Annotated in this window: 89 protein-coding genes and 1 pseudogene (1 of these 90 running past the window's edge); 41 read left to right on the top strand and 49 right to left on the bottom strand. The window is 62.3% G+C overall.

All coding sequences use genetic code 11. The features are described 5' to 3' along the window. Positions 1-190: 190 nt before the first annotated feature. Positions 191-1,285: a replication initiation protein gene (locus AC07UX_RS16900; protein ID WP_495193140.1), complete on the bottom strand. Its 1,095-nt coding sequence runs from the start codon at positions 1,283-1,285 to the stop codon at positions 191-193. A 751-nt stretch (positions 1,286-2,036) separates the two neighbouring features. Between AC07UX_RS16900 and AC07UX_RS16895 the strand changes: the two genes are divergently transcribed. From AC07UX_RS16895 to arsH, 18 genes are all read left to right on the top strand, one after another. Next, complete coding sequence (locus AC07UX_RS16895; protein ID WP_495193125.1) at positions 2,037-2,357, top strand: single-stranded DNA-binding protein; 321 nt, start codon at positions 2,037-2,039, stop codon at positions 2,355-2,357. An 80-nt stretch (positions 2,358-2,437) separates the two neighbouring features. Further along, on the top strand, positions 2,438-3,337 hold the full coding sequence (locus tag AC07UX_RS16890) for a DUF7146 domain-containing protein (protein ID WP_495193124.1): 900 nt from the start codon (positions 2,438-2,440) through the stop codon (positions 3,335-3,337). A gap of 69 nt (positions 3,338-3,406) precedes the next feature. After that, positions 3,407-7,624, top strand: coding sequence for a strawberry notch-like NTP hydrolase domain-containing protein (locus AC07UX_RS16885; RefSeq protein ID WP_495193123.1), 4,218 nt, complete (start codon positions 3,407-3,409; stop codon positions 7,622-7,624). 123 nt (positions 7,625-7,747) lie between these two features. After that, entirely contained in the window at positions 7,748-9,811 is a 2,064-nt protein-coding gene (locus AC07UX_RS16880) for a ParB/RepB/Spo0J family partition protein (RefSeq protein ID WP_495193122.1), read from the top strand. Positions 9,812-9,943: 132 nt separating this feature from the next. Beyond that, positions 9,944-10,873 carry an ArdC family protein gene (locus tag AC07UX_RS16875; protein ID WP_495193139.1) on the top strand — a complete coding sequence of 310 codons (930 nt, stop codon included), beginning with the start codon at positions 9,944-9,946 and terminating at the stop codon, positions 10,871-10,873. 131 nt (positions 10,874-11,004) lie between these two features. After that, a complete protein-coding gene (locus AC07UX_RS16870; RefSeq protein WP_495193121.1) occupies positions 11,005-11,640 on the top strand; it encodes a hypothetical protein in 636 nt (211 codons plus the stop codon). A 25-nt stretch (positions 11,641-11,665) separates the two neighbouring features. After that, a complete protein-coding gene (locus tag AC07UX_RS16865; protein WP_495193120.1) occupies positions 11,666-12,277 on the top strand; it encodes a DUF6927 domain-containing protein in 612 nt (203 codons plus the stop codon). Further along, a complete protein-coding gene (locus tag AC07UX_RS16860; RefSeq protein ID WP_495193119.1) occupies positions 12,270-13,193 on the top strand; it encodes a hypothetical protein in 924 nt (307 codons plus the stop codon). Before AC07UX_RS16865 ends, AC07UX_RS16860 begins: the two co-directional genes overlap by 8 nt. A 26-nt stretch (positions 13,194-13,219) precedes the next feature. Next, positions 13,220-13,666, top strand: a complete 447-nt coding sequence (locus tag AC07UX_RS16855) for a hypothetical protein (protein ID WP_416465993.1) — start codon at positions 13,220-13,222, stop codon at positions 13,664-13,666. A 243-nt stretch (positions 13,667-13,909) separates the two neighbouring features. Then, complete coding sequence (locus AC07UX_RS16850) at positions 13,910-14,857, top strand: DUF2493 domain-containing protein (protein WP_179563556.1); 948 nt, start codon at positions 13,910-13,912, stop codon at positions 14,855-14,857. A gap of 227 nt (positions 14,858-15,084) precedes the next feature. After that, positions 15,085-15,717, top strand: a complete 633-nt coding sequence (locus AC07UX_RS16845; RefSeq protein ID WP_495193118.1) for a hypothetical protein — start codon at positions 15,085-15,087, stop codon at positions 15,715-15,717. 488 nt (positions 15,718-16,205) lie between these two features. Next, on the top strand, positions 16,206-16,619 hold the full coding sequence (locus AC07UX_RS16840; RefSeq protein WP_056366854.1) for a single-stranded DNA-binding protein: 414 nt from the start codon (positions 16,206-16,208) through the stop codon (positions 16,617-16,619). 101 nt (positions 16,620-16,720) lie between these two features. Then, positions 16,721-17,053: an ArsR/SmtB family transcription factor gene (locus AC07UX_RS16835; RefSeq protein WP_021243482.1), complete on the top strand. Its 333-nt coding sequence runs from the start codon at positions 16,721-16,723 to the stop codon at positions 17,051-17,053. Between the two features lie 11 nt (positions 17,054-17,064). After that, positions 17,065-17,586 carry an arsenate reductase ArsC gene (locus AC07UX_RS16830; RefSeq protein WP_416466070.1) on the top strand — a complete coding sequence of 174 codons (522 nt, stop codon included), beginning with the start codon at positions 17,065-17,067 and terminating at the stop codon, positions 17,584-17,586. Further along, a complete protein-coding gene (arsC, locus tag AC07UX_RS16825; RefSeq protein WP_149523984.1) occupies positions 17,583-18,017 on the top strand; it encodes an arsenate reductase (glutaredoxin) in 435 nt (144 codons plus the stop codon). The genes AC07UX_RS16830 and arsC overlap by 4 nt, the downstream gene beginning before the upstream one ends. 3 nt (positions 18,018-18,020) lie before the next feature. Further along, positions 18,021-18,557 carry a GNAT family N-acetyltransferase gene (locus AC07UX_RS16820; protein ID WP_179563559.1) on the top strand — a complete coding sequence of 179 codons (537 nt, stop codon included), beginning with the start codon at positions 18,021-18,023 and terminating at the stop codon, positions 18,555-18,557. Next, positions 18,554-19,621, top strand: a complete 1,068-nt coding sequence (gene arsB / locus AC07UX_RS16815; RefSeq protein WP_179563560.1) for an ACR3 family arsenite efflux transporter — start codon at positions 18,554-18,556, stop codon at positions 19,619-19,621. The genes AC07UX_RS16820 and arsB overlap by 4 nt, the downstream gene beginning before the upstream one ends. Before the next feature lie 11 nt (positions 19,622-19,632). Further along, positions 19,633-20,397, top strand: coding sequence for an arsenical resistance protein ArsH (gene arsH, locus AC07UX_RS16810; protein WP_495193117.1), 765 nt, complete (start codon positions 19,633-19,635; stop codon positions 20,395-20,397). Between the two features lie 32 nt (positions 20,398-20,429). Here arsH and AC07UX_RS16805 read toward each other — a convergent pair whose 3' ends face one another. Beyond that, positions 20,430-20,858, bottom strand: coding sequence for a thermonuclease family protein (locus AC07UX_RS16805; protein WP_495193116.1), 429 nt, complete (start codon positions 20,856-20,858; stop codon positions 20,430-20,432). 28 nt (positions 20,859-20,886) lie between these two features. Continuing rightward, positions 20,887-21,111, bottom strand: coding sequence for a hypothetical protein (locus AC07UX_RS16800; RefSeq protein WP_179563561.1), 225 nt, complete (start codon positions 21,109-21,111; stop codon positions 20,887-20,889). 443 nt (positions 21,112-21,554) lie between these two features. Between AC07UX_RS16800 and AC07UX_RS16795 the strand changes: the two genes are divergently transcribed. Together AC07UX_RS16795 and AC07UX_RS16790 are read left to right on the top strand one after the other, a co-directional pair. Then, positions 21,555-21,719, top strand: coding sequence for a hypothetical protein (locus AC07UX_RS16795; protein ID WP_021243491.1), 165 nt, complete (start codon positions 21,555-21,557; stop codon positions 21,717-21,719). A gap of 49 nt (positions 21,720-21,768) precedes the next feature. Next, on the top strand, positions 21,769-22,302 hold the full coding sequence (locus AC07UX_RS16790; protein WP_495193115.1) for a hypothetical protein: 534 nt from the start codon (positions 21,769-21,771) through the stop codon (positions 22,300-22,302). A gap of 110 nt (positions 22,303-22,412) precedes the next feature. Here the strand turns inward: AC07UX_RS16790 and AC07UX_RS16785 are convergent, their stop codons facing one another. Beyond that, positions 22,413-22,790, bottom strand: coding sequence for a hypothetical protein (locus tag AC07UX_RS16785; protein ID WP_495193114.1), 378 nt, complete (start codon positions 22,788-22,790; stop codon positions 22,413-22,415). A 274-nt stretch (positions 22,791-23,064) separates the two neighbouring features. Here AC07UX_RS16785 and AC07UX_RS16780 point away from each other — a divergent pair, with 274 nt between their 5' ends. The 7 genes from AC07UX_RS16780 (at position 23,065) to AC07UX_RS16750 (ending at position 27,956) form a co-directional block, all read left to right on the top strand. After that, entirely contained in the window at positions 23,065-23,460 is a 396-nt protein-coding gene (locus tag AC07UX_RS16780) for a DUF3768 domain-containing protein (protein WP_495193138.1), read from the top strand. Between the two features lie 53 nt (positions 23,461-23,513). Then, a complete protein-coding gene (locus AC07UX_RS16775) occupies positions 23,514-23,807 on the top strand; it encodes a DUF7673 family protein (RefSeq protein ID WP_495193113.1) in 294 nt (97 codons plus the stop codon). 287 nt (positions 23,808-24,094) lie between these two features. Then, the gene (locus AC07UX_RS16770; RefSeq protein ID WP_489000542.1) at positions 24,095-24,274 is read left to right on the top strand and encodes a hypothetical protein; all 180 of its coding nucleotides are present in this window, start codon (positions 24,095-24,097) and stop codon (positions 24,272-24,274) included. Between the two features lie 13 nt (positions 24,275-24,287). Continuing rightward, the gene (locus AC07UX_RS16765) at positions 24,288-25,052 is read left to right on the top strand and encodes a ParA family protein (RefSeq protein WP_495193137.1); all 765 of its coding nucleotides are present in this window, start codon (positions 24,288-24,290) and stop codon (positions 25,050-25,052) included. Then, positions 25,052-25,987, top strand: coding sequence for a ParB/RepB/Spo0J family partition protein (locus AC07UX_RS16760; protein WP_495193112.1), 936 nt, complete (start codon positions 25,052-25,054; stop codon positions 25,985-25,987). The genes AC07UX_RS16765 and AC07UX_RS16760 overlap by 1 nt, the downstream gene beginning before the upstream one ends. A gap of 306 nt (positions 25,988-26,293) precedes the next feature. Continuing rightward, a complete protein-coding gene (locus tag AC07UX_RS16755) occupies positions 26,294-26,830 on the top strand; it encodes a mobilization protein (protein WP_495193111.1) in 537 nt (178 codons plus the stop codon). Continuing rightward, positions 26,823-27,956 (top strand): relaxase/mobilization nuclease domain-containing protein, encoded by a 1,134-nt coding sequence (locus tag AC07UX_RS16750; protein WP_495193110.1) that lies wholly within the window; start codon positions 26,823-26,825, stop codon positions 27,954-27,956. Before AC07UX_RS16755 ends, AC07UX_RS16750 begins: the two co-directional genes overlap by 8 nt. 31 nt (positions 27,957-27,987) lie before the next feature. On the opposite strand, the gene AC07UX_RS16745 is transcribed toward AC07UX_RS16750, so the two are convergent. The 24 genes from AC07UX_RS16745 to AC07UX_RS16630 all read right to left on the bottom strand — a co-directional run bounded on the left by AC07UX_RS16745 (position 27,988) and on the right by AC07UX_RS16630 (position 49,242). Beyond that, positions 27,988-29,754: an ABC-three component system protein gene (locus tag AC07UX_RS16745; protein WP_149523997.1), complete on the bottom strand. Its 1,767-nt coding sequence runs from the start codon at positions 29,752-29,754 to the stop codon at positions 27,988-27,990. After that, entirely contained in the window at positions 29,751-29,996 is a 246-nt protein-coding gene (locus tag AC07UX_RS16740; protein WP_021243503.1) for an ABC-three component system middle component 6, read from the bottom strand. Before AC07UX_RS16740 ends, AC07UX_RS16745 begins: the two co-directional genes overlap by 4 nt. Continuing rightward, on the bottom strand, positions 29,993-30,901 hold the full coding sequence (locus AC07UX_RS16735) for an ABC-three component system protein (protein ID WP_179563571.1): 909 nt from the start codon (positions 30,899-30,901) through the stop codon (positions 29,993-29,995). The genes AC07UX_RS16740 and AC07UX_RS16735 overlap by 4 nt, the downstream gene beginning before the upstream one ends. 94 nt (positions 30,902-30,995) lie before the next feature. Next, complete coding sequence (locus AC07UX_RS16730; RefSeq protein WP_489000538.1) at positions 30,996-31,829, bottom strand: nucleotidyl transferase AbiEii/AbiGii toxin family protein; 834 nt, start codon at positions 31,827-31,829, stop codon at positions 30,996-30,998. Continuing rightward, positions 31,829-32,659 carry a type IV toxin-antitoxin system AbiEi family antitoxin domain-containing protein gene (locus tag AC07UX_RS16725; protein ID WP_495193109.1) on the bottom strand — a complete coding sequence of 277 codons (831 nt, stop codon included), beginning with the start codon at positions 32,657-32,659 and terminating at the stop codon, positions 31,829-31,831. The genes AC07UX_RS16730 and AC07UX_RS16725 overlap by 1 nt, the downstream gene beginning before the upstream one ends. A 212-nt stretch (positions 32,660-32,871) precedes the next feature. Next, the gene (locus tag AC07UX_RS16720; RefSeq protein ID WP_489000536.1) at positions 32,872-33,837 is read right to left on the bottom strand and encodes an LPD7 domain-containing protein; all 966 of its coding nucleotides are present in this window, start codon (positions 33,835-33,837) and stop codon (positions 32,872-32,874) included. Continuing rightward, positions 33,818-35,776, bottom strand: coding sequence for a type IV secretory system conjugative DNA transfer family protein (locus tag AC07UX_RS16715; protein WP_489000594.1), 1,959 nt, complete (start codon positions 35,774-35,776; stop codon positions 33,818-33,820). The genes AC07UX_RS16720 and AC07UX_RS16715 overlap by 20 nt, the downstream gene beginning before the upstream one ends. Before the next feature lie 19 nt (positions 35,777-35,795). Continuing rightward, positions 35,796-36,800, bottom strand: coding sequence for a P-type DNA transfer ATPase VirB11 (gene virB11 / locus AC07UX_RS16710; protein WP_489000535.1), 1,005 nt, complete (start codon positions 36,798-36,800; stop codon positions 35,796-35,798). Between the two features lie 3 nt (positions 36,801-36,803). Continuing rightward, a complete protein-coding gene (gene virB10, locus AC07UX_RS16705) occupies positions 36,804-38,033 on the bottom strand; it encodes a type IV secretion system protein VirB10 (protein ID WP_495193108.1) in 1,230 nt (409 codons plus the stop codon). A gap of 5 nt (positions 38,034-38,038) precedes the next feature. Next, on the bottom strand, positions 38,039-38,896 hold the full coding sequence (gene virB9 / locus AC07UX_RS16700; protein WP_495193107.1) for a P-type conjugative transfer protein VirB9: 858 nt from the start codon (positions 38,894-38,896) through the stop codon (positions 38,039-38,041). After that, positions 38,893-39,582: a VirB8 family type IV secretion system protein gene (locus tag AC07UX_RS16695; RefSeq protein ID WP_149524004.1), complete on the bottom strand. Its 690-nt coding sequence runs from the start codon at positions 39,580-39,582 to the stop codon at positions 38,893-38,895. The genes virB9 and AC07UX_RS16695 overlap by 4 nt, the downstream gene beginning before the upstream one ends. A 2-nt stretch (positions 39,583-39,584) precedes the next feature. Next, positions 39,585-39,896, bottom strand: coding sequence for a hypothetical protein (locus AC07UX_RS16690; RefSeq protein WP_495193106.1), 312 nt, complete (start codon positions 39,894-39,896; stop codon positions 39,585-39,587). 14 nt (positions 39,897-39,910) lie between these two features. After that, positions 39,911-40,855: a TrbL/VirB6 family protein gene (locus AC07UX_RS16685; protein WP_495193105.1), complete on the bottom strand. Its 945-nt coding sequence runs from the start codon at positions 40,853-40,855 to the stop codon at positions 39,911-39,913. 18 nt (positions 40,856-40,873) lie between these two features. Further along, positions 40,874-41,101 carry an EexN family lipoprotein gene (locus tag AC07UX_RS16680; protein ID WP_179563579.1) on the bottom strand — a complete coding sequence of 76 codons (228 nt, stop codon included), beginning with the start codon at positions 41,099-41,101 and terminating at the stop codon, positions 40,874-40,876. Next, positions 41,098-41,808 carry a TrbJ/VirB5 family protein gene (locus AC07UX_RS16675; RefSeq protein ID WP_495193104.1) on the bottom strand — a complete coding sequence of 237 codons (711 nt, stop codon included), beginning with the start codon at positions 41,806-41,808 and terminating at the stop codon, positions 41,098-41,100. The genes AC07UX_RS16680 and AC07UX_RS16675 overlap by 4 nt, the downstream gene beginning before the upstream one ends. 4 nt (positions 41,809-41,812) lie before the next feature. Further along, complete coding sequence (locus AC07UX_RS16670) at positions 41,813-44,230, bottom strand: VirB4 family type IV secretion/conjugal transfer ATPase (protein WP_495193103.1); 2,418 nt, start codon at positions 44,228-44,230, stop codon at positions 41,813-41,815. Next, positions 44,223-44,558, bottom strand: a complete 336-nt coding sequence (locus AC07UX_RS16665; protein ID WP_495193102.1) for a VirB3 family type IV secretion system protein — start codon at positions 44,556-44,558, stop codon at positions 44,223-44,225. Before AC07UX_RS16665 ends, AC07UX_RS16670 begins: the two co-directional genes overlap by 8 nt. 10 nt (positions 44,559-44,568) lie before the next feature. Beyond that, positions 44,569-44,910, bottom strand: a complete 342-nt coding sequence (locus tag AC07UX_RS16660; RefSeq protein WP_495193101.1) for a TrbC/VirB2 family protein — start codon at positions 44,908-44,910, stop codon at positions 44,569-44,571. Next, a complete protein-coding gene (locus tag AC07UX_RS16655) occupies positions 44,907-45,590 on the bottom strand; it encodes a lytic transglycosylase domain-containing protein (protein ID WP_495193100.1) in 684 nt (227 codons plus the stop codon). Before AC07UX_RS16655 ends, AC07UX_RS16660 begins: the two co-directional genes overlap by 4 nt. Continuing rightward, positions 45,587-45,949 carry a hypothetical protein gene (locus AC07UX_RS16650; RefSeq protein ID WP_449469890.1) on the bottom strand — a complete coding sequence of 121 codons (363 nt, stop codon included), beginning with the start codon at positions 45,947-45,949 and terminating at the stop codon, positions 45,587-45,589. Before AC07UX_RS16650 ends, AC07UX_RS16655 begins: the two co-directional genes overlap by 4 nt. 128 nt (positions 45,950-46,077) lie before the next feature. Then, the gene (locus tag AC07UX_RS16645) at positions 46,078-46,989 is read right to left on the bottom strand and encodes a phytanoyl-CoA dioxygenase family protein (protein ID WP_495193099.1); all 912 of its coding nucleotides are present in this window, start codon (positions 46,987-46,989) and stop codon (positions 46,078-46,080) included. Positions 46,990-47,007: 18 nt separating this feature from the next. Continuing rightward, entirely contained in the window at positions 47,008-47,622 is a 615-nt protein-coding gene (locus tag AC07UX_RS16640; RefSeq protein WP_495193098.1) for an acyl-homoserine-lactone synthase, read from the bottom strand. 73 nt (positions 47,623-47,695) lie between these two features. Next, a complete protein-coding gene (locus AC07UX_RS16635) occupies positions 47,696-48,445 on the bottom strand; it encodes a LuxR family transcriptional regulator (RefSeq protein ID WP_495193097.1) in 750 nt (249 codons plus the stop codon). Positions 48,446-48,465: 20 nt separating this feature from the next. Beyond that, positions 48,466-49,242: an autoinducer binding domain-containing protein gene (locus AC07UX_RS16630; protein ID WP_495193096.1), complete on the bottom strand. Its 777-nt coding sequence runs from the start codon at positions 49,240-49,242 to the stop codon at positions 48,466-48,468. A 247-nt stretch (positions 49,243-49,489) separates the two neighbouring features. On the opposite strand from AC07UX_RS16630, the gene AC07UX_RS16625 reads away from it, so the two are divergent. Then, positions 49,490-50,056: a hypothetical protein gene (locus tag AC07UX_RS16625; protein WP_495193095.1), complete on the top strand. Its 567-nt coding sequence runs from the start codon at positions 49,490-49,492 to the stop codon at positions 50,054-50,056. A 189-nt stretch (positions 50,057-50,245) separates the two neighbouring features. Further along, positions 50,246-50,476, top strand: a complete 231-nt coding sequence (locus AC07UX_RS16620) for a hypothetical protein (RefSeq protein WP_495193094.1) — start codon at positions 50,246-50,248, stop codon at positions 50,474-50,476. Positions 50,477-52,590: 2,114 nt separating this feature from the next. Here the strand turns inward: AC07UX_RS16620 and AC07UX_RS16615 are convergent. Further along, positions 52,591-53,052, bottom strand: a complete 462-nt coding sequence (locus AC07UX_RS16615; RefSeq protein WP_495193093.1) for an MgtC/SapB family protein — start codon at positions 53,050-53,052, stop codon at positions 52,591-52,593. Positions 53,053-53,150: 98 nt separating this feature from the next. Continuing rightward, entirely contained in the window at positions 53,151-54,668 is a 1,518-nt protein-coding gene (locus AC07UX_RS16610; protein ID WP_495193092.1) for a TolC family outer membrane protein, read from the bottom strand. A gap of 1,836 nt (positions 54,669-56,504) precedes the next feature. Between AC07UX_RS16610 and AC07UX_RS16605 the strand changes: the two genes are divergently transcribed. Next, complete coding sequence (locus AC07UX_RS16605) at positions 56,505-56,813, top strand: TFIIB-type zinc ribbon-containing protein (RefSeq protein ID WP_495193136.1); 309 nt, start codon at positions 56,505-56,507, stop codon at positions 56,811-56,813. A gap of 54 nt (positions 56,814-56,867) precedes the next feature. Here AC07UX_RS16605 and fliE read toward each other — a convergent pair whose 3' ends face one another. Both fliE and AC07UX_RS16595 read right to left on the bottom strand, forming a co-directional pair. Then, complete coding sequence (fliE, locus tag AC07UX_RS16600; protein WP_495193091.1) at positions 56,868-57,236, bottom strand: flagellar hook-basal body complex protein FliE; 369 nt, start codon at positions 57,234-57,236, stop codon at positions 56,868-56,870. Between the two features lie 509 nt (positions 57,237-57,745). Next, complete coding sequence (locus AC07UX_RS16595; protein ID WP_495193090.1) at positions 57,746-59,038, bottom strand: glycoside hydrolase family 130 protein; 1,293 nt, start codon at positions 59,036-59,038, stop codon at positions 57,746-57,748. Between the two features lie 1,165 nt (positions 59,039-60,203). Here AC07UX_RS16595 and AC07UX_RS16590 point away from each other — a divergent pair. Beyond that, positions 60,204-60,500: a TFIIB-type zinc ribbon-containing protein gene (locus AC07UX_RS16590; protein ID WP_495193135.1), complete on the top strand. Its 297-nt coding sequence runs from the start codon at positions 60,204-60,206 to the stop codon at positions 60,498-60,500. 594 nt (positions 60,501-61,094) lie between these two features. Here the strand turns inward: AC07UX_RS16590 and AC07UX_RS16585 are convergent. Beyond that, on the bottom strand, positions 61,095-62,498 hold the full coding sequence (locus AC07UX_RS16585) for a phospholipase D-like domain-containing protein (protein ID WP_495193134.1): 1,404 nt from the start codon (positions 62,496-62,498) through the stop codon (positions 61,095-61,097). A gap of 116 nt (positions 62,499-62,614) precedes the next feature. After that, positions 62,615-63,214 (bottom strand): DedA family protein, encoded by a 600-nt coding sequence (locus AC07UX_RS16580; protein ID WP_495193089.1) that lies wholly within the window; start codon positions 63,212-63,214, stop codon positions 62,615-62,617. Positions 63,215-64,337: 1,123 nt separating this feature from the next. Between AC07UX_RS16580 and AC07UX_RS16575 the strand changes: the two genes are divergently transcribed. The 3 genes and pseudogenes from AC07UX_RS16575 to AC07UX_RS16565 all read left to right on the top strand — a co-directional run. Next, positions 64,338-65,858, top strand: a complete 1,521-nt coding sequence (locus AC07UX_RS16575) for a SulP family inorganic anion transporter (RefSeq protein ID WP_495193088.1) — start codon at positions 64,338-64,340, stop codon at positions 65,856-65,858. Next, positions 65,855-66,508: a carbonic anhydrase gene (locus AC07UX_RS16570; protein WP_495193087.1), complete on the top strand. Its 654-nt coding sequence runs from the start codon at positions 65,855-65,857 to the stop codon at positions 66,506-66,508. Before AC07UX_RS16575 ends, AC07UX_RS16570 begins: the two co-directional genes overlap by 4 nt. 816 nt (positions 66,509-67,324) lie before the next feature. Then, a pseudogene (locus AC07UX_RS16565) lies at positions 67,325-67,551 on the top strand (thioredoxin domain-containing protein); the annotation flags it as partial. A 47-nt stretch (positions 67,552-67,598) separates the two neighbouring features. Here AC07UX_RS16565 and AC07UX_RS16560 read toward each other — a convergent pair. Then, a complete protein-coding gene (locus tag AC07UX_RS16560) occupies positions 67,599-68,021 on the bottom strand; it encodes a MerR family transcriptional regulator (RefSeq protein WP_495193086.1) in 423 nt (140 codons plus the stop codon). Positions 68,022-68,317: 296 nt separating this feature from the next. Here AC07UX_RS16560 and AC07UX_RS16555 point away from each other — a divergent pair, with 296 nt between their 5' ends. From AC07UX_RS16555 to AC07UX_RS16525, 7 genes are all read left to right on the top strand, one after another. Further along, complete coding sequence (locus AC07UX_RS16555) at positions 68,318-68,968, top strand: cation diffusion facilitator family transporter (RefSeq protein WP_495193085.1); 651 nt, start codon at positions 68,318-68,320, stop codon at positions 68,966-68,968. Positions 68,969-68,999: 31 nt separating this feature from the next. Then, positions 69,000-69,440, top strand: a complete 441-nt coding sequence (locus tag AC07UX_RS16550; RefSeq protein ID WP_495193084.1) for a DUF411 domain-containing protein — start codon at positions 69,000-69,002, stop codon at positions 69,438-69,440. 38 nt (positions 69,441-69,478) lie between these two features. Continuing rightward, positions 69,479-69,724 (top strand): hypothetical protein, encoded by a 246-nt coding sequence (locus tag AC07UX_RS16545; protein WP_495193083.1) that lies wholly within the window; start codon positions 69,479-69,481, stop codon positions 69,722-69,724. Continuing rightward, the gene (locus AC07UX_RS16540; RefSeq protein ID WP_495193082.1) at positions 69,721-70,473 is read left to right on the top strand and encodes an MBL fold metallo-hydrolase; all 753 of its coding nucleotides are present in this window, start codon (positions 69,721-69,723) and stop codon (positions 70,471-70,473) included. The genes AC07UX_RS16545 and AC07UX_RS16540 overlap by 4 nt, the downstream gene beginning before the upstream one ends. Before the next feature lie 236 nt (positions 70,474-70,709). Next, positions 70,710-70,856 carry a hypothetical protein gene (locus tag AC07UX_RS16535; protein ID WP_495193081.1) on the top strand — a complete coding sequence of 49 codons (147 nt, stop codon included), beginning with the start codon at positions 70,710-70,712 and terminating at the stop codon, positions 70,854-70,856. 614 nt (positions 70,857-71,470) lie between these two features. Further along, a complete protein-coding gene (locus AC07UX_RS16530; RefSeq protein WP_495193080.1) occupies positions 71,471-71,815 on the top strand; it encodes a hypothetical protein in 345 nt (114 codons plus the stop codon). 176 nt (positions 71,816-71,991) lie between these two features. Next, entirely contained in the window at positions 71,992-72,309 is a 318-nt protein-coding gene (locus AC07UX_RS16525) for a hypothetical protein (protein ID WP_495193079.1), read from the top strand. Positions 72,310-72,758: 449 nt separating this feature from the next. Here the strand turns inward: AC07UX_RS16525 and AC07UX_RS16520 are convergent, their stop codons facing one another. The 14 genes from AC07UX_RS16520 to AC07UX_RS16455 form a co-directional block, all read right to left on the bottom strand. Then, positions 72,759-73,577: a sigma-70 family RNA polymerase sigma factor gene (locus tag AC07UX_RS16520; protein WP_495193078.1), complete on the bottom strand. Its 819-nt coding sequence runs from the start codon at positions 73,575-73,577 to the stop codon at positions 72,759-72,761. Positions 73,578-73,982: 405 nt separating this feature from the next. Beyond that, complete coding sequence (locus AC07UX_RS16515; protein WP_495193133.1) at positions 73,983-74,561, bottom strand: outer membrane protein; 579 nt, start codon at positions 74,559-74,561, stop codon at positions 73,983-73,985. Positions 74,562-75,507: 946 nt separating this feature from the next. Beyond that, positions 75,508-75,939 (bottom strand): hypothetical protein, encoded by a 432-nt coding sequence (locus tag AC07UX_RS16510; protein ID WP_495193077.1) that lies wholly within the window; start codon positions 75,937-75,939, stop codon positions 75,508-75,510. Positions 75,940-76,209: 270 nt separating this feature from the next. Beyond that, complete coding sequence (locus AC07UX_RS16505; protein WP_495193076.1) at positions 76,210-77,556, bottom strand: sensor histidine kinase; 1,347 nt, start codon at positions 77,554-77,556, stop codon at positions 76,210-76,212. Between the two features lie 25 nt (positions 77,557-77,581). After that, the gene (locus AC07UX_RS16500) at positions 77,582-78,259 is read right to left on the bottom strand and encodes a winged helix-turn-helix domain-containing protein (RefSeq protein ID WP_495193075.1); all 678 of its coding nucleotides are present in this window, start codon (positions 78,257-78,259) and stop codon (positions 77,582-77,584) included. Between the two features lie 410 nt (positions 78,260-78,669). Beyond that, on the bottom strand, positions 78,670-79,083 hold the full coding sequence (locus AC07UX_RS16495; RefSeq protein WP_495193074.1) for a hypothetical protein: 414 nt from the start codon (positions 79,081-79,083) through the stop codon (positions 78,670-78,672). 109 nt (positions 79,084-79,192) lie between these two features. Then, complete coding sequence (gene lpdA / locus AC07UX_RS16490; protein ID WP_495193073.1) at positions 79,193-80,587, bottom strand: dihydrolipoyl dehydrogenase; 1,395 nt, start codon at positions 80,585-80,587, stop codon at positions 79,193-79,195. Between the two features lie 117 nt (positions 80,588-80,704). Then, positions 80,705-81,997 (bottom strand): calcium:cation antiporter family protein, encoded by a 1,293-nt coding sequence (locus AC07UX_RS16485; protein ID WP_495193072.1) that lies wholly within the window; start codon positions 81,995-81,997, stop codon positions 80,705-80,707. 94 nt (positions 81,998-82,091) lie between these two features. Next, positions 82,092-82,841 carry an HAD-IIB family hydrolase gene (locus AC07UX_RS16480; RefSeq protein ID WP_495193071.1) on the bottom strand — a complete coding sequence of 250 codons (750 nt, stop codon included), beginning with the start codon at positions 82,839-82,841 and terminating at the stop codon, positions 82,092-82,094. Continuing rightward, positions 82,838-83,761: an NAD(P)/FAD-dependent oxidoreductase gene (locus AC07UX_RS16475; protein ID WP_495193070.1), complete on the bottom strand. Its 924-nt coding sequence runs from the start codon at positions 83,759-83,761 to the stop codon at positions 82,838-82,840. The genes AC07UX_RS16480 and AC07UX_RS16475 overlap by 4 nt, the downstream gene beginning before the upstream one ends. Further along, positions 83,758-86,286 carry a heavy metal translocating P-type ATPase gene (locus AC07UX_RS16470; RefSeq protein WP_495193069.1) on the bottom strand — a complete coding sequence of 843 codons (2,529 nt, stop codon included), beginning with the start codon at positions 86,284-86,286 and terminating at the stop codon, positions 83,758-83,760. Before AC07UX_RS16470 ends, AC07UX_RS16475 begins: the two co-directional genes overlap by 4 nt. Beyond that, the gene (locus AC07UX_RS16465) at positions 86,286-86,891 is read right to left on the bottom strand and encodes a cation diffusion facilitator family transporter (RefSeq protein WP_495193068.1); all 606 of its coding nucleotides are present in this window, start codon (positions 86,889-86,891) and stop codon (positions 86,286-86,288) included. The genes AC07UX_RS16470 and AC07UX_RS16465 overlap by 1 nt, the downstream gene beginning before the upstream one ends. After that, entirely contained in the window at positions 86,888-87,571 is a 684-nt protein-coding gene (locus AC07UX_RS16460; protein ID WP_495193067.1) for a ZIP family metal transporter, read from the bottom strand. The genes AC07UX_RS16465 and AC07UX_RS16460 overlap by 4 nt, the downstream gene beginning before the upstream one ends. Positions 87,572-87,602: 31 nt before the next feature. Further along, positions 87,603-87,793 carry the 3' portion of a hypothetical protein gene (locus AC07UX_RS16455; protein ID WP_495193066.1) on the bottom strand. Its footprint extends 184 nt past the window's final position, so 191 of the gene's 375 nt are visible here — the last part of the coding sequence; its start codon lies beyond the right edge, outside the window; the stop codon is at positions 87,603-87,605.

The raw sequence follows: 87,793 nt of genomic DNA, 5'->3' as shown, positions 1-87,793 counted from the left end.
AGGGCGCCCCTTTGCGAAACTGGGGCCATAGTAGCGCTACTTGCGCTTTTTCGTCAAACAGAAGCGCTATTTCGAAAGTCGGCCACCGCTATGGACGACAATAGCGGCGAAACCGGTGGCCAATCGCCCTATCGGGCGGCCCATCCTGACTCGGTGGGGGCACGACGAAATTGCACCGGTGCAATTTCGCTTATGGACGCCCCCTTCGGGCAACGAAGCTCTCGCAGAAGCCCGTCCACGAACTGGTCAGTTTCGCACCCTTGAGCTTCGCCAGACGGTCGCCCATCTGCTCGCGATAGGCGTCAGCGATAAGATCGATATCCCAGCCACCGCCATGCGACCGGGCAATGGTCGCCAAGCCTTCCGCGTTGAACCGGATCGTACCTTGCGGAAAGACGATCTCCGAACTTTTCTCCGGCGCGACCAGTGCGCTGATGGCGGCCTTCACGACCGATCCCACTTCCACCGTTTCGGCGACCGTCTCGACAGCGCCCTCCCGGCGTGCCTTGCGCCCCGTCGAGTGCCGCTCGATCTCATCGACGGTCGCGATCTGCGCCGGCGCATCCTTCGGCTCGAATCGAAACTCGATCTCGGTCACTGTTCGGCCCTGTCGTATCTCCTTCCACTCCACCCGGAAGTGGGCCAGCTGGTCGATCTCGGCCTTCGCCTTCTCGAGCACCTTGCGACGGAGCTGCGCGAAATCCTTATAAACGTCTGGCGAAATGCCCAGCGCTGCGCGCAGCGCCGCCATATCGCCCTTCCAGGTCGACTGGCGACGATGGAGCCGCAGCGATCCGATCTCATAAAGCTTGAGGGCATAGCTCGATCGAAAGCCGAGCACCGCCTGACGATTGAGGACGGCATAGCTCTCGGACTCCTGAATGAGCTTGCGCGCATCAGGCGTAAACTCCCATTCAATCCAGCCCGCATCCGCCCCGTCTGTATCTTCAGCCTCTTCGCGGGACGACGAGATCAGAGAAAAGCGCAGCGTAGCCTTCTTGCCGCGCCAAGATCGATCGTCGATCGCGAAGAGGGTGCGGTGAAGTTCCTCCAGCATGTCGGAGATACGTTCGTTACCCTTGTGACCGCGGCGAATATCCGCCTTGCGCATGCGATGCGGCCGGTCCTCCCAGGCATCCCCGCCTGCGGTCAGGATCATCAACGCGAGCAACCGGGAAGCCGTCAGGCTGAGCGATTGTCCCTTCACGAACTTGATCTCAACGATGCTGCCGGGTTTGGCGAATTCCTCGCCACCCTTCGCCTGCAAGGCCGCCGCAACGCGCATGGCACGGCCCGGCGCCGAATCGGCTTGCGCCTCTTGCGCTGCTTCGGCGCTTAGATTTTCCGCATGTTCCATGTCATATAGGCCGAGCGCATATTGGGCAGATTCGCCTAATTGCTGCCTGACCTGTCCTCGCTCGTCAAGTCAGGGCAGGCTGAAACACTTTTGTCGCCCCCAGCCGGTCAGGTTGGAATCATACGGCGCTTCCGCAAAAGCCGTGAGATTCCGCCGAGTCGCAATGCGATTCGGGTTCTGCCCGTTTTCGGCTCGCTCACGCGCGATAAACGCGGCAGAATGCCGCCATTCCGAAGCGAGGGATCGCCAGATGCCATCGCCCCCAATCGGTCAGGATAGCCCCAATAGGTCAGCTATCTCCCCCCGACCGGTCAGGATAACGCCCCCGCCGGGTCAGGCAAAATCCCCCGCGCGGTCAGGATAAAGCCGACAGATCGTTGAAATTGCACATCTTTTCGGCACTGAATCTGAATCACTTAGAATCATGAATCCTTCCGCTGCGAGCAGCGGCGTTGTTTTAGAGTGATTCTAAAAGACCAAGCAGGCGATTCGCTGTGCCTCTCTGGTCGGACGGCGTAACCGATCCCCCTAGCTGGGGGGATATCTCCAGATCGGTGTTCCACGATAGCATCACGGTCCTCGATCCTCGGCAGCTCCGCCCTGCGACGAGATCCTCAGCGAACCGATCGTAGCTGCATCACCGCTCGTCGCCGCTGGGCAGACGCAGTGAGGAGGTCGCATGATCAATTTTGCCAAATTCGAGATCATCGGACGGATCGGTGAAATCGACTCCAAGCCCAAGGTCACAAACATATCGGTATGCGCGAACTATCGCCGCCGCGGAGAAGGCGATCAGTGGATAGAGGATAGCTATTGGAACCGAGTTGTCATTTTCAGCGACGGCCAGCGGAAATATATCGATGAGAAGGCCCAGGTTGGCGATCTCGTGCGGATTGCCGGACGGCTCCGTGACACCTCCTACGAGCGCGACGGCACCACCCACTACACGACCGACCGGATCGTCGAAGAGTTTGGTGTGCTCGCGGCAAAGGCGGCATAGATCGCTGGAGGCAGCGCCGATCGGCAAGAGGAGAGGGGGCATGCGCGGAGCGACTTTGGATTTCGACAGGAGTTTCGCCCATGCCCGCCACCATCGATGCAGCAGTCCGCGCCAAACAAATCGTCGAGAGCCTGGGCGGACGCTGGTCTGGATCGCGCGGAGAGTGCCGCTGCCCTGCCCATGACGATCACTCCCCCAGCCTTTCGGTCCGCCTGGGCACCAAGGCGATCCTGTTCAAATGCTTCGCGGGATGCACATCGACAGATATCCTCAAGGCTCTGGATCGTCAGGGCTTGAACGATCGGCTGCCGGTTCACGTCGAACTACGCGCGCCAGCACGCGATCTGAGCGGTTTGGCCAGGTCATTGTGGCAGCACAGCATCCCCATCGCCGGCACACCGGCTGAAGCCTATCTTCATGCTCGGGGCTTGCACGCGCCAACGTCCGACCTTCGCTTCAACCCACAGACGATCATAGGGAAGGGTAAGGATCGGCGCTGTCTTCCCGCAATGATCGCCGCGGTGAGAAACGAGCTGGGCCTGGTCGCGGTCCACCGGACCTTCCTCGATCCCACGGACATTTTGCGGCGCCCCTTCCGCAAACCCAAGCTGGCTCTGGGTCTGCTCGGCTCTGGCAGCGTGCGCTTTGGTGAGCCGGATGACGTTCTGGGCATTGCCGAGGGGATCGAAGATGCCTTGTCCGCCATCGACTGGTTCCAATTGCCGGTTTGGGCCGTGCTTGGTGCCGAGCGCTACGCCCATGTCGGCATACCGTCGCATGTGAAGCGCGTCATCGTGTTCGGCCAGCGGAACACGGCGGCGAAAATCTGCCTGAAGAGGGCAGGGGGGCACCTCAGCGCCAACGGGCGAAGGGTCGAGGAATGGCTCCCATCCGACCATGATGATTGGAACGATGCTCTGCGCGATCGGCTTGCCCGCAACGCCGTTCCTCGCCCCGTGATTCAGACGCACTCCCACTGAAGAGAGGAGAGGAGGCCTCCGGCTTGTTGATCCGGTGATGGGCACCGGACGATGCAATGGAGGCCTACAATGCGCACCTCAGCCGCTGCTTTCGAACTCGATTTCACTGAACCATCCATCACCGCGGCGAAGGCGATCTCTGCCGTGCTGCACCAGGGCGACGGCGTGGACCGGCCTGGCCTGCTCCGGACGATGGAAACCGCCTATGGTTCAACCGCAGCCGATGGGCATTGGTCACTTCGCGACGCCTATGATGTGCTGGAGCTGGCCCAGGTCCTGCACCTCGCCACGCTCGACCTGTCGCAAGAGCCGGCTGAGTGCCTAGCGGGCCTGACCGCGCTCACCGCATCGCTGCCGACGCATACCGTGCGCAGCGAAGAACAGATCGCGCTCCAGCAATTTTCGACACCGGCCGCGATTGGCTATCTTGCCACGCTCGCCGCTCGCATCACCGCCGCGGATACCGTCCTGGAGCCCTCCGCCGGCACGGGGCTCCTCGCCATATTCGCCGCTCGCGTTGGCGCCAAGCTTGTCCTCAACGAGATCGATCCCGCGCGTGCCGCTATGCTCGAGGCAGCATTTCCCACCGCACCGGTCAGTCGCCACGATGGCGAACTCATCCACGATCTGCTGCCGCTGTCGATCCGCCCGACCGCCGTGCTCATCAACCCGCCCTTTTCCCGCAGCATGGGCAGGCATGCCGACCCCCTTGCCGCGTTCCGTCATCTGCGCGCCGCCCTGAAGCGGCTTGGTGCCGGGGGACGCTGCGCTGCTATCCTTCCCGATCGCGTGGACACATCGAGCCGCGCCTGGGCGAAGGCGACCGAGGGTTGCGCGATCAGGCTTCACGTCGAACTGCCCGCGAATGCCTATGCCAAACATGGCACCAGCCAAATCGTGAAGCTGATCGTTCTGGAAAAAGGCTCCCAGGACGACGTCGCCCTCATCCGGTGCAGCTCGCTCACCGAGGTGCTCGCGACGATCAGCACATCGGCCACCAGCCTTACGGCAATCCCGCGATGCTCGCCAGTGCGCCTTGCACCAACCCGTGCGCATGGATCCTTGCTCGGCAGTCTTTCGAGCAGGCCCCGGCTCTCGGCCCCGATCGCGAAGGCCGCGCCGTCTCTCGGCGCGCTCGATATCAATTACGATGTCTTTGCCGAACCCGTACCAACCGGCGAGGCGGTCGGTGTCTACTTGCCGTACCGGCCGAGCCGCATCGCCATTCCCTGTGCATCCGCGCATCCGACCGCTCTGGTGGAATCGATCGCCATGGGCTCGATCACGGCACCGCGGCCCTCTTACATTCCGAAGCTGCCGACACGCGTTGTCGCAGACCGGGTGCTATCCGACGCTCAGCTCGAAACGCTGATCTATGCCGGTGACGCTTTCGAGCGAGACATTTCTGGCCTGTTCAAGCCGGCCGAGGAAGACTTGTCTCTCGCGCCCGACCAGGACGGCCGACCTTACCGGACCGGATTCTTCCTTGGCGACGGCACGGGTGCCGGCAAGGGCCGTCAGGTTGCGGCCATCATCCTCGACCAGTGGCTGCGCGGGCGCCGCAAGCACATCTGGATATCCAAGACCGAGACACTGCTTGAGGATGCCCGTCGCGACTGGACCGCGGTCGGCGGTCTCGCGCTCGACATCCAGCATCTCAATCAGTGGAAACTCGGCACGCCAATCGGCGCGGCCGAGGGCGTGCTATTTCTCACCTATGCGACGCTGCGCTCCAACCGCGGCGACAAGGGCACCCGTCTTCAGCAGATTCTCGACTGGGTCGGTGACGATTTCGACGGCATGATGGTGTTCGACGAGGCACACGAAATGGCGGGTGTCGCCGGCGGAGAAGGCCGTTTCGGCACCAAGGACGGCTCCGATCAAGGCATCGCCGGCGTGCGCCTGCAAAATCTGCTGCCTCGCGCCCGCGTCCTCTATGTGTCCGCAACCGGCGCGTCGGACGTCAACAATCTCGCTTATGCCACCCGGCTTGGCCTGTGGGGTCCGACCACCGCCTTCGCCGATCGCCGCGCCTTCGTCGACAGTTTGCGTCGTGGCGGGATCGCGGCCATGGAATTGATCGCACGCGACCTGAAGATGCAGGGCCTTTATGTCGCGAGGGCGCTCAGTTTCGCCGGTGTCGAATATGACATCCTCGAACATCACCTCACGCCCGACCAGATCGAGGTTTATGATGCCTACGCCGATGCGTGGGCGATTATCCACGCCAATTTGCGCACCGCGCTCGATGCCACCCGGGTGACGGACAGCTTCTCCAACGACACCTACAACAGCGGCGCGAAGGCCGCTGCCCTGTCGATCTTCGAATCCACCAAGCAGCGTTTCTTCGGCCAGATTCTGATCGGCATGAAGCTGCCATCGCTGATCCCGGCGATCCGTGCGGATCTGGCCCGGGGCGAGAGTGTCGTGATCCAGCTGGTGTCGACGTCCGAGGCGATGCTCAACCGGGCACTGGCCGCGCTGAATGCCGAGAACCGGGCGAATCTGGACATCGAGCTTTCGCCCAAAGAGTTCGTCATGTCCTACCTCACGGCGGCCTTTCCCGTCCGACAGATGAAGACCTTCGTCGATGACACTGGCAAGACCCGCTCCGAGCCGATGTCCGACGAGGAAGGCCGTCCCATCTTCAGCCAGGAAGCGATCGAGATGCGCGACAATCTCGTCGAGCGGTTCTGCTCCCTGCCGATCGTGGGGTCCGCCCTTGATCATATTATCGGGCATTTCGGGAGCGATGCGGTCGCCGAGGTTACGGGTCGCAGCCGGCGTATCGTCGTCGATGCGCACGGTCGCCAGCGTATCGAGAGCCGTTCGCCGCGAACAAACCTTGCCGAGACCGACGCCTTCATGCGGAACGAGAAGAGGATCCTGATCTTCTCGGATGCAGGCGGCACCGGGCGCAGCTATCACGCCAGCCTCACCGCCGAGAACCAGTCGCGCCGCAACCATTATCTGCTCGAGCCCGGTTGGCGCGCTGACGCGGCCATCCAGGGGCTCGGCCGCACCCACCGCACGCATCAGGCAACCGCGCCGCTGTTCCGTCCGGTATCGACCGACTGCCGCGGCGAGCGGCGCTTCATCTCGACGATCGCCCGCCGCCTCGACAGCCTTGGCGCCCTGACACGGGGCCAGCGCCAGACGGGTGGCCAGGGTCTGTTCGACCCGCGGGACAATCTTGAAAGCGATTATGCCAAGGAATCCCTCGAAACATGGTTTCGCCTTTTGGCCGACGGCAAGTTGCGGTCGACCACGCTTGACGAATTCCAGACCCTCACCGGACTTGAGCTGGAGGGCGAAGGCGGCGGGCTGAAGGAGGAGCTGCCGCCCATTCAGCGCTGGCTCAATCGCATTCTCGCGCTGCGCATCGCGCTGCAGAATGCGATCTTCGATGAATATCTCGGTCTGATCGAGGCCCGGATCGAGGCGGCGCGCGAAGCCGGCACGCTCGATCTTGGTGTCGAGAGCATCAATGCCGAACGCATCACGATCCTCGATCGCACGGTGATCCGGCGCGACGAGACGAGCGGCGCGGAAACCGAAATCCTGCGCCTCGAAACGGAGGAGCGCTACAAGCCGGTCCCGCTCGACCGCGCGTTGCGGATCCTGGGCGATGACGCGCGCCCGATCGTCAATCGCAAGTCCGGCAGGGCCGCGATCCGGTGCAGCACCTATTCGCTCACCGACGACGATGGCGAGATCGTTCGCCGCTACGAGCTGGTTCGGCCGACCCGTTCCGAGCGGATGCGGCAAGACTTGCTGCTCGAAACGATGTGGGAAGAGACCAGCGAGGAGGAATTCTCGGCGCTGTGGCAGGCCGAGGTCGAAGAGATGCAGGGCAAGACCCGCACCAGCACGCTCTATTTGGTCGCGGGTCTGCTCCTGCCGGTCTGGGATCGTCTGCCCGACGATCATGTTCAGGTCTGGCGGCTGAACACCGATGACGGCCAGTCCTTCCTCGGTCGGATCGTCCCAGCACCACTGGTGTCGAAGCTCGCGGACGCCTTCGGGATCAATGCCGCCATCACCGTGTCGGGCGACGATACCGCAAAGCATGTGATGACGACCGGCGAGATATCGTCCGTCGGAGCCTACCGGCTCAAGCGCAGCCTGGTCGCTGGCCAGCAGCGCCTCGAACTGCTCGATTGGCCGCACACGCGGCTTGCCGAACTCAAGGCGGCGGGCTGTTTTACCGACATCATCCAACACAGGACGCGGATGTTCGTGCCCGTCGCGCAGGCCGCCGCCGTCATCGAGCGCATCACCGCCTGACGATCCAGGTCCTCTCTCCGCGCTCAGCGCAGGAGAGGGGAGGGAGCCTTCGGCTTTGTGGGCCTGATGAGCAGGCTCGCGTGACCGTCGAGGCGGCGCGCCAATTCCAGATGGAGACGACCGATGATCCAATCCGTGAAGGTCAAAAACCTCTCGCTGTCGAAGGATAATGTCCGCAAAACCAGCCGTGAGGCCGGTATCGACGCCCTCGCCGCCAGCATCGCAACGCAAGGCTTGTTGCAGAACCTCATCGTTACCCCGCTCAAGAAGGCGGGCCATTTCACCGTCAAGGCGGGCGGGCGCCGGCTGCGCGCACTCCAGAGCCTGATCGAACAGGGCACGTTGCCCGCCGACCATGTCGTGCCTGTCCTCGTCCTTACCGACGACGACAACTCGGTCGAGGCCAGCCTGACCGAGAACTTCCAGCGCGTTCCGATGAACCCGGCGGATGAAAGCACCGCGTTCAACTTCCTCATCCAGAAGGGGATGACCGCCGAGGACGTTGCCAAGCGCCAGGGCGTCACTACCCGCTTCGTCGAGCAGCGGGTGCGGCTTGCCGAGCTCGCGCCGAGCGTGTTCCAGGCGCTCGCCGCCGGCGAAATCACCCTGGGTGTCGCCCAGGCCTATGCCGTGACGAGCGACATCGATCGTCAGGCGCGCGTCTTCGCACAGATGAGCACCTCCTATTACGGCGATCAGCCCGACAACATCCGGCGTGCGATCCTCAACGGCACGATCAAGGCGAACGATGCCAAGGCGCGGTTCGTCGGTCGCGATGCCTATGTCGCGGCAGGCGGCCGCATCGAGGGTGATCTCTTTGCCGCCGAGGGGGACGAGAACTGGATCGACGTCGATCTTCTCGAAGATCTCGCCGGCAAAAAGCTGGAGACGGCCGCTGCTGAACTCGCGCAGGCGGAGGGCCTCGCGTTCGTGACGCCCATCGCGGCCACTCACGTTCCCTATGATCTCGAGCGTCAGCTTCATGAATTTCACGCGCCCGCGCGGCCGCTCAGCGAGGAGGAAAGCGCGCGTGTCGAAGCGCTTTCGGCCGAAAATGACCAACTCGTCGAGCGGCTTGAGTGTGAACTGACCGACGGGACGCCCGAAGCTGAAGCGGCGAACGATCGCCTCGACGAGATCGAACGGGAGCTTGAGGGCATCGAGGATTCCCGTCGCGAGATCGATCCGGCGGTCCGGGCGCAGATCGGGACGTTCGTCTATATCGGTGGCGATGGCGAAGCCCGCGTTCACACCCGCATGTTCAGCGAGAAGCCCGTTGTCGATCCGAATGCTCCGCCCAAGGCGACGGGCGGTGCCAATGGTGAAGACGGCGCCGACGACATCGATCATGGACCCAAGCTCAGCGCTACGCTGATTGACGAACTGGCGACCCAGCGCCGGCAGATCCTCGTCGCCCATATCGCCAGCGATCCGGCGATGGCGCTGGACCTCACCATCTTCCTGATGGCACAGAATGTCGTCTTCGAGCAGAATTACGTCCGCAATCACTCGACGCTCAAGTCCGGCGGCGCGCAATTCCCGATCTTCGGCTTCCGCGACGAAGGGTCGATGGCGTCGCAGACCATCGAGGATCAGCGCCAGCGTCTCGATACGAGTTGGGCCGGTCACAAGACCATGACCGAGCGTTTCGAAGCCTTTCGTGCGCTCGACGACGAGGCCCGCGGCAGTTGGGTGGCCTTCTCGATCGCACGTACGCTGGAACCGAGCCTGAACATTGCCGAGGGCGGACGGTCCAACGGGTTCCATGACCATCTTGGTCGAGCGCTCGACATTCAGGTCGAGCATTGGTGGCGCCCCACGGCCGAGAATTTCTTTGGCCGCGTCAAAAAGGAGGTCATGCTCGCCGCGCTCGAGGACATTGGCGGGCCGATCCTGCGCGGGCGCTACAAGGACGCCAAGAAGGGCGACCTTGCCGCAACCTGCGCCTCGCTCTGCAACGGGCAGGGGATCGTCGAGGCCGAAATCCGCGAAAAGGCGACGGCCTGGCTGCCTGATGCCATGCGCTTCGACGCCATCGAGCAGCCCGAGACCATCGCGCTGCGCTCGACGTTTATCGACGAGGCCGATGATGTCGATCCCGGCGATGATGGTGATGATGTCGATGATGAGTCGGATCTGGAGGACGCGCCGCACGACGATCAGGAGGATTTGAGCGAGGCGGCCTGACGCCCGTTTGCACGGTTCGAGGCGACTGGGGGCGGCACTCTTCGCGGAGTGTCGCCCCTCCTTTTGTGCCCCGGCGGCAGGCTCTCTGAGGGGAGGGTGCTGGTCCGGGATCGCCTCTACCAGATCAGGAGAATGACCGTGGCAAAGACCACCGATAAACCGTCGCCTGCCGACACCATCAACAACGCGATCATTGACAAACTCGAAGCGGGCGTACGCCCTTGGGTGAAACCATGGCGACCTGGCCTTGGCGGCCGTCCCCTTCGCGCGACCGGCGACCCGTATAAGGGCATCAATTGCTTCTGGCTGTGGCTCTGCGCCGAAGGCGCCGGCTACCATTCTCCCACCTGGATGACCTATAAGCAGGCGCAGGCGCTGGGCGGCCAGGTCCGCGAAGGCGAGCGGTCGCAAATCGCCATCTTCTACAAATCCTACAGCAAGACGGTGGAGTCGCCCGTCACCGGCGACTCCACGGACGAAATGCGACGCGTGCTGCGATCCTACGCCGTCTTCAATGCTGATCAGATCGAGGGGCTGCCGGAGAAGTTTTATCCATGCCCCCTCAGCGTGGTCGCCCCCGACGACGAGCTGCCGGCTCGCGCAGAGCGCTTCCTCGATGCCCTTCCGGCGAGGGTTCGCCAGTGCGGCGATCGGGCCTTCTACGACCGTGTTGCCGACAGCATCACGATGCCGCCCGTCGCGTTGTTTTCCACCCGTGCCTATTTCGCGTCGACATTAGCGCATGAGGCAGGGCATTGGACCGGCCATCCTGACCGGCTCAACCGAGAATTCGGCAGGAAATTCGGCGACAACGCTTATGCTTTCGAAGAGCTTTGCGCCGAAATGACATCCGCCCTGCTTGGCGCGGATCTGGGCCTCCCGACCGCCCATATCGACGATCATGCTGCGTATATCGGCTCGTGGCTCGCGGTGCTGCGCAAGGATTCCCGCGCCATCATGACGGCTGCGGCAAAAGCCGAAGCGGCCGCCGCCTTTCTGCTCCGCGCAACTGGCCTCGCCACGTCGGACGTCGCCGAGGAACAGATCCGTGAAGCAGCATGATCGCGGCGCTCGCCCGCCCAGACCCCGGCGGCTACCGCCGGTTCGCCGCAGCGTTCAGCCACGCAAGGACAGGGGAGGGGAGGGAGCCTTCGGCTTTTTGAGCGCGCCAGAGCGCTCAGAAGGAGGCTCCCATGCTCTACGATACGCTCTACCGCCACAATCAGGCCCTTTCCCCCGCCGGTCTGGACCATCTGCCGGCGGTGCTCCACGCCCTCAACGCCGCCGTCGACGATTGTCAGCGTGCCGGCAAGCCTGTCGCCGGCGACGCGGCAATCCTTCTTCTCATCCGCCATCTGGCAGACGTTGCCGAACGCGATACGCCCAGCGTGAACGTCCTTCGCCTCCGTTGCGAAGCGGATCGCCTGGCGGTGGCCGCTGCGCCAGCGCTGCTCGACATTGCCGGGAAGAGCGTCGGCGGAAACTACCACGCCAAACGTACCTTCCACTATCAGGCGCGTCGCGCGCTTGCACGTCTCGCCGCGGCCATCGGCCTCGACGCGGACGACGCCCGTATCAACACCGTCATGGGTGCCGATCACGAAGACGGCACGACGGAACTGCGCCACGCGGATCTCGCCGTTCGCGTGGTCCCGCGCGGCTTCCTCCCGGACAGCGAGGTATCGATCAGCCGCTGTCGCGACGGGCAGGAGGTTGGCAAGCCTCACCGCGCGCCGATCTCCGAGTTGCTCGACGTGGCCGCGTTCCAGCGTCGGCTTGCCGGCACGCCCGGCGATATCGGCACTGTGCGCCTCGCCACCGCCGCCTGAACTCCCCAATTGCAGGAGATCCCTCATGGGTTGGCTCTTCATGCGCGATATGGATGGCTACGCCACTGCGCGCTCTTATCTCGACAACCAGTTCACTTATGCGCACGCGGATCATCGTCTCACGGTTCTCGCGTCTTCGATGGTCGGTTCGACCTATTACGCGGCGTGCGAACGGATCGAGGCGTCCGGCGCTCGGGCCGTCTTCGCCGTCGTGTGCCTGACCAAGCAAAGCACCGGCGCGCGCGACGGCTGTACGTTCGGCTACAAAGATATGACGGAAACGATGGGACCGTGCGAAAGCGACTGCCCCGCTGCAATTCTCGATGAATTGACCGAGACCGACAGCACCTACGCCTCCGAATGGCGCGCGCGCTGTCGTGCCAACCTGGTTCGCCGCAGGCTCGAACGCGCGAAGCCGGCCCCGAGGCCGGGACAGACCATCGTCTTCGACGAGCCCATTCGTTTCAATGACGGAGAAGATCGCGACCGCTTCACGGTCATTGCCAATCCGAAGGGCAAGGCACCGCTCTTTCGCGATCCCATAACCGGCGCCGTGTGCCGGATCGCAAAGTTCAAGACGCGCGCGTACCGGCTTATCAACCCGACCATCGTCCCGAAGGACTCGGCCGATGGTTGAGCGCGCGCCAGTGATCGCGGCTTGGGGCGCGGGCGTCGATTCCACCGCCATGATCATCGAGCTCGTCGAGCGAGGCGAGCCGATCGATATGGTGTTGTTCGCCGATACCGGATCCGAGAAGACCGATACCTATGCGTTCATTCCGGTCTTTCGTCGTTGGATGGACCGTCACGATGTCGCGTCCGAGATAGTCCGCTACGAACCGCGAAATTTCAAGCATTGGCCGCCCTATGATAGCTTGGGCACCAACATGCTGACCAACGCTACCCTGCCGTCCAAGGCATTTGGGCGGGGGTCGTGCTCGCTCAAATGGAAGGTGGCGCCGCAGGACAAATGGACGGCGCAATGGGCGCCCGCGATACGGTGCTGGGGAGAGGGCGGACGTGTCGTCAAACTGATCGGCTATGACTGTTCCAGTGCCGATCAGCGACGCTATGCGCATGCCGAGGGATATGCCGACCCTCGCTATGACTATCGGTATCCCCTTCGCGAACTGGGCTGGACCAGAGCGGATTGCGCTGCGCGTATTGAGCGCGCGGGCCTCCCTGTACCGCCCAAATCCTCATGTTTCTTCTGTCCCGCAATGCGGCCGCACGAGGTGGAGGCGCTCTCCAAGGATGAGCTTCGCACCATCGTTCTGATGGAGGCCCGCGCAAAACCGCGCTTGCGCACGATCGAGGGCCTTTGGCGCAAGCCCGTTGTCGGGCGCGGCGGGGCGTTACCGAGACCGGGCAATATCACCGCCTATATCCGTGCGCTCGGCCTTCTGGCACCGAGCGAGGTTGACGGGATCGTTGCCGATGCACCGCTCGCGCTGGTCGCCTTCCAGGCGGCGCAAGCGCGCAAACCCGTCGAGCAGCGCATGTCGATGGCGCGCTGGCTCGACGCATTCCACCGTGGTCAGTCCGCAGGCTGACCCCCTCACTAGCTACGGAGACTCTCATGGCCGATCGCGCTTCTGTCGCGATCCGCATCGGCGGATCGCTGTCCCCTGACCTCCTTCACGGCTTCTGCGCTGCCGTCGCGAGTGACGGCGCCTTCACGGATTGGGAGGGCACCGCGTTCGATCCGGACGATCTCGATACGAGCGTTCCCCTGTATCTGGCCGACCATGAGGTTGCCTGGGGCCGGTTCGAAGCGATCGAGACTTTCTGTGTCGATCATGCCCTTGTCTTCGCGCGCTGGGCTGGCGGCGCTCCCGGGGCGTTCGGCCCGGAGCGGGTGGTCTTTGACGGCACGACCGTCCGGCGTTTCAGCGCCTCGGACGATGACGAGATCCTGATCTCGGCGGAAACGGTGCGCGGTCTCGGCAGCTATGCGGCGGTGCTGTCGCATCTCGCAGCGGCGGAATTGGAGATACCCCCGTTCCGAATCGACGGCAGAGGCTGAGGGCAAAGCGAAACCGGTCTGTGTCGATACCTCCCCGCCAGAGGATGCCGCATATGGGCGCCCGCGAGGCGCTGGCAACCCGCGAACGGCGGGCCGAGTTGCCGTGTGCCACGGCTGCCCGCACCACCCCTTGTTCGCGAGTTTCCCTCGGCTGTGCCTCGGTGCCAGCCCCTCTTTTGCGAGCGCCCGGAGGATGCGCATCCGGCGGAGAGGCCGCCGGCACAGACAGAAAGGCTCGCTATCATGTCCACATCGCTTGCAGCCGCACTCGCGGCACTGGAGCTAGGGCACCTCGAACCCCGCGCTGAAGACCTCAGTGGCATGGCGCCGCCACCAACCGAGGCGCTGGAGCAGACCGTCACCGCAATCTGGAGCGATCTCTTCACGACGATGGGAAACACCACACTGGAGCGTGACATCGAAGACCTGGGCTGGGGCCTGGTGAACCTCTTCCACCGCGCCGCCGCCAAGAAACACGGACTGGTCGATCGGTTGACCGACGACATCCGCCTTCTCCTCGCCGAACAGGACGGCTCCGAAATCAGCACGGCCAATCTGGAGGAAAAGATCGATCTCGCCAAGAAGGTCGAAGAATCCGCTGGTGCCTTCGAGATCATGCGCGATGTCGCCGCCGCCCACTATATCCGGGAGACCGGGAGATCGTGGGTGCCATCGTCCGGCAACCGCATTTCGCTCGGGGTCACCGCCGGGATCGTCGATGGCCATGCCTTCCTGCGAGCTCGCCGCGAGCGGGCTCTGAACGCCAACACCGCGCAGGGTACGCCCGTTGTGTTCGCCGGTGGCCGCCTCACCTTCGCCAACGACGACGATATGAAGACGTTCGCCGATAACCTGCTGGCCACCCTCAACAAGGTTCGCGCCCATGTCGGCGACATGTATCTCGTACACGGCGGCGATATGAAAGGTATCGAGCGTCTTGCAGCGTCCTGGGCCGAGCAGAATGGCATCCAGCAGGTGCGGTTCGGTCTCGACCGGAAACTCGGGGATCGCGCGGGCTTCCGTCGCAACGAGCAGATGCTCTCGCTCAAGCCGCGGTTCGTGGTCGCCTTCCAGGGCAACGGCGTGACGGAGCGGCTTGTCATCGAAGCCAAGGCTCGGGGACTGCGTGTCGTTGATCGCCGCGGCCCATTGGGAAGCCCTCCTTCAGCTGCCCGTCGCGCTGCGGGCTGAAGCCGCGGGCCGCCGGTTTTCCGGCGGCCCTTTTTTCGCTGCGCTTACCGTCGTCCCCTGGAAATTTCCGCAGGCGAGAGGGGAGGGCGCCGAGGCCGTTTTTGGTGTCGCTGAGCAGCACTGGAACCCATCGGCCGTTTTGGCGGCCGGGGCGCGGTTCAGAGTCCACCAGCCAACCGCGTTGCCGACGCTGCGCCGGCTGCCGCCCTACCACGAACTAGAGAGAGATGATGATGATGCGCGATTTGCATGATGAGGAACTGCGCGCTCTGCTGGCGTTCCGGCAGCGTCACGGGCGCTGCTGGAAGGCCGCGCTGCTGCTACGCTGGTCGGCCGGCACCGACACCGATGAACCGGGTTCGGCACATCTGCGCCATCTGCGCAATATCGCAGGGCCGCGCTGGTTGATCGGGCTTCCTGCCGCAACGCTCGATGACGCCGCGCGCCGTTTCGCCGGGATCGCGGATCCGGCGCTGATCGCCACTTTCATGGCGAATGCTATGGGATTTGCCCGCGGTGCGGCGGGTAGCGTGGAGATCGCCCCCGCGAGTGCCGCACATTCGCTGGCGATCGCGATCGAACTCGGCCTCAAAGCCTTTCTGATGAAGGTCGGCTATGCCGACGACTGGAACCGTGTCCATATTCGGCATGACCTCGAAAAGGCCCTGGCGCTTGCGATGGAGGCGGGCCTGTCCGACCTGCCTGCGGAATTGCCGGAACTCGCCGCGATCCTTTCGCCGGCCTATCGCCGCCACCAGATCGACGCCTTGTTCCGGGCCGGAGCATCACCCTTCGATATGGCCGACGCCTCTCACTGCGTCGATCGTCTCCTTGCCGTGATCCGAGCGCAGATCGCGTGACGGCGCACACCGCATCATCCTGTGCGCGGTTCGAAAAGGCGCTCGCCAATCCATGAAGCCGGGGATGGGCGGGCCTGAAGCGTACCGTGCGTCAGACGGCCATTATGTCTGTTGCCGTGAGCGTTGCCTTCGCTTCGCTGCGGACGACAGTCCAAGGTGGGAAAGGCGCTGACGGCCGGTTGTGGGGTCTCTGCCTGGCGGGGACATGCCGCGGCGATAGGGCAAGGTTTCTGCACCGGTTCCTGGGTTCATAGAACCAAAGCCACCATCCCTTCTTTTTGACCTGATCCCTAAGTCGGTCGTTCGGTCCTTCCAACCCGCTCCCCTTCGGGCCGAGTTGCCGTGTGCCACGGCTGCCCGCACCACCCCTTGTTTCGGGGTTCCCCTGCGCGGCTGACGCGCTCCGGTGGAAGCATCGCCCATGCCCGCCTTTTTCGGGGGTCAGTCGAAGGGACGGTCCCTTCGGCACCCAAAAAAGGAACCTCGACATGCAGAACCTCGTCATCCTCGCCGGCAATGTCGGCGCCACGCCGGAAGCCCGCACCACCCAGGGCGGCACCAAGATCACCCACTTTAGCCTCGCGACCTCGCGGCCCAAGCGCGACAGCAACGGCAAGATCGTCAAGGACGACAATGGCCGGCGGATCGAAGATACCGAATGGCACCGGATCACCTGCTTCAACGGCGTCGGCAAGACCGTCGAACAATATGTCGACAAGGGGATGAAGGTGATGGTGCGCGGCCGCATCCACTACACCCGCTGGACCGACAACGAGAATATCGAGCGGTACGGCGTCGAGATCATCGCCGACGAGGTGACCTTCCTCACCCGCGCCAAGCCCGCCAGTGGCGACCAGGGCGGCAATGACAGCTCGGTCGATGACGACGAAATTCCCTTCTGAAACCCGCGAAGGCCCGGTGGCAGCAACCACCGGGCCTTTTGCTGTGTCGGCATTCCTCTGCAGGGCTTGTCAGAAATCCATATATCCAATATTATCGATATATGGACAATGATTCTGCTATCAGCGCACTGGCGGCGCTTGCCCAAGGCACTCGCCTCGATGCGTTTCGCTTGCTGGTGCGTCATGAGCCCGATGGCCTGGCCGCCGGCGAAGTCGCCCGCCAGCTCAATATCCCCCAGAATACGATGTCATCGCATCTGGCCGGGCTGGCGCGTGCGGGCCTGATCCGTGCCGAGCGCCACAGTCGCCAGATCATCTACCGCGCCGACCTCGATCAGCTCAAGGCGCTGACCCTGTTCCTGGTCAAGGATTGCTGCGGGGGCAGGGCGGAACTGTGCGAGCCGCTGATCGCCGAGCTTGTTCCCTGCTGCTGACGGAGCCCTGCATGCCCGACCGTATTTATAATGTCCTGTTCCTGTGTACCGGAAACTCGGCGCGTTCCATTCTTGGCGAAGCGGTCATGAACAAGCTCGGCGAGGGGCGTTTCAGAGCCTATAGCGCCGGGAGCCAGCCAAAGGGGCAGGTCCACCCAATGGCATTGTCGGTGCTTCAGGGGCTCGGCTTCGATACCACCGATATGCGGTCCAAGAGCTGGGATGAGTTTGCCGGTGCCGGTGCGCCGCAGTTCGATTTCATCTTCACGGTCTGCGACAATGCAGCCGGAGAGACCTGTCCGGTATGGATCGGCCATCCCATGACAGCGCATTGGGGCATTGAAGACCCTGCCGCGATCGAGGGCGAGGGGCAACGCGAGGCCTTCCTGCAGGCGCTGCGCTATTTGCAGAATCGCATTGCGCTGTTTCTGGCGCTCCCGATCTCGAGCCTCGATGACATGGCGATGCGGCGCAAGCTCAAGGACATCGGACAGGGCGAAGGCGCGAGCGCCAAGGCGGAGGCGAGTGAATGACCGTGGACATCATCATCTACCACAATCCCGAATGCGGGACGTCGCGCAATGCGCTCGCGATGATCCGCAACGCCGGGATCGAACCGCATGTGGTCGAATATCTGAAGACGCCGCCTTCACGCAGTCAACTCGAAAGCCTGATCGCACGCGCCGGGATCGGCGCGCGTGCCTTGCTGCGCGAGAAGGGCACGCCCTTTGCGGACCTCGGCCTGGGCGATGAAGGTCTTTCCGATGCGGCGCTGATCGACGCAATGATGGCCCATCCCATCCTCATCAACCGTCCGCTCGTGGTCTCGCCGCTCGGCGTCAAGCTCTGCCGCCCTTCCGAAGCGGTGCTGGAACTCATCCCCGCGGCCCAACGCGGTGCTTTCGCCAAGGAAGACGGCGAGCAGGTCGTCGACGCTGCCGGTAACCGCGTCACGGCAGGCTGAACGATGGCAGCGTTCACGGTCCGACCGGCGGTCCTCGCCGACGCGCCGGCGATCGCCGCCATCTACGCCCATCATGTCCGGGAGGGCACCGCCAGCTTCGATACCAGCCCGCGCTCGGTGATGGAGACCGAAGCCAAGATTGATGCATGCTTGGCGAAAGGCTGGCCGTTCCTCGCCGCCCAGCAGGGCGGCCATGTTGTCGGCTATGCCTATGCCACGCAGTTTCGCGATCGGCCTGCCTATGCATCGAGCTGTGAGAACTCGATCTATATCGATCCCGGGCATCAGCGCCGAGGTGTCGGAAAGGCGCTGCTTGCTGCTCTGCTGACACAGGCCGAGGTGGCAGGATTTCGCCAGATGATTGCCGTCATCGGCGGGGGTGAAGCGGCATCGGTCGCCCTCCATGCCAAGCTCGGCTTCGAACATGCAGGCACGATGCGGTCGGTGGGACGCAAGTTCGGACGCTGGCTCGACACCATCTACATGCAGATCGCGCTGGGCGTCGGTGACGCCGCCCCACCGCTCAAGGAACCGCAATGACCCAGACCCGTCGACCACGGCTATCCTTTCTCGATCGCTATCTCACCTTGTGGATTTTTCTGGCGATGGCCCTGGGCGTAGGCCTTGGCACGAGCATCGAGGGTCTACCTGCCGCGATCAACGGCCTGTCCTGGGGCACCACGAATATACCGATCGCGATCGGCCTCATCCTGATGATGTATCCACCGCTGGCCAAGGTTCGCTATGAGGAGCTGCCGCGCGTCTTCGAGGACAAGCGGGTGCTGGCGATATCGCTTGTCCAGAACTGGATCATCGGCCCGGTGCTGATGTTCCTTCTGGCCGTCATCTTCCTGCGCGCCGAGCCAGCTTATATGACGGGTCTCATCTTGATCGGGCTGGCCCGATGCATCGCGATGGTTATTGTCTGGAACCAGCTTGCCAAGGGCGACAATCAATATGTCGCGGCGCTGGTGGCGTTCAATTCGATCTTCCAGATCCTGTTCTTCAGCCTCTATGCCTGGTTCTTCCTCGCCTTCCTGCCGCCCTTGTTCGGGCTGGAGGGCAGCGTCATCAACGTCAGTTTCTGGATCATCGCGCAAGCGGTCGCGGTCTACCTCGGTATCCCTTTCCTCGCGGGATATCTGACCCGGAAGGGTCTCGTCGCGGCCAAAGGGCGCGACTGGTACGAGGGCGTATTCCTCCCGAAGATCGGTCCGGTCACGCTCATCGCCCTCCTGTTCACGATCGTTGCCATGTTCAGCCTGAAGGGCAGCGAGATCGTCACGCTCCCGGGGGATGCCGTCCGCATCGCCATCCCGCTGACCATCTATTTCGTTGTCCAGTTCTCGATCAGCTTCTTCATGGGCAAGCTTATCGCCAGCGACTATCCACGCACGACGGCGGTGGCTTTCACGGCTGCGGGCAATAATTTCGAACTGGCCATTGCCGTCGCGATCGCCGCTTTCGGGCTGGCGTCCCCGGTCGCTTTCGCAGCCGTCATCGGCCCACTGGTGGAGGTGCCAGTGCTGATCCTGCTGGTGAATGTCGCCTTCTGGTTCGGTCGCCGCTGGTTTCCTGATACCGTGCCCGAGCAAGGCCGATGAGCGAGGACATCATGGCCTTTGAACGCCTGCGCCAGCTATCCGAGCCGGATTATCTGCCGGCTCTGAAGATGGCATTTGCCCGCCGAAGGCCCGCGCTTGGGCTCGGCCCGAACGATCCGCCGCCACGCATTCTTCTCCTCTATGGCAGCTTGCGCAAGCGATCCTACTCGCGGCTTGTGGTGGAGGAATCTGCGCGGCTTCTCCAGTTTTTCGGATGTGAAACGCGGATATTCGACCCTTCTGATCTGCCGCTTCCCGACCAGGTCGAAGGGGACGACCACCCGGCCGTTGCCGAACTACGGGCGCATTCCTTGTGGTCGGAAGGACAGATCTGGTGCAGCCCGGAACGGCACGGGCAGATCACCGGTATCATGAAGGCCCAGATCGACCATCTGCCTCTGGCGTATCAGGGCATGCGCCCGACACAGGGGCGGACCCTTGCTGTGATGCAGGTCAGCGCGGGTTCGCAATCCTTCAACAGCGTCAACACTCTGCGCATCCTTGGCCGCTGGATGCGCATGTTCACGATCCCCAACCAGTCGAGCGTGGCCAAGGCGTTCGCCGAATTTGACGATGACGGCCGCATGAAGCCGTCGAGCTATTATGATCGCATCGTCGATGTGGTCGAGGAGCTTGTACGCTTTACCGTCCTGCTGCGGCCGCATGGGGATCAACTCGTCGATCGCTATTCCGAACGGAGCGAAGCGGGCATTCAAGTCGATCCGACGAACGACCTCTCGTCGATCGCAATCGCGCCCCAAACCGTACAGGGATGAGCCGTTGGCATGCGGCAGGCCATCAGGCCCTGTCAGCGGCAATGGCCTGCCGCATAGCGCTGCCATCGCAGCACTGTACCTGTCGCGATCATGGCGCAACTCAGGTCGCCGATCCCCGGCGCAGAACACCAGGCCCCGGTGCGATCCCCTTTCGCGTTGCCGGTTGACCGGCATTGGAGCCTCGGGCCAGTGACAAGGATATGGCCGGTGCCGCTTCGGCCCCTGGCGCCGCCAAGCAATCGGACCAGCGCGTCCCGCGCGGCGATCCCACTGGCGCGCGGGCAGGGTTGTCCCCACCGGCATGAGCCGTCGATTTCGCGTGCCGCTATTCCGCCAAGCCGAATCCGTGGTCCCTCCCGGCACCAGACCGGTCCGTCACCGTCCCACACCCTGATGGGCGTGCAGGCGAACATCTGCCCGGCGGGGACGGTCGCGACAGCGAGAAGCAAGGCTATGAGCATCAGCGATGGGATCGGGACGAGGTGTTCGTCATGCGTCGGGGAAGAGCGGCAATGTCCCCGCTATCGCGGCGGGCTCGTCAGCGAGAATATCATAGCAGCGCAAACGGACCGCCAGATGCCGGGCCAGTTGCGCTACCGCACGCCGCCGTGCGGCCGCGTCACCGCAGCGAATATCCGTCACCAGTGCCGGCTCGGCGGTTGCGAGCGACACCTCGAGATGGAGGGCTAGGCTATCTTCATCGACTCGGAGCATGAGAGAAACATAGAACAAAAAAAGAACATACGGCAAGAGGCCACCCTCTATCCCGGCCTGCCGATCATCTTGGCAAGCGGCTATAGCCATGTCCTGGCCGACGAAGGAGCCAGCGGGTTCGCACTGCTCAACAAACCTTATTCGATGGATGAGCTCTCCAGCATCCTGCCCAAGACCGCGCGATCTGCGCAAGAGCCGACCCTGGAGACATTCTAGAAAGGTCGGTGCGAAGCCCAAATCCTGGCGTCAGGCGGGTCCACCCGCTCTTTGAGGCGCAATCCTTGGTCCGGCCGGCGGCCTTATGCGATCAACCCGTAAAGGGTCCGGTCGCTTGCGCTACGGCTTTTTGGCCGTTGGCAAAAAAGTGATCGCGGCCACCGGCCGAACACATCGGGCGCCAGTCGAGCGGGGATGAACCCGCCGGCTTGGCAAGGAGCCTCGATATGTTCACCGACATCAAGATTGCCCGCCTCCACGCGCTCGGCCTCTCCAGAACCCTCATGATTGCAACGATGGTCATCGGGATCGGTACGCAGTTCGCGGTCATCACCGCCGACGAGTTCGATGGCGACGTCGCGGTCATCAATGAATATGATCCGTTCAGCTGAAACCTTCAGGCGGGGGCCTTCGCCCCCGCCCTTATTGTGCGAGTGCTGATTGGACGATCTTACCGAGGAAGCGAGCCCGCATTTCATCCACTCGACCCTGCGTGAGCGCATCGTGGAGCATGTCTTTGTCGGGGACGCGCTGCGCCGCCTGTGGCAACTGGGTGTGACCGACGTCGAGGTGCTACGCTCCGAATTCGACGCGGGCGGCTATGATCTGGTCATGGCCCGCGACCGCTTGACCCGCCATATCCAGTTCAAGACCAAAATCGTCGGCGGCAAGACCGATGAGGTCAAAATCAGCCTCAAGCTGATGGAGAAGCCGAGCGGGTGCGTCATCTGGATCGTGGTGACGCCGGACCTCCTCTTCGACCATTATCTGTGGTTCGGCGCGGGGCCAGGCGAGCCTTTGCCGGACATTAGTCCGTTTGCCGTCGCCAAACATAGCAAGGGCACGGCGGAGGGCGAGAAAAATGAGCGGCCGAACCACCGCAAGGTGCGGATATCGAGGTTCGAGAAGGTCGCCAGCCTGGACGAGATATTGCTTCGTTTGTTCGGTGATCTCGATGATGCAAAGGGGGCTTGAGCGGGGAGGGCGGCTCCGGCTGCGCCGGACCGGGCTCTAGGCGAAACGCCCCGAGCCCCGTGCCGGGTCTCGGCCCATGCGGGTCACGATCCCTGCCGTGGGGCAGGCCGTCAACGACGCCCTGGAATGACCAGGTCTGCGGCATTCGCGACAGGGGCTGGTCGCCCATGGGCGAGATGCGCTGGCGGGCATAGGCCCAGGCCATCGCGCAGCGTCGCGGCGTCGAGCAGGATCCGCCACGGTTCGCCATGCCGCCGGGCGGCAAGGTAGAAGGTCGCGCCATCGCACGCGACCATCCGGCATCGTTCCTGGCGATCGATCAGCGACGCACTTGCGCCATAGCGGGCGACCAGATCGTCCAGATCGGCGCGCATCAGGGCGCCGCAGCGGCGGCACTGGGTGCGAACCTGGATCTGCAGCCGCTGCATCATGCCCACGCTCGATGTCCAGCGCGGCCAGAGGGCAATGATCCGGGCGGTGTCTGTCATGATCGAGGGGATAGCGAAGCCCTTAGTCGCGCGTCCAGCAGCACGTCCGAAAAGTCGGCCATGCCGTTCGATTTTTCCTATTACCGCTACACCGATGGTTCCTTTCTGGCTTGGCGTCCTCGCCGCGGCACTTGCCAGCGCAAGCCCGATGCCGGGCTTCTCCACATCCGTTGCGACCCTGCGGGTGCGCGGGCGCGCTATGCCCCGGCGGTCCGGTCGCCTGTCGAAAGGCCCCGATCGGCGGGGTCTGACACAGATCAGGAAGTCGAACGTCATGGCCGACCCCCAGAATGACAAAGTCCTATCCGCAGACCAGCGCGTCGCGACCATCGCGCGGCTCAATGATGCTCTGCGCCAGTCCATCCATAGCCCGGGCGTCAACCAGGTGGTCATGACCGCCGGCGTCGCCGACCTGATCGGCGATACCAGCCTGTTTCGTGGGTTCCAGCGTCGCGCCGAATTGCTGCGCACCGTGCGCGACTATGACGCCTTTGGTCCCGACGTCGATCCCCATGGCGAGCGTGATTTCGGGCGCTTCGAATTTGCCGGCCAAGCCTTATACTGGAAGATCGACTATTATGATCGCGCGCTGACCTATGGATCGCCCGATCCGACCGATCCCGAAGTCACCACCCGCGTGCTGACGCTGCTTCTCACCCACGAATATTGAGCTATCATGGCCCCGACCCTGTCGGGGCCACCTTTTACCGAAAGGATTCGCAGATGAGCGAGCCTGTCATCCAAGCCCTCGACCGGCTTTTCGATCTGGCCGCCTCGGACACGGGGCAAGCGCGCCGCGCCGCGAATTTCCTGCTCGCCTGGTGGAATGCGCAGGACAATGGCGGGTTCGATCTTGCCGACCTGTTCGGTGTCGACCATGCGGTCGCCGCCGACATGGCCGTCGTGTTCGTCTATCTGGGCAGTCATCACGGCGCGATCTATCCCGACCAGCTCGGCTATGAGGACAAGATCGTCGCCCTTGTCCACCAGTGGCGGTTGCGTGAGGTCGCCGACTGACCATGGCGTCAGCCGCGAGCGCTGATCGCGTCGCGCCAACCGAGCCCGCTGGCATGGCCGCCGGGCTGCGCACAATGTCTCACCGAGCGATGGTGACACCGGCCATCCCCCTGACCGGGGGGATAGCCGAAAAGTCTGCTTGAGCAGACTATCGCCGGTGCCGTCTGACGCCCATCGGGTCTTGCTCCCCGGCACGAGAGGGGAGGCTGCGCGGCGAGAGCGGCCGCGTTTTGCTGCGCGGTGAGGGGACCGACCGGTTTCCCTGGAACATGCCAAGGAGACCCGCCGTGGCCGACTATTTTTCGCGTCATCCAGACCATGCGTTGCTGTTCGCATTCGTCTGCTTCGTCATCACCGTCTACCTGTTCCGTTATGTCGGACCCGGCATCGGCGGTGGTGGCGACCGGTCGTCGCGCGAGCATTATGAGCGCAACCTGCGCGATGGTCCGCACGACTATGAATCCTGACGGCGCGGCGGCGATGCGAACGATCGTCGTCAGCCTGCTCAAGGGCGGGGTCGGCAAGACCTTTCTCGCAACGCACCTTGCCTGGTATCTTGCCGAGCAAAGCGGCAACCGGGTCGCGTTTCTCGACCTCGATCCGCAGGGCAGTTCCACGCGCCGGCTCGCCGGCGAGCGGACCGGGTGGTTCGCAGCGGACCTGTTCGATCCCGAGGCGCGGCTCGACCTGAGCGATGCGCCAGGCATCACGGTTTTCGCCGCCGACCCGCGCCTGCAGATGGTCAAGGCAGCCGCGGATGTCCGCGACTTCCTCGGCCGGTTTCCCGCACTTGGTGCCCATTTCGATCATATCGTCATCGACACCGGTCCCAAATGGGATGAGCTCACCTTGAGCGCGATGGCGGTGGCCGACGCGGTGATCGCGCCGGTTCAGGTCGCCGAGGATTCGATCGAGTGCGCTAAGATGCTGCTCACCGCGCTCAAAAAAGCGGAAGGGGCGAGAGGCGGGCGCAAAGTCGATTTTCTCGGGCTGTTGCCCTCGATGGTCAATCCGTTCGACCGGCGCGAAATGGACAATGCGGTCAAGCTCGCCCGCGCCGTCGGCGAGAAACTGATGTTTCCCGCCTTCATCAAGGCGCGACCGACCTACAAGCATTCGGCCGAACACCACCATCCGGTCTGGCGCGAAACAGGCAGCGGCGCGAAAGCGGCTGCCGACGAAATCCGACCGATTCTGGCCGAGATCGTTCGCCGGATGGATGACCGCCGCCTGAGTGCGGCGTGATGGGCAAGTTCGATCAGCGCGCCGAAGAGTTCGGGCTGCTTGTCGGTCTCCACGACAGCGCGCGGCGCGTCGAGGATCTGCCGCTCGACTGGATCATCGCCGACCCCGAAAACCCGCGCCGCGTGTTCGACGAGACCGAGCTCAAGGATCTTGCCGCTTCGATTGCAGCGCGCGGCGTCCTGCAGCCGATCATCGTCGCCCCGAAAAATGGGGACGGGCTTCACGTCATCCGCGTCGGCGAGCGGCGCTTTCGGGCATCGCGCCTTGCCGGGCGCGAGACTATTCCGGCGATCGTGATGGCGGTGGTGAACCGGGCCGACACGCTCGCCGATCAGATCGTCGAGAATGACCAGCGCGCGGGCCTGACCCCGCATGATCTTGCGACCGGCATCGAACGGATGCTGGCCGCCGGCGTCACCCAGGCGGAGATCGCCCGCGCGCTCGGCCGCTCGAAACAGTTCGTGTCGCTCTATGCCGCCTGTGCCGATATGGCGCCCTGGTTGCGGGCAGCGATCGATCAAATGCCGATCCGGTTGCTTTACGACCTCCACCGTGCTGCCCGCACTCATGGCGACGCGGTGCGCGCCTATGTCGAGCGGCTCGGCGATGAAAGCGTGACCCTGGCGGAGGGCGGCCGGTTTATCGCAGGGCTCATGGCACCCGAGGTTCCGCCTGATACCGGGTTACGTGACGTGCCTGCCCTCTCAACTGGGCAGGGCACCGAGCGCGCTGCGCCAAGCAGGCCGGTGCGTGCCGGTGCGGGCCTGCGGTCGATGTTCGGCGCAGAGGTGTCTTTGCAGCCCAAGCCCCTCGATGCGGTTCGGGTGACCCTGGACGGGCGGACAGGACGTTTGATCCTGCCCGAGCGGGTCCGAGTGGTGTTCGACGACGGCGAGGAGATCGAAGCGCCCGTTGCCGATATCGTTATGGGGTAAGCCATCGGCGGGGCGGGGCGGGGCGGGCGCTCACTCATTCACCCCTCACTCCGCGTAGAAACGATCGAGCTTTTCAGACAGTTTTGGCAGCCGCGCCCCTTCTTCAGGGGCGCGGCTGTCTTCATTTTCGCGGATCGGGCGGATTGGACCGCTCGGAAATATTCTGCCTTTTTGTAGATGTCAGATTGGATGAGAAACCCGGCTTGAAGATGGGCAGAGTCTGCTTGAGCAGACTATAGGACGAGTGGTTTTAGGTGAGGGCCGGATAGGCTTGGCGCCGTCATTGTTAAACAATAGCAATGGGGTGTGGCGTTTTTTGGCCTCCGTCTGCCCGATGATCTCGCGGCGCGCTTCGATGCTAGGGCGACTGCCGCCGGCGGTCGCTCAGCGCTCCTGCGCAAGCTGATCGACGGTGCGCTTGAGGACGCCGGGGACAGGTCGAACGAGACGGCTTCGACTCGAACCCGCAAGACTGACCGGCTGCAGCTTCGGCTGTTGCGCGAGGATATTGAGCGGCTCGATGCGGCCGCCGATGCGCGCGGGCTAAAACGCACCGAATGGCTCGTCATGCTGTTGCGTCGGCGGCTTCATACACATCCGCTTCCACCGCGCGCCGACCGGGTACAGATCGCGCAGTCCTGGCGCGAGCTCAACCGGATCGGCATCAATCTCAACCAGGCGGTCCATGCCCTTCATGCCGCGACCATGGTGGATTCGCGTCTCGATCTGGCGCGCGAGGCCGCGCGCGTCGCCTCCTTCCGCGACGAGGTGGCCGACCAGCTGCGCGCGCTTGGCCACGCTCTCAAAGGTGACCTGACCTATTGGGATACGCCCGATGACTGAGGAAGATGATGGCGTCCTGCCGCTCCCCAGTCTGATGGAAGCCTGGCGACCGCCGACCGGGGGCAAGCGCAGCCTGCGCGGGGCGACGCTGCGGATCCGCTCGGGTGGTGGCAAGGGCCGGGGCGGAAGCGCCGCTGCGCCGATGTTGTCGCCGGCCGAGGCGCGCGCCAAGCTTGAGCGGATCGTGCGCAAGGCGCCCGAGGTCATGGTCAAGATCTCGGGCAAGCAGCGTGGCGCCAGGCACCTCGCCGAACATTTTGGCTATATATCGCGGCATGGGAAGCTCGAGGTTCGCAGCAGCGAAGGCGAGATCATCACCGACGAAAAGCGCTTGAAGGCGATCGCAGCCGATTGGGACATGCTCGATCAGGCGATGAACCTTCATGGCAAGGAGCGACCGACATCGATGTCGATGGTGTTGTCGATGCCCGGCGGTACGACCGATGCCGCGACCATCCATGATGCCGTCCAGGCGTTCGCGCGCGTCGAGTTCGAAGGGCAGTTCAGCTATATGGTAGCGCTGCACACCGACACCGCTCACCCCCATGTCCATCTGACCGTCGCGACCCAGGGTGCGGACGGGACGCGGTTCAATCCGCGCAAGGCCGACCTTCATCATTGGCGCGAGAGCTTCGCCCATGAGTTGCGTCAACGCGGTATCGCCGCCGAAGCGACGCCGCGCCGTGCGCGCGGCCATGTTCAGAAGCGGGTGCGCTCGCCGGCGCACCATCTGGAGGCAAGGACAGCGGGGCAGGGGAGGGATTTGGATCTCAACCGGCTGATCGAAGAGCGGGCGCAGGCGTTCGCACGGTCACAGAACCCGGAGCGTCGGGTGGAGGACGTGCTGGCGCTCGGCCGCCAGAAGCAAATCCGGGGGGCTTACGCAGATGCCGCGGCAGCGCTGGCGGCGACCGGAAAGGACGAAGATCGAGCGCTGGCCGAGGATATCGCAGGGTTCGTGGCCGATATGCCGGCGGCGGTGTCTCGGCGGCTGCAGAGGGCGCGGGAGATCATGATCGCCGATCGGAGTTCGGCGGCAGCGGACAGCCGCAGCCGTAAATCAGATGCTCTGCCCTCGGCTGAGTCGGACAAAGATATACGCAAGCCCCCTGATCGCGAGCGCTAAGGACGTGGATAAGTTGGGGTAGGGGCGTACTTCAGTTAAAGCGCAGTCCGAATAGCCCACCGGTTTCGGTTGCGTCGGTCAGCTTGGTGTCGAGGACATAGGCACTAACATCAAAGCCGTCACGAAAGCCGTCCTTCGGCAAAGCATCCGAATTCATCGTGACGATGTATTGGAATCCGACCGCGGCAGCATGATCGGCGCCGAGCTGCAACGCTTTGGCCACCTGCCGTTCGTCGACCCCGTCAAACAGATGACTGTCGTGAACCAGGAAACCCGGCCCCATGCCCCTGCGGGCGGTCAGTTCGGCCAGCATGAGATCGAAGCAGAATATCTGCATGTTGGTGATGCCCTTGCTGCGCTGGGCATCGATACGAATATCGACCTGGGGACCGTTGGGCGTGGCGCTGACCGTCAGGCTCCCGGCTTTTTCGTAAAGCGCGTTGGACAGATCCTCGAAGACGAGGATCGCTTCCTCGATGATGCTCTGACGCTCGTGATGATCGTCCTGAAGCGTCTTCAGGAGCCGGGCGCGCTCAATGTCGAGTTCGGCTTTCGTGCTTTCGATCTGTTCCGCCGTCGTGAGGCGTTGTCTCAGCCCCTCGGCGTCCGCCTCCGCGCGACCGGCTTCCTGCTGGAGCGCTGCGTAATGTTCCAACGCGCCGCCGGATTGGAGGATGCCCATCAGCTGTCGACGACGGCCATCAAGCGTTTCGCGCGCACGATCGCGCGTGCGGATACGATCTTCCGCGGCCTGGACCTCGGACGTCAGATGCGATCGCCGATTTTGCACGATCGCCTGGTGAAACTCTTCCACTTCCTCGAAGCGGCGACCGACCGATCCCGGCAGTACGACACCGGCTTCGCGATAGAGGCGGTCCAGGCTGGTCGTCGCCGGCGGAAGCTCGCTGTCGATCGCCGCGCGCAGCTGTAGGATCAGTTCCCGATCAGCGGTATTGTCGTCGCTGAGTGTCGAAATCTCTCGCGTGATCTGCGAAGCCTCCTGCTCCATCCCCGAATATTCGGGAACGACATTGAAGGTGTCGAGTTGCTCGCGCATCCGTCTGGCACGGGCTTCGGCGATCGTCATGCGGGTCCGGAGATCAGCCGCCGTGCCGAAATAACGGCCGAGACTGCCGTCCTTTGCCGCCTTGCGCAACTCCGCCATCGCGCGCTCTCGCGTGCGGACCTCCTGAAACTGTTGCGGCACGCTCGCGTCGAGGCCCAGGAGATAACTGATCGCTACCTGCTGATCCCAAGCCTGCTGCATCGAGGATTGCTGTGTGGGCGACACGAACCCGCCGCTATTCTGCCGCCGCACGAAATAGGAGAATAGAGATCGAAAGCTCGGCCGAAAGCGGCCGTTTGCTTCGTCGTCCACATCCGGGTTCAGGCGGAAAAGCAGCGCGCCCAATGCGGCGCGCCAATTTTCGTTGCTGATGACCAGATCGCCGGTCTTGGCTTCGAGAGACGGGGCGATCGGCCAATCGGATGTGTCGCCCTGCAATCGGATGCGGGATGGCTTGGTGCCGGATCGCGCGACATCGACGAGCGTCGGTCCGATATCGACGCGGGCCTCGAAGCTGAAGCCTGCCAGTTCATCGGAGCGGAAAATGCTGTCCTTGTCGGCATTGGCGCCGAACAGGAAGTGGATTAGCTCGACAAGGCTGGTTTTGCCGGCGCCGTTGCGGGACTGCCGATCGGTCGCCCCATCGCTCTTGTCAGCGAGCAGGATGTTCAGCCCGGGCCGGAAGGCCAAGCTCTTGAAGCTCGGAAGGTCGCTGGAAAGGCCGTGGATCATGAAACGGTCTTCTGGACCAGACCACGATCGAACTGCACGGCCTTCACGATAAACAGCAGGTCGAGCGCCAGGACGAACCAGTCATAATTGATCGGTGCCGACACCGCCCGATCGCTGCGAGAAATGCGTATCTCATCCCAGAGACGCGAGACGGTCATCGGCTCGCGCAGGCAGCCGAGCACGTCGGCACCAACCGCCAGGAGCGCCCGATCGGGCCGGATATGTTTGGTCGGTAGAATCATATCGCGTCGATTCGAATCGCGTCCTCAAAGATGTCACAACGCTCAAAAAAGTAGGAAAGCACAGCGAGCACCGCGCCTTGGCGCGCTGGCTCTCCGGTCATACCCCCCGCGAAGGCTTGAAGCTCGCCGAAGATATCGTCCGGTGATAGCCCGACCGCCTTCAGGGCCTGATAGCGCACCCGGAACGCTTGTGCGATCTCTTCGCCGAGGTCGGGATCAGGCCAGCCGGCAAAAAAGGCTTCGACCAACTGCTCCCGGCGGCGGCCCTGCCGCAGCAGCCCGGCTGCGTCCTGGGAGAGGGCATTGCGTTCGAGCTTTGCCGCCGACGGCGCCACCAGCGATGGTTCCGCGTCCGGTTCCTGCCGTTGAATTGCAAGCAGCACCGGCCGCAACGCCTCGAAATCGAGCTTCTCCATCACACGGCCCGATGGAACGGCGCCAAAGAGATCTTCGAGCTGGTGGAGCGCGAGCGACATGGCGATCAGCCGCAATTCCGCTTCGCCGCAGACGGCCAAGGCGACGTTCGGATTCGCGGCGTTGAGCGCGGCGAGTTTCTTGACGGCCTCGGCCGGGAGGCCGCGGCTGTCGTTATGGACAAACTCCCACCGCAGCATTTTTGTCGTCCAATGGACGAGCGCGCCTGCGAAATCTTCATCGACCTTGGCAAGGAGGGGTTCGAGTTTCATTGCATCGGGCGCATAGCATTGGAACACGGTGCCATCGCTGGCCCGGAAGCCATCGCATTTCAGGTCGCCTTTCGGACCGTAAGGACGGACGGGTTGGAAATCGCCCGGAAAGGCATGCGCCATGATACGGGCGAACAGGCTCTCGAACGCCTTGCCGCGCTCGCGCAGAAAGGCATTCTCGAACTTGAGCCCATAGGCAAAGCGTTGCGTGTCGTCCAACTCATCCCCCGAACTTGACCACCATAACCTTTGGCAGAATCAGCAAGCAAATCTATTAATTTACGCCCATCGTTGGGGCGATGAACGGCGCGCTCTACTCCGGCAGGTCGGCTTCGCGCAGAACGCGCATAACCTCGCGAAACACCCCTTCGAATGGCGGCAGATCGCTCATCTGTTGCTGCAGCCGCCCCGTCCAAAGCGTGCCTAAACGCTTTTCCTTAGCGGCGATCGCGGCGGTCACGCCGTTGGGCATGCGTTCCCGAAGGGCGAGCTTCTGGGTGAACTCGGCGAGATATTCCGCTGGTCGAATATCACGCTCCTCGAGCAAATTCCAAAGGTCGTAGAGATCGCGCGGCTCGGTGCGGGCCTTGTCCGACAGGGCCGCCAGCTTCTCGATGAATATCTCCGCCAGGCTGTAGGCCAGAATGGTCGGGCCTTCCGGCAGGTCGGCAAATTCCTCGAAGGTCCGCAGGATCGGGCGCTCAGCCAGTGGAAAGCAGAACACCTCATTGATCGTGATATCGACTTTCACGTCGCTGCGCGCGGGCAGGGGGCCTTTGTAGCTCAGATAGAAGGTGTGGGTGTTCTGATGGCCATGCCGGTCGGGCCGGTCATAGGCCATGTTGATCCCAGACGCCGCCTCGACGATGGCAAAGATCTCGTTCAGGCCGGAGAGGATCGCGTCCAGGTCGATCGGTTTGATCAGCGAAAAATCGAGATCCTCGGAAAAGCGGTAATTCTCGAACCAGCAGCGGCGCAGTGCCGTGCCGCCCTTGAACGCGAGAAATTCGCGCAATGGATGCTGGGCCAGGCCGGTCAGGAACCAGGCCAGGCAATAGTCGCGTTCGATCACCGCCTCGGGCACGCGGCGGCCGCGAGGCTTGAGAAGGCCGTTGGCGATACGGGAGAGATCGCGCTGGGGAATCATCAGCTGCTCCGGATTATATCGAGTTCGTCGGGCTCGACGTTGAGTCGGATGCGCCATCGGGCCAGCATCCTGCCCTCATTGGGAAACAGGGGATCGAGGCGCTGATAGGTCGGCGTCAGCCGCGCGCGCAACGGCTCCAATGCGGCTGTGTCGGCCAGCCCGTAAAATTCCAGCAGATAGCCTAGGCGGCGGATCACCGCGCCAACGCCGAGGCGAAGCGCGTATTCGATCATCAGTTCGACCCGCAGCGTGTCGCGCTTCATCCAAAGTCCCTTGGCAACCTCCGTGACACCACCGACATATTGTGGGTGGTCGAGACCATCGATGATGGTCCGCTCGGGGTCGCTGACCCTGACTTGCTCTTCGGATGTGATCCAGATCTCGGTCAGGCCGAAGAAATCCTGCGGTTTGACGTCGACGAAGCGGAACTCATACCCATGGATGTGCTGCGGGCGCAGGCGTTTGGCGCAGGAGACGATGATGGCCAACTGCGGTTGGGTGACCATGCGGTGCAGCTCGAGGGCGCTGCCGTGGGAGATGAAGTAGTCCGCGTCGCCAACCAGCGTTCTTGCGATGAGGTAAGGATCGCTCACATGCTCGGTGTCGCGGCCCCGCTCGAATGGCACCAGATTGTAGAGACCAGGCTTTAGGCGCGTGACGATCCCGCGCGCTTCGGTATTCGCGACGAGGCTGCGTGCCGATGATGGGCTCAGACCTGTGATCTCGGTGACGTCCGCGAGCGAAAAAATCGGCTGACGGCGCTCGTTCAGTTCGACGATCAGCTGAGCGGCACGAGGTCCAAGCGTCTTGAGATTATATCCTTCGCGCAATTTGAGCCTCTCTGGGCGATGTATGGCGCGTTCGATATAACGGCGATTATATTATCTGGCAAGATTGTCGCGCTTTGTGGGACGCTCCGCGCAGACAGTATACATCCGACAGGCTTAGGGTTGGGCCGCTCGCAGTTTATCAATCATGATAAATGCTCGGCACAGGCGAACAAACGTGGCGGTTCGTAAACCAGGAGCCGATCGATCCCTGGTCACCGAGACCGGCTGCGTTCCTGGGGCTTGGGCTCGCGACCTGGACGAGGGATGGGGGGCGTGGCTGGGTCACGGCCGCGTACGATATCCTGCCTGACGCTGGGGGAGGTATCCTTGACCATTGCCGGTCGGATATTGCGTCCCGCCGCAATATGCGCATCAAGCTGTGTACGGGCGACTGTCATCACCCGCGCGACCGCTTCGGGATTGTCGAACAATGTCCGTCGGATCACCGCTTCCATCACGCGCATCTGACTATCGGCCGCACGATCATTCGGCGTGTCGCCACGATCGCCGCGCCGGGCATCCGGTCGTTCCAAACCATTGCCGTCGCTCTGGCGGCTTATCCCGGTTGACCCACGGGCGACATCGACGTCACGGGCTGCCATGGGCGCAATCGAATTACGGTTCGTCTCTCCGCGGAGCCGGTCGAGCTCCTGGAGATCGCGATCGTTGGGTTTGTAGCCACGTACCTCGAGCCCCTTTTGACTGGCCTCGATCCAGACCGATCGCCGAAATTCTTCCGATCCCGTGACGTGAATCCGATCCCAATTGCGATGTTGTGCGATCGCCACCAGATCCTTGACGACTTCCTGGCTCTCCGTCGCCGTGACCAGGCGCCGGCCCTGATCGCGAAACGCGGGATCCTTCGCTTGCGCCGTCGTGAAAAAGGCGGGTTCGCCCGACCATTTCGCCTTGTCGGCATAATAGCGCTTCCGCACGCTGTCCGGCACATCGCCCGCCTCGATCGAATACACCTTGGGCGCGCTTCGCGGCGCACCGACAGCGCCAGCATGATCAGGCGCTTCAGTCGGACCATCCTTCGGTCCCCCAGGCGACGACTTTTCCGGCGGAGCCGACCCAGGCGCCTGCGCCTTGCGCCGTTCGGCGGCGTCGATGCCAACGCTGTTGGTAGTGGTCCGCGCCGTACCCGATTGCTTGCGATCACTCTCTGCCACGGTCATGCCTCTCGGTCACAAATGCTGGAGATTGGGCGCCGGCACCCACGGGCTCAAGAACGGCCCGGGCCGTCATCGCCGTGACAAAGGCAATAGCGGCCTGTTCGTCGCCGGGGGGTGGCAGATCCACCATGTCGCCGAGCACCAACATGTCATCGGTGATTTCGGCAAAGCCCGACAGTTCGTCATCGGTCAACGCGCGCGCGCTGGATTGCGCCTGCTCCGTTGCCGCAGTCTCTGGACCGTCGTTCAACAAAGCAGCCCGCTTCGCGCTAAGCGCCTGCGCCAACGGATCACTGCTGCTCGCCCCGCCTGCCAATTTGGCGGCGGACGACACGGCGTTGATCGCGATCGGGCGAGGCGCGACCTTGGGTGGGTCACTGATCCGGTTCGTGAAGCGCTTCGAGCGGAAATACTCGATCTTGCGGCCCCTGACGGGCGGAATGCCACCGCGCATCAGCAGAAGGTCTCCCTTGGGCATCTGCATCAGTTCCTGGGGCATCATCAGCGCGCGCCGCTGGTCCGATTCCGACACGCTGCGGTTGGCGAGCAGGCCATGGATCGTCCGGCTCTTCGATTTGACGTTCATCGTAAAAAAGCCGAGCCGCTCGGACAGTTCGTTGGCGACCTTCAGCTCCTTGGGTGTGAATACGATCTCCAGACCGCAGTTGGCGATGATCTCGTCGGTGACGTCCACGCCATAGATACCGCGGGGCTGGGACCGGCTCTGGATCACTGGCAACAGGCGAAGCCCGTAGCCTGCAACGTAGGAAAAAGCCGACGCGATGACCGGTGCCTTGCCGAGGCGGGCGAACTCATCGAGCAAAATGAGCACCGGCACGCGGCCACCATTTTCAGGCAGTTCCCGCGTATTGAGATCGATCAGCTGTTGGAGGAAGAGGTTATAGACGGGCGCGATCCGGTCGATATTGTCGGGCGACACGCCAAGATAGATCGATATCCGCTCGCGGCGGATCTGGCGCAGATCGAAATCGGTCTCCGACGTCGCGGCATCGACATAGGGGTTGAGCCAGAGATTGAGCTTCGAGGTGATCGTCTGCTTGATGCCGGAAAATGTGTTGTCGGACGCGGAGGTGAAGTCACTTAGCGCCGAGACACAGGCCTGGCTCAACCGCTGGCCGCGGCGCTGGGCCTCTTCGACGACCTTCGGCAGTTCGACCTTGGGGTCGCCTGTCGTCAGTCGCCGATAGATTTCGCCAATCGTGAAGGGGAGGGCGGGATTGGCCGCGACAAGGGCGCCGACGCCGACAAAGGCGGCTCGCGCCGCCTCCGCCCAGAACGGATCAGCCTTTTCCGGAGCCGGAAACAACATGCCGCCGATCTTCTGGAGCTCATTGATCACATCGGTGTCGTCGAGCCGGTCGATGAAGCTCAAGGGATTGTAGCGGGCGCTTCGCCCTTCGGGATCGAGCGGATCGAACAGATAGACCGACTGGCCATGGCGCGCGCGAAAACCAGCGGTGATGTCCCAATTCTCGCGCTTCACATCGAGCACCACTACCGAGTCCGCCCAACTCAGAAGATTGGGGATCACTACGCCGACGCCCTTGCCGGCGCGCGTCGGCGCCTCGAGCAAGACATGTTCGGTGCCGCCGAAAACCAGATAGCGGCCGCCTTTCTGCCCGACGATGATCCCGCTGTCGCTGCGCAGATGTTCGCGCCGGATCTCGCTTTCGCGCGCGAACCGTGCCTCGCCATGGAGCGTGCGCCCCCGCTTCAGGATGATGAGCACGATGACGAAGGCGATGGCGCCGCTGACCAACGCACCGCGCTCCAGCCACAGATGCAGAAGCGGATCGCCGCGGTAATACCAGAGCCATGCGGGTATCGCCGAGATCTGCATGCGCGGGCCGATCTGGTTGAGGCCGACGAGCGCGACCAGCACCGCGCACAAAGCACATGCCAAGAAGGTTGCCGCGAGCATCCCCGCGACGATCGCGACTTTAGTGAGCGGTCGAGCGTCCGACAGGCGGGTCAAAATACACCTCCTCGACTTCGAATTTTCCGGCGCGCTTGCGGGTCTGGACGACGACATCGACCAGCATGTGCAGCAGCCCACGGATATCGTCGCGGGCCAGATCGCGCCCGCCTTCGGACTCCTTCACCAGTAAGGTGAGCTGCTCGAAAGCGCCCATGGCCGAGCCGGCATGGACGGTCGTGATCGAGCCAGGGTGGCCCGAGTTCACGTTGCGCAGATAAAAGAAGGCAGTGCCGTCTCGCAGCTCCTGCAGGAGGATGCGATCGGGCCGCATGCGCAGCGCGCTTTCGAGCAGCTGCTTGGGGCCGACTTTGGCCAGGCCCTGTCGCTCGCTCGAATAGACCATGTGCACGACATTGCGATGCTCGACGACAAGCTCGCGCGTATCCTCGATCGTGAGCAACCGCTCGTCGGGCGGGATCAACTGGATCAGCGCCTTGGCGAAAGTGGTTTTGCCCGAGCCGGTCGCGCCGCTCACCAGGATGTTTTTGCGGGCGGCGACGGCGGTCCTGAAGAAAGCCGGCCAGTCGCCGGCGTCGCGCTGTGCCACCAATTGGGCATCGACCTCGCCAAGCCCAAGCGCTGCTGAACGGGTTCCCTTGAACAGGCCCGTCTGCGCGAGTTGATCGATCGCAAGGTTGACCCGGGACGGCTTGCGCACCGTGAAGGACGGCGCCCCGTTCGGCGTCACCGAGGGTATGACGATCTGGCACCGCTCCCCGCCCGGCAAGATCGTCGAGCAGATTGGGGTCTCGGCATTGACGTCCTGCCGGGTAAAACTTGCGGCCGCGACGGCCAGCGTCGCCAGCCAGTCGCTGTCGAGCTCGGCGACGCTATGCCAATGCCAACCGCGATGATCCTCGATGCCGACTTCGCCGGGCTTGTTGATCACCAGTTCGGTGACCTCGACCGGCTCCAGCAGCGGCAGGATCGGCGCGAGATAATGGCGCAGGACGGCGGTATCGCTCATGGGTCAGCGCCGCAGCTCGAGATTGTAGACGTCGGCGAAGTTGAAGTCCTTGGCCACGAAGATCCCGACCTCCTCGCCCTGGTTCTTCTTCAGCACCGGTCGGATGTTGATGCTGTTCTGGAGCGCGATGCTCGCCCCCTCGCTCGGGGTCCGGGTCGTATTGTTGAAATTGTTGCTCCCACCTGAAACGGATTGCCCGGCGATATAGGCGGCGTCGTCGACCAGCGAAAGCAGCAACGCGCTACCGAAGCGCGCCCAGAAGAAGGTGTCCACGGACCCGGCGATGCCGGCGCGGCCAAGGGCGTCCGACCCCGGAGACGCAAGATCGATGCGCACGCCCTGCGGCGTGACGGCCCGCGTCCACAACACGAACAGGCGGTTCTGCCCTTGCTGGATGCCGCCATGATATTCGCCGAGGACTTTGGTGCCCTTCTCCATGAGCACGACACGGCCATTCTCCGAATAGACGTCGCGCGGAATCAGGCACGAGGTATAACCGGGCTGCGCCGAATTCATCGCTGTCTGGAGGATGCACGGGATCAGCGTGCCGGCGGTGACGAGATAATTGCGGTTGGGCAGCATCGAGGCCCGTGCCTCGCCGACCGCCGAACTCTGCCGAAGCGCGTCGAGCGCATTGGGTGCGCCGCGGGCGGCCGTAGCGTTTGCACCATCGGCGGCGCCGTCCGGACTTGCGGTGCCGCTACCTGCGCCACTTTCACCCGCCGATAGCTGTACCGCATCGCGCCCTCCATAGGCGATCAATGTCGATCGCCGTGCCTGGTCGGCCAGGTTCTGGCGCGTATTCTGCGGCGCGCCTGCCGGCGCTGCGCCCGGTTGCATGGCAGGAACGATCTGTCCGTCAGGGCCAACGACCTGCGTGCCAGGTGGAGGATTGATGACGGGTGCGTTGGGATCTGCGGCGAGAGCGCCAAGCGGCTTGGGTTTCGCCGCGACGGCATCATACGCGACGGTCTCGCGCGCTGCCAGATCGGGGCGTTTGGCCATCGACTCCGGTTTGCCCATCAGGCTGCCGGCATTGTTGGTGCTTGGCCCCGAGTTGACCCACAAGATGCCGAGAACCATCGCCGTTCCCGCGAAAATCAGGGCGGTGTTCCGCTTTGCCGGTGTCATCCCACCGATCGGATCGATGCCGCGCTCGCGGATGATTTCGTCGCGTTCAGGTGTTGGATCGCCTTGCGGGCGACGAGGGGCCTCGGCCGCAGACTCGTCCATCGCGCTCACTCCTTCGGGTCTTGTATGGTGCGTTCGACATGCGGCGACGCTGTGTTGGTGCCGTGATCGACGCCGTAGGGTGTCGGCGCGAGATTATAGATGCACAGCACCTCCCGGTTCCTGCGCAGGCGCAGTTGAGCCGCCACGGCGTGGACGACCACGAACTCGTCCCGGACATCGAATGGGACCAAGGACTCCGAACCGTCCGGGCGCACGAGATAAATCGCCGGTATCTCATGATTGCCGGGGAAACGCAGGACCGTGAACTGGCCGTTGTCGGAGATCTCCGACGGCTGAAGATCGCTCGCACCCTGGACCTTGTAGTTCAGATTGCGCGGTCCATCGATGACGCCGTGGTCAAGGGCTCCCCGAACTGCGCTCGCCTGCAATGCCGCGACGCGCTGTGCTTCTTGCGTCGCGCGCATGCGAGCGGCTCGGTCAGCTTCGTCGCGCGGATAGCGAAACCGAACCTGGAAGAACGTATCGCGGCTCCCGCTGCCGATCGGTCCCCGGCGTGCTGTCAGTTCGAAGGCGTAGTTGCGCAGCTCACCCCCGCGATTGGTCGTGACGATAAGGTTCGTCGGTCCGGCCCGCTCACGCGGCTTCAGGAACAGAATGTGACCGGCAACCGCCACTTCCCAGGAGACGGTGTCGCCGAGCGCGACATGTTCGATCGTCTCGTCGGCGCTGAGCACGACCTGCGTCGCCGTCCGGAATGTGCCGACGATCCGGTAGACCTGGGTCTCCTGATATTCGACGAACTTGACGCGCGAATCCGCCGGCCCACCGCGCGGCGTGTCCTCCGCGAGAGCGGGTGCCGCTATAATGGCGAGGAGGCTCGCTATGGGAAGAAGGCGGTTCACCGCACCACCTCGGGGTCCGCGCGGTAATTCTCGACCTGGAACCCCAATGGGTTGCGATAGCGGTCGCCCTCCGCCATCGGCGCATTCGTGTACCGGAAGGTGACGGTCGCGATCCAGTCGCTGCTTTGCGTATCAGTGTCGGTCTGCACTGTTCGCGTGAAGCGGACGTTGGCGACACGATCGTTGATGAAGGCAATATTGCGCACGCGGGCCTGCACGACCGCACCCTTGCCCCACACGACCTGTGGACTCGCGGCGTTGTTCGAGCTGAAAAACCGGCCCCAGCGTTGCTGCTCGCCTGGTTCAGACAGGATAGTGACGGCGCGGAAATTCTCTTCGGCCGCCGCGGGCAACCAGCTTTCCCGGGTCCGGACATATTGCGCGAGGAAGAATTTCGTGACCGCCTCGTCATAGCGCATCGGCTTCTGGGTGACGGTGGTCTGCACGTCGACGGCGCCCGTCGTCTGGTTGACGCGAATGATGTACGGCATGACCGTCTTCAGCGGCGCAAGGCCCGCGAGTGCGAAACCCTCCGCGGTTGCGGCAAGCAGGCCCAGGCCGGCCACCATCCAGGCGATGCGTTCGGACCGTAACGATTTGCGCTGACGGTCCTGATCCCAGGATCGGGCGTGGCCGAAATAGAGTTCGGCGTCCTTGGCCGGGACACCTTCGGTCTGATTCCGCATGATCAGCAGCTTCCATAGGTGCTGGGAGCCGTTCGCGCCGATGTCTTCTCGGACAAAGGAACGGGCGGGGGCGGTGTGCCGCGATCAGCTGGTTGCTTGATCTGCGGCACGGGTGGTGGGGCAGGGGGCGCCACCACGGCGGGGATGGGCGAGCCCGGCAGAACGCTCCCATAGATGTTGACGTCGCGCAGGTGCTTGCCATTGCAGACGGGCAGCTTCTTCGGCCCGGAAGCCGCTTGGGCGAGCGTCGGGAGCAGGGCGATGACGACCGCCGATCGTGCGAGCGCACGGACTATCGTGGACGGCCTCGTCATTGGGTGTTCCTTCCTCATGCGCGGCTGACCGAACCGCCGCGCTGAGCGGCCCGTTCGAGATTGCGACTGTTGCGAGCGATACGGCGTTGCTGGAACGGTGCCGCCATGGACCCCCACGCAGAACCGGCGAAGGCGCCGATGCCGGCGGACGCGCCCCCGGCAATGCCGGTCGCGATCGACGGGGCCTGAAAGAAGAAAATCGTTCCCAAGAAAATATAAACGGCGAAAAGCACCGCACCCAAGGCGGCGTCTCCAACACCTTCGGATGCGGTAATCGCGGTAGCACCAAGGTCAGTGATCAAGGCCGTGATCGCGATGATCACTGCCATCAGCACAATGAAGTTGAAGGCCTGCCCGAGCCAGCCGTGAAATAGCCTTCGCGTGGTCTCGAAGAGCGAAAGGGCGATGAAGATCGGTCCGAGCGCGATGATGATGGCCAGCGCCACCTTCGCGAAAACGGTGATGGAGAAGCCGATCGCCGCAGATAGTCCTGCAAGCGCTTTAAGACCGAGGCTCAGGACGTACAAAACGAGCTTGTATGGGTTGATATCGCTGTAGGTTGCCGCCTCGGTCTCGATCCTCGCGATAATAACGTCACACTGGCTGAAAAAGTCGTCGAACACGTTGCCAACGCTCGTGACGGTATGCCCCGCCAACGCCTGCGAGATCGCATCAGGCATGCCGTGAAACAGGGGATTAGTTACCCACTCCGTGTAGGCGACCGTGGTGGCCGCAACGTAGAGCAAACACAGTTTCACCATTCGGTAGACAAGCTCGCCCCACGGCTCGCTGACGATGCCGCGCATCACCATGTAGCCGAACAGCGCGATATAGATGACCAAACCAAGCGCGAGTGGGCCGCGCACAACCTCGATGACATTGTTCAAGCGCTCGTTGAGGAACATGTCGAGCTTGCCGTCGATGTTGGTGTAGAGAGTGGTGAAGAGCCCGTCGGCCATCTCATCTTTCCATCACGGTCAATGGGCCGGCGACAGCGAGCGCAGCTTTTGATCAAGCGTCTTCACACTCTCTGCGTTCGAGCATTCCTGTGCGTCGCGATGCGTGCCATCTGCGCACGCCTTCAGGACTTCCGCGAGCTCTTGGGGGTGGGCTTTGAGGTAATCCTTTCCGCGCGCAGGGGGTTGGCACGCGACTAGAAATGCCGGGACCAAAAGCGCGAATGCCTTGAAGATGGTTGCCTTCATTGATGGAGGCTCCCAAGCTTTCTTGCTAAGATTTGCTCGCTCTCCTGCTGCGATCGAATCCGCTGCTCCGCCTGCTGCCTCATTGTGAGAGCCTGAAGTTGCACTGCGTCGTTCTGGATATGAGCATTTTCCACGCCGACACGGGCTTGGATATCCATCACGTCCTTCGCGTCTGACGCGGTGTCGAGCGACGAGCGCAGTTCCTCGAGGCCCGTCGTCCGCTGGGCGGTAACGCCATACGCTGCCTCGGCAATGGCCGCGTCGCGCGCCGCCATGTCACCATTTCGGGAAATGGAATCGCGGTTCGAGCGCTCGAAAGCCGTCGCATCCGGGCGCAGCTCGGGAAGCTCGACACGGTTGCTGCTACGGATCCGATCTGCGGCGGTCCCAAGGCTGCCGAGGCCCGTGGTGTCGGATGACATGAGGCGCTGAATATCGCGTGCTTCGCTCGGCAAGAGGTGGCGAACGGCATCGGTGTTCAGGGACGAGGCAATCTGATTGACGTTCGTCAGCTTGTTGACGCTGTTGTAGAGCTCGGTTGCCTGCGAAATCTGCTGCTTTCCCTGTTCAATCATCGACAAGGTGTTCTTCACCGTCGAGAGCGTCTGCAGGAAGGTGCTGGAATCATAGACCGGGATGCCTTGCGCGAACGCCGGCATGGACATCACCAATCCGCCGACGATCGCGAGCGTTCGAATTACCTTCATGACCTCATCCTTTCCTTCTGGTGGTGGCGCGACGGCGCTCGTGAAAGACGGGCAACCAGTCGCCGGGATCGTCGCCATGTTCGCGACGAACTTGGTCGAGGATTCCGACGGTTTCGGTGGTGCCCGAGAGGACGGCCAGTTCGTCGGACAGACCGCCGAGATCGAGTTCCACGACGATGGAATCGTGTCCCTGCTTCACCAGAAACCGCCGGCTTTCGGGGATCAGATCGTTTCTGATGAGCTTGAACTCGGCACGGGTAAGGCCAAGCCCGTCAATGTAATCGACCTCCCGGCCGTGGGGGTTGGGCAAAAGGATCTTGGTGGCGACCTGCTCCATGATGCTATGCGAGATGTCCGAGCGCAGCGCGTCGGCCGGGCTTTGCGTGCCAAAGACCAGAAGGGCATTTTGCTTCCGGTAGGTCTTGAGGCCATCCTGCGCGAAGGCGCGGAAGGCGTCGTCGCCCAGCGCCTTCCAGAACTCGTCGATGTCGATTACGAGGCGACGGCCATCGAGCAGGGCATCGATCCGGTGGAACATGTACATCATCAGCGGCGTGCGGATCTCGGGATTGTCGAGGAAATCCGTCATGTCGAAACCGATGAATCTGGCCTCGAGGGTCAGCTCGTCCTGGTCATTGTCGAACACCCAGCCGAGGGCTCCGCCGCGTGACCATTTCTCAAGCCGCGCGCCTATCCCTTCCGGATCACGCTGCCCGAGCAACTGCCGGAGCGCGAGGATGGACCGCTCCTCCGGGGGAAGACGTCCGATCGAGAGGATACCCTCATCGATCATGCGCTCCTGCGTGACGCCGAGCTGAATGCCCGAGGGGGTCACCAGATGCCGGATCAGCCTGCCGAGGAAGACGATATTGCCCGGGGTCTGCTCGAGCGCGCGGAGCGGAGCGAAGCCGGTCGGCACGCCGTTGCGCAGCGCCAGATACGTGCCACCGGACGAGCGCACATAGATCTCGGCGCCGCGGTCCTTGTCGATGAAGATCTGCTGCGCGCCGGTTTTCTCGAGCTGCGCCATCAGGAAATTCTGGACGACGGTCTTGCCGCCTCCCGACGGGCCGATGATCAGCGTGTGGCCAAGATCGTTCACATGGAAGTTGAAATAGAAGGGAGACTGGGCCGCGGTCTTCATCAACGCGATCGCAGCGCCCCAATGGTTGCCCTCCGCCTTGCCGGCGGGGAAAGTGTGGAACGGCGAGAGCGCGGCGAAATTGCGTGACGTGATCGCTGCCGGACGCGCACGCCACGCAAAGTTGCCCGGAAGCTGCGACCAGAAGGCAGCCTCCAGCGCCGGACCCTCCCGAGCGGCCACCAGACCCGCGTCGGCGAGCGCGGCCCGAGCGGTCGAGAGATTTTCGGCCAATCGCTTTTGGTTTTCACCGAAGACCGCGAGCGAGAAATGATGTTCGCCCAGGACAAAGCGATTGCTCTGCAGATCGTCGGCCGCGTCGGCCAGCTCAAGCGCCTGGCTTGCAGCGGCATCCTCGGTCGATGCCATCTGGTTCTGACGCCGCCGCAAGCGCTCGGAGGCCCGCGCCTTGCCCATGAACGCAAAGGACTGCGTGACGACGAACGCGAAATCCTGGCTGAGGAGCGCGTTCATCTGTCCGGGCCGCGTCATGGCCGGATATTCGCGGATACCAAACAGGCCAACGAAGCGGCTCGTGTCATGCGCGCGCACCTCGACCGTCTCGCGGCCGAAAATCACGCGCTCGCCGTAGATGGCGGAACCGAGATGGCCACGGACCAGGGGCACCCTGCCACCGCGGCCCATCATCACCAGCTCGAGCACCTCGAGCGGCTGGGAGAACATCAGGCCGTTATGCTCGTAGAGGTGCAGACGTCGAGGGCGGCAGCGTGCGAGGAGCTTCTCGATATCGCGTGCCTTGTCTTCGAAACGTGCGAGCTCGTCCTCGTCAACTTCGGTCCCTTCCTTGCGCGCCGACGCCAAACGGCGAAGCAGCACGCCGGTACGGTCGGCCGATCCCACGGAAGGGCGCATGATCAGGGTGAGGTACAGTTCGTTGACGAACATCCGCTTGGCAGTGACCCGCGCACGATATTTTGCATCGAGATCCGCCGCAAATGCCGAGCGGAACTCGCCTTCGGGATAGTCGGTGATCGGCCGGCGAACGATGTGGGTCCAGATCGCGAGGCGGTCGTCGGCAATATTGCGCAGCGTACCGTTGAGCTTCTCGTGCCAGTCGTTGAGATGGATAGGGTCGGCGGTTTCGAACGCCATGCCTTCGAGCTTGAACATCATCATGAGGTCCCGCCCGTCGAGCGCGATGACATTCTCGTCGATATGGCGCGCATAGGGCAGGTAACGCGCCGGGTCGGCCTCTTGTTTGAGGATCCGCCATGGCGTGCGGGCTGTCGCTCCGCTCAATGCGCTGGCCCGGCTAGGCACGTGCGAAGCCCGGGCGCTTCGTCCCGTCGATCGGCAGGGGGGAGTAAGAGCTGCCGCCCCACCAGCCGCGATTGCGGCAGCGCGCCTTGGTCGTCGTCCACAGCCACAACAGGCGAAATGCGTTGGCGTCGTGCCGGACAATCAGCCGGGCAATCGCCAGAAACGCACCGGCCAATGCGAAAGCGTAGAGCGGGTTGCCGGTGATGATAAGGGTCAGGCACGCTGCCAGCGCGATCGGCAGCGACGCCTCGATCGGTACGCCCAACCACATCGTTGGTCGGGTCACGGCCAGGAAGAGCGTTTCTTCTCTAAGCTTTTCGTCGTCCATCGCGGCGCACTCACGCGCCGCCGGTTATGGTATCGACGATCCACTGCGCGCTGAACACGATGAAGATGCCGACGATGACCGTCACGAGGAGACCGAGGCTTGCACGGCCCGTGAAGAACATGAAGCCGACGATGACGACTGCGATCACCGCGATCGTCTTGGCAAAAGTGCCGGTCAGCCAGGTCTTGATATTCTCAGCCATCGATGTGACGCCATCGGCGGCCTGGGCATGCGCGGGGTCACTCAGCAGCATCGAAACCAGCATTGCGGCGACGATCAGCGCCAGCGTCTGGACCAAAGCGCGGCGACGTGGCGGGAGCCAGGTGGATAAGGTCGAAACGGAAATTGTCATTCGGTCGGTCCTTCTCTCGATGGCGGTGTCCCGTCGCCAAACACCATCATCGAGGCGGTTTGGGCGCTTGCGGAAATGTCCCAGGCCCGCGGTGCTTTCACCGCCGTCTGCACAATGCGAGGCTCCTGGATTGGCGTTTCGGATGCGGGTCTTGGAGGTGCGGGCCTGACCGAGGCTGCGCCGGTTGGCGCTAATCCCCTGATCGCGGGAATGATGACCGCAGAGCTCGCATAGACTCTCGCCACATAGCCGTTGCCAAAGCCACGGGCCTGGTTTCCGGTATTGTACATCGAAAGAGCAACGGAGATCGCGCGATCGGACGAACCCTGGGTGCGCGCCGCGTCAAGGAAGTTGCTCGACAGGACCCGCGCTGCGGCGGCGAGATTGCGACAGGGATCGAATGTGTCCTCGACCGAGAGGCCCAGCCATCGAAGATTGGCGCTGTTGATCTGCCCGAGGCCGAGGTCGATATTATAGCCCTTGGCGATCAACGACCGGGCGATCCGGGCGGCTGCGGCAGGCGTCGCGGGTATTTCGGGTCGGACGCTGCGGGCGTTAACGCCGATGGCCAACGTGTCGAACTTGCTTTCGGCATGCACGACGGAGACCAGTGTTTCCGGCGCGACCGAAGGCGCGCATTGTTGCGCGAGGGCGACGACACTGGCCAGTTGCAGGATCATTGTGATCCCATTTCGGCTGAGTCCGGAACCGGCGTCAGGCGCTCGATATTGGCCAGTGAAAAGGTTTGTTGCCGCCCATCGGCAAACGTCATCACGACACGGCGGCGGGTGGCGGAGTCGCGGTCGTAAACTCTCGTCTTCGCGACACCGCCGCCGCTACAGCCGGGAAAGGAGCCGCCGGTCGCCAGCTTTTGCCAAAGCTTGGTCATCGGGGGGATGCACGCGCCATATTGCGTCGCACCGCCCGGATTTGAGAGGCAAAGCAGAACCTGGCAGCCAAGGTCGTTGGCTCGCGCCGGAACCGTCTGGGCGGACATCACCACGAACGGCACGGCAAGGGCAAAGCGCAGGCGCTGCATCTGATTTCTCCGCTTTTCAGCGCCGCTGCATTAAAAATGCGCCGACCGCTCTCCGTTGAAAATCACCTTTCTTTTGAACCCGGCGCGGCATTTTCGGGCAATCCCCCCACAAGGGGGGAGTGCGCCGATCAGATTTCGTTCGATGCGGCGCGCAACCGGCGCTGACCTTCCAGGAATTCCTCAAGCGCTGCCGCTTGATCTGGACGTAACGCATCGATCGCGCCGAGATGGTCGAGACGCTCGTCCCCGAGCAGAATAGATGGGCATCGCCCTTCGTAATTCCCCAGATTGGGTCTGTGCTGCTGATAGCCGATCAGTGCGGCCAGGCTGGGTGCGAACGTGCACGCCACTTCAGGCGGATACACCAGCCATTGATTTTCGTACGGCTTCAACCACCCCAGGCAGTAGCTCACGATCATGCCCCGACGCACATCGAATGACCGGTTGCCGCCAGCGCCGTGAAGGGTCGATCCGAGAAAGACAATCGCAGATCCCGGGCTGCATTCCACGGCAATTGGTTCCGCGGGAGGCTCCGGATTCAGCGCATTTGCGGCGTGACTGTGCGGCCAGATCACGGTCGTCCCATTGTCAGCCCGATAGTCGGTGAACGGCCACATCACGTTGATCAGATATTCGATTTCTCCGGTCTGGCCGCCCCACATATCCTGATCCCGGTGTGGAAACTGCGGCAGGGCACCCGGGTGCAGTTCAAGGGCCTGGGCCAGATTGAGCTGGATCGTGTCACACCACGGGCCGAGTACGGCCTGCGCCATCTCAATGATCTGCGGGTTCTGGATGAACGCCGGCGCATGTCGGGATCGCTTGAGCAGACTCCCGAACCGCTTGGTGCGGGCACCATAAAATCCGCCTTCACAGAACGGCGTTGCATCAAAGTGAGGCGCAAGATCTGCCGCCAGCAGACCGACGTCGCGCACTGGCATCAGGTTCGGCACGACGCAAAAACCCTCTGACAACAATGTCTCGCAGAGCGAATGATGCGGCTCAGACCCGAGCGTCGCGGATGCTAATTTCGTTGCCATATCATGATCTCCCGGTTCTCAGGCAGCCGCGCGATCGAGATCCATCAGCTGGATCGGCGTGAAGATGCCGGATTGGCGCAGCAGGCCCGGTGTCGCCGGCGAAATATCTATCCGCATCGCAGACAGGCCGCGGTCGGCGCTGCTTGGCATGCCGAGCGGAAGGCATTGCCAACCAAATGCCAGGATCTGCTGAAACCACGCCCACTCAGCAACGCCGGTATATGTCGTGATGCCGTTGCAAAGGGCATGTTCGACCAGAGCGGACACGAGACGATTGCGCATCGCAAGTCGCTCGCGAGCCTTCAGCCGACGCGCCAAGCAAAAGCGTGTAATCTCGCGGACCGTCGGGCCTGCTGGCGGGATATCGTCACACAGGTAGGGGAAAATTGTGTCGAGGATGTGCGGTCGGTCGGTCCGAAGCAGACGGGCAGATCCGCAATGCTCGCCTGTCCCGTCGGTCACGACAATATAGGTCGCTGCGTCGTCATCGAACTGGTCGATCTCATATCGACCGGCGAGAACGGGAATGTCCCAGCCAAGCAGATCAACAAAGACTCGCTTGCGTTCCTCGAACATCGAGCGAAACACGCGGTCACTCAACGCCTGTTCAATACCATTACCAATAACAACCATAACGCACCTCCTCGTGAGAGGCCGTCAATCGAGCAGTTTGTAAGGAGCGGCGTTATCCCCAGAACTGGGGAGATCAGCGCCGGAGAATGTCAGTGAAGCTGATGGCGCCGTCGAATAGCGCCCGAATGGCGAGCATCGTTCGCTTCGTCACACCGTAACGGTCGCGGGCGTCTTTCAAATGCTGGGTTACCGTTTCAACCCCAACACCAAGGATCCTGGCGATCTCCCAGTCGGTCTTTCCCCGCGCGACAAGCGCAACGCATTCTGTTTGCCGATCGGTGAGCTGCGGGGCGGGCGGAATGGGCGCAATGCCCGATCGGGCTATCTTGCGGGCGGCCTCGAATGCAAAACTGCCCACGAGCTGGACCAGCGGTAACTGCGCTTCCTCCAGTTCCTCTCCGTTGCGCATAGCAAAAGAGCATGATCCGTTCGCCTCTCCCGGGATATGGGCGGGGATTGTAAATCCGTCGCCGAGGCCGGCTGTGCGAGCCGCAGCGAGTACGGCGTGATCGCGCGGGTTCAATGTGATCAGCGTTGCCACCTTCGACCAGGCGAAGCCGACGGTCGTGGTGTGGCTGGCGCGATGTATCGGGTCGGCCGCATACAGCCGACCCTCTTCGAACGTGTCGACCCAATCTCGGGGATAGCTGACGAGGCGAACGATTGTGCTGCCAGGGTTCAGTAAGTCGACGTGATGCACCAGCGCAAAATATCGAAAGCCCATCACTGCCGTGATTTCTTCAACAGCCTGCATGAGAGCATGAGGGGTGGTAGCGGCACGGGCCACGGTGCAGAATGCCTGCACTTCGGCAAGGGTGATCATGAACCGCCGATCTGCTTGTGCTACACGAGAGCCTCAATATTGAGATGGCCATCGCGAACAGCGCGAAGCACGAGCTGCGTTCGACGGCGGACGCCATAACGTCGGCGCGCGCCTTCGACATATTCGTGAACCGTGTCGCGGCTCAGCCCCAGAATCTGGCCAATTTCCCAGTCGCTTTTCCCTTGTGCCACAAGATCCAGGCAGTCGATCTGGCGAGGGCTAAGCGCTATTGGTACGTTTACCAGCTCATCAGGACCCAGAAGGGTACGCGCTCGGTCGAACGCAACCGTGCCAACCAAACGGGCCGAAAGAAGGTCCGGGCTCGAAATCATCTCGTCGCCTTGGCGTGCCACCGTGAATATCGCGTCGGGCTCGTCGCGCATCCGGATCGGCATGGTGAATCCAGCTGCCAGTCCGTGCGCGCGGCCCCGCTCCAGGATTGATAGCTGGCGCGCATTGGGCGCGATGTAGTCGCCGATCTGATCCCAAGTGAGCCCGGAGACGGTCTTGGCACAGGCGGCGTGGACCGGATCCTCCATATAGAGGCGCGCATCCATAACCTCCTCGATCCAGCGCACCGGGTAGGTGGTTATGAGGAGAGCTTTGCGGGTGGTCCGTTTCAGATCGACATTATGCACCAATGCGAACCAGCGGAACCCAAATTGACGCACGATCGCGTCGAGCATGGATTTGAGTTGGTCGAGGGTCGTCGCCTGCCGGCATTCTGCTTCGAACGCAGTGATGTCACCCAGGCGACCGGCATCTTTCAAACTTCCCATAATGAGAACGGTTCGCATTTCAATTGCGGCTTAGTCCAGCCACCATTCGGCGAAGCCATTGAAAAACAAGACCGGCTGCCTCCGGCGTCCAACTCCCCGCAAGAAATGCACAGGTCGTCTTTAACACGAGCCGGCCGATGCTATGATGAAAGGGCGCGCGTGACACTTTACCCGCAGGCAAAGTGTCACAGCCGACAAAATGATGAAAATCTGCTGCAAAGGGGATTCACTTCCACCCCCTATCTGTGCTTGATTCAATCCTGTTATGTTGCACGCTCCGATCATTGGCGACGGCCGCCCGCAACTGGATATGCCCTGCTTGCTGGAGATGCTTGCGCGGTCCTCGTCTCGACCGCGCTATGCTTTCATGGTGCTCAACCTGATTGCACAGGCTTCTCGATCCGACGGCAGCGCGGGGCCGTTGGTGGCCAAGGGCGGCGGCCTCATTCCTTTGCGTGACTGGCTTTGTGATGCGCTCACCCCGATGGGGCAGCGTGACCCCCGGCGCGTTGCCCTGGAAGAGCGGATACGCAGCGATCTGGCAATGTCAGGCGCATTGCCCGCCAACGTCGATCAGGCGACGGCAATCCTCGACGACGCCATCCGTGAGCAAGTGCGGGCGTCGGGAAAAACGAATGTGAGCCGGGCAGTATCTGAACTCGTGCGCGCTGGCTTGCTCAAGCGGCACTATCAGGGCTATTGTGTCGATCATCATAATCGCGGTGCGCAGCGCCAAGCCGTCTATGTTCTGGCAGGGTGCGCGCGCGGTCTGATTGGCGGCCGACAAGACCAGCCGAGAGCGGTTCCAAGGCAGGCAGAACTGGCGTTCTAATCGCCTCGGAACTGGCCAAATTTAACATAACTATTATTATCGGATAATCAGATTGTAAGCGCCGGATAGAAATGACACCCTCCGCCAGATAGAAATGACACCCTCGGGGCGTCGGCCAGCGGAACAGCGGTGGCACGGTTTCTCCTGTGGGTCGGTTGCCCTGGGACACGCGGTTATCGGGAGAAACGAATGAACTGGGTCATAGGTTTGATGTGCCTCTCGATTGGCCTTGCGATCATAATCTGGACGAACCAACGGGCGTTCAACCGGCGCAATATGGCGGGAATTCAAGAGTTTCGCTCTTACGGCCACTCGCTCCTGATCCGAACGCTCGAACGGTTCGGCCGGATCGGAGCGTGGTTTCTCATCCTGGCCGGTGCCGGTAGCCTTCTGATGTTCTTTGTGGCGGGACGAACTTAATCCGCAAAGGGAATATCTTTCCCGCCATGGTCCCGACGGCAGCCTAAATCTTCGTCAGCATCGACAACATCTTCAACAGGGCTCCGCCTTAGATCGGAGGTGATCCGAGGAACTGCTCCGGATCGGGCATGGCTAATCAGTTCTATAATCGTATCGGCCGCTATTTTCGATCCAAAGTCCGTTTCAAAATCTGACTTGGACATACGCTCCATCCCCGTTCGCGCTGGAGAGTATCCACAAGCGAGGCATCTACGCCTCGCCCGCTTACAGAGGGTTAGCTCCAACGTGCTGAAGACGCCTTGGAGACACGAGATTGCGGTTGTGTCCATCCATGGTTTGTTCGATCCGTGACCGGCAATAAGCTGAAACTCGATAGATACCTGCCATAGACTACAATCCCCAGTTCCATCGGCTGTTCGTCGCCGAGCCCGACTGATATAGAGTCAGCGTGGTCCGCAGGTTACGTCATCTCAACCCTTCACAGTCTTCGCCGGAAGCCCCCGTCCTTTTACTGCGAAGCGATCAGGCCGATCGACAAGGTGACGCGTCCATAAAGGGTTGCCTGATCATTATTAGCGAGAAGACCGGTCACCCGAGGAGGCCAGTAAAGTACCAGCGGCGCATTGCCGACGTTCGCATCAATGCGCAGCCACAGACCCGACAACGCGAGCGCCGAATGCCTGTGACTTCACCGCCGACGTCTCCAACCGGTCGGTGGGAGCCAGTAGCACAATCCGCTATCCGAGCCTCTTTAGCCATGCTGTGTCCTCGCTAATGAGTATGCTAAGCCGCACCTTCTCACAACGTTTGCGAGTTACCCCTAGGTAAGGAAATCAATCCCTCCGACATTTTCGGGTTGGCCGCTTATATTGTTGAAGAACTATTGTTTTGCCGTTGACGATTGCCGTTGTCTCATCGCCAACAAACGACAGCCCGGGTGCCGGCGCAGTCATTCGGGCGGGTGGCGCTTCCTTGGATTCGCGAAGGTCGAGGGTCGTGCGGTCACTCATAAAGTCGATGAAAGCTAGGCTGTTGTCATTACAACGGTATGTATGACTTGCGGCGATCGATGGCGGGAGCGATGGCGTACTGACGGGGCCCGACGCATTGTCCGGCGGAATGTCGTTTCCCTTGTTTGAACAGGCGGGCAATGCAACCAACACAAGGGACAATTGGAGCAAATTGGCGCGAAATGGATACCGCGCTCCATAAATCAACCTTCTAAAATCGGAGAACATAGTCTGACTCCTGACGATAGTTTGCGAATACGACCAGATCGTCATGAGCATCGCTGCCCAAGGAGAGATACCGCAGCGAGAATAGCGGAAAAGAAGCCTGCCGCACCGAGGCTGCCCAGTCGAGGCCCGAGACTTGCCTCGAATGGTCCATTCTTTTGGATTGTAACTACGGACATCACGACGCCAGCTATAAAATAGCCAGCGATGAGTTCCAAAACGCCGGCAGCAAAAGTCGCTGGCCACCATGACAAACAAGGCGAGCCGACCCAGCCTTGGCTTAAAAGCATGAGGATCAGGATCACAAAAAGGACGGAGAACAATAACCTGCGGAAGAGCAGAATACGACGCAGTAACGCCGCTCGCCGGTAGGAATGCATGCGCGCTCCGTCGCCATTTGCTAAAATCTCTTGACGCCGGCCCCGCTTGTCCGAGTGATTTTGCGATCGTCTCATCGGCGTGATAGCCCTGCAACCTCGAATCTAAAACGATCTTTGGGTCGCTGTCGTGGCAGAACCGCGAAATGGGATGTACAAAACGCGGCCAAGAACATTCTAGGCACATGTCTCGAAATCCACTGAGCAGCCTGCAACGGCTCAAAGAGGAAATTCCGCCGTGGGTGCGGCCAGGGGAGCCAATACCCACGGCGTGGCCCGTGCAGCACAGCGGAGTAGCCATTCCAGTGGCACCTTTCTCGCTTTGCCGGCAGGAGCCAAACTGAGTCGTGTCTCAAATCGAGGTCTCGTGAAGGGGCTGTGCGCGCCAATGGCCTGGCTTTGTCCCCCAATAACTCCCAGGGCCGCGAGCGCATTGAAGCGCAAGCCAGACTTTGCCCATGGCGTGTCGTAACGTCGTAAAATGCGGGCGCATGAGACGCCATCATTGACTTCGCTCGGTTTCGGATTGTGGTTTGGCCGCCTTCTTTAGCGGACGCGAGCTGCGGAGCGTGAAGAAGGTCATCAGGCTGATAAATGCGGCGATATCGTAGAGCCCATATCCCACGGCAGCGCCCAAGGCGCCGGTTGCCCATAGGCTTGCTGCGGTCGCTGTACCAGAGGCTTGGCCCCCATGTTTGAGGATCGCGCCTCCGCCGATGAACCCGACGCCGGTGATTAAGCCCTCCAGGATTCGAGCTTGGCCGGTGGACTCCCTGCCTAGAACGGCGATCGCGATCAGCACGAAACCGCAACTCGCGACTGCCACCAACGGAAAGGTTCGGATACCGGCGCTGCGCTCTTCTCTTTCCCGGTCCCAACCTATCGGAAGAGCAAGGCCATAAGCGACGCCCAGATTGATGAGGTGAGAGCCAATCTCATAAAGGGAGCTAGACGCGATCGGCATTTGGCCCGTCCGCTCCAGATTCAGGCGTACGCAGGACGGTCAATCGTGGGACGATTGCAGGGCTGGGCCGGTGTCGAAATCGGCTGGGTTTCAGCATGTCAATTCTGGCCACCAAAAGCTTTTTCGCCATACGATGCTCTTACTCCTGCTGTCTCTGGCGTGGGCAGGAGTGTCGAAGGCTCCTGGCCAATTTTTGGGGACGCCCGATCGTCGAGAACAGGCCCCATCGGCACCTGGGACAAGCCCCGACTACCGGTAGGATTGACAGGGGCCCTTTCGCGATCTTCAAGAACGGGCGCGAACAACGCACCGCCAAATAGGCCGAGGTCCTTGGCCTCTGCCCGGCCCATCGCCGCCAGCAGGGCAAATGCCGCGACATAGGCATCGCGTTGCGCGGTGACGAGTTGGACCTGGCTGTTGAGCAGTTCCTGCTCGGCGTTGAGTACGTCGAGCACATTCCTGTTGCCGACAGTGTTTTCCGCGCGCACCCCCTCCAACGCTAGTTCATTTGCAGAGACGGCCGCGCGAGACGACATGATCACCGCTTGTGTCGCGCGGTGTCGGGAAAATGCAGCGCGAGCGTCCGCAACGACGCGGCGTTCTACCAGTACGATCTGTTCGAGAGTCTGACTGGACAGCGCTTGCGCGCGTCTCACCTGGGCGGCGGGCAATCCACCTTGGAATAGCGGAATTGTTGCTGAAAGACCGACTGTCGCGGTCCGTTGCGACTGCTGAAAAACCCGTCCTGGCAGTGAGCTTTCGAGAGAACCAAGGTAATTGTTGTAGTTACCGCTGCCGATCGCGGAAAGGCGAGGTAACCGGGCTGCTGCGGCCACTCGAATATCAAAACGCGCGGCATCCGCATCGGCTTTTGCTGCAACGAGTTGAGGATTATTTGCCAGTGCAATTTCTACTGCACCGGCTGAGGTCGTCGGCAGACCAGGCAGTTCTGGGGGCTGTTCAAGCGACCGAGCGGGCAAGCCGACAAAGCGAAGGTAATTCTCAAGGCTTGAATCAAGTTGCGAGCTCACTAATTCGAGCTGGCCCCGCGCGAGCGCAAGCCGTGCTTGGGATTGGGCGACGTCCGTCCGCGTGAGGTCGCCGATCTCAAACCGGTCGCGCGATGCTTGGAGGTTGGTTTCGAGTACTGCGACATTGCGCACATTGAGATTGACGATAGCGTCATCGCGGATGACGTCCATATAAACTGACACGATGGCGGTGAACACGTCCGCTTCACTGCTTCGAAGATTGGCTCGCCCGGCCTCAACGCGCGCGTCGGCAGCTCTTATGGCGTTGCGCACGCGCCCGCCCTGATACAGTGGGAATGACAGGTTGGCGCTGCTGCTGACGGCTCGCAGCGGCGCTGAGAAGCTATTTGCTGATCTGACCAGGAATTCTTGGTAATCAGCCGTGGCACTCAGCGTGGGTCGCGCGGCTGCCTTCGCGATCGGAACCCCCTCGTCGGTCGCACGGAGGCCGGCGCGAGCGCCGGTCAGAGATGGATTGGTGCGATAGGCAGCTACGAGTGCCTCTCTCAGGGTCTCAGCATTACCCGGTGCGGCGCCCAATAGCGATACCGGAAGGAGGAGCTGAATTTTCGTGCGCTTCCTCATCGCAGTGCCGTTGCAGACTGCTGATTGGTCGCTCGGTCATGGCGACGATAGTGACCGGGCCGGGGGCCGCGGGCATAACCATCAGACGTCTGCGGTTCCTGGCGATAGACGCGCTCACTCACGCGCGGCGCGGTCATTGACGGAGGCCGACAAAGGGCCCTTCTCATCATAAGGCGGTTCTGATGAAGTGGGGCCAAGAGCCCAGCTCCCCCGCCGGAGTGCCGATAAGAACGACTCGCGAGCGCCATCCAGCATTGGCCGCCGCGTCGTACGATTTCAAAATTGCCAGACCGGCCGTCATTGCTTTGTGCCATCGAGCAACCGACGCTCCGCACGCCATTGATCCCGGCTACGTCGATAGCAGCCAGTTTGGCCCCCAGACCCGACGGGCGAGCAGCTATCCGGCCTTCCGTTGCGGCTCACCGCGTCCAGCTCCTGGACTCGGCTGCCCCACGCTTCTTCCAGCCGGACGATCTGACTCTTACGAAGTCTTGGGGGAATACGATAGCGTTCGGATTCAGGTTGACGACCACAAACGATGATCACGCCGTCGCTAACTTCAGGCGAGCGTGGGCAGGGATCATCGCCATAGACCTCGAGCGACACAATCCGATCAGGCGGTGATGCTCGTACACCGACGCTGAGCGCGATGGCCACCATCCCTGCAAGGCACCCTGCGTAAGCACGGGCACGGCGCTCCATTGAACCGGCATCCTTCCTCCCGACGCAAAAGTCGATGATGAGCTATTGCGTGCCACCTTATCGCTATCGTGACGCGAACATTACATGATCTTTAGAAAGCGAAGCTTTCGTGTTTAGCGATGGCGCGGCTGACATCTCCATCTAAAATCACGTGGATGGTTTGGAGGATGATTCGCTATTATCGAAAGGAACAAAGCACCTCGGCCGGTATTCGACGGACGGCTCGCCTCAGCTCCAAACGTTTATAGCGGGAGAGAACAATGCCCTTGTGGCGGACGTCGATAGCGGTTTCGGGCGCGATTTTATGCATGTCGCTTAGCGGCTGCGTCAACTCAGCGCGGCGGCCGGCGTTCACCTATTATCAGGTATCGTGCGAAACTCCCGGGGCGGTGGCAGCCAAATTGCTACCGCCGGTGGTAAAACCGGAGGACGAAATAGGCTCAGATCGATCGCACCAGTCTCAGACGCCAGCAATCGGGCCGGAGAAGGCTGAGACCTGTGTGATACCCGTCGCTAGGTCCAGCTCCGGCTACTCTCGCGGCTATTATCCCAGAGGTTTTTACGGCCAGAGCTTTTATGGGGCTGGAGGGTACGGGCTATTTGGCCTTGGTGGTTATGGAGTGCGGCATGGCAGAGCGAGCCACGGTTTCTCGGGCCATGGACCAGCCAGACATGGCGGGGGCCATCCTGCCGGAGGCGCGCATCATGCAGGCCGCCATTAAAGCTACATCTGTCAGCGCGCGCGCTGCACACCCTCGGCGCGGTAGTAGCGATCCCGCATTGCGCTTCAGGCTGCAGGCTCGTGTTGGTATCAATGCGGGCGGAACTGTCCGGGTCAAGACGCATTCATCGGCTTTAGTTGCAACGCCGTCCGCGCAAGCAACGTGCGCATGGCAGCTAAAGTTTCTCTCGGCAGAATTGGCTCCGGTCATCATCGTCAGATGCAGATCGTTTGCGACGAATCCGATCCCCTGGCCTGTATCATTCGGACGAGGTTCATCGCGGTCCGCGTATAACGCTCTTGTCAACCAGAGTTGCAATGTCCTGTTGTCAAGTTGTGTCCGCTGACACACAAGAGGAATTCCCATGACCGATACCGTCGTACCGCCTTTGGCAAGGGAACGTGCCCAAGGCATGCTCTGCCCGGTTTGCAGGGTTGATCTCCTGCTTTCCGATCGGCAAGGGATCGAGATCGACTATTGTCCGCAGTGCCGCGGCGTTTGGCTCGATCGTGGCGAACTCGACAAGATCATCGAACGCAACGCCACGCTTGAGGCCGATGCGACGCCGCAGGCTGCGGGCGGCATGGCCCCAGGGCCCGGCTATTCGCAACCAGCCCCCTGGGGCGGAGGCTATGGCGGTGATCGTCATGGCGGAGGTCACGGTGGTGGCGGTCATGGCGGCGGCCATCGAGGCGGCTTTTTAGGCGGCCTATTCCGATAACCGGAGCATTGCTCGTCACAGGCCGCGCCATTTTTAATGTGGTCCTGAAGCTCTTCAAACGGGCATGCTCATAATATCCTTGTAGGCAGAAAGAAGCTTGTTCCTGACCTGTAGGGTTGCTTCGAAACTGATCGAGGCCCTTTGCTGCATGAGCGCGACCGTGGCGATATCGGTGGTTTCACCGCGCTCATAGGTCTCGGTCGCGACGTCCTCCTGCTCTTGGAGGGTGTTGACCTGCTGGAGGGCATTTTTAAAGGTCGTCGCAAAGGACGGCGAGCCGCCCGCGACCCCGTCGGAACGGGGGGTTTCGAGCGGCTGACTGGCGCCTGGGACGGGGCGAGCCGCGGCGTCCCGCAGAGCCGCGTTTCGCTGCAGCACGGCATTGCGAATGGTCATCACATCTGCAGCACCAACACTCGTCACTATATTTTCCTTCGAGATCATCGTGAAACCGGAACAGGAATTCGCACTGAGTTGACAGGCCGAAACTATCAACAGGGTCCCGCAACGCCCAGCCTAAAGCGCGATGAGTTACCATCCCGTTAACCATGACATCGGGCGAAGGTCCGGCCCTAAAACGCGCCGTGGATGGCGCGTTCTTTATCGTTGGGCACTGTCCTGGTCGAACCAGGGTCTTCAACCTTTGTTCGAGCGCCTTGAGGTAGAAGATGAAGCGGCTGCGGTCGCCTGCCCTGCGATCCGGAACGACCTGTGCGTAAGGGGAGAGGTCAAACGCTGCGCTCCTGGACCGGCGGATCGCCTAAAAATTGCGCGATTAAAACAACACCGACATCGACGCGGCTGACGAACAAGACGGCCTCGCTTTGTCGATAAAATAATGCGTCTTGACCGGCATTGGCTAGGGGCACTGGCTAGCGGAAGGAGCCACTTGCACTACTGCCGCCCACAGGACCCAACGACGACTTTGGCCGTCAAATCATCGCGCTGATCAAGGCGTCGACCGATACGGTTGCGAAGCGCGTGTAATTGTCGGCGACGCCGTAAGGCAGGAGTAGCGTCCGATTGCGCACCAATCCGCCACAGCTATACACGACATTGGGAACATAACCGTCACGATCGTCAACACTGGGCTCGATGAGGGGATCGGCTAGCCGCCCAAGCACCTTCGAGGGATCGTCGCGGTCGAGCAGCGCTGCGCCGATGCAATAGTTTCGGACCTCTCCCACCCCGTGAGTGAGCAGCAGCCACCCTTCTTCAATCTCAATCGGCGATCCGCAATTACCGAGCTGGATAAATTCCCAGGACTCGGCTGGCTCAAGAATCCTCGTGCCGTCGACCCAGTGAAAAGGGTCATCCGAAGGAAACAGCCAGAGGTTCTCGCTGTCCTGGCGTCCGATCGCCATGTAGCGCCCCCCGATCTGTCGCGGAAACAGCGCCATACCCTTTCCGTCCGCCAGGTCACCGGTGACCGGGCGCATCGTAAAACGATGGAAATCCTCGGTTTCAAGCATCTCCTGCCGCACACCGCGTTCTCCGACTGCGGTATAGGTGCCGACATAGGTGTGCGTGCCATCTGGGCGTTCGACGCGTGTCATCCGCAGGTCCTCGATCCCGCGGCTTTGGCTTTCGACCATCGGGAATAGAACGGTCTGGGAAACATCGTGGCTTGCCGAGCAGTCGAGCGTGAAGGGATCGCCGTCCTTCCAGCCATCAGGTCGAACCAACTCCGGCGGAGCCGACACCTGAGTGGGCATATCGAGCAGAACCGATCCATCCGAAGCCCAGATGCCGGTGCGGAACGTCACTGACGAGAGATGACCCTCGCCAATCCCGCGCAGCGACAGGATAAAGCGCAAGGCACCCGTCGGCGTCCCGCTCTGATCGGGATGAGGGACAACGCTGGGATTGAACAACGCGGCCGATTCATAGGAATACTCCGCGCTGAAGTAAGCGCCGATGAGCAAGCGCTGGTCGCGGCTGGGCGCAGCCTGACCGGATACTAGATTTGCGACCGCGTCGAAACGGCGGAGCAACGTCGCCTCGACGTCCGGGTAGCGTGTATCGAGCGAGAGGCGGACCCGCGCGAGATCTCGATCGAGCTTCGCGGCGTTGAGCGAGAGCACGCGCGCAATGATGCGCGCACCGCGCGGCCGGCCGGCCGAGGCATAACGCGCCGGATCGGAGGGAAGGAATGGACGACTGACTGTCCGCGCCGGATCTGGGCGCAAAAGGATCGGCAGGTGGAACACCGGAATGGTCGCCATCTGAACTCTTATACTCCGTTACCCCATAAATCGGCCGTAAGCACATGAACTCACCAAACGCCATTGCGCGGGAACCGATGCAAGCGGGTGGACAGCGAGGGTCAGGCTGCCGCTTAATGCTGGCATGCTGCCCGAATGCTACGGCGTTCCAGAAGCCGGAATATCCTCAACGCTTTCCCGGCCATCATCCTCGGCGGGGGGAAGCTGCTCCGGTCTTTCGTCTGGACCGCTCGGAAGCGAGTCGGGATGGGGGTCGGGCGGAGCGCTTGCCATTGAAAGTTTCTCCTCTAATTTCTCAAACCTGCGACTTTCCAACTTGGTTCCGGGTCCAAGCACAATCCGGTGGCTGGCGAGAAGATATTGGTCCGGTGGGCTTCCCGCTCTTTTTGTACTTCTATCACGCCATCTATCAAAAAATTGTCTCCCGCCTAAACCGTTGCAAGCGATCGAAAATGGGCGTCGTGAGTCTCTTTAAATTGATACTGATGTTTAACCCTTGACCATCAGGGTGGCAGTCGAGTGATGACGCGGTCATCTGTCACATCTGAAGATAAGGCCTAGATGCAAGCCGACAAGAACTTTTGGTCAAAAGCCGGACGTACGCTTTGAGAAATTAACAGTACCTGCCAGGCCCGTTCCCGCAACGTTCATCGCGTGAAGCGCATAGCGTTTCTCAAGGTGTGGCGATCGGCCACTTCCGATTGAGGAGAATGATCATGAAACGATTTCTGATCGCCGCGGTCGCTGCGCTCGCGTTCGGCGCGCCTGCCATGGCCCAGTCCCATGGCTGATTTGGGGGGCAGCCCTACCACGGCCAGCAGTCCTATCGGGGCGACGCCCACGCCCGCGGCTACAATGGCTCGGTGTATGCGCAACGCGGAGGGTATTATTCTCGTGGCCCGGGTTATGGCTATAACGCCCGCGGCTACAATGCCCGGGCTGCGCGCCACGAACGGCGCGAAGAGCGGCGGCATGAACGCCGGGAGCGGCGGGGCGGTTATGGCTACTATGGCTACTGAGATCGCGATAACCAAAAGGTCATCCCTCGTTGGACGGGGGACCTTCGCACGAGGAAATGATCATGACTGAGTTAGTGCCCACATCGACCCCGACACCGCAGCGCGCGCAGGGCCTGCTCTGCCCGGTGTGCAGGGTGGACCTCGTGCTGGCGGACCGGCAGGGCATCGAGATCGACTACTGCCCGCAATGCCGGGGCATCTGGCTCGACCGTGGCGAGCTTGACAAGATCATCGAGCGCAACGCGGCCTATGAGGCGGCGGTCGCTCCCCCTCAGCCCGGCCCCGCAAGTCCGCCCCCCGCTCCCGGCTACGCCCAGCAGGGTCCGTGGAACGGCGGTTATGGCGACGAGCATCGTGGTGGGCATCATGGGGGTCACCACGGCGATGGCGATCATGGTGGCTACCGGCGCGGTGGATTCCTGGGAGGATTGTTCCGACATTGACCGGATCAGAAGAGCGATCAATGCCCGATCGTTGGGTCTTTGAGTATGCGCAGGAGGAGAACCACCGTGATCAGAACGATCTGCCTGGGGCTGAGCGCGGTTGTCGCCGCAGGTCTGATAGTCTCGCCCGCGGGCGCACAGCGCAGGACCCATGGCGCCGGAGTCAACTGGAGCGGCGGGCACGGCGGGGTCAGCTGGGATGGAGGCCACGCCTATGAGGGGGGAAGCTATGGCGGCTACCCCGCTGCTTCGCCCCCGTCTCCTGCGTACAAGCCACCACCCCCCACGTACAGGATGTCGCAGCCCTCACCCGATCCGATCGCTAACCCTTACCCCGAGCATGACCGGCGCGGCGGCCATCGCTCTTCAAACCGCGGCAATGGAGCCGATCGGCAACAGTGAAGGAGCTCCATCGGCCCCGCACGACCGGCCCCAACTTGCTAGGCTTCCGTCGCTCGGCGCCGAGCGCGCGTTCGGTGGCTCATACCGGCATGTTCAAGATGGTCTAATCCACCCACGTCAGCCGCCCCGTTTACACTCATCGTTGCACCCGTGCGGCATACAGGAAGGCTCCAGTGATTTATCTGAACGGCGCTACAAAGGTTTAGACCGTCGCAGATTGGAAGCGAGTTTGGAGGCCGGTCGTCGCAAAAGTCTTCCATGTCGGTGACGAAGATGGAACATTAGGCTCCTGCGCTGGGAGAACGGCTCGAACATCTCATCGGGACCTTCCGGATCAAGCAACTTGGTGTCGGCTAGCCACTCCCCCAGCGAGGAGAGGTCGGGCAAGACATAGTTTCGCAGAGACCGTCCCGGGGTTTGAAGTGCGGTTATGGTCTCAATCAGCGACTCGGTTTGCGCGAGCTTCGCGCTGACAATGGTGCGGCTTACGCCAAGGTGCTCGGCGACGAGCCCGTCACGGATGGCGGCGATCGCCAGCGCCGCGTCGGCCGAGCAATCAGACGCGGCGGCGTCGATCGTGACGTCGCATTCGGTGTCGAGGCGCAGCGAGCGATTGTTGAAATTGGAAGAGCCCACCCTGATGATCTGGTCGTCGATGATCGTTACCTTGGCGTGGACGTAGATCGCCTCCCCCGCAATAGTGCATGGATGATAGAGCCGGAAGCGACCGTAAGTGTCGCGTTCGCGCAGAGCCGCGACGAGCCGGGCGCGGGCAGTGTCCATCGCGATCGGCTCCAGCCAGCCGTTCGCAGTGGTCGGATTGACGATAACGATTTCCGGCCCGTCGGGCTCCTCCAGGCGGCGTGCGATCGCTTCGGCGACGCGCCGCGACGCGAAATACTGGCTCTCGGCGTAAATCACCCGGCGAGCACGCGCGATCAACGCCACATACAGCGCTTCGATCTCATGCACCGACTCCTGATCGTCCATTTTCGGCAACGTCCGTGAGATGCCTACAGGCAGATCGGCGAAGTCGGCGCGTAGCCCTTCCGGCCAGCAATTGCCGCGACCCTCGACGGGCTCGAGCGGCCGCCCGCCGGCGGCGCGCCAGCGGTCGCGGCAGGCATCGCCCAAGGCGCGCGCCGCTGGACCCTCCAGCGCCATTGCAGCATCGTGCCAGGGGCCGTAGGGCTTGCCATCCGGTTCCACCCGACGAGGTTCTTGGTCATCGTGCGCGCGCGTGTCCCAGCGGTCGCGGGTCATGTCGATACCGCCGCAGAAGGCGACGCAATCGTCGATCACGATGATTTTCTGGTGGTGAGATGCCGCGACCGGGTGATGACCATCGAGTTTCAGATGGATTTGCGGATCGCGGATCCAGCGTAGGATCGTCAGCAATGTGCGGCCATGCAACAGCGTCTTCAGTGCGCCCACATCCCAGCGAAGGATATGGACCTGAAGCCCGGGCCGACGCTTCACCAGCCAACTGATAAACGCGCCCACGGTCGGCGGCCCTTCATTTTCCAAATCGCCGAAGCGAATGCGGGCATCGAAGTCCCAGCCGACCAGGATGATGCGCTTTTCCGCCTTCAGCATCGCGGATCGAGCCGCGGTGAAGTAGGCGTCGGCATCGACGATCACCGACGCGCGCGTGGCCTGCTCGGTTCGCCAGAAGGCGCGGCGTGCCGTCGCGCCCGCGTCGATGCTTTCGTTCACGCCCTGCGTTTCCACGTGGCCACTCGCCAAGCGTACCAGAGTGCAAGGATCACGATGACGGCGGTGGAAACCGGCGCGAGGTAGCGGTCAACCGCGGTGTAGCGCTGGCCGAGCAGAAAGCCGGCGTACGAGAGCGCAGTCGTCCACGCCGTCGTTCCGAGCGACGACCAAACCAGGAAGCGCGCGAGCGGCATCGGCAATAGGCCAGCCGGGATCGATACCACCGAGCGGACGGTGGGCACCATCCGTCCAAGGCACACGAATGTCGCGCCGTGGCGGCGAAACCAACCTTGGGCGCGTTCCACGTCCTCCCAGTCGAGCGTCAGCCAGCGCCCATGCCGATCGATCAGACCATGCAGCCGACCTACGCCGATCGCGCGGGCAGCGAGATACCATGCCAGGTTGCCGGCCATTGCGCCGCCCGCCCCGGCAGCGATCACGCCAGGAAGCGACAGCGCCCCGCGCGAGGCGCGCAGTCCGGCGAGCGGCATGATTACTTCGGAGGGAAGCGGTGGGAACACCGTCTCGGCGAACATGAGCGCCGCGATTCCCAGATAACCGAGTTGATCAATCAGCTGCTGGATCCAAAGCCCCAAGCCGCTTCTCCTACATGTTTGGCTTCGAGCCTGCGGCAGCTTTGCCTAACGAAGCAACTGTCTAATGCTCGCCTGCATTCGAGGCGAACGGGCGAGGGATGATGCGGCACGGCCTGGACGTTCGAGCTTAGCACACAAGGGGCAGGCACGCATTGGTTGCGTCTGGACCTTGTGTGCCAAGACTGAGCGCGGGGAGTTGGGATTCGTTGGTTGTGACAATAGGCCTCGTCTTTTTTTGGCCGCCGCGCGAGCATTGCGGATGCTTGCGATCTCGTCCAGGGCAATGCGCGCGCACGGCGCCCAGATCCAGCGCAAATGCGGATCCTGGACAAGCAGCTGCTTGGAGAGAAGCCGGTGAACCGCCTCCAAAGGCAGCGGCGACGGTAAGAATACAGCCGGATCGGAGTGAATGGAGACTTTTCTGAACATACGAGTCAAAACCGGTATTCGAATGTCTACGATGTCGCTATAGCGCACGACAAATGACTCGCATTTTTTCCCTCATTCTCGGTACTCTGCTCGCCTCGTTGCTGGGGCTGAGCTCGGTCGCACACGCAGGGGAAGAGCGCTCGAAATCCCTCGTCATTGCGGCGGAACAATTTACAGTGTTGACCGGGGGCAGTGACTCAGACCCGGTCGGCGGCGGGTTGCTGCCTAGCGACCCGGTGGGCTTTGCGCATCATCACGGCGAGTGCCACAGCGATCGTGTAAATGTGCGACATGAGACAATCCCGTTTCAGATCGCACTTAATCAGGGTCCGTTGATTCCTGGGAATCCAGGGCTGAGAGCAGGGGTAATTGTCGCTCCTGGGTTGCGGCCTCCTAACGCATAGCGACGAGCCCGCGCCGGGACGTGACAGGTCCAGCGTCCGAGCGCCCAATTACGGCTGCGCGATCTTCGAACAAGCTGAAAAGCCAGTTGTTTCGTCGTGAGGTCTGTAAACCGTCTCCAGGACGGTCCACGCCTTACTTGGCGGCAGGGTCCCACCTCATCGAGAGCGGCGGCCATCGCTGTGTCGACCGGCGCGTCCTCTTCCCAATCCAACTTCTTCATGGGAGCACCTTTGTGCCCTTTTCACTACCGTCTCTCGCAACCTGGCGGGCCGATGTGCCTGCATCAATCGTGGTTGCGCTGGTTGCGCTGCCATTATGCCTTGGCGTCGCCCTTGCGTCAGGGGCACCGTTATTCTCAGGTCTGATCGCCGGCATCGTCGGAGGGTTAGTCGTTGGTGGTTTATCGAAGTCGCCATTGTCGGTGAGCGGGCCAGCTGCAGGCCTTACGGTGATCGTGCTCGACACAATCAACGCGCTACCCAGCTACCCGATTTTCCTGAGCGTCGTTGTGCTCGCAGGACTGCTCCAACTGATCTTTTCGCTCACCCGCGCTGGAGTTCTGAGCGAGTTTATTCCTTCCTCCGTGATTACCGGCATGCTCGCCGCCATCGGCCTGATCCTTATTCTAAAACAAATCCCATTCGCGATCGGGTACGAAGTTGAAGCCGAGGGTAGCTTCCAGTTTTCATCCGGGAGCGGAAATACCCTGTCCAATCTTTTGCTCGTATTAAGGAGAAAGTTCGAGCCAGGCGCACTGGCGATCAGTGTAGTTGGCTTAGCGTTTCTGTTCTGGTGGAACGCTGCAAAGCCGCAAAATGGACCGCTGCGGTTCCTGCCCGGCCCGCTGGTCGTGGTCCTAATTGGCATCATTGGCAATGCGCTGTTCGGAGTCTTGCTACCGTCCTGGCAGATCGGCAAAGAGCACTTGGTTCAGGTCCCCGTCGCGAGCAACGTGGGCGACTTCGCCGGACTGTTCGCCCTTCCAGATTTCTCGGGGATTTTGAGCGGCGCTGTTTGGGCAGCTGCGGCTACTATTGCGATTGTCGCAAGCCTGGAGTCGATGCTGAGTATCAAGGCGATCGACGACATCGATCCTCGCCGTCGCACCACGGATAAGAATTGGGAACTCATGGCACAGGGCGGCGGCAATATCGTCTCCGGGCTGCTTGGAGGCCTGCCGGTCACCTCGGTGATCGTGCGCTCCTCGGCCAACGTCGACGGAGGGGCCCAGAGCAAAACATCGGCGATGTTGCACGGATTATGGCTGATGCTGTGGGTCGCGCTCATTCCTTCGTTACTCAACCTTATCCCTCTGGCTGCGCTCGCAGCCGTTCTGATTGCGACCGGCTACAAGCTCTGCACGCCCAAGCTGTTCATCGCGCGCTACCGCCAGGGCTGGACACAGTTCATTCCGTTCTTAATCACGGTCATTGCGATCGTATTCAGCAACCTTCTGGAAGGAATTCTGGTTGGTCTGGCGGTCGGCTTTGTGTTTGTGATAGCCAGAAACTTTCGCACTGCGGTTACTTTCGCCTCTGAAGGGGACGATTGCCTGGTTCGTGCACGGCGCAACTTGTATTTTATTCACAAATACGAGCTTCTGAAGCAGCTGAACCGTGTCCCAGACAACAGCAGTCTGCTATTAGACCTGTCCGCTACAAACTATGTCGATCTCGACAATGTCGAGATTATCAATGCCTTTATCAAGGCTTCCCAGTTTCGATCAATCAGCGTCGTCGTTCGTGGCGATCTTGCCGAACGGACCGCGCCGATGATCGATGCGCCTATCGTTGGAGTGAAGTTCGCATGAGAGAGTATAAACAACTTCTGCTCGCCAACAGAGCCTGGGCGGAAGAACTCGTCGATGAACGAGCAGACTTCTTCACAAGGCAAGCGGATGGGCAAAAGCCGAAGTTTCTTTGGATAGGGTGTTCCGACAGCCGCGTCAGCCCCGAGCAGATGACCATGACCCCACCCGGCGGGATGTTCATTCATCGCAACGTCGCCAACCTCGTCAATCCCGACGATCTCAACCTCATGGCGGCATTGCAGTTTGCAATCGAGGTCCTCAAGGTTCCTCACATCATCGTATGCGGTCACTACGGCTGCGGGGGCATCAAGGCGGCGCTTGGAGCTGGAGTCTCCGGCCACCTGGACCGCTGGCTCGATCGTGCGCGAAACGTAGTGCGCGATCATGCCGACGAGTTGGCGGCGACCGAAAGTGATGAAGCCAAGATTAATCGCCTCGTCGAAATGAACGTCCGAGATCAACTGCTCACTCTTGCCCGGACGAGCGTTGTCGACGAGGCGTGGCGGATCGGACAACCGCTTTGGCTCCACGGCTGGGTCTATGATATTCGCGATGGTCACATCAAGCCTCTGATGGAGCTTGATGCGCAGACACCGCTCGAGGGCGTTGGCCGTCCCGATCGCGTTCTCTTACCAACCGGCAGCAGTTAGAGCATTAAGTGTCGCTCAAGCCTCGGTGGAGCCAGATCTGCCATGCGACCAGACTTCCTCATCGCCAATTGGCCAGTATCGTAATCTCGCATGCTTTTTTCCAAGGGCCGCGCGGTTCGATCTAGACCGCTGCAGTCAACCCAACTGGCGCGCGCCCCTGGTCGGGCTGGCGACCGCCGTCGGCGCGACCAAGGGCTCAAATTCCTTAAAGACGCTTAAAGTGAAACGGACCGACAGTTGGCGAATACAGCGACGAGTCATGGAGAAACTAAGGCCATACTACAGAACATCTTACGCTAAATGCGGAGCATATGGGATGCCGATTGCTAAAGATGGGCACAGTACTAAGTCAATTTTGACAATGACTGGACTCGTCGTTATCATAATTAGTGTAGCTGTAACTCTGCTGGTATTGAGAAGCTTACATACAATGCCCGCTGAACATTCGCAGCGAACAGTGGTTTTAACGCTAGTGATTCCACCCGGGGGATCGCAAGCAGTCAACGCCTATCTGGACGCAGGCGATGGGCTGAATCTCTCGTGGGCCACCAACGGTCCGGAAGTTGCATTTAATCATCAGTTGGAAACAGGACACCGAAGATTGACCGTGCTGGCTTCCGGGCTGTCGAACACAGGGAAAGATCGCTTCAGCGCAGACCATGGCGCACTATACGGCGTCCTCTTCCGGAACTTCTCTCGCAATCGTGTGACCCTCACCGTCAAGGGAACTGGCACTTTTGAATATTTCAGGTCCGTGACCGCCACCGCTGGGGTGGCGTCAAATGACCTAATGCGCTGAAGCTCCGATAGCCGGACAAGCTCAGCATCATCTATCCGGCGAGCACGGGCCGCAACTTCGAAGAGATTCTGCGCGTCATCGACTCCCTTCAGCTGACCGCCAAACACAGCGTCGCGACGCCGGTGAACTGGCGGCAGAGAGAGGACGTCATCATCGTCCCCTCGCTCAGCGATGATGAGGCCCACGAGAAATTCCGAAGGGCTGGCAGACCCTGAAGCCCTATTTGCGTGTCACCCCGCAGCCCCAGGATTCAGTGCAGGCGGTCGCCGCGTCGCAGAAGCCACTGCCTAATCAAACCCCCGCGTCCACGGGCTCGCCTCGAAATGCGTCGAGGATGCGGCACTCATCGACGGTGGTGTGCCCGCACTGTTTGAGGAGACGCTCGAGCGTGGCTTCGAGCGCCCTGAGGTCTGTGATCTTGGCTCGGACCTCGCGGAGGCGGGTGGCGGCCATCCTGTCCACCTCCGCACAGGGGGCATCGTTCGATCGCTCCGAAAGGGCGAGAAGCCCTCGCACGGTCTCGAGCGGAAAGCCGAGCTCGCGCGCCTTCCGGATGAACCTGAGACGCTCGAGATGATGGCGGTCATAGACTCGGTGTCCACCCGCGCTGCGGCCAGGCTCGGGCAGCATCCCGATCTGCTCATAATAGCGGATGGTCACCACCTTGCACCCGGTGAGAGTGGCCAACGCTCCGATCGAGAAGATTTTACCCATGCCCTTGAACCTATAGCAGCTAGAGGCCCTATAGATAGTCACGAGCCTGTGTTTGTGAATGCGGAGAGCTGGCTATGAAGGAGTGCTGCGGCGATGCTGGCGGCCCGGGTCGCGAGAAAAGCGATACGGCGCTGATGATCTCGTTAGAGCGCTCCACGGCCCCTCTCGCGCCGACGACGGCGCGCGTTGTAGCACCGCGCGATGGCGATGACTGCTGCTCAGGCAGCTCTTCCGGTCGGGGCAACGATGCTGCGTCTCACGAGCCTCAACCCGGCCCTGACAGAGGAGCGCACGTGATGGGTGACGACTGCTGCTCGGCCAAGGAGCAGGAAATAGCCGCCCTGAGCGCCCATTTGGGCGTGAAGCGCGTGCTCCAGGTGGTCCTCGCGATCAATCTGGTGATGTTTGTTGCTGAGTTCACGGCCGGCCTGCTGTCGAACTCCACCGCGCTTATGGCCGACTCGGTCGACATGCTGGGAGATGCGCTGGTCTACATACTGAGCCTCTACGCCCTTAAACGCAGCCTGCGTTGGCGTGCCGGCGCCGCGGTCGCGAAGGGCGGGATTATTGCTGCTTTCGGGATATGGGTCATGATCGAAGCGGCGTCGAAGCTGGTCAACGGCGTGACCCCCGCCGCCGGGACGATGGTTCTGTTTGGACTGATCGCGCTCATTGCCAACCTTACTTGCCTCGCGCTGCTCTACCGCTTCCGTCACCGCGACGTGAACCTGTCCAGCACGTTCGAGTGTTCGCGCAATGACGTCATCGCCAACACCGGAGTCCTTCTCGCTGCCGGCGGCGTCTACGCAACCGGCGCGGCCTGGCCAGACATTCTCGTGGGCGCGGTCATCGCCGGTTTGTTCTTCCGCTCTGCGATCCGGGTGCTTCGCCAGGCCTGGCCACAGTTCAGGTCCGGCAGTCCCGCCGTGGCGGTGGCGTTGGATTGAGACATAGTCTGCAAACAAAGGAACTTTATCGATGTTGAAGCAAGTAACCGCGCTGGTCCTGCTCGGCGCTGCCTTCACCTCCCCGGCTACGGCAGGGGCAGCCGGTCGGGCGAATGCCGTGATGTACAAGAATCCCGGTTGCGCGTGCTGCGACGGCCACGCCGCGGCGCTGCGCAGTGCAGGGCTGAACGTGAAAGTGGTTTCGATCGAGGATCTCGCCGCTTTCAAAGCGCGCGCTGGAGTGCCCGGCGCGCTTCAAGGCTGTCATACGACGATGGTGGGCGGCTATGCCGTGGAAGGGCATGTGCCTGTAGCAGCGGTGCAGCGGATGCTGAAGGAGAAGCCCGCCATCCGCGGGATCGCTCTGCCCGGCATGCCGTCGGGATCTCCTGGTATGTCGGGGCCGAAGACCGCGCCGTTCAAGGTGCTGAGCTTCGGCGCCGGGGGCACGAAGGTTTATGCTGTCGAGTAGCTGGCGCGGTGAGCCGATCAATCCCGAGGGAGGTGGACATGTCTGATGATGATGATGATCTCGATTACCTTCAACGCCGCGCCGAAAAGGAGCTCGAGATGGCGCAACGGTCTGTGACCCCCGAGGTTACGGCTGCGCACTACAAGCTCGCGGAAGCCTATCTTGAGCGTGTCGAAGTCCTACGGGCGTCAGCAGCGGCCGAGCCGGATGGACCCCGCGGAGAAGCTGCTGCCGGGTTGCCCGAAGGGCGAGAAGCAGAGTCCGGCCAACGGACAGAGCGATGATCTTTCGGCAGCTCTTCGAGCCAGAATCCTCGACCTATACTTACCTGATCGGCTGCCGCGACACAGGAAAAGCGGTGCTGCTCGACCCGGTTCTCGAAACCGTCGATCGCGATCTTGCCGTCCTGCAGGAGCTGGGACTAACGCTCGAATATACGCTGGAAACGCACATCCATGCGGACCATGTCACGTCGGCGTGCCGGCTACTCAGCCTGACCGGACCAAGGGTCGCATATCCGGAGATGGATGGCCTTCCATGTGCGGACGTTGGCGTCAGTGAGGCCAACCCGCTTGGCGTCGGCAGCCTCACCTTCCAGCCCCTTTTCACGCCGGGCCACACCGACGCGCACCACAGCTACCTTATCGATCTGCCCGGCTCGCGCCGCGTGTTCACCGGTGATGCCCTCCTGATCGACGGCTGTGGCCGCACGGACTTCCAGAACGGTGATGCGGGGGCGCTTTACCGGTCGATCCACGAGAAAATATTCACGCTTCCCTGCGACACGCTCGTCTACCCGGCGCACGACTACCAGCACCGCCATGTCACGACGGTGGCTCAGGAGTGCGAGCGTAACCCGCGGTTGGGTGGCGGCAAGACGCTCGAACAGTTTATCGACATCATGACCGCCCTCGACCTGCCCTATCCGAAGCGGATCGACATCACGGTGCCGGCCAACCGCCTGTGCGGCGACTGCCCCGAGACGCAGAATGCCGAGGCTATGGAGCACCTCGGACCTTCGGTTCAAGGCTAGCACGAACCGCCCTTAAAACCGCGACAATGGCCGCGAGACGATATAACTTAGACCATATACCGCGACGAAATCGACGCGCTCGGCAACACGCCGCCGATCAGGCTCCGGCGGGCAATCGAGCAGACCGGCAGCGAAATCCTCGGCAAGGCGGAGTTCATGAACCCGGCCAGTCGGTAAGGGACAGGGCTACCCTCTTCATCATCCGGGACGCCGAGCGCAGCGGCAAGCTTCGGACGGTGGCTTCATCGGGGCTCGCCATCCCGCTCTGGCCCGACGTGATTCCGGGTGGGGTGACGATCTGGGCGGCACCGCGAGCGAGCCAGAACTTCATGCTTATCGGCCCGGCTGTGATGATCCCGATGATCCTCGCCTATACGGTATGAGCATACTCGGTGTTCCGGGGCAAGCGCGGTGCCGAAGGATATCTCGCGCCTGACGACCCGCACTGACTGGCTCCGCCGTATTGCATTGGCTGCTCGCCATCTCGGCCGCGAGCGCCACAATTCTAGGCGCCAGCGTCCATTCATCCGGCTCGTGCTGAAGCGCTGACGAGAGGTGGGGGCTCGTCGCAGCAGGCGCCTCTTCGGTCGGAGGAAGGTGCCGCCCCGCGCCCGACGCATGTTCTAGCTCCCGAACATGACAAGGATGTAATCGCCGCTGCATATTGGCGTGAGGCTTCCCAGTCATACTCTCGAAGCCGGGAAGCCGGGATGATGTTGAGCCCCTTTCAAACCGGAGATGGGTTGTCGCCAGCCTTCACCTAGTGCCGAAGAAAGCAGGCCTCTCGCAAGAGAGCGTCGGTTTTTGAACTATCAACAACGCACTCGAAAGGCGGACCGTGATTCAGATATCCGTATGCGGCCGCCGCGGTCTGGACAAACTCGGCTCAGCCGAGAGGCTCGTTCTCGACACTCTGCGACGGTGGAAGATGCGCCGCGCGGAGAGATTGGCCACACTTCCCGTACTTCACGAGCGGCTGGCTCCTCTCGGAGGCGCCATGCTGGCGGTTCCGCTCGACGACTTCTTCAAGCAGATCACGCCATGGCGCAATTGTCCTCACAGGTCCAATATCCGATACTCGGATCAGCTCATCTGTGACGAAGTTGCTACCCTCGAGCTGCTTCAAACAGCCGATGATCGCTTCGCTCAATCGCACCGAACGGGCTCGGCGTGGAATGCCGCCCGGCTTCTGCTACTCTCAGCGTGGGTCCTGCGCAGGCAATTCACCACTGAACTTGGCCTTCGTTTTGGTTCTTTGCCGGCCCTTCAACCTCGTCACAGTTCCAACAATTCCCGAGAGTTCGTTCATGCGCCATTCGGCTTTCTATCAGACCCGACCTGAGGTGAGGGATGTTAGCCACCAACCACGGAGAGACCCACATGGGCGGACACAGGCGCTATGGTCGCCCGCAAAGGGTTGATCCCGGCGAGCAGGGTTTCCCCTACGAGGGACGGACGGGCACACCACTAGGCCAGTACCCCGAAGAGAGAGTTTCGCGGTCGATCTCGTCGTTATTTGTGCTTACCGGACTAGTGGTCTGGTCACTACTCGCCTGGACCGCCTACGCGCTGGTCGATCCGGTACTCAACTGGGTAGCGGCCAATGCCGGTTTCGTGCTTGATAGCGGTAAGGGCCTTGCGACAGGGGTCGGCAAGGAGGCAGCGGACGTAGCGCAGAACATCAACGCCAGCGGCTTTCTCGGCCAGGCCGCTATCTTCCTGAAAGCAATCCTGAAACCGCTCATTATCGTCGTCTGGGCGATCGGCATCCTCGCTTTCCTCGCTGCCCCCCGCATTCTGCCAAAGCTCATCGGACGCTTCGCGCGCGGGCGCTGATCGCCCTTAGGCTTAAATCCGCCGCCGGCGTGAGGCGGGGCGTGTTGCTTCCGAACTTGACAATTTACGGTGCAGCCTTGCGCGCATCTATCCCGTTATGCTGCGGGCTGGTGCGCCGTCATCGGAGGCCGGCCCCCCGCTGCCACCGCTTTGCGCGCCCGCCAGTGTTCGAGGAATGAAGCTCGCACCTGATCGCCGCAGGGGCTGTTGGCCTCATCCACCCTAAGGCGGCAACGACGAGCACCACCACGACGGCAAGAGCGAGCAGCGCGGATGAGTCTCGTTGCACGCCCGATCTCCTCCTCCCATATTCGCCGTGCACGTTCTTGTCGGTCGTCCATCCTCGGAGCTGGTGCGCCGAGCTGAGCGTGTACCTGGCCCCTACATACACATCCTGGGCACAGCTCGGATAACGCATCGCGGCTCTTCGCGCAGTCCGCGCGAACTCGTCAGCCGATCAAAGTCATGCCCAAAGCGCGTCTGGCAAGCAGCGTTCGTCGCCGCTTGACTCGGGCTGCGGCAGAGCGCTGCAATGCGATGGCATCGCACTCGGTTGACGACGGTGACGTCCCAGCCTGCGCGGCAGCTATCCGGGTTCCAAGCGCGCTTTCGTGAGCCAACAGACTCTTCAACGCCGCACGCCCTCGCCCGATCCTACTCTTAACGGTGCCGGCCGCGACGCCGGTGGCAACCGCGATTTCTTCTATCGACAGGCCCTCCACGCCGGACAGCAAGACCGCCTCCCGCTGTTCTTCTGGCAGTCGGTCCAGCGCGCGCGCCACATCGGTCAGCTCGATCTGTTCCTGCTGCGTAGCTGCCGAGACGAGTTTGCGATCGGCGATCCGATCGTCCCATTCGCCCACGAACCGGCTGCGTCGCCGGCCACTTAGAAACACGTTACGCAGGATCGCGCGTGTCCAGGCTTGCAGATTGCTGCCGGGCTCAAAAGACGCACGTGCCTTCCACGCTCTCAGCATGGTTTCCTGGACGAGATCCTCGGCCGGGTCCTGACCACCTGACAGGGATCGACCATAGGCACGCAAGCCAGGTCCGCATTCGACCAGCTGGTGCCCGAACCTCAGCTCCGCTGCCGAAAGCGCCGTTAGAGAATGGCTTGAGGGCGCGACAGGGGCGACGCGGGCAAAGCCTACAGGCACTGCCTGTCGCGGCATCGCACCGAGGCTCTCATCATGCCAAGCGACTAGCGTCTGCTGGTCGACAGCACCCCCGCCTTCCAACTCCTCCGCACGGCTCTCGTGAAGTTCCAAATCTGCTCCTGGTGCGCTTAAAGGCGGGTATGGATGCGGCCGCCTCGAACTCGGCATCCCCATTCCGGCGAGATCGCGAAGCCTTTGCGACGCGGCTCCCATGGTTCTGGCGGGAGAAGATCTTGGGCGAGGATTCTGCGCTAAAATGTGGTATCTGCCCCGCTGTGGGTTATGCTGGCGTCCTGGAGATCAGGAAGGGACCTCACCTATTGTTCGAGCCTGTCGTCAAGCATCCCCGAGCTGATGGGTCGCCGGTGAGCTGCTTAAACAACCTTCGATGGCGGGGTCGCACGGGGCCGCTATCGGCATCGCCATCTGCCTGGCGGTCTGGCTTGCCGACAGCAGGCTGGAGCAAGGCGGTCCGTTATAAAGGAAGTCGCCACTTCGATACCTGCCGACTGACGCTCAGGGATTGAATCGTACTCCAAACCCCATCATCGCGCGCTGGCGGGCGGTGTGGTCACTGTATCGAGAATATTTGTAAGCCGCGTTGACGTAGTATCTGTCGGTGAGTGCGTATTCGACGCCTCCGCCGGCCTGGTAGCCGTCCGTGCGGTAATGGTCGTAGAAGGATGTCTGACCGCGCGGTGCCGAGAAACGCTTACACTGCTCATTGTTGACGTAACCTCCAGAGGCATAGGCCAGGATGTTCGGCCTCACCAACACGCCCACGCGCGCGGCTGCGCCGAGCTCCTCGAACGACTTGGTGCAAATCGTGCCGCCGACCGTGCCTGATGAACAATTCTCGCTCCACTTGTTCCCTCGCCAATAGCTTCCTTCGGCACCAACGACGAAGCGGTCGTTGATGACCCCGTCGAAGCCGCCGGCGCCACCATAACCGAGCTTGTTGCGGTGGGTGCCCTGAGACTGAAAGCGATCCAGACCCACCTGCCCTTCGGCCCGGAACCCTCGAAAGCTGGTTGTCATCTGCGCTTGGGCGGGTTGAACGGCCAACGTCAGGAATGCGGCCGTCAACGGGACCATTAAAGTTTTTTCCACAACCAGTCTCCAATATGTCATCGTGAGGATCCGCCTCAGCGGACAAAGCACTCGTTCCGCCCGCAACTTGTTGCGAGATCGGCGATGACCAGTGTTCGGCGATAGTCCATGCTCCGCCCGCCGATGGGAGCCGTCGGCGGGGCTGGCCTACTTGGATCGCTTGCCGCTTCCTCGCGCGGAGCCTGACTCGGCATGCGCGGTGGACGAATGGCCGTGGGCCTCTTCCGCATGCTTTGCAGCCTCTGCGTGATTACCGCGCTTCTGGTGCTCGGCAGCGGCGCGATGAGACTTTGCCGCCCGGTCGTGGTGATCAGCTGCGCCTGTATGGCTGTTATTACTCATTCTACTTCCTTGTTCCTAAGGGGACACTTCGCAAACTCGCGCGAAGGCTGCCGTTGCTGCGGTGGAGGCAAGAGGAGACAAATGCTGATGTCTATACCCTTCCGCTTGAACCGCTCGACTGAACTACCGCGCCATTGATGCATCCCCATGCCCCGCCAGTTACAAATACGTAATCTACTGAATTTCCTTCGCGTCGAACGCTTGCAGCCGATGCGCCGACTTCGATGGCAGATGCATCGGGCCTGGATTAGTCGAACGGCCGGCACGGCGTCTCTTCGCGTGAGCACGACCGAGCAGGAGGCCGCCGTTCCCGCGGTCATATATGACGAGCCCAGTTCGAGACCCTCGGCAACCACCGTCGCATTGTGTCGCGAAAGGCAGGATAGGCACCGAGCGATGCCAGAGTTTCCAGCGCAAGCAGCGCAGCGACGCCGATTGTCATCAGCAAGAACCATCTGAACTCAACAGCACGACGAGCCGGCACCCGTCGCGGCCAGCGGGCGCCGTCCGTAGCGCTCGCGCCCGCATGCTGGGTGACGGCGGTAGCTGACGGGGTTGGGCCGCACAGGAGGACCATCTGGTTGTAGGATCATCGCATCTGCAGCGTACGACGCCGACCGGACAGCGAGAAGGACAGCATGCTTCCGTGGGGCACTCGCGAAAGCGCGGTGGTCGATATAAGGTCACCCTCGACCGAGCGAAATTTGATGCGCAGGTGAGGAGCGTTCGTTATCGGAACCAGGAGCAAGGGGTCACGGAAATCCCTGCCACAACGTTCGGTTGCGCATCGGAAGCGCAGGACTGCTCGGGTGCTGCCTGCAACGGGCTTGAAGCTGATGTCGATCGTCCCGCCATTGAATTCGACAATGGCGCCATCGCCGGTCCGATGCCGACGCGGCAGGTCCTGATCCGTCTTGGCCGACGTCGCGGTGGGAACAGCGTCCACGCCTGCCTCCAGCCGCCCTGCGGCGGAGAGCAACACGGCGAGCAGGATGATCAGAGCCGACATCGAACGCCCCATAATTGGGGGACTATGCCCCACCTGATCAGGAGAGGCACCAAGTGGGAGGCGGGTAACATATTTGTAATTGCCGATTCAGGTCGAGCTTAAACGACGCTGCGGTACGCTGTTCTGGGCCACGTTTGCAGAGACGGGCGGACGCGCCGACGCGGCCGCCTAAGCTGCTGTTCGGATGAGCTGTGGTCGAGCCGGACCCGGTCGTGGTGCCTGGTACCCAGCAAGGAGCGCTCGAGGGCCGGAGCAGCAAAGGGCGGAAACTGCTGCCGCTGATCATGGCCGGTGCGTCAGCACCGCGCGCGACGGCAGGCGTATCGACACGATCAATCCGGGATCGTTGTCATCAAGCGCGACCACACCGCCATGGGCTCGCGCGATGGCAGCTACGATCGACAGCCCTAGCCCGCTGCCTTCGGTGGATCGACTTGCATCCAACCGGACGAGCCGTTCCGTCGCGCGGATGCGATCATCGGCGGCTATGCCGGGCCCTTGATCGGCAACCTGTATCTCCGCTTTCGCTCCAGTGCTGCCCGTTACAACCGTGATCGAGTCGCTGCCTGCGGCATGTTTCATCGCATTATCGATCAGGTTGCAGGCCGCTTGCACAAGCAACGCCCGCGCGCCGCGCGTCTCCGCCGCACGAAGGTCGGCAATCAGGTGGAGGCCGGCCGCCTCGACAACGGGCTCGTAGAGTTCGATCGCTTCACGCGCCACATCGGCGAGGTCGAGCGGCTCAAGCATGATCGCCGTGAGTGCATCGACGCGCGCCAGGACGAGGAGATCGTTGATGAGCTTGAGCAGTGCGTCGATGTCGCGTGTGGTGGCGACGAGGAACTGCTCATCTGCCGAGGCCTGCCGCAACAACGCGAGCTCCGCCCGGACCTTCATTCGCGTGAGCGGTGTCTTCAGATCGTGCGCCAGCCCATCCGTTGCCGCACGCAAGCTGCCGATCATTCGTTCCACTTCCGCGAAACAGGCGTTCACCACCTCCGCGAGGTGATCATATTGATCGCCGCGTCCTGTAACCGGAAGGCGTTCGTCCAGCCGTCCGGCTAGGAAGCGCGCCCCCGTCTCGGCAGCACGTTCGACAAACCGCAGCGCACGTCGGCTGATCCACCAGCCGAGGCCAAGTCCGATCAGTGCCGTCGCGGCGATCGACCACCCGAGCGTTTCAAGATAACGTGCGCGAAGCTGATCGCGGCCGTCGGCAAGGTGCCCGACCAGCAGCCGATTGCCGGAGTTCAACGACACCACCTCTGCCTCGACCCGCCTCACGCGCAGCGTAGGACCACTGCGGAACGGGATGTTGAGGATTTGCCAGCCTTGGCGCTGCGCGCCGCTCGGCCATCGATCAAGATCCCCCGCAACCACTCGGCCGTCCGCCGTTCCAACCAGATAAATATAGTCGCGCGCATCAGCCGAAGGCTGGGGCCGGGCTATGAACCGCGCGAGCTCCTCAAGCCCGCCCGAGCGGTAGCGTTCCATCAGGCCGGCTACCTCGGCCTGGACCATATGTCTCGACTCGGCTTCGAGAACGCTGAAGGTTCGGACATATTGCAGCGTAAGAGCGGCAACGGTGGCCAGCAGCACGGCGAGCGTGACCCACAGCGCGCCACGCATCGTTGCCGCTGATGTGCGCGGCGGCCTAACAGGCATCAAGCCGATAGCCGGCGCCCCGAACCGTGTGCAATAAGGGCGCTTCACCTTCCGCTTCGAGCTTCGCACGTAGGCGGCTGATATGGACATCGACGAGGTTGGTGCCGGGATCGAAGCTGTAGTCCCAGGCGGCTTCGATCAGCATGGTCCGTGTGATGACCTGTCCGACATGCCTAAGGAAATAGTCGAGCAGCTGAAACTCCTTGTTCGAGAACTCGATACGCCGATCGCCGCGCCGACCGACCCGCGTGAGCAGATCGAGTTCGAGGTCTGCAACGCGTCTCACGCGTGGCGGGGTGGTAGATCCCTCTCCTCGCCGGATGATCGCGCTCAGACGGGCGATCAACTCGTGGAACGAGAACGGTTTTGTCAGATAGTCGTCTCCACCGGCGTTCAGCCCACAGATCCGATCATCAACCTGGCCGAGCGCACTGAGGATCAGAATGGGCGTTCGTAGCGCCTGGCCGCGAAGAGCTTGCAGGACGGAAAGGCCGTCGAGAAGGGGCAGATTGCGATCGAGGATGATCGCATCATACTCCTTGGTCAATCCGGCGGTAAGACCGTCGATGCCATTATCGGCAAGATCGCAGGCGTGCCCGAGCTCGGCCAGGCCTTGGCAAACGTAGCCGGCGGTCGCCTTATCATCTTCAATAAGGAGAAGTTTCATAGGCACCCGATCCACACTGAATTTACTCCGACCGCCAGAGGGGGGAATGCCAGCGGCCGGAGCGTCAGCTTGGGGCAAAGTGTCTCTTCCACGGCTAGGAATGATTGGTCCGCCCAGGGGTAAGCGAGCCACCCATTCGCCGATTCGAAGCATGGGATTGCCACTAACCAGCAGCAGTGGTTCGTATCAACACCTCCTCAGGGCTAGCGCGCACCGATCTGGTCCGCTGAAGCAGGTATGACACCGTTACCCGCTACCGTTTTAAAGCGGACATTACAATTGTTTCATGAAAATGGATCGGCATCGATCTACGTTTGCCGAGATTAATTTTGGTGTCAGTCCGGCAGCAGGTGGACGGTTCAGACTTTTCGACGATCGAAATGTTGTGGGTTCGTTCCCTCCACAGGCCTTCAGGCGCCAGAACTTGCGGGATGGTCGGCCCTCTTACGGACGGTAGCGCCGGGAGCATCCTGGCTGCCTTCACGTAAGAGGACTGTCACGACGAGAGCAGCAGTGATCAGCATCGACGCAGGTACGACCTCGCTTCGCCTGATCGCCGTCGACGCGGTGGGCGCCATCCAGTGAAAGAAGCTCAGCCGGCCGCAGATGTGCCGATGTGCCCGCGCACCTCGTTGGCATAAAGCGTGATGCGGCGATGCGGCGCGCATTTTCTGGCGCGCGAGTTGCCAGCGCTGGGGCGCAACGTTCGATTGATGGCGCTTCAGTTCGTGGAGCCGTTCCTCAAGTTGAATGAGAACGACTATCTTGACGCGGAGGCGATCGCCGAGGCGGTACAGCGGCCGGATGGCGATGGACTGCTCCATAACGGCGTCGACCCTCGACCTGCGCTCCATCACCCGTTTGCGATGGAGAGTACCAACGGGCGAGGCATCCGCGCCTCGCCCGCTTGCAAAGGAGTAGCACTCTATTGCCTCATATGTGTATGGGCTTGCCCAACACTCCCATTGCGGCTTCTTTGAGCGCCTCCGAATGCGTCGGGTGTGCATGACAGGTGTAGGCAATGTCCTCGCTCGTGGCGCCAAACTCCATCGCCTGCGCCGCCTGTGCGATCATCGTTCCCGCCAGCGATGAGATCATGTGGACGCCAAGCACGCGGTCCGTCTTGGCGTCCGCGACGACTTTCACGAAACCATCCGTGTCGCGGTTAGTCTTGGCGCGGCTGTTGGCGGCAAAGGGGAACTTGCCGACCTTGATCTCGCCGTGCTTGGCTGCCTCGTCCTCGGTCATGCCGACACTGGCAATCTCCGGGCTCGTGTAGACGACACTCGGGATCACCGCAGGATTGACGATGCCGGTCTGGCCGGCGATGTTCTCCGCGACGGCGATCCCCTCGTCCATTGCCTTGTGGGCCAGCATCAAGCCGGGAACGACGTCGCCGATCGCCCAGATGCCGGGGATGGGGGTTGCAAAACGGTGGTCGACCTCGATCTGACCTTTGTTGTTGAGCGTCAGTCCCGCCTTGTCGTAACTAAGCCCCTCGGTGTTCGGACGGCGGCCGATCGAGACCAGCACGGCGTCGGCTGCAATAGTTTCGGCCGGACCACCCGCAGCGGGCTCGACGGTGACAGTCGCCGTGTCACCGTTGCGGGCCACGCCGGTGACTTTCGTGCCGAGCTTGAACTGGAACCCCTGCTTGGCGAAGATTTTTCGCCCTTCCCTTCGGACCTCACCGTCGAGGCCGGGGAGGATTTCGTCCAGAAACTCGATCACCGTGACGCGTGCCCCCAGCCGCTTCCAGACCGATCCCAATTCGAGCCCGATTACCCCTGCGCCGATGACTACGAGATGCTCGGGCACCTTGGCGAGTGCGAGCGCTCCGGTCGAATCCACGATGACTTCCCCGTCGATCGGGACTCCCGGGAGGGCGGTTACCGACGATCCTGTAGCAACGACGATGTTCTTCGCGCGGACCATCTTGCCCGCAACCTCGACGCTGTCCCTACCGGTGAAGGTCGCATGCCCCTTAAGCCATTCAACCTTGTTCTTCTTAAACAGAAACGCAATGCCGCTGGTCAGCTCGCCGACCGCCTTGCTCTTTTCGGCATGCATCTGTGGAAGGTTGAGGCTGATGCCGTCGAGGTTAACGCCGAACTTCGCCAGCGCCCCGGACTTGGCTACTTCGTAAAGTTCGGTTGCATGGAGCAGCGCTTTTGATGGGATGCAGCCGACGTTGAGGCATGTCCCGCCAAGAGTTTCACGGCTCTCCACGCAGGCGGTCTTAAGCCCCAGTTGCGCTGCACGGATCGCAGCTACATAACCGCCTGGCCCGGCACCGATGACGAGGACGTCGTATTCGTAATCTGTCACTTAGAACTCCATTCGTCTTGATAGTGGCATTACGCCCCCCCTCATAGTCAACTGAGGCACGTAATTCCCAACCGTCGCCGCCTATTCGCTAGAATCGAGGTAAAAAGGACCCGAGCGTTAGCTGCGGCTATCTGGCGACGTCGTCTGGCCCCCGGGATGGACAGATGGATGGCTGGCGAACAGCCCGACCGCGAACAGATGCCCGAGCGACCGGGCATTGGCAGCGAACACGGCGCCAGCAAGAGCGAGATACGCCCACGACAGCCACGTCAGGCTGGCAATCGTCCGTTCTTCGTTGCCAAGGAAGGCAAGCGTCAGCCCGACCTGCACCGCGAACAGCGCCGCCAGTGCCAATCCGCCCCACAAGCCGAGCCTTAACCGCAGCAGCAGGGCAATACCGAACAGCGACTGAGCAGCGGTGAGGAAGAATTCTTCGTGCTGACGCGCGTCGAGGGGCAGCGCCATCAACCCGCCCGCGCCCAGGCTCATCGCGAGGGGCAGCATGCCGACAAGCAGCGTCCACTGGTTGATCTTGTCGGAGATCATCGTCGCAAGCCCGTTGGCGGCGCGGCCCGACAACACGAACAGTACCGCAATCGTCACGGCCGGGGCTTCGCTCGCGAGCGGGGCGAGCCACTGGATTAGCAGGAACTCGTCGATCCCGATCAGCCGGCCCGACTCGACCATCGATTCCGCGAACGGCTCGGCAGAGGCCAGGATGACCGTAGCCGCGACGATCGTCAGCCCGGCCATCGCCAGCCATTGCCGTGATGGCGCAAGCTTCGTGAGCGCGGCGGCAGGACCCGGGTCATCGTCTTCCTCTTCCTCTGCCTTGGGCAGGTAGCTGACCCGCCATACATAGGCTGCGAAGACAGCCACGAGCACCACGCTGTCGATCCACCCGATTTCGTCACGCAACAGGATGGTGAACGACCAAGCCGTGCCGATCATCAGGAATACCACTTCAGCGGCATTGACCGGCGCAAGATCGATCTGTCGCCTGCGCGTGCGCAGCCAGTAGATGACAACCATTAGCGGCCAGGCGAGACCAACGAGGAGCCGATTGGCCCCCGTCATGTTGGCAGCGGCGTAGTGAACGTAATTGGAGTTGGGATTCTGCCCCGCCGCGTAGGCATAATAGAAGTCGACCGCATATTCCGGCAGCACGGTAACTAGCGCGATCGCTGCAACGATCAGCCCTTGGCTCACCTGCTTTTCGGCGGCCTCGGCGCCCCACGAAAGCATGAACCCCGCCGCAAGAATCGCCAGCCCGAACAGCCCGGCATCGAGCAACGGGTCGGGTCTCAATCCACCCAGCCGAAGCGCCATGGCAGGAATGGTCGCCGCAACCGCGACGCAGAGGTAGCCTGCGAAACGGCGCAGCGTCGCTGGCTTGACGGTGGCTTCCAAACTCTATCTCCTTGTAGTCATGAACGATACCGCTCGTATTTTCCGGACAGATTCACGTCCGCGGCGTTTAGGTCTCGCCTGCTGTCGGCTGCGCTCAGCGCTTGAGGCAGGCAATGATCGCCGACACGACGGCCGCCGTCTCGGCAACATCCCGGACTTTCACGGTATCCACGCCTATTTCCGCTGCGGGAAAGTCATTGCCACCTGCGTAGATCGCGTCGCCGAGAAACAACATTCCGGCCAGCGGCACCCCGCTCTCCTTGCTCAACCGCTTCAGGCCGTAGCCCTTGTCGACCCCTTCGCGGGTGACATCGATCGACGTGGTGCCGCCCAGGTTGATCGAGAGGCCGGGCAGCGCCGCCCGTAGCGTCTTCTGTATCTCGGTCCGCTTGGCGCGATCGGGGTCCCATTCCTCTTTTGCTTCCAGTGGCGCGTCCTGCCCGAGGCCGGAAAAGGTAATCTGGCTGCCCCGATCCTCGATTCGTTCTCCCCAAATGCGCTCGTCGGCAAGCCCCGCTTCCGACAGCGCACGTTCGAAGGCTGCGCGGATGCTCGCCTTCTCCGCGTCGTCGAACAGCTCGGCATAGATCGCGCGCCACGCACCGTCGACGAACCGGTAGAGCTTCGTGCCAGTGGTCGGCATCAGCCACAGCCGCTCGCGCGCGGCGTCAACCGGCAAACGCGAGGCGACCTGCCGGTCGAATTGCGGCCAGTCCCCGCCCGAGATCACCGCGACATCGACCACGGCCAGCAGGCGGGCGAGCGTCGCCGCCATCTCGGCCGACAAGGGCCGCTTGCTCTCCGCAAGCGTCCCGTCGAGATCGAATACGATCAGCCATTTCACGACGCGGTGCCCTCCCCGTCGCGGTTACGCAGATCATTGTGGAGGGCGGTCGCGGCGATCGCCGCATGGCCCATCGCGACGCTGATCTGATCGAGCGACATGACGATATCGCCCGCCGCATAGACGCCGGCGACGCTCGCCCGCTGCTTGGTGTCGACGACGATACAGCGATCGTCGCTCAGTTCGACGCCAAGCTGGCGCGCAAGCGCGTTGTTACTGTCCGACCCGAGCGCCGGATAAACCGTGTCGAAGTGCAGTTCGCAGCCGTCGGTCAGGTGGAGCGCAACCCGATCGCCCGCAAAGTCCATCCGAGCCATCGGGCTCGGTGCGACCGCTATCCTGGCTGCCGCGAGCACCGCGCGATCGTCGGCACCAAGGTCGATCGTCTCGTGTGCGACAAGCGTGATCCGGTCCGAGAAGGTGCGCAGGAACAGCGCCTCCGCGACGCCGTGCGTGTTCGCGCCGATCACCCCGATCGCCAACCCTGTAGCCTCGTAGGCGTCGCACACCGGGCAATAGCGCAGGACCCCCCGCTGCAGGGCATCGCGGTGCGTCTCGGCATCCAGCGAAGGTCTCCGATTCTCGACGCCGGTTGCGATTAGGACGGTTCGCGCGGCGATCGTCATCGTGGACCCTCGCGCTTCGAAGGCATCGGCTTTGCCGTCGACCGTCTCGATGCGGTCCGTCAGGATCGTAGCACCAAAGCGTTTCGCCTGTTCGCGCATCCGCCGCAGCAATTCTTCCCCTGCGATCCCATCCGGAAAGCCCGCGTGATTATGGGAGAGTGGTATCCATTTCGCACGGCTGTGCCCTTCATCGACGACGATGACGCGGCGGTGATAACGGGCAAGGTAGATCGCTGCGGTCAGCCCCCCCGGTCCGCCGCCGACGATCAGGGCATCGTAGCGATCCGCCGTCATGCCGCGTGCTTGACCGGATCGCGGTAGGCGAGCAGCCGCAGCGCATTGAACACCACCAATAGCGTCGAGCCTTCGTGCATCGCCACCGCCGGGCCGATGCCCAAGCCGAGGATCGTCGCTGGCACGAGGAACGCGACGACCCCGAGGCTCACGAACACATTCTGCCGGATAATGCCGCGGGTGTGGCGGCTCAGGCCCACCGCGAACGGAAGATGGGCAAGATCGTCGGCCATCAGCGCGACATCGGCCGTCTCCAGCGCCACGTCCGAGCCCGCAGCACCCATCGCGATGCCAACTGTCGCCGACGCCATTGCCGGCGCGTCGTTGACGCCATCACCGACCATCGCGACTTTGTCTTCGCCGGCAAGCTTCTTGATCGCCGCGACCTTGTCCTCCGGCATCAGGTCGCCCCATGCCTCGTCGAGCCCGACATCCTTGGCGATGGCGTCAGCCACCTTCTGGTGGTCGCCCGAGATCATAATCATCCGGGTGATGCCCATCTCGCGCAGCCGCTTGAGCGCGATCTTGGCCGCTTCGCGCGGCGTATCCATCAGCCCGATCGCGCCGATGTCCTTATCGCCCTTGCGCACCACCATCGTGGTACGCCCATTGTCGCGCAGCGTCGCGATCGCCTCCATTGCAGCAGCGTTCAGCGTGGGGATTCCCTCCACGCCGAACATCTCGGCCTTGCCGATCCACACCATCTCACCATCGACGGTCGCGGTGACACCGCGCCCAGTCAGGCTCTTGAGATCGGTCGCGGTCGGCAGCTCCCGCCCGCCCAGGCGCTCGCGTCCATCCTTGACGATCGCCTGTGCCAGCGGATGATCGCTCAAGCCCTCAACCGCGACGGCGAGCGCCAACAGATCCTCTTCGCTCGCCCCCTCGACGGGCACGACGTCGGTGATCCGGGGCCGCCCCTCGGTCAGCGTGCCCGTCTTGTCAAACGCGATAGCCTTCAGCGAGCCGAGGTTTTCGAGCGGCGCGCCGCCCTTCACCAGCACGCCGCCGCGTGCGGCCCGCGCAACCCCGGACAGCACCGCACTAGGGGTGGCTATCGCCAGGGCGCATGGGCTGGCGGCGACCAGCACCGCCATCGCGCGATAGAAGCTGTCGCGAAACGGCTCGTCGATCACGACCCACGCGAACAGGAGTATAAACGAGAGCGCCAGCACGGCCGGCACGAAGACGCGCTCGAAGCGATCGGTGAACCGCTGCGTCGGCGACTTCTGCGTTTCCGCTTCGCTCACCATCTTCACGACCTTGGCGAGCGCGCTTTCGTTGGAACGTCGCGTCACCTCGATCTCGATCGCCGCGCCGCCATTGATCGTCCCGGCGAACACCCGCGAGGTCCCCTCGACAGAATTGGGCTTCGCACGGGCCGCTTCGACATCGGCGACAGGTTCTTTGTCGACCGGGATGCTCTCACCGGTGACGGGGGCCTGGTTGATCGCGCTCGACCCCTTGATGAGGAAGCCATCGGCGGGCAGGCGCTCGTTCGGACGCACGATCACGACGTCGCCCACCACCAGCTCCTCGACGGGAATTTCCGTCGTCTGTCCGTCGCGACGCACCGTCGCCTTGTCGGGCGCGAGTTCCGCCAATGCCTCGATCGCGCGCTTGGCCCGCCCCATCGCGTAATGCTCGAGCGCATGGCCGAGGCTGAACAGAAACAGCAACAGCGCGCCTTCCGCAAAGGCGCCGAGCGCCGCGGCACCGGCGGCCGCGACGAGCATCAGCGTATCGATCTCGAATTTCCTGAGCTTCAGGTTGTCGATCGCCTCGCGCAGCGTGAAGAAGCCGCCGAAGACATAGGCACCGACATAGAAGGCGGTCGGCAGCCAGTCGGGCGCGCCCGCAACCAGCTTTTCGACGGCGAAGCCGATCGCCAGTAGTGCGCCGCACGCGAGCGCGAAGATCAGTTCGGTATTGGGGCCGAGGAAATTGGCGTGGGCGTGATCGTGACCATCGCCCGGTCCATGCTTTTCCGCGCCTTCGGCATGGCCGCCCGGCCCATGATCGTGCCCGGCATGGTCGCCGGCGCCGTGATCGTGTCCAGCATGATCGGAGCCCGTCCGCTTGCCCGGTTTGACCTTGAGTTTGCCCAGTGCCGCGAGGATCGCCCCTTCGTCGACGCGTTCTTTATCATATTCGACGCGGACGCTGCCCGAGGCGCTGGCATCGGCCTGCAATACGCCGGGCATCTGGCATAGGGTCTCGCCGACGGTACGGGCGCGGCGTTCATGGCCGATCCCTTCGACCTGCCATGTCGCATGGCCGTATCGCCCGCTGATCTCGGCGCCTGCCGCCCGCACCATATCGCGCACGCGTGACAGCGGCAGCGCTTCGCCATCGAAATGGATGCACAGCTTTGCCGGCGTATCGCCATCGGCGGCCAAGACGTGCGCGCGCTCGACGCCGGGCTTGGCGCTCAACGTCGAGACGAGGCGCCCGACACAGGCATCGGCCGCGTCGGGAACCTCCGGAAGCAGGACGGGAATATCGAGTTCGAGCTTTTCGGTCATCACGCCGTCTCCGCGTTGGTCTTGGTTTCTGCCCGCGCATCGCGCAGGATTTCGATGCCGCCCTTGATCGCGATCAGAGCGGTAGCCAGGCCGACCAATAGATCGGGCCAATTCGTTCCCAGCCAAAGCACCAACGCTCCCGCGATCAGTATGCCGCCGTTGGAGATGAAATCGTTGAAGCTGAAAGTGGTCGCCGCGCGCAGATTAACATCGGGCTGCTTGAGCCGTTGCAGCAGACGCAAACAGATATAGTTCACGACGCCGGCGATCGCCGACATCACCATCATTGTCGGCCCGATCGGATTACTGCCCTGGAAATAGCGACGGCCGACGTCGAGCAGGATGCCGCCCGCAAAGATCAGCAGCATGACGCCCGACACGGTTGCTGCCCGGGTCTTCCATGTCCGCCCGTGGCTCAGCGCGATGAGGCTCAGCCCATAGACCGCCGTGTCGGAGAGGTTATCGACGCCATTGGCGATGAGCGCGCTGGAATCGCCAGTCAGCCCCGTGACGAAAAAGCCGGCAGCGATCGCCGCGTTGAGCAGCAGCACGATCCAGAGCGTGCGCCGCTCGGCCGAGAACTTTGCGGCCGGTGCTGCCGTCATGCCATGATTTCCTCGATCAGCAGGAGAACGAGAAAGCCGACAAAGAACATCGCGCTGATAAGCGGCGAGTCCGGCTTCTCGTGCGCTTCGACCAGCAACTCTTCGGTAACGAGATAGAGCAGCGCCATCAGGCCGAAGCTCAGAAAGCCGGTGATCCAAATCGGCGGCAGCAACGCCACCGGCTGCGCGATCAGCGCGCCGATCGGCACCACCGCCGCCAGCGCGCAGGTCAGGCCGATCGCCTTGACCTTGCGATATCGGCCGGCCAGATCGTTGGTGAGGGTCAGGGCCAGGAACAACACTTCGAGGGTCAGTGCGACGGCCAGCAGCGTGCCCGCCTTCTCGCCGGCGATGAACGCGAGGCCGAGGACCAGGCCATCTATCGCCAGATCGAGCCCTATCGCGGCAAGCAGCGCAACCGGACCCTCAAACCGGCTTTCCGCCGCTTTGAGACCGAGCATCACGGCGACGCCCAGCGCGCCGCCGATCAGCGTCGCGGTCGGAGAACCGCCGTGCATGACCAGCGGCAGGATCTCCGTCGCAGCGGCGGCGAACACCACGCCGGCCGCGAGATGCTGCATCGCCGAGACCAGCTTATCGCCGGGCGTGCGCCACCCGGCGATAAGCGCGCCGATCACGATCGCGAACATAGGGATCAGGGCGAATTTGAGCGCTGCCACCGTCAGCGTCCTCCTGTGCTGGATCGATTGGTCACAGGCTTGTTGCCTTACTGCATAGGACCGGAGGCTTGTCCCCTTCATCGATTTTGATTTCGTTGCCCGTGAAGGTCGCGCTCATCGTGTCGCCGACATATTGCAGCCCAGGCGCGGGAGCGGTCAGTACCACCGGCGGCGCGCCCGTTTCGCGCCGTAACTCAAGGGTCAGCCCCTCATCCTTGAAGT

The sequence above is a fragment of the Sphingobium sp. GW821-FHT02B05 genome (genome assembly GCF_059421905.1).
Note: the sequence above shows the minus strand (reverse complement) of the source record. Positions and strands in the feature narration are given on the sequence as shown.

What these genes read in the sequence shown, in the direction of transcription:
- AC07UX_RS16900 (WP_495193140.1), bottom strand. Translation starts at nt 1,285, where the DNA reads ATGCGCGTTGCGGCGGCCTTGCAGGCGAAGGGTGGCGAGGAATTCGCC.
- AC07UX_RS16895 (WP_495193125.1), top strand. Translation starts at nt 2,037, where the DNA reads ATGATCAATTTTGCCAAATTCGAGATCATCGGACGGATCGGTGAAATC.
- AC07UX_RS16890 (WP_495193124.1), top strand. Translation starts at nt 2,438, where the DNA reads ATGCCCGCCACCATCGATGCAGCAGTCCGCGCCAAACAAATCGTCGAG.
- AC07UX_RS16885 (WP_495193123.1), top strand. Translation starts at nt 3,407, where the DNA reads ATGCGCACCTCAGCCGCTGCTTTCGAACTCGATTTCACTGAACCATCC.
- AC07UX_RS16880 (WP_495193122.1), top strand. Translation starts at nt 7,748, where the DNA reads ATGATCCAATCCGTGAAGGTCAAAAACCTCTCGCTGTCGAAGGATAAT.
- AC07UX_RS16875 (WP_495193139.1), top strand. Translation starts at nt 9,944, where the DNA reads ATGACCGTGGCAAAGACCACCGATAAACCGTCGCCTGCCGACACCATC.
- AC07UX_RS16870 (WP_495193121.1), top strand. Translation starts at nt 11,005, where the DNA reads ATGCTCTACGATACGCTCTACCGCCACAATCAGGCCCTTTCCCCCGCC.
- AC07UX_RS16865 (WP_495193120.1), top strand. Translation starts at nt 11,666, where the DNA reads ATGGGTTGGCTCTTCATGCGCGATATGGATGGCTACGCCACTGCGCGC.
- AC07UX_RS16860 (WP_495193119.1), top strand. Translation starts at nt 12,270, where the DNA reads ATGGTTGAGCGCGCGCCAGTGATCGCGGCTTGGGGCGCGGGCGTCGAT.
- AC07UX_RS16855 (WP_416465993.1), top strand. Translation starts at nt 13,220, where the DNA reads ATGGCCGATCGCGCTTCTGTCGCGATCCGCATCGGCGGATCGCTGTCC.
- AC07UX_RS16850 (WP_179563556.1), top strand. Translation starts at nt 13,910, where the DNA reads ATGTCCACATCGCTTGCAGCCGCACTCGCGGCACTGGAGCTAGGGCAC.
- AC07UX_RS16845 (WP_495193118.1), top strand. Translation starts at nt 15,085, where the DNA reads ATGATGATGATGCGCGATTTGCATGATGAGGAACTGCGCGCTCTGCTG.
- AC07UX_RS16840 (WP_056366854.1), top strand. Translation starts at nt 16,206, where the DNA reads ATGCAGAACCTCGTCATCCTCGCCGGCAATGTCGGCGCCACGCCGGAA.
- AC07UX_RS16835 (WP_021243482.1), top strand. Translation starts at nt 16,721, where the DNA reads ATGGACAATGATTCTGCTATCAGCGCACTGGCGGCGCTTGCCCAAGGC.
- AC07UX_RS16830 (WP_416466070.1), top strand. Translation starts at nt 17,065, where the DNA reads ATGCCCGACCGTATTTATAATGTCCTGTTCCTGTGTACCGGAAACTCG.
- arsC (WP_149523984.1), top strand. Translation starts at nt 17,583, where the DNA reads ATGACCGTGGACATCATCATCTACCACAATCCCGAATGCGGGACGTCG.
- AC07UX_RS16820 (WP_179563559.1), top strand. Translation starts at nt 18,021, where the DNA reads ATGGCAGCGTTCACGGTCCGACCGGCGGTCCTCGCCGACGCGCCGGCG.
- arsB (WP_179563560.1), top strand. Translation starts at nt 18,554, where the DNA reads ATGACCCAGACCCGTCGACCACGGCTATCCTTTCTCGATCGCTATCTC.
- arsH (WP_495193117.1), top strand. Translation starts at nt 19,633, where the DNA reads ATGGCCTTTGAACGCCTGCGCCAGCTATCCGAGCCGGATTATCTGCCG.
- AC07UX_RS16805 (WP_495193116.1), bottom strand. Translation starts at nt 20,858, where the DNA reads ATGCTCATAGCCTTGCTTCTCGCTGTCGCGACCGTCCCCGCCGGGCAG.
- AC07UX_RS16800 (WP_179563561.1), bottom strand. Translation starts at nt 21,111, where the DNA reads ATGCTCCGAGTCGATGAAGATAGCCTAGCCCTCCATCTCGAGGTGTCG.
- AC07UX_RS16795 (WP_021243491.1), top strand. Translation starts at nt 21,555, where the DNA reads ATGTTCACCGACATCAAGATTGCCCGCCTCCACGCGCTCGGCCTCTCC.
- AC07UX_RS16785 (WP_495193114.1), bottom strand. Translation starts at nt 22,790, where the DNA reads ATGACAGACACCGCCCGGATCATTGCCCTCTGGCCGCGCTGGACATCG.
- AC07UX_RS16780 (WP_495193138.1), top strand. Translation starts at nt 23,065, where the DNA reads ATGGCCGACCCCCAGAATGACAAAGTCCTATCCGCAGACCAGCGCGTC.
- AC07UX_RS16775 (WP_495193113.1), top strand. Translation starts at nt 23,514, where the DNA reads ATGAGCGAGCCTGTCATCCAAGCCCTCGACCGGCTTTTCGATCTGGCC.
- AC07UX_RS16765 (WP_495193137.1), top strand. Translation starts at nt 24,288, where the DNA reads ATGCGAACGATCGTCGTCAGCCTGCTCAAGGGCGGGGTCGGCAAGACC.
- AC07UX_RS16760 (WP_495193112.1), top strand. Translation starts at nt 25,052, where the DNA reads ATGGGCAAGTTCGATCAGCGCGCCGAAGAGTTCGGGCTGCTTGTCGGT.
- AC07UX_RS16750 (WP_495193110.1), top strand. Translation starts at nt 26,823, where the DNA reads ATGACTGAGGAAGATGATGGCGTCCTGCCGCTCCCCAGTCTGATGGAA.
- AC07UX_RS16745 (WP_149523997.1), bottom strand. Translation starts at nt 29,754, where the DNA reads ATGATCCACGGCCTTTCCAGCGACCTTCCGAGCTTCAAGAGCTTGGCC.
- AC07UX_RS16740 (WP_021243503.1), bottom strand. Translation starts at nt 29,996, where the DNA reads ATGATTCTACCGACCAAACATATCCGGCCCGATCGGGCGCTCCTGGCG.
- AC07UX_RS16730 (WP_489000538.1), bottom strand. Translation starts at nt 31,829, where the DNA reads ATGATTCCCCAGCGCGATCTCTCCCGTATCGCCAACGGCCTTCTCAAG.
- AC07UX_RS16720 (WP_489000536.1), bottom strand. Translation starts at nt 33,837, where the DNA reads ATGACCGTGGCAGAGAGTGATCGCAAGCAATCGGGTACGGCGCGGACC.
- AC07UX_RS16715 (WP_489000594.1), bottom strand. Translation starts at nt 35,776, where the DNA reads ATGCTCGCGGCAACCTTCTTGGCATGTGCTTTGTGCGCGGTGCTGGTC.
- virB11 (WP_489000535.1), bottom strand. Translation starts at nt 36,800, where the DNA reads ATGAGCGATACCGCCGTCCTGCGCCATTATCTCGCGCCGATCCTGCCG.
- virB10 (WP_495193108.1), bottom strand. Translation starts at nt 38,033, where the DNA reads ATGGACGAGTCTGCGGCCGAGGCCCCTCGTCGCCCGCAAGGCGATCCA.
- AC07UX_RS16695 (WP_149524004.1), bottom strand. Translation starts at nt 39,582, where the DNA reads ATGCGGAATCAGACCGAAGGTGTCCCGGCCAAGGACGCCGAACTCTAT.
- AC07UX_RS16690 (WP_495193106.1), bottom strand. Translation starts at nt 39,896, where the DNA reads ATGACGAGGCCGTCCACGATAGTCCGTGCGCTCGCACGATCGGCGGTC.
- AC07UX_RS16685 (WP_495193105.1), bottom strand. Translation starts at nt 40,855, where the DNA reads ATGGCCGACGGGCTCTTCACCACTCTCTACACCAACATCGACGGCAAG.
- AC07UX_RS16680 (WP_179563579.1), bottom strand. Translation starts at nt 41,101, where the DNA reads ATGAAGGCAACCATCTTCAAGGCATTCGCGCTTTTGGTCCCGGCATTT.
- AC07UX_RS16675 (WP_495193104.1), bottom strand. Translation starts at nt 41,808, where the DNA reads ATGAAGGTAATTCGAACGCTCGCGATCGTCGGCGGATTGGTGATGTCC.
- AC07UX_RS16665 (WP_495193102.1), bottom strand. Translation starts at nt 44,558, where the DNA reads ATGGACGACGAAAAGCTTAGAGAAGAAACGCTCTTCCTGGCCGTGACC.
- AC07UX_RS16660 (WP_495193101.1), bottom strand. Translation starts at nt 44,910, where the DNA reads ATGACAATTTCCGTTTCGACCTTATCCACCTGGCTCCCGCCACGTCGC.
- AC07UX_RS16655 (WP_495193100.1), bottom strand. Translation starts at nt 45,590, where the DNA reads ATGATCCTGCAACTGGCCAGTGTCGTCGCCCTCGCGCAACAATGCGCG.
- AC07UX_RS16650 (WP_449469890.1), bottom strand. Translation starts at nt 45,949, where the DNA reads ATGCAGCGCCTGCGCTTTGCCCTTGCCGTGCCGTTCGTGGTGATGTCC.
- AC07UX_RS16645 (WP_495193099.1), bottom strand. Translation starts at nt 46,989, where the DNA reads ATGGCAACGAAATTAGCATCCGCGACGCTCGGGTCTGAGCCGCATCAT.
- AC07UX_RS16640 (WP_495193098.1), bottom strand. Translation starts at nt 47,622, where the DNA reads ATGGTTGTTATTGGTAATGGTATTGAACAGGCGTTGAGTGACCGCGTG.
- AC07UX_RS16635 (WP_495193097.1), bottom strand. Translation starts at nt 48,445, where the DNA reads ATGATCACCCTTGCCGAAGTGCAGGCATTCTGCACCGTGGCCCGTGCC.
- AC07UX_RS16630 (WP_495193096.1), bottom strand. Translation starts at nt 49,242, where the DNA reads ATGCGAACCGTTCTCATTATGGGAAGTTTGAAAGATGCCGGTCGCCTG.
- AC07UX_RS16625 (WP_495193095.1), top strand. Translation starts at nt 49,490, where the DNA reads ATGTTGCACGCTCCGATCATTGGCGACGGCCGCCCGCAACTGGATATG.
- AC07UX_RS16620 (WP_495193094.1), top strand. Translation starts at nt 50,246, where the DNA reads ATGAACTGGGTCATAGGTTTGATGTGCCTCTCGATTGGCCTTGCGATC.
- AC07UX_RS16615 (WP_495193093.1), bottom strand. Translation starts at nt 53,052, where the DNA reads ATGCCGATCGCGTCTAGCTCCCTTTATGAGATTGGCTCTCACCTCATC.
- AC07UX_RS16610 (WP_495193092.1), bottom strand. Translation starts at nt 54,668, where the DNA reads ATGAGGAAGCGCACGAAAATTCAGCTCCTCCTTCCGGTATCGCTATTG.
- AC07UX_RS16605 (WP_495193136.1), top strand. Translation starts at nt 56,505, where the DNA reads ATGCTCTGCCCGGTTTGCAGGGTTGATCTCCTGCTTTCCGATCGGCAA.
- AC07UX_RS16595 (WP_495193090.1), bottom strand. Translation starts at nt 59,038, where the DNA reads ATGGCGACCATTCCGGTGTTCCACCTGCCGATCCTTTTGCGCCCAGAT.
- AC07UX_RS16585 (WP_495193134.1), bottom strand. Translation starts at nt 62,498, where the DNA reads ATGCTGAAGGCGGAAAAGCGCATCATCCTGGTCGGCTGGGACTTCGAT.
- AC07UX_RS16570 (WP_495193087.1), top strand. Translation starts at nt 65,855, where the DNA reads ATGAGAGAGTATAAACAACTTCTGCTCGCCAACAGAGCCTGGGCGGAA.
- AC07UX_RS16560 (WP_495193086.1), bottom strand. Translation starts at nt 68,021, where the DNA reads ATGGGTAAAATCTTCTCGATCGGAGCGTTGGCCACTCTCACCGGGTGC.
- AC07UX_RS16555 (WP_495193085.1), top strand. Translation starts at nt 68,318, where the DNA reads ATGGGTGACGACTGCTGCTCGGCCAAGGAGCAGGAAATAGCCGCCCTG.
- AC07UX_RS16550 (WP_495193084.1), top strand. Translation starts at nt 69,000, where the DNA reads ATGTTGAAGCAAGTAACCGCGCTGGTCCTGCTCGGCGCTGCCTTCACC.
- AC07UX_RS16545 (WP_495193083.1), top strand. Translation starts at nt 69,479, where the DNA reads ATGTCTGATGATGATGATGATCTCGATTACCTTCAACGCCGCGCCGAA.
- AC07UX_RS16540 (WP_495193082.1), top strand. Translation starts at nt 69,721, where the DNA reads ATGATCTTTCGGCAGCTCTTCGAGCCAGAATCCTCGACCTATACTTAC.
- AC07UX_RS16530 (WP_495193080.1), top strand. Translation starts at nt 71,471, where the DNA reads ATGCTGGCGGTTCCGCTCGACGACTTCTTCAAGCAGATCACGCCATGG.
- AC07UX_RS16515 (WP_495193133.1), bottom strand. Translation starts at nt 74,561, where the DNA reads ATGGTCCCGTTGACGGCCGCATTCCTGACGTTGGCCGTTCAACCCGCC.
- AC07UX_RS16510 (WP_495193077.1), bottom strand. Translation starts at nt 75,939, where the DNA reads ATGGGGCGTTCGATGTCGGCTCTGATCATCCTGCTCGCCGTGTTGCTC.
- AC07UX_RS16505 (WP_495193076.1), bottom strand. Translation starts at nt 77,556, where the DNA reads ATGCGTGGCGCGCTGTGGGTCACGCTCGCCGTGCTGCTGGCCACCGTT.
- AC07UX_RS16500 (WP_495193075.1), bottom strand. Translation starts at nt 78,259, where the DNA reads ATGAAACTTCTCCTTATTGAAGATGATAAGGCGACCGCCGGCTACGTT.
- AC07UX_RS16495 (WP_495193074.1), bottom strand. Translation starts at nt 79,083, where the DNA reads ATGGAGCAGTCCATCGCCATCCGGCCGCTGTACCGCCTCGGCGATCGC.
- AC07UX_RS16475 (WP_495193070.1), bottom strand. Translation starts at nt 83,761, where the DNA reads ATGACGGCGGATCGCTACGATGCCCTGATCGTCGGCGGCGGACCGGGG.
- AC07UX_RS16470 (WP_495193069.1), bottom strand. Translation starts at nt 86,286, where the DNA reads ATGACCGAAAAGCTCGAACTCGATATTCCCGTCCTGCTTCCGGAGGTT.
- AC07UX_RS16465 (WP_495193068.1), bottom strand. Translation starts at nt 86,891, where the DNA reads ATGACGGCAGCACCGGCCGCAAAGTTCTCGGCCGAGCGGCGCACGCTC.